At 61.0% G+C, this 111,250-nt stretch carries 115 protein-coding genes and 2 pseudogenes (2 of these 117 cut by a window edge); 88 read left to right on the forward strand and 29 right to left on the reverse strand.

All coding sequences use genetic code 11. The features are described from left to right. A protein-coding gene (locus HNQ39_RS23670; RefSeq protein WP_184202782.1) for a HEAT repeat domain-containing protein crosses the window boundary here: on the forward strand, positions 1-423 show its end. Its footprint begins 912 nt before the window's first position; only the last 423 of its 1,335 coding nucleotides appear in the window; its start codon lies off the left edge, out of view; it ends in the stop codon at positions 421-423. A gap of 175 nt (positions 424-598) precedes the next feature. Here the strand turns inward: HNQ39_RS23670 and HNQ39_RS23675 are convergent, their stop codons facing one another. From HNQ39_RS23675 to HNQ39_RS23695, 5 genes are all read right to left on the reverse strand, one after another. Then, entirely contained in the window at positions 599-1,468 is an 870-nt protein-coding gene (locus tag HNQ39_RS23675) for an alpha/beta hydrolase (RefSeq protein WP_184202784.1), read from the reverse strand. A gap of 186 nt (positions 1,469-1,654) precedes the next feature. Beyond that, positions 1,655-3,535, reverse strand: coding sequence for an ATP-binding protein (locus HNQ39_RS23680; protein ID WP_184202786.1), 1,881 nt, complete (start codon positions 3,533-3,535; stop codon positions 1,655-1,657). A gap of 16 nt (positions 3,536-3,551) precedes the next feature. Further along, entirely contained in the window at positions 3,552-3,872 is a 321-nt protein-coding gene (locus HNQ39_RS23685; RefSeq protein ID WP_184202788.1) for a hypothetical protein, read from the reverse strand. 7 nt (positions 3,873-3,879) lie between these two features. Further along, the gene (locus HNQ39_RS23690) at positions 3,880-5,286 is read right to left on the reverse strand and encodes a tRNA nucleotidyltransferase/poly(A) polymerase-related protein (protein WP_184202790.1); all 1,407 of its coding nucleotides are present in this window, start codon (positions 5,284-5,286) and stop codon (positions 3,880-3,882) included. A gap of 31 nt (positions 5,287-5,317) precedes the next feature. Continuing rightward, a complete protein-coding gene (locus HNQ39_RS23695; RefSeq protein WP_184202792.1) occupies positions 5,318-5,728 on the reverse strand; it encodes a DUF1801 domain-containing protein in 411 nt (136 codons plus the stop codon). Positions 5,729-5,779: 51 nt separating this feature from the next. Here HNQ39_RS23695 and HNQ39_RS23700 point away from each other — a divergent pair, with 51 nt between their 5' ends. Together HNQ39_RS23700 and HNQ39_RS23705 are read left to right on the forward strand one after the other, a co-directional pair. Continuing rightward, a complete protein-coding gene (locus HNQ39_RS23700; protein ID WP_184202794.1) occupies positions 5,780-6,373 on the forward strand; it encodes a 2OG-Fe(II) oxygenase in 594 nt (197 codons plus the stop codon). Between the two features lie 18 nt (positions 6,374-6,391). Next, on the forward strand, positions 6,392-6,784 hold the full coding sequence (locus HNQ39_RS23705) for a hypothetical protein (RefSeq protein ID WP_184202796.1): 393 nt from the start codon (positions 6,392-6,394) through the stop codon (positions 6,782-6,784). Positions 6,785-6,915: 131 nt separating this feature from the next. Here the strand turns inward: HNQ39_RS23705 and HNQ39_RS23710 are convergent, their stop codons facing one another. Genes HNQ39_RS23710 through rfbA form a run of 3 tightly spaced genes read right to left on the reverse strand, consistent with a single transcriptional unit; the run spans position 6,916 to position 9,353 of the window. Beyond that, positions 6,916-7,917 (reverse strand): acyltransferase, encoded by a 1,002-nt coding sequence (locus HNQ39_RS23710; RefSeq protein ID WP_184202798.1) that lies wholly within the window; start codon positions 7,915-7,917, stop codon positions 6,916-6,918. Position 7,918: 1 nt separating this feature from the next. Further along, entirely contained in the window at positions 7,919-8,473 is a 555-nt protein-coding gene (locus HNQ39_RS23715; protein WP_184202800.1) for a dTDP-4-dehydrorhamnose 3,5-epimerase family protein, read from the reverse strand. 7 nt (positions 8,474-8,480) lie between these two features. Next, entirely contained in the window at positions 8,481-9,353 is an 873-nt protein-coding gene (gene rfbA, locus HNQ39_RS23720) for a glucose-1-phosphate thymidylyltransferase RfbA (protein WP_184202802.1), read from the reverse strand. 180 nt (positions 9,354-9,533) lie between these two features. Here rfbA and HNQ39_RS23725 point away from each other — a divergent pair, with 180 nt between their 5' ends. The 5 genes from HNQ39_RS23725 to HNQ39_RS23745 all read left to right on the forward strand — a co-directional run bounded on the left by HNQ39_RS23725 (position 9,534) and on the right by HNQ39_RS23745 (position 13,255). Further along, entirely contained in the window at positions 9,534-10,607 is a 1,074-nt protein-coding gene (locus tag HNQ39_RS23725) for an alcohol dehydrogenase catalytic domain-containing protein (RefSeq protein ID WP_184202804.1), read from the forward strand. 175 nt (positions 10,608-10,782) lie between these two features. Beyond that, positions 10,783-11,661, forward strand: a complete 879-nt coding sequence (locus HNQ39_RS23730; protein ID WP_184202806.1) for a glycosyltransferase — start codon at positions 10,783-10,785, stop codon at positions 11,659-11,661. A 145-nt stretch (positions 11,662-11,806) separates the two neighbouring features. After that, complete coding sequence (locus HNQ39_RS23735) at positions 11,807-12,391, forward strand: transposase (RefSeq protein WP_184202808.1); 585 nt, start codon at positions 11,807-11,809, stop codon at positions 12,389-12,391. Then, positions 12,388-12,579: a hypothetical protein gene (locus HNQ39_RS23740; RefSeq protein ID WP_184202810.1), complete on the forward strand. Its 192-nt coding sequence runs from the start codon at positions 12,388-12,390 to the stop codon at positions 12,577-12,579. Before HNQ39_RS23735 ends, HNQ39_RS23740 begins: the two co-directional genes overlap by 4 nt. Positions 12,580-12,889: 310 nt before the next feature. Next, positions 12,890-13,255, forward strand: a complete 366-nt coding sequence (locus HNQ39_RS23745) for an SUMF1/EgtB/PvdO family nonheme iron enzyme (RefSeq protein ID WP_184202812.1) — start codon at positions 12,890-12,892, stop codon at positions 13,253-13,255. On the opposite strand, the gene HNQ39_RS23750 is transcribed toward HNQ39_RS23745, so the two are convergent. Further along, on the reverse strand, positions 13,221-13,595 hold the full coding sequence (locus tag HNQ39_RS23750; RefSeq protein ID WP_184202814.1) for an MmcQ/YjbR family DNA-binding protein: 375 nt from the start codon (positions 13,593-13,595) through the stop codon (positions 13,221-13,223). The two genes, HNQ39_RS23745 and HNQ39_RS23750, sit on opposite strands and share 35 nt — an antisense overlap. A gap of 51 nt (positions 13,596-13,646) precedes the next feature. On the opposite strand from HNQ39_RS23750, the gene HNQ39_RS23755 reads away from it, so the two are divergent. Continuing rightward, positions 13,647-14,192, forward strand: coding sequence for a hypothetical protein (locus tag HNQ39_RS23755; protein WP_184202816.1), 546 nt, complete (start codon positions 13,647-13,649; stop codon positions 14,190-14,192). Positions 14,193-14,200: 8 nt separating this feature from the next. Here the strand turns inward: HNQ39_RS23755 and HNQ39_RS23760 are convergent, their stop codons facing one another. Further along, on the reverse strand, positions 14,201-15,646 hold the full coding sequence (locus tag HNQ39_RS23760) for an RNB domain-containing ribonuclease (RefSeq protein WP_184202818.1): 1,446 nt from the start codon (positions 15,644-15,646) through the stop codon (positions 14,201-14,203). Between the two features lie 119 nt (positions 15,647-15,765). Between HNQ39_RS23760 and HNQ39_RS23765 the strand changes: the two genes are divergently transcribed. The 7 genes from HNQ39_RS23765 to HNQ39_RS23795 all read left to right on the forward strand — a co-directional run bounded on the left by HNQ39_RS23765 (position 15,766) and on the right by HNQ39_RS23795 (position 23,828). Next, positions 15,766-16,500 carry a phosphatidylinositol-specific phospholipase C/glycerophosphodiester phosphodiesterase family protein gene (locus tag HNQ39_RS23765; RefSeq protein WP_184202820.1) on the forward strand — a complete coding sequence of 245 codons (735 nt, stop codon included), beginning with the start codon at positions 15,766-15,768 and terminating at the stop codon, positions 16,498-16,500. Between the two features lie 105 nt (positions 16,501-16,605). After that, positions 16,606-17,319 carry an SDR family oxidoreductase gene (locus tag HNQ39_RS23770; RefSeq protein WP_184202822.1) on the forward strand — a complete coding sequence of 238 codons (714 nt, stop codon included), beginning with the start codon at positions 16,606-16,608 and terminating at the stop codon, positions 17,317-17,319. A 7-nt stretch (positions 17,320-17,326) separates the two neighbouring features. Further along, on the forward strand, positions 17,327-18,628 hold the full coding sequence (locus tag HNQ39_RS23775; RefSeq protein ID WP_184202824.1) for an NAD-dependent epimerase/dehydratase family protein: 1,302 nt from the start codon (positions 17,327-17,329) through the stop codon (positions 18,626-18,628). Beyond that, positions 18,625-21,831 carry a glycosyl hydrolase family 2 protein gene (locus HNQ39_RS23780; protein WP_184202826.1) on the forward strand — a complete coding sequence of 1,069 codons (3,207 nt, stop codon included), beginning with the start codon at positions 18,625-18,627 and terminating at the stop codon, positions 21,829-21,831. Before HNQ39_RS23775 ends, HNQ39_RS23780 begins: the two co-directional genes overlap by 4 nt. 8 nt (positions 21,832-21,839) lie before the next feature. After that, on the forward strand, positions 21,840-22,499 hold the full coding sequence (locus tag HNQ39_RS23785) for a hypothetical protein (RefSeq protein ID WP_184202828.1): 660 nt from the start codon (positions 21,840-21,842) through the stop codon (positions 22,497-22,499). A 4-nt stretch (positions 22,500-22,503) separates the two neighbouring features. Continuing rightward, entirely contained in the window at positions 22,504-23,121 is a 618-nt protein-coding gene (locus HNQ39_RS23790) for a hypothetical protein (RefSeq protein ID WP_184202830.1), read from the forward strand. Beyond that, complete coding sequence (locus tag HNQ39_RS23795; protein WP_184202833.1) at positions 23,118-23,828, forward strand: hypothetical protein; 711 nt, start codon at positions 23,118-23,120, stop codon at positions 23,826-23,828. The genes HNQ39_RS23790 and HNQ39_RS23795 overlap by 4 nt, the downstream gene beginning before the upstream one ends. Here the strand turns inward: HNQ39_RS23795 and rsmA are convergent. Together rsmA and HNQ39_RS23805 are read right to left on the reverse strand one after the other, a co-directional pair. Then, positions 23,809-24,651, reverse strand: a complete 843-nt coding sequence (gene rsmA, locus HNQ39_RS23800; RefSeq protein ID WP_184202835.1) for a 16S rRNA (adenine(1518)-N(6)/adenine(1519)-N(6))-dimethyltransferase RsmA — start codon at positions 24,649-24,651, stop codon at positions 23,809-23,811. The genes HNQ39_RS23795 and rsmA overlap by 20 nt on opposite strands. Before the next feature lie 35 nt (positions 24,652-24,686). Next, on the reverse strand, positions 24,687-25,571 hold the full coding sequence (locus tag HNQ39_RS23805) for a hypothetical protein (RefSeq protein WP_184202837.1): 885 nt from the start codon (positions 25,569-25,571) through the stop codon (positions 24,687-24,689). A gap of 315 nt (positions 25,572-25,886) precedes the next feature. Here HNQ39_RS23805 and HNQ39_RS23810 point away from each other — a divergent pair, with 315 nt between their 5' ends. From HNQ39_RS23810 to carB, 12 genes and pseudogenes are all read left to right on the forward strand, one after another. Then, positions 25,887-26,576: a 3D domain-containing protein gene (locus HNQ39_RS23810; RefSeq protein WP_184202839.1), complete on the forward strand. Its 690-nt coding sequence runs from the start codon at positions 25,887-25,889 to the stop codon at positions 26,574-26,576. Positions 26,577-26,598: 22 nt separating this feature from the next. Further along, positions 26,599-26,892, forward strand: a complete 294-nt coding sequence (locus HNQ39_RS23815; protein ID WP_184202841.1) for an MGMT family protein — start codon at positions 26,599-26,601, stop codon at positions 26,890-26,892. An 82-nt stretch (positions 26,893-26,974) separates the two neighbouring features. After that, positions 26,975-27,784, forward strand: a complete 810-nt coding sequence (locus HNQ39_RS23820) for a tetratricopeptide repeat protein (protein WP_184202843.1) — start codon at positions 26,975-26,977, stop codon at positions 27,782-27,784. A 125-nt stretch (positions 27,785-27,909) separates the two neighbouring features. After that, positions 27,910-28,605 (forward strand): hypothetical protein, encoded by a 696-nt coding sequence (locus HNQ39_RS23825; protein ID WP_184202845.1) that lies wholly within the window; start codon positions 27,910-27,912, stop codon positions 28,603-28,605. A gap of 210 nt (positions 28,606-28,815) precedes the next feature. Next, positions 28,816-29,352, forward strand: a complete 537-nt coding sequence (gene pyrR, locus HNQ39_RS23830; protein WP_184202847.1) for a bifunctional pyr operon transcriptional regulator/uracil phosphoribosyltransferase PyrR — start codon at positions 28,816-28,818, stop codon at positions 29,350-29,352. Next, a complete protein-coding gene (locus HNQ39_RS23835; RefSeq protein ID WP_184202849.1) occupies positions 29,352-30,275 on the forward strand; it encodes an aspartate carbamoyltransferase catalytic subunit in 924 nt (307 codons plus the stop codon). Before pyrR ends, HNQ39_RS23835 begins: the two co-directional genes overlap by 1 nt. 684 nt (positions 30,276-30,959) lie before the next feature. After that, the gene (locus HNQ39_RS23840) at positions 30,960-32,231 is read left to right on the forward strand and encodes a dihydroorotase (protein WP_184202851.1); all 1,272 of its coding nucleotides are present in this window, start codon (positions 30,960-30,962) and stop codon (positions 32,229-32,231) included. Continuing rightward, a complete protein-coding gene (carA, locus tag HNQ39_RS23845) occupies positions 32,228-33,319 on the forward strand; it encodes a glutamine-hydrolyzing carbamoyl-phosphate synthase small subunit (RefSeq protein ID WP_184202853.1) in 1,092 nt (363 codons plus the stop codon). Before HNQ39_RS23840 ends, carA begins: the two co-directional genes overlap by 4 nt. Next, positions 33,316-34,050 (forward strand): phytanoyl-CoA dioxygenase family protein, encoded by a 735-nt coding sequence (locus HNQ39_RS23850; RefSeq protein WP_184202855.1) that lies wholly within the window; start codon positions 33,316-33,318, stop codon positions 34,048-34,050. Before carA ends, HNQ39_RS23850 begins: the two co-directional genes overlap by 4 nt. Continuing rightward, entirely contained in the window at positions 34,047-35,666 is a 1,620-nt protein-coding gene (locus tag HNQ39_RS23855) for a glycosyltransferase family protein (protein WP_184202857.1), read from the forward strand. The genes HNQ39_RS23850 and HNQ39_RS23855 overlap by 4 nt, the downstream gene beginning before the upstream one ends. Then, complete coding sequence (locus HNQ39_RS23860; RefSeq protein ID WP_184202859.1) at positions 35,663-36,640, forward strand: DMT family transporter; 978 nt, start codon at positions 35,663-35,665, stop codon at positions 36,638-36,640. The genes HNQ39_RS23855 and HNQ39_RS23860 overlap by 4 nt, the downstream gene beginning before the upstream one ends. Positions 36,641-36,650: 10 nt before the next feature. Further along, a pseudogene (gene carB / locus HNQ39_RS23865) lies at positions 36,651-38,285 on the forward strand (carbamoyl-phosphate synthase large subunit); the annotation flags it as partial. Positions 38,286-38,326: 41 nt separating this feature from the next. On the opposite strand, the gene HNQ39_RS23870 reads toward carB, so the two are convergent. Further along, positions 38,327-39,691 (reverse strand): GGDEF domain-containing protein, encoded by a 1,365-nt coding sequence (locus tag HNQ39_RS23870; RefSeq protein WP_184202864.1) that lies wholly within the window; start codon positions 39,689-39,691, stop codon positions 38,327-38,329. A gap of 70 nt (positions 39,692-39,761) precedes the next feature. On the opposite strand from HNQ39_RS23870, the gene HNQ39_RS23875 reads away from it, so the two are divergent. Further along, entirely contained in the window at positions 39,762-40,673 is a 912-nt protein-coding gene (locus HNQ39_RS23875; RefSeq protein ID WP_184202865.1) for a GNAT family N-acetyltransferase, read from the forward strand. Here the strand turns inward: HNQ39_RS23875 and HNQ39_RS23880 are convergent. After that, positions 40,670-41,368 carry an RsmE family RNA methyltransferase gene (locus tag HNQ39_RS23880; RefSeq protein ID WP_184202867.1) on the reverse strand — a complete coding sequence of 233 codons (699 nt, stop codon included), beginning with the start codon at positions 41,366-41,368 and terminating at the stop codon, positions 40,670-40,672. The genes HNQ39_RS23875 and HNQ39_RS23880 overlap by 4 nt on opposite strands. Before the next feature lie 94 nt (positions 41,369-41,462). On the opposite strand from HNQ39_RS23880, the gene HNQ39_RS23885 reads away from it, so the two are divergent. Further along, on the forward strand, positions 41,463-43,850 hold the full coding sequence (locus HNQ39_RS23885; RefSeq protein WP_184202869.1) for a hypothetical protein: 2,388 nt from the start codon (positions 41,463-41,465) through the stop codon (positions 43,848-43,850). Here HNQ39_RS23885 and HNQ39_RS23890 read toward each other — a convergent pair. Continuing rightward, positions 43,847-44,866 (reverse strand): DNA polymerase III subunit, encoded by a 1,020-nt coding sequence (locus HNQ39_RS23890; protein WP_184202871.1) that lies wholly within the window; start codon positions 44,864-44,866, stop codon positions 43,847-43,849. The two genes, HNQ39_RS23885 and HNQ39_RS23890, sit on opposite strands and share 4 nt — an antisense overlap. Positions 44,867-45,188: 322 nt before the next feature. Between HNQ39_RS23890 and HNQ39_RS23895 the strand changes: the two genes are divergently transcribed. From HNQ39_RS23895 to HNQ39_RS23930, 8 genes are all read left to right on the forward strand, one after another. Then, the gene (locus HNQ39_RS23895; RefSeq protein WP_221290281.1) at positions 45,189-46,175 is read left to right on the forward strand and encodes an SDR family oxidoreductase; all 987 of its coding nucleotides are present in this window, start codon (positions 45,189-45,191) and stop codon (positions 46,173-46,175) included. Positions 46,176-46,178: 3 nt separating this feature from the next. Further along, on the forward strand, positions 46,179-47,123 hold the full coding sequence (locus tag HNQ39_RS23900) for an exosortase/archaeosortase family protein (RefSeq protein WP_246386099.1): 945 nt from the start codon (positions 46,179-46,181) through the stop codon (positions 47,121-47,123). Next, positions 47,120-47,758 (forward strand): exosortase C-terminal domain/associated protein EpsI, encoded by a 639-nt coding sequence (locus HNQ39_RS30875; RefSeq protein ID WP_184202875.1) that lies wholly within the window; start codon positions 47,120-47,122, stop codon positions 47,756-47,758. The genes HNQ39_RS23900 and HNQ39_RS30875 overlap by 4 nt, the downstream gene beginning before the upstream one ends. Positions 47,759-48,054: 296 nt before the next feature. Continuing rightward, the gene (locus HNQ39_RS23910; protein WP_184202877.1) at positions 48,055-49,641 is read left to right on the forward strand and encodes an ArnT family glycosyltransferase; all 1,587 of its coding nucleotides are present in this window, start codon (positions 48,055-48,057) and stop codon (positions 49,639-49,641) included. A gap of 92 nt (positions 49,642-49,733) precedes the next feature. Continuing rightward, positions 49,734-50,414 carry a hypothetical protein gene (locus HNQ39_RS23915; RefSeq protein ID WP_184202879.1) on the forward strand — a complete coding sequence of 227 codons (681 nt, stop codon included), beginning with the start codon at positions 49,734-49,736 and terminating at the stop codon, positions 50,412-50,414. 572 nt (positions 50,415-50,986) lie between these two features. Next, positions 50,987-51,709, forward strand: coding sequence for an endonuclease/exonuclease/phosphatase family protein (locus HNQ39_RS23920; protein ID WP_184202882.1), 723 nt, complete (start codon positions 50,987-50,989; stop codon positions 51,707-51,709). Between the two features lie 99 nt (positions 51,710-51,808). Further along, the gene (locus HNQ39_RS23925; RefSeq protein WP_246386102.1) at positions 51,809-53,248 is read left to right on the forward strand and encodes an SLBB domain-containing protein; all 1,440 of its coding nucleotides are present in this window, start codon (positions 51,809-51,811) and stop codon (positions 53,246-53,248) included. Between the two features lie 50 nt (positions 53,249-53,298). Then, the gene (locus tag HNQ39_RS23930) at positions 53,299-54,876 is read left to right on the forward strand and encodes a hypothetical protein (RefSeq protein ID WP_184202886.1); all 1,578 of its coding nucleotides are present in this window, start codon (positions 53,299-53,301) and stop codon (positions 54,874-54,876) included. Positions 54,877-54,916: 40 nt separating this feature from the next. Here HNQ39_RS23930 and gndA read toward each other — a convergent pair whose 3' ends face one another. Beyond that, entirely contained in the window at positions 54,917-56,332 is a 1,416-nt protein-coding gene (gndA, locus tag HNQ39_RS23935; RefSeq protein ID WP_221290283.1) for an NADP-dependent phosphogluconate dehydrogenase, read from the reverse strand. 812 nt (positions 56,333-57,144) lie between these two features. Here gndA and rpsN point away from each other — a divergent pair. The 20 genes from rpsN to HNQ39_RS24035 all read left to right on the forward strand — a co-directional run bounded on the left by rpsN (position 57,145) and on the right by HNQ39_RS24035 (position 67,995). After that, positions 57,145-57,414 (forward strand): 30S ribosomal protein S14, encoded by a 270-nt coding sequence (rpsN, locus tag HNQ39_RS23940; RefSeq protein WP_184202888.1) that lies wholly within the window; start codon positions 57,145-57,147, stop codon positions 57,412-57,414. A gap of 20 nt (positions 57,415-57,434) precedes the next feature. After that, positions 57,435-57,845, forward strand: a complete 411-nt coding sequence (gene rpsH, locus HNQ39_RS23945) for a 30S ribosomal protein S8 (protein ID WP_184202890.1) — start codon at positions 57,435-57,437, stop codon at positions 57,843-57,845. Between the two features lie 49 nt (positions 57,846-57,894). Further along, positions 57,895-58,473 (forward strand): 50S ribosomal protein L6, encoded by a 579-nt coding sequence (rplF, locus tag HNQ39_RS23950; RefSeq protein WP_184202892.1) that lies wholly within the window; start codon positions 57,895-57,897, stop codon positions 58,471-58,473. A gap of 51 nt (positions 58,474-58,524) precedes the next feature. Next, positions 58,525-58,884: a 50S ribosomal protein L18 gene (rplR, locus tag HNQ39_RS23955; RefSeq protein WP_184202894.1), complete on the forward strand. Its 360-nt coding sequence runs from the start codon at positions 58,525-58,527 to the stop codon at positions 58,882-58,884. Between the two features lie 3 nt (positions 58,885-58,887). Further along, entirely contained in the window at positions 58,888-59,433 is a 546-nt protein-coding gene (rpsE, locus tag HNQ39_RS23960; protein WP_184202896.1) for a 30S ribosomal protein S5, read from the forward strand. After that, positions 59,423-59,614, forward strand: a complete 192-nt coding sequence (gene rpmD / locus HNQ39_RS23965; RefSeq protein ID WP_184202898.1) for a 50S ribosomal protein L30 — start codon at positions 59,423-59,425, stop codon at positions 59,612-59,614. Before rpsE ends, rpmD begins: the two co-directional genes overlap by 11 nt. Then, positions 59,611-60,081, forward strand: a complete 471-nt coding sequence (rplO, locus tag HNQ39_RS23970) for a 50S ribosomal protein L15 (RefSeq protein ID WP_184202900.1) — start codon at positions 59,611-59,613, stop codon at positions 60,079-60,081. The genes rpmD and rplO overlap by 4 nt, the downstream gene beginning before the upstream one ends. Positions 60,082-60,153: 72 nt before the next feature. Beyond that, positions 60,154-61,482, forward strand: a complete 1,329-nt coding sequence (gene secY, locus HNQ39_RS23975; RefSeq protein WP_184202902.1) for a preprotein translocase subunit SecY — start codon at positions 60,154-60,156, stop codon at positions 61,480-61,482. 17 nt (positions 61,483-61,499) lie between these two features. After that, on the forward strand, positions 61,500-62,135 hold the full coding sequence (locus HNQ39_RS23980; protein ID WP_281380349.1) for an adenylate kinase family protein: 636 nt from the start codon (positions 61,500-61,502) through the stop codon (positions 62,133-62,135). Positions 62,136-62,375: 240 nt separating this feature from the next. Then, positions 62,376-62,576 (forward strand): translation initiation factor IF-1, encoded by a 201-nt coding sequence (infA, locus tag HNQ39_RS30100; protein WP_309695437.1) that lies wholly within the window; start codon positions 62,376-62,378, stop codon positions 62,574-62,576. A gap of 15 nt (positions 62,577-62,591) precedes the next feature. Beyond that, positions 62,592-62,708 carry a 50S ribosomal protein L36 gene (gene rpmJ, locus HNQ39_RS23990; RefSeq protein WP_184202908.1) on the forward strand — a complete coding sequence of 39 codons (117 nt, stop codon included), beginning with the start codon at positions 62,592-62,594 and terminating at the stop codon, positions 62,706-62,708. A gap of 27 nt (positions 62,709-62,735) precedes the next feature. Next, the gene (gene rpsM, locus HNQ39_RS23995; RefSeq protein WP_184202910.1) at positions 62,736-63,110 is read left to right on the forward strand and encodes a 30S ribosomal protein S13; all 375 of its coding nucleotides are present in this window, start codon (positions 62,736-62,738) and stop codon (positions 63,108-63,110) included. Between the two features lie 5 nt (positions 63,111-63,115). Continuing rightward, positions 63,116-63,520 carry a 30S ribosomal protein S11 gene (gene rpsK / locus HNQ39_RS24000; RefSeq protein ID WP_184202913.1) on the forward strand — a complete coding sequence of 135 codons (405 nt, stop codon included), beginning with the start codon at positions 63,116-63,118 and terminating at the stop codon, positions 63,518-63,520. 67 nt (positions 63,521-63,587) lie between these two features. Continuing rightward, complete coding sequence (gene rpsD, locus HNQ39_RS24005) at positions 63,588-64,235, forward strand: 30S ribosomal protein S4 (protein WP_184202915.1); 648 nt, start codon at positions 63,588-63,590, stop codon at positions 64,233-64,235. An 18-nt stretch (positions 64,236-64,253) separates the two neighbouring features. Beyond that, positions 64,254-65,267, forward strand: coding sequence for a DNA-directed RNA polymerase subunit alpha (locus HNQ39_RS24010; protein ID WP_221290285.1), 1,014 nt, complete (start codon positions 64,254-64,256; stop codon positions 65,265-65,267). 12 nt (positions 65,268-65,279) lie between these two features. Further along, positions 65,280-65,651 (forward strand): 50S ribosomal protein L17, encoded by a 372-nt coding sequence (gene rplQ / locus HNQ39_RS24015; RefSeq protein WP_184202917.1) that lies wholly within the window; start codon positions 65,280-65,282, stop codon positions 65,649-65,651. Positions 65,652-65,669: 18 nt separating this feature from the next. After that, a complete protein-coding gene (truA, locus tag HNQ39_RS24020; protein WP_184202919.1) occupies positions 65,670-66,431 on the forward strand; it encodes a tRNA pseudouridine(38-40) synthase TruA in 762 nt (253 codons plus the stop codon). Between the two features lies 1 nt (position 66,432). Then, positions 66,433-66,873 carry a 50S ribosomal protein L13 gene (gene rplM / locus HNQ39_RS24025; RefSeq protein ID WP_184202921.1) on the forward strand — a complete coding sequence of 147 codons (441 nt, stop codon included), beginning with the start codon at positions 66,433-66,435 and terminating at the stop codon, positions 66,871-66,873. A gap of 3 nt (positions 66,874-66,876) precedes the next feature. Continuing rightward, positions 66,877-67,269 carry a 30S ribosomal protein S9 gene (gene rpsI, locus HNQ39_RS24030; RefSeq protein ID WP_184202923.1) on the forward strand — a complete coding sequence of 131 codons (393 nt, stop codon included), beginning with the start codon at positions 66,877-66,879 and terminating at the stop codon, positions 67,267-67,269. Positions 67,270-67,389: 120 nt separating this feature from the next. Continuing rightward, positions 67,390-67,995, forward strand: coding sequence for a hypothetical protein (locus HNQ39_RS24035; RefSeq protein WP_184202925.1), 606 nt, complete (start codon positions 67,390-67,392; stop codon positions 67,993-67,995). A gap of 62 nt (positions 67,996-68,057) precedes the next feature. Here the strand turns inward: HNQ39_RS24035 and HNQ39_RS24040 are convergent, their stop codons facing one another. Continuing rightward, positions 68,058-68,624: a Uma2 family endonuclease gene (locus tag HNQ39_RS24040; RefSeq protein WP_184202927.1), complete on the reverse strand. Its 567-nt coding sequence runs from the start codon at positions 68,622-68,624 to the stop codon at positions 68,058-68,060. A 40-nt stretch (positions 68,625-68,664) separates the two neighbouring features. Here HNQ39_RS24040 and HNQ39_RS24045 point away from each other — a divergent pair, with 40 nt between their 5' ends. Beyond that, positions 68,665-69,171, forward strand: coding sequence for a hypothetical protein (locus tag HNQ39_RS24045; protein ID WP_184202929.1), 507 nt, complete (start codon positions 68,665-68,667; stop codon positions 69,169-69,171). 78 nt (positions 69,172-69,249) lie between these two features. Here the strand turns inward: HNQ39_RS24045 and HNQ39_RS24050 are convergent, their stop codons facing one another. From HNQ39_RS24050 to recG, 4 genes are all read right to left on the reverse strand, one after another. After that, positions 69,250-69,915, reverse strand: coding sequence for a CAAX prenyl protease-related protein (locus HNQ39_RS24050; protein ID WP_184202931.1), 666 nt, complete (start codon positions 69,913-69,915; stop codon positions 69,250-69,252). 4 nt (positions 69,916-69,919) lie between these two features. Next, positions 69,920-70,453: an SUKH-4 family immunity protein gene (locus HNQ39_RS24055; protein WP_184202933.1), complete on the reverse strand. Its 534-nt coding sequence runs from the start codon at positions 70,451-70,453 to the stop codon at positions 69,920-69,922. A gap of 2 nt (positions 70,454-70,455) precedes the next feature. Continuing rightward, the gene (locus HNQ39_RS24060; RefSeq protein ID WP_184202935.1) at positions 70,456-71,064 is read right to left on the reverse strand and encodes a hypothetical protein; all 609 of its coding nucleotides are present in this window, start codon (positions 71,062-71,064) and stop codon (positions 70,456-70,458) included. A 72-nt stretch (positions 71,065-71,136) separates the two neighbouring features. Continuing rightward, positions 71,137-73,209, reverse strand: a complete 2,073-nt coding sequence (gene recG, locus HNQ39_RS24065) for an ATP-dependent DNA helicase RecG (protein WP_184202937.1) — start codon at positions 73,207-73,209, stop codon at positions 71,137-71,139. Between the two features lie 75 nt (positions 73,210-73,284). On the opposite strand from recG, the gene HNQ39_RS24070 reads away from it, so the two are divergent. The 23 genes from HNQ39_RS24070 (at position 73,285) to HNQ39_RS24180 (ending at position 95,945) form a co-directional block, all read left to right on the forward strand. Further along, entirely contained in the window at positions 73,285-74,022 is a 738-nt protein-coding gene (locus HNQ39_RS24070; RefSeq protein ID WP_184202939.1) for a DUF1559 family PulG-like putative transporter, read from the forward strand. A gap of 297 nt (positions 74,023-74,319) precedes the next feature. Then, positions 74,320-75,831, forward strand: a complete 1,512-nt coding sequence (locus tag HNQ39_RS24075) for an ATPase, T2SS/T4P/T4SS family (protein WP_184202941.1) — start codon at positions 74,320-74,322, stop codon at positions 75,829-75,831. Positions 75,832-75,834: 3 nt separating this feature from the next. Continuing rightward, the gene (locus HNQ39_RS24080; protein WP_184202943.1) at positions 75,835-77,061 is read left to right on the forward strand and encodes a type II secretion system F family protein; all 1,227 of its coding nucleotides are present in this window, start codon (positions 75,835-75,837) and stop codon (positions 77,059-77,061) included. After that, a complete protein-coding gene (gene gspG, locus HNQ39_RS24085) occupies positions 77,058-77,471 on the forward strand; it encodes a type II secretion system major pseudopilin GspG (protein ID WP_184202945.1) in 414 nt (137 codons plus the stop codon). Before HNQ39_RS24080 ends, gspG begins: the two co-directional genes overlap by 4 nt. A gap of 3 nt (positions 77,472-77,474) precedes the next feature. Further along, a complete protein-coding gene (locus HNQ39_RS24090) occupies positions 77,475-78,080 on the forward strand; it encodes a hypothetical protein (RefSeq protein WP_184202947.1) in 606 nt (201 codons plus the stop codon). Next, entirely contained in the window at positions 78,067-78,468 is a 402-nt protein-coding gene (locus HNQ39_RS24095) for a prepilin-type N-terminal cleavage/methylation domain-containing protein (RefSeq protein ID WP_184202949.1), read from the forward strand. The genes HNQ39_RS24090 and HNQ39_RS24095 overlap by 14 nt, the downstream gene beginning before the upstream one ends. Further along, on the forward strand, positions 78,465-79,205 hold the full coding sequence (locus tag HNQ39_RS24100; RefSeq protein ID WP_184202951.1) for a prepilin-type N-terminal cleavage/methylation domain-containing protein: 741 nt from the start codon (positions 78,465-78,467) through the stop codon (positions 79,203-79,205). The genes HNQ39_RS24095 and HNQ39_RS24100 overlap by 4 nt, the downstream gene beginning before the upstream one ends. Beyond that, entirely contained in the window at positions 79,202-80,491 is a 1,290-nt protein-coding gene (locus HNQ39_RS24105) for a type II secretion system protein GspK (protein ID WP_184202952.1), read from the forward strand. Before HNQ39_RS24100 ends, HNQ39_RS24105 begins: the two co-directional genes overlap by 4 nt. Further along, positions 80,488-81,756, forward strand: coding sequence for a PilN domain-containing protein (locus HNQ39_RS24110; RefSeq protein ID WP_184202954.1), 1,269 nt, complete (start codon positions 80,488-80,490; stop codon positions 81,754-81,756). Before HNQ39_RS24105 ends, HNQ39_RS24110 begins: the two co-directional genes overlap by 4 nt. Then, positions 81,753-82,373 (forward strand): hypothetical protein, encoded by a 621-nt coding sequence (locus HNQ39_RS24115; RefSeq protein ID WP_184202956.1) that lies wholly within the window; start codon positions 81,753-81,755, stop codon positions 82,371-82,373. Before HNQ39_RS24110 ends, HNQ39_RS24115 begins: the two co-directional genes overlap by 4 nt. Continuing rightward, positions 82,357-82,995, forward strand: a complete 639-nt coding sequence (locus HNQ39_RS24120; RefSeq protein ID WP_184202958.1) for a hypothetical protein — start codon at positions 82,357-82,359, stop codon at positions 82,993-82,995. The genes HNQ39_RS24115 and HNQ39_RS24120 overlap by 17 nt, the downstream gene beginning before the upstream one ends. Beyond that, positions 82,992-85,709: a secretin N-terminal domain-containing protein gene (locus HNQ39_RS24125; RefSeq protein ID WP_184202960.1), complete on the forward strand. Its 2,718-nt coding sequence runs from the start codon at positions 82,992-82,994 to the stop codon at positions 85,707-85,709. Before HNQ39_RS24120 ends, HNQ39_RS24125 begins: the two co-directional genes overlap by 4 nt. A gap of 303 nt (positions 85,710-86,012) precedes the next feature. After that, the gene (locus tag HNQ39_RS24130; RefSeq protein WP_184202962.1) at positions 86,013-86,909 is read left to right on the forward strand and encodes a hypothetical protein; all 897 of its coding nucleotides are present in this window, start codon (positions 86,013-86,015) and stop codon (positions 86,907-86,909) included. 29 nt (positions 86,910-86,938) lie between these two features. Then, positions 86,939-87,481, forward strand: coding sequence for a hypothetical protein (locus HNQ39_RS24135; protein WP_184202964.1), 543 nt, complete (start codon positions 86,939-86,941; stop codon positions 87,479-87,481). A gap of 29 nt (positions 87,482-87,510) precedes the next feature. Further along, positions 87,511-88,059, forward strand: coding sequence for a PAS domain-containing protein (locus HNQ39_RS24140; RefSeq protein ID WP_184202966.1), 549 nt, complete (start codon positions 87,511-87,513; stop codon positions 88,057-88,059). A gap of 1 nt (position 88,060) precedes the next feature. Then, positions 88,061-90,886, forward strand: coding sequence for an aromatic amino acid lyase (locus HNQ39_RS24145; protein WP_184202968.1), 2,826 nt, complete (start codon positions 88,061-88,063; stop codon positions 90,884-90,886). 67 nt (positions 90,887-90,953) lie between these two features. Further along, the gene (locus HNQ39_RS24150) at positions 90,954-91,235 is read left to right on the forward strand and encodes a DUF503 domain-containing protein (protein ID WP_184202970.1); all 282 of its coding nucleotides are present in this window, start codon (positions 90,954-90,956) and stop codon (positions 91,233-91,235) included. A gap of 9 nt (positions 91,236-91,244) precedes the next feature. Beyond that, positions 91,245-91,664 (forward strand): 30S ribosome-binding factor RbfA, encoded by a 420-nt coding sequence (rbfA, locus tag HNQ39_RS24155; RefSeq protein WP_184202973.1) that lies wholly within the window; start codon positions 91,245-91,247, stop codon positions 91,662-91,664. A gap of 1 nt (position 91,665) precedes the next feature. Further along, a complete protein-coding gene (locus tag HNQ39_RS24160) occupies positions 91,666-92,649 on the forward strand; it encodes a DHH family phosphoesterase (protein ID WP_184202975.1) in 984 nt (327 codons plus the stop codon). After that, positions 92,646-93,398: a GNAT family N-acetyltransferase gene (locus HNQ39_RS24165; protein ID WP_184202977.1), complete on the forward strand. Its 753-nt coding sequence runs from the start codon at positions 92,646-92,648 to the stop codon at positions 93,396-93,398. The genes HNQ39_RS24160 and HNQ39_RS24165 overlap by 4 nt, the downstream gene beginning before the upstream one ends. Positions 93,399-93,434: 36 nt before the next feature. Next, positions 93,435-94,328 (forward strand): tRNA pseudouridine(55) synthase TruB, encoded by an 894-nt coding sequence (gene truB / locus HNQ39_RS24170; protein WP_184202979.1) that lies wholly within the window; start codon positions 93,435-93,437, stop codon positions 94,326-94,328. Next, entirely contained in the window at positions 94,325-95,218 is an 894-nt protein-coding gene (locus HNQ39_RS24175) for a bifunctional riboflavin kinase/FAD synthetase (protein ID WP_221290291.1), read from the forward strand. The genes truB and HNQ39_RS24175 overlap by 4 nt, the downstream gene beginning before the upstream one ends. After that, positions 95,208-95,945 carry a class I SAM-dependent methyltransferase gene (locus tag HNQ39_RS24180; protein WP_184202983.1) on the forward strand — a complete coding sequence of 246 codons (738 nt, stop codon included), beginning with the start codon at positions 95,208-95,210 and terminating at the stop codon, positions 95,943-95,945. The genes HNQ39_RS24175 and HNQ39_RS24180 overlap by 11 nt, the downstream gene beginning before the upstream one ends. Here the strand turns inward: HNQ39_RS24180 and HNQ39_RS24185 are convergent. Further along, entirely contained in the window at positions 95,942-96,937 is a 996-nt protein-coding gene (locus HNQ39_RS24185) for an ABC transporter ATP-binding protein (protein ID WP_184202985.1), read from the reverse strand. The two genes, HNQ39_RS24180 and HNQ39_RS24185, sit on opposite strands and share 4 nt — an antisense overlap. Positions 96,938-97,114: 177 nt before the next feature. Here HNQ39_RS24185 and HNQ39_RS24190 point away from each other — a divergent pair, with 177 nt between their 5' ends. Continuing rightward, entirely contained in the window at positions 97,115-99,112 is a 1,998-nt protein-coding gene (locus HNQ39_RS24190) for an NAD(+) synthase (protein WP_184202987.1), read from the forward strand. Here HNQ39_RS24190 and HNQ39_RS24195 read toward each other — a convergent pair. Further along, on the reverse strand, positions 99,109-99,609 hold the full coding sequence (locus HNQ39_RS24195) for a YegJ family protein (RefSeq protein WP_221290293.1): 501 nt from the start codon (positions 99,607-99,609) through the stop codon (positions 99,109-99,111). The genes HNQ39_RS24190 and HNQ39_RS24195 overlap by 4 nt on opposite strands. A 25-nt stretch (positions 99,610-99,634) precedes the next feature. Between HNQ39_RS24195 and HNQ39_RS29700 the strand changes: the two genes are divergently transcribed. Further along, positions 99,635-101,317: an exo-alpha-sialidase gene (locus HNQ39_RS29700; RefSeq protein ID WP_221290296.1), complete on the forward strand. Its 1,683-nt coding sequence runs from the start codon at positions 99,635-99,637 to the stop codon at positions 101,315-101,317. Here HNQ39_RS29700 and HNQ39_RS24210 read toward each other — a convergent pair. Further along, positions 101,298-102,434, reverse strand: coding sequence for a cysteine desulfurase family protein (locus HNQ39_RS24210; RefSeq protein ID WP_184202991.1), 1,137 nt, complete (start codon positions 102,432-102,434; stop codon positions 101,298-101,300). The two genes, HNQ39_RS29700 and HNQ39_RS24210, sit on opposite strands and share 20 nt — an antisense overlap. 78 nt (positions 102,435-102,512) lie before the next feature. Here HNQ39_RS24210 and HNQ39_RS24215 point away from each other — a divergent pair, with 78 nt between their 5' ends. Continuing rightward, positions 102,513-104,930, forward strand: a complete 2,418-nt coding sequence (locus HNQ39_RS24215; RefSeq protein WP_184202993.1) for a hypothetical protein — start codon at positions 102,513-102,515, stop codon at positions 104,928-104,930. On the opposite strand, the gene HNQ39_RS24220 is transcribed toward HNQ39_RS24215, so the two are convergent. From HNQ39_RS24220 to HNQ39_RS24235, 4 genes are read right to left on the reverse strand one after another with little or no spacing between them, the layout of a single operon-like run. After that, positions 104,927-105,622, reverse strand: a complete 696-nt coding sequence (locus tag HNQ39_RS24220) for a hypothetical protein (protein ID WP_184202995.1) — start codon at positions 105,620-105,622, stop codon at positions 104,927-104,929. The two genes, HNQ39_RS24215 and HNQ39_RS24220, sit on opposite strands and share 4 nt — an antisense overlap. 10 nt (positions 105,623-105,632) lie before the next feature. Further along, the gene (locus tag HNQ39_RS24225; RefSeq protein ID WP_184202997.1) at positions 105,633-105,938 is read right to left on the reverse strand and encodes a hypothetical protein; all 306 of its coding nucleotides are present in this window, start codon (positions 105,936-105,938) and stop codon (positions 105,633-105,635) included. A gap of 8 nt (positions 105,939-105,946) precedes the next feature. After that, positions 105,947-106,186, reverse strand: coding sequence for a hypothetical protein (locus tag HNQ39_RS24230; RefSeq protein WP_184202999.1), 240 nt, complete (start codon positions 106,184-106,186; stop codon positions 105,947-105,949). Then, positions 106,187-107,038, reverse strand: coding sequence for a prepilin-type N-terminal cleavage/methylation domain-containing protein (locus HNQ39_RS24235; RefSeq protein WP_184203001.1), 852 nt, complete (start codon positions 107,036-107,038; stop codon positions 106,187-106,189). Between the two features lie 173 nt (positions 107,039-107,211). Here HNQ39_RS24235 and uvrA point away from each other — a divergent pair, with 173 nt between their 5' ends. From uvrA to HNQ39_RS24250, 3 genes and pseudogenes are all read left to right on the forward strand, one after another. Beyond that, positions 107,212-110,037 carry an excinuclease ABC subunit UvrA gene (gene uvrA, locus HNQ39_RS24240; RefSeq protein WP_184203300.1) on the forward strand — a complete coding sequence of 942 codons (2,826 nt, stop codon included), beginning with the start codon at positions 107,212-107,214 and terminating at the stop codon, positions 110,035-110,037. Positions 110,038-110,046: 9 nt separating this feature from the next. Then, positions 110,047-110,838, forward strand: coding sequence for a DUF4058 family protein (locus HNQ39_RS24245; RefSeq protein ID WP_184203003.1), 792 nt, complete (start codon positions 110,047-110,049; stop codon positions 110,836-110,838). A 10-nt stretch (positions 110,839-110,848) separates the two neighbouring features. After that, positions 110,849-111,052 (forward strand): annotated as a pseudogene (locus HNQ39_RS24250) (hypothetical protein); the annotation flags it as partial. 39 nt (positions 111,053-111,091) lie between these two features. On the opposite strand, the gene HNQ39_RS24255 reads toward HNQ39_RS24250, so the two are convergent. Further along, positions 111,092-111,250, reverse strand: partial view of a hypothetical protein gene (locus HNQ39_RS24255; protein WP_184203007.1) — the final stretch only. The gene runs 1,113 nt beyond the window's last position; 159 of the gene's 1,272 nt are visible here — the last part of the coding sequence; the start codon falls outside the window, past its right edge; it ends in the stop codon at positions 111,092-111,094.

The following is a 111,250-nucleotide window of genomic DNA, read 5'->3' on the forward strand; positions in this document are numbered from 1 at the left end:
GCCTACCGCGCTTTGGGAGAGCAGCGCGACCCACGTGCCTTTGGATTTCTGGTAGAGCGCCTGAGAGACTCAAGTTTCAAGGACGCTATGGTTCTTTCCGATACTCTACTCCAGCTTGGTGATGCGCGTGCAATTCCCTATCTTATGAAACGAATCCAACTACCAGGAAGCAATATCACGTATGGAATTTTTCCCGCGGTCGCGGGGCTCAGTAGCGCAGGGGTAAAAATTGTCGCCGAGTTTCTACACTCAACAAACGACGAGTCCCGCTGGAGTGCACTCTTTGTACTGGGAGAGTGCCAGAAGAAAGAGGCGCTCCCGTATCTCCGGCCTTTGCTACAGCACCCCGAAGCAGATGTCCGCCGAGAAGCGATTTCTGCCATGGCCAGTATTTTCTATGCCCACAGAATGACCGGCCCCTAAGAGCCGCCGATTTCCAATCGGCGGCTGCAATGGCGGGCGCGAAGCGCCATTTGAATGCCCCTGCGGGGCCGCCACAAAGCCCGTGCCGGGCTACCGATTTTCCCAGCCTGGGACAGGCTTTGCGGCGGAGGAACGACGCCACTGTCGACGCCTAATTCTATGGGGCGCTTACGGGCTATTTGAGGTACTTCTCGAACCACTCCGCCATCACGATCAGCTCTTGCTCCACCCCGATCCAGCCGTGGTTCTTGCCGGGCTTCACATCGAGGCGACAGGGGACCTTTTTCTCCTTCAGAAGCGCGAGCAGGTGCTCGGACTGCTGGATCGGCACGAGGCCGTCTTTGTCGCCGTGGATGAGCAGGGTCGGGGGCATCTTCTCGGTGACCCCGTAGTAGGGGGAGATGGTCTTCAGGAATGCCTTTTGCTGGTCCACGGTCCCATTGAGCGCCGGCCCGAACGCGGGGCGGAACGGGGACATCTGCGGGGAGTCGGTGGGGATCGTATTGTCCTTGCCCCAGGCGAGAAAATCCGTGGGGGGAAAGAGAGTGGCGACCGCCTGCACGGCGCTGGACGCGCGATCGACGGGGTCCTTGGCCTTGGGATCGCCGGGGCCGCCGTACGCCCCGATCATGAGCGAGAGATGCCCACCCGCGCTGGCACCGCAGATGCCGAGCTTGTTGGGATCGACCCCGTAGTCGCTGGCGTGGGTGCGGATAAAGCGGACGGAGCGGTTGATGTCCTCGACAATCTCGGGGATCACAAAGCGCGGCTGGCTCCCGTGCACCACCTGAAAGACCGTGAGGCCGCGGTCGGTCATGAGCTTGGCCCAGGCGGGGTTAATCGAGTTGTGGTTCGAGACCCAGCCGCCCGAGACCATCCAGATCACCCCGATCCCATTGGGCTTGGCGGGGGTAAAGACATCCATGGTCAGCGCACAGCCGAGCTTGTGGCCGTAGACCACATCGACTTTGTGCTCCTGCGCCCGTGCCGCAAGCGGGGCTAGCGCGAGGGCCGCAAGCCCAAAAAGCAATCCACGACGATTCATAAAATTCTCCTTTTGGTTCCGTTGAGATCGCCCCCGTTTTTTATCGCCCCCGTTGGAGGGGGGCGTCAACGAGCGCTTCGCGCTGGGAAGGGCTTCGCCCATAAAATTCCGTATGGCCGAAGGCCTTTGCGGCGGAGCTTGCGACGCCCGTTGACGCCTCGCTCCAACCGAGGCGATCCGCACCGATCAATCAAAGTCTAAGTTCCGCGCCTTGGTGAAGGATTCCTCGTCCTTAAAGCCGCGTGTCGGGAGCGGCGCGCTGCGAACCTTGGGCGTGCCGGAGTAGTCCGCCCACGGGTTGGCGGCGACAAAGTCGTCGTAGCTCGTGAACATCTCGACAAAGATCGGGCTGCCGGTGAAGCTCAGCGGCGATGCCGGCCCGGTGAACATAAACGGGTACTGCTTGCGGCTCTGGGGATCGACAAACGAGCGGTAGAGCGAGAGCGCCTCCGGGTCGCCGACCAGCTCGTTGAGGTTCGCCAGCTCACTGCCCATCGTGAGGCCATAGCCAAAGGCACACAGGCGGAGCTGCCCGATAATCTCGCGGTGGAGTGAGGCCAGGGTCTGGGTGATGAAGAGATAGCCCAGGCCGTACTTACGGGTCGTGCGGACCGCGTCCACAAACTCCGTCGTCAGCTTGGACATCTCCGATGTGTCCGACGAGCGGGTGAAGTTGCGCACAAACCGGTGGGCTTCGTCGAGCGCCACTAAACAGTTGAGCTGCTTGCCGTCCTGAAACGCCTCGCCGCCCTCCCGGTTGAGCGTGCTAGCGATCTCCTTGAGAAGCAAGGCCTTGATCTCGTCGTCGTCCTTGAACTCCGTGCCCTCGCCGGAGATATCCAGAAAGACAAAGGGCTGGGTGTCGGTCTCGGCCGTGCGGATCACCGAGCCCACGACTTGCGAGAGAAGCGTGCGCTCGTTGCCCTTGGAGTCGATCTTCTGGAACAAATCCAGTGCCGTGGTCCAGCGCTTCTGGCAGTCGGTGAACTCCTCGGAGTCGGAGAGGATCTGGCGCAGGCGCTCGGCGAGCTGCTCCCGGCGCTCCTTGCCGGTGTAGATGCGCTCCAGGGATTTTTCATCGCCCAGCCAGAGAGTCAGCGTGTCCTTGAGCAGGGTGCTGGGGGCCGCATCGAGCTTCGCACCCGCCGCCGTGAGTGCCTTGCGGACATGGTTGTAGAGCACCTCCACCGCGATCTCGGCGTTGTCGGCGTTCTTGATCCCCAGAAACTGATAGAACTTCGCCTTGGCCAGCAGCTCGCAGAACTGGAGGGCGTTGTCCCCGAGGCGCAGGCCGGTCGCCATCTTGTAGACCTTGACATCGCGGCCCTGGGCAAACAGCGCGCGGTGCAGCTCGAAGGGCAGGCCCCAGCCGCTGGAGAACTGGCCCTGTGGGTCGATAAAGAGGACACCCATCTCCTTGTGGCGGGCGTAGCAGAGGAGCAGATAGGCCGCGAGTCCCGATTTGCCCGAGCCGGTCTTGCCAAACACCCCAATGTGATAGGCCTCCCCGACACCGCCCGTGCCCTTGCCAAAGTGCCGCAGGTGCTGGGGCATCTTTACCTGGGTGCCAAAGACCCGCCCCATGTAGACAATCTCTTTTTTGTGCTTCTCCAGTAAGATTGAGAGGACCTCGTCGCGCACCGCATAGACCGCTTTCCCGGTGCTCGGTGACGTGCCGAGCATGTCCTCGGTGGAGAACTCCTCGCCCTTGTCGTTCTCGTCGATGAGAAACGCCGCCTGGACACTGATGGTCGCGGTGCGCACATCGGCCCGGCCCGAGAGGTTTTGCAGCTCACCCTGGCGCTTGATGATCCCGCGGAAGGCCATGTCCTCGTGCCAGCGGTTCTTGGTCTCCACCCGGCTGATCTGCCCCAGCACCGCCATCTGCCGCCCCTCATGGGGGAGCACCAGATAGACCATCTGGCCCCGGATGCGCGAGTTCTCCGCGCTCTCTAGAATATCAATCGTGATCTGGCTCGTGTCCGACGGCGACCCGACCACGCCAATCGGCACCGCCTGGTTCTCTTCCTGAAGAACCTCAAGTACTCGCCCACGCTGAATCCGCATGACGATAGTGTACCGCTCAGAGACCGGGTTTTAGCTCCCGCCAGCGCAGTATCAGGAGAAGCACTCCCGCGATGGTGTGGGCCAAGTGAAGATACGCTCGGAGGTCGCAACCCTGGACTCCCATCGCACAAAACAGTGTAAAGACAATAATTGCCCAGCGGCGTTGCGCGGCGATACGCTGTGCAATGCCCAGCAGAGCCAGACATACCCAGAGATAGAAGTAGTTCCAGGGAGTGGCTCCGGGGGAGAAGAGGTCCGTCAGCATCAGGTAGGCACCGTAGCCCGCGATCCCCCCCAGAAGAAAGGCGAAGTACCGGGTGATTGCTTGTGTACTCATGGCGGCATTATACGGTCTTGGCCCGGGCTCTTGTGGTTTCTATCTCTGAGAGCAGCGTGCGGGCGAGTGCCTCTGCCGTCTCCTTGTCGCCCTCGGTCAGCTCACCGGCGATCACGGCATCGGTGAGGGCATTTTTTAGCCTCCCGACCAGCGGCCCGGCGGGGATGCCGAGGCGCTCCATCAGCTCGATCCCCGAGAGCGGCGAGTCCGCGGTGCGGATGTCGATCTGGGCGTCGATAGCGGCCATGCGCTCTGAGAGGGCGCGCAGGTCGGCCTGGGGGGGGAGATCGGGACGGCAGGCGGCGAGGTCGGCGTGGGCGAGGGTGAAGAGGGCCTCCCGGTGGCTATCGACCGTGCGGATCAGGCGACGAACCGCAGCATCGGTCCAGTCAGACTTGTAGGCACCGTAGCGCATGTGCAGCCCCACCAAGGTCGAGACCTGCTTGATCTCGTCGTTGGCGTACTTCAGCCGCGTCAAGACATCGCGTGTCAGCTGCGCCCCGACATGCTCGTGCTCGTAAAAATGCACCCCGCTGCCATCCTCCGTGCGCGTCGCGGGCTTGCCAATGTCATGAAAAAGAGTCGCGAGACGCAGGAGCAAGTCGGCGTCTCTGGGAAGGTTTTCGAGTGCCTTGAGCGTGTGTGTCCAGACATCGTAGGCGTGCCAGGTGTTCTGCGAGACCCCGTGCATCGCAGCGAGCTCCGGGGCGAATCTTGCTAAGAGCCCGGTCTCACGGAGCTGCTCCAGCCCTGCCGAGGCACCGGGAGCGAGCAGGGTCTTGTTGAGCTCCTCACGCACCCGCTCGTAGCTGATCCCATGCTCGGGCGAGAGACGAAACGCATTGTCTTTGAGCGCTTGGTAGGTGGTGGGAGCGATCGTAAAGCCGAGGCGTGCGGCGAAGCGGCAGGCGCGCAGCATGCGGAGGGGATCGTCGGTGAAGGTGATCACGGGATCGAGCGGCGTGCGCAGAACCCCCGCCTGGAGATCGTCGTGGCCCACCCCCAGGGGATCGACAATCTCGCCGGTATCGAGGCTCTCCAGAAAGGTGTTGATCGTAAAGTCCCGGCGCTGGGCATCGGTAAAGAGGGTCCCCGGGGTCACGATTGGCTTGCGCGAGCCCTGGCGGTAGGTCTCCGCGCGTGCGGTCACCAGCTCCACTTGCGCATCGCCGACATGCACCATCGCGGTGCCAAAGCTCGGGTAGAGCACGGGCGCGTGGCTGGAGACCCGCTTTTTCCAGAGCCACTCGGCCAGCTCCAGCGCATCGCCCTCCAGCACGAGGTCGATATCGGAGATATCCACCACCTTCCCGAGGAGCTTGTCGCGCACCCAGCCTCCGACAAGGAAGATCTTGCCTTCGTACTCGGTGCCGCGCACCGCGCGACGTAGCTGCTCTAGGGGGGCTTGGCTCACGAGACATATTTTACCCCGCCCATCGGAGGAGCTAGATTGAGCGCTCCACTGCCAGCGCAACAGACCGCTCGATCAGCTCTTTGAGCACGTCGATATCGACATCCGAGAGCTTCTTGATATGCAGGCACCCCCCGCCGCGTGTGTGTTTACCCAGCCTTGACAGAAGCTCCGCGTTTTCGTCCATGCCCATCAGATACAGGGTCACTTTATCCTTGCGGGGGGCAAAAGCGATCTGCATCCAGTCCGTCGGCTTCCCCTTGGAGCACTTGTAGCGGTAGTGCCCAAACCCGATAATATTTGTCCCCCAGAGCTTGGCTTCTGCGCCCGTAGCCGCTTGCATCAGCTCCGAGACAACCTCCGAGTCGGCGCGGCGGAGCTCACTGTCGAGAGTGGCGAGGAAGGCATCCACCGAGGCATCACTGACTTTTGTTTTGAGTTCCATATCCTCGGTACTCTGGGGGGCCTGCCAGACCCGGAAAGGGTAAAATGTGCTATGCCGTACTTTGTTCAGGGGCTCGCGCCCGATATCTTTACCATTCCTGAGCTACTCACCCCCGACGAATGCCAGGCGCTGATTCAAAAAGGCGAGTCTCTCGGCTTTGAGTTGGCGACGATTAACACATCGGCTGGGCATATAAAAGCAACGGAAATACGCAACAATGACCGGGCCATCTGGGATGATCCTCACTATGCCGCCACAATTTGGGAGCGCGTTAACAGCCTGATTCCCGAAGGTCCGGAAGGCCAAACGCCGATTGGCCTCAACGAGCGCTGGCGTTTTTATCGTTATGAGCCGGGTCAGCAGTTCAAGCGGCATCATGATGGTTCTTTAGCACTTCCACCGCGTGTGGTCGAGGGGATTTCACTTCCTCTTGGACGCTCCTTCACTACCCTGATGATCTATCTTAGTGATGGTTGTGAAGGCGGTGAGACAGCATTTTATGATGACTGGCTGCGGCCTTTGCTCAAGGTCCGTCCCGAAACAGGAATGGCGCTCTGCTTCGCCCACCAGATTCTCCACGAAGGCTGCACGGTGGTCTCTGGGCAGAAGTACGTGCTGCGTACGGACATTATGTACAAGCCATAGACAGGGTAGAATCCCACCATGCCGTTTTTTCAGAGCCCTAAACCGACCGAGGTTGGCCCGAAGCATCCCCTCCGCAAGCCGCTTCTGGACGCCCTCCGCCCCCGAATCGAAGGCGATCTCAAGCAGCCCGTGCTCTTTCGGGTGACAAAGCTGCACGTCTTGGGGGACTTTGCCTTCGTGGTCTGTGAGCCGCGGACACCGGCGGACAAGCCCATTGATTTCAAGAAGACGCACTACAAATCCGAGATCGACCAGCAGGTCTTTGATGGCGCAACGACCTACGCGCTCCTCAAGAAAATAGGCGGCAAGTGGAAGGCGGTGGAGCACGTGATCGGCCCGACCGATGTTGCATGGTCAAACTGGGCGGGGCCGCCCCACAACGCGCCCAAAGCGCTCTTGGGTTTGCCCTAGCCGTTGCCGGGCAATAAATTACCCGGCACAGAAGGGGAGCGTCCCGAGGACGCGCAGAGAGCTGGTGTTTGTGCGCCCACGGGGCGCTCCCTGCCTTCTGCCGGGGATTTCAACCCCCGGCATCCCCCTGGCTACCCCCCAATCAGAACCTTGGCGAAGGGAGCGCGCTGGATCAGGTAAACCGAGAGGGTGCTCAGGCCAAGCAGGAGCGTAACCGTGACGGGGACCCCAATGGCGGGGCCGTGCCAGCGGTTGCTGATCCCGGAGCGGGCGAGCTCTTCGAGCAAGAAGGGGTGGAGCAGGTAGATCCCCATCGAGAGCTGGGCAAGCAGGGTGATGTTCTTGGGCTCGCGGCGTACCCACTCGCGCAGGCAGACAAAGACCCCGAGGCTCTCTAGGATCACGGCGGGGGAGAAGTGACCGTTGATCACATAGTTGAACTGGTCCTTGGGCTGGACATTGGCCGCGCCCGCCCACTCGCCAAAGGTGACATAGGCCGCCCCAAGAATCCAGCCGAGCAGGCCCAGCAGCGGGGTGAGCGGGTCGCCCGTGCGCCGCTTGAGCGAGAATCCCAGCAGGTAGTAGCCGATATACGGGACAAAGAGCGTCCACGCCGTGCGATCCTCGGCCTTGGAGCGCCAGAAGACTGTCGCGGCGGCCACCGTGAGAGCCAGCGCCCCGAGCCACCACCGCTCCCGGTCCCCGAGGAAGCGGATCAGGGCACGCAGGGGGGGAGTGAGCAGATACAGCCCGGCGACAATGAAGAGAAAGTAGAGGTGGTAGTAGGGGCGGCCCTGTCGCAGAAAGCTCCAGCTGGTGGGCGTCATGCCGTTGGGGTTGCTCCAGGAGAGGTAGAAGTAGCACCAGAAGAGCAGCGGAACCCCAACTCGGAAGAAGCGCTTGCGGGCGAAGGCGAGCGGTGTCTCGACCCGGTCGGGGTTGAGCAGGAGCGCCCCGGAGAGCATGACAAAGACCGGCACGGCCCACTGCGACAGCGACGAGAGGACATTGCAGACCCACCAGCCCACCGTGTCTTCGTCCAGGGGCGGGCGCCGGCCAAAGCCGCAGACATGGATCAGCAGAACCGCCAGCAGGCCACAGACCCGGACCGTGTCACCGTAGGCCAGCCGCATACTAGCCGGGGATCATCTCCCAGAAGTCGGCCCCGAGGATATCCCAGGGAAGCCGGCGCTCATCCGGGTCATCGAGGCTGAAGTGCTGGTTGACAAAGTACAGGATGGTTGCGTTCTGGGTGCCGATATTGGCTCCGCCGTGGGCGACGCCGCGGGGAATGTAGACCAGCTGTGCACGTCCCCCGCCCAGCACCAGCCGCATCGAGACCCCACAGGTCGGGGAGTCCTTGCGGCAGTCGAGGAGCCCGACAAGGAGGCGGTCGGTGGGGGGGACAAACCAGACATCTTCCTGGTTGTAGTGCAGGTGAAATGCCTTGATCGAGCCGGGAAGCACGAGCGAGTACGACGACTGCCGCACCTGGAACTCGGGGATGGCGAGCAGGTGGCCGGTCTCGTCGAAGCGCACCAGCTCCGCAAAGCTCCCGCCATCGTCGATCATCAGGTTCAGGGGGATCACCTTGACTCCCTCAATCGGGGTCTTGCGGGTGTACTCTTGGGTGGTCAGCGCGGCGGCGTACTCCGGCGCGAGCGAGTCGGGTTTCAGGGATTCAGGCATAGGTGTGCTATTTTACCAGTCGGCGCAGGTAGGTGGCGTACTCGGTCTTGCCCAGCTTGGCCGCACGGGCGAGGACATCGTCGGGGCTGATCCAGCCCGAGAGATAGGCGATCTCCTCCAGGCACGCGATCTTGAGGTCCTGGCGGTGCTCGATGGCGGCGACAAAGTTGCTGGCCTCTAGAAGGGAGTCGTGCGTCCCCGTGTCCAGCCAGGCCGTCCCGCGCCCGAAGAGCTCGGCATGGAGCTGGCCTTGCTCCAGATAGACCCGGTTGACATCGGTGATCTCCAGCTCGCCGCGGGGGGAGGGCTTGATATTCTTGGCGATCTCGGTGATCTGGCTATCGTAGAAGTACAACCCCACCACGGCGTAGCTGGACTTGGGCGCGGCGGGCTTCTCCTCGATCGAGATCACCTTTCCCGTGCCGTCGAACTCCATCACGCCGTAGCGCTCCGGGTCCTTGACATGGTAGCCAAAGACAGTCGCGCCGTCGGTGCGCTGCGCCGCGCCGCGTAGCTGCTCGGGGAGGCCGTGGCCGTAGAAGATATTGTCTCCCAGCACCAGCGCCGTCGGGCCGCCGCCGACGAACTCTTCCGCGATATGAAACGCCTGCGCCAGTCCCTCGGGGCGGGGCTGCACCGCGTACTGCATCGAGATACCGTAGGCGCTCCCATCGCCGAGCAAGCGCTCAAAGAGGGGCAGGTCCTCGGGCGTGGAGATCAGACAGACATCCCGAATCCCGGCGAGCATCAGCGTGCTCAGTGGGTAGTAGACCATCGGCTTGTCGTAGATGGGCATGAGCTGCTTGGAGACAGCCAGGGTCATGGGATAGAGACGGGTGCCACTGCCGCCTGCGAGAACAATACCTTTCATCGGGGGCATTATACCGTCAATGGGCAGGGGGCGGGAAATGGGGACGGAGCACGAAAGCCCCTCTCGTCTCTTGTGCAATCTGCATCATAGTCATATAGACCAACGAGCGGGGCTTCAGTGGTCTAGTTATTGGCAGGGTGCGCTTAAATCCCTACCCCCTCCGCATTAATTTCCCGTTATACTACTAGCATGCGCACTATCTCCGCTGCCCTGTTCCGTGAGGTCGGGCGGCCTTTTGCTGTGGAGTCCGTTCAGCTCGCCGAGCCCAAGGCGGGTGAGGTCTTGGTGAAGATGCAGGCCGCTGGGGTCTGTCACTCAGACTGGCACCTGGTGACTGGAGCGACCAAGGTCCCCGCACTGACGGTTCCTGGCCACGAGGGCGCGGGGATTGTCGAGGCGGTAGGGCCGGGCGTGAGCCAGGTGCGCGTGGGGGACCTGGTCGCGCTGAACTGGGCACCGTACTGCGGCCTGTGCGAGTGCTGCCTCGATAGTCTCCCGGCGCTCTGCCAGGAGTACTTGAAGCAGAAGTGGGCGGGGACCCTGCTGGATGGCACGACTCGCCTCTCCCAAGACGGCGTCCCGGTCCACCACTTCACCGCCACGGCCTGCTTTGCCGAGTACACGGTCGTCCCCGAGTGCTGCGCTGTCCCGCTTCCCTCAGACATCCCGCCCGCCATCGCCGCCGTGCTCGGGTGTGCCGTGACAACCGGCGTCGGTGCCGTGCTCAACAAAGCCCGTGTCGCGCCCGGCGACTCCGTGGCGGTCTTTGGCTGCGGCGGCGTGGGCCTCTGCGCGATTCTGGGCGCGGCTGCGGCGGGCGCGGGCCGTATCGTCGCTGTCGATGTCTCTGAGGAAAAGCTCGCCTTCGCGCGCCTGCTCGGCGCGACCGAGACCAGCCTCTCCCCGACTCTCGAAAAGCGCGTGGATTATGCCTTTGAGTGTGTCGGGCTGCCCGAGCTCCAGCGCCACGCCTTCGACGCCACCAAGCCCGGTGGGATGACAGTCCTCGCGGGAATCACCCCCACAGACTCGCTCACCGCGCTCCCCGGCGCGGCCTGGACACGGCAAGAGAAGACCGTCGCCGGCACCTACTACGGCACCGCCCACCCCCGCCGGGACTTCCCCCGGTTCGCCGAGCTCTGGCGCCAGGGCCGCTTGCCGCTAGAGAAGCTCCTCACCCGCACCTATGAGCTTGGCCAGATCGAAACCGCCTACGCAGACTTGGTCGGTGGCGCGGTCGGTCGCGGTATGATTGTGTTCTAGTGATCTACCTAGACCCTGTTGCCGAATTCCCGGAGAGGCTCAAAACGCCACAAAATTGCTACTGCGTCGAACACTTCGTAGATGGAGCTAGGGGCGGTTTTTGAATTCGGCAACAGAGTCTACCTATGTATAGGGATTGTATTTTATAACTGAAGACTGGAGGCAATATTTGATAATGGACGATGGACTAAGACGTGCTGCTGTGACGGGCTGTGACAAGAAATATATTGAGGGAGCTAAGACATTACTTGCGAGTATTGAAAAACATCAGCCTGATGTGAAACGTTATTGCTTGACAATAAGTGAAGATTATGAAGAAGTAAAGCAGGGTATAGGAAGCCTTGCTGAAGTGCATGCTGTTCCTAGATCGATAAAAGTTGTTAGTTCTGATTTGCAACCTGCCGTGCTTAGACTGTTTATGCCTTGCTTGCCGGTTGATATTGCTGTATGGTTTGATTGTGATGTTATTATGTGCTCTACTTCTCCAGAGTTGTGGTCTGTAAACCCTGGTGAAGTTTTGGCAGTGCTAGATACTGCGTATTCAAGAGATTGCTGGATTGAGGATTCATTAAAAAAATTTTACCGGGCTCAATATCCTGATTTAATTGATAAGCGAGGGTTTAATTCGGGGGTTTTTGCAATCCGATGCTCCGAATGGTTAGATCTCCCTGAACGTTATGAACAGGAATTTGAAATGGGAAAGTATCCTACCCATCCTCGTATATTTGATCAGCCAATGCTTAATGGATTAATGGCATCAAAAGTTCGTTATCTGCCGTTTAAGTTTAATGCACATAACTTATTTGATCACAAGATTCCTAAAGATGTAAGGGTAATTCATTATACTGGTCGTAAAAAGCCTTGGGGTGTGAATTTCTCGAAATGTGAACCTTCATATTATTATTGGTTAAAGTTTGGGCTTTGTGAAAGGAATGAGATGGTTTTGCTCTTGGTTTATATTAAAATATTGTTGCGCGCTCCGATACGCCTTCTGTTTATGTTTTTGAAAAACAGGCAGAGTTTTTTTAATTATATTGGTGACGAGAATAAGTAAGTCGTTGGAGAGTATTGGGACTATGTACGGTGAAGCTAGCTCTTAACCATTGGTGCGCATCTCGCTGTTGAGATTTGCTGATATTTCTTGAGTCAAGTGACTTGCGATAGGATGGGTTGTCTACACTCTTCCTGGAGCAAATCACTTGACCCTCACTGATTTTATCGCCACTTTGTTCTTTCATGTTGACGAAGCCATGACCGACGTACCCAAAGATCCAAGGTCACAACTTTGGCCAAGTGAACTCGTTACCATCGGTGTCCTCTACGTACTCAAGGCACAGAGCCAGCGACGCTTTTGGCAGTGGCTCGAGGCAAACTACCTTCACCTATTTCCAGCTCTGCCAGAGCGCTCCCGCCTGTTCCGACTGATGCGAAACCATCAAGATTGGGCAGATCGTTTCTTGTCTGACCCCGGTATGCTCCTGGTAAGCGACAGTTTGGGCGTTGAACTGATTCATCCTCGCCGACAGGGGCGAAGTGAGAAGCAAGTTGGTGAAAAAGGCAAGTCCAATGGTCAATGGTACGTGGGAGTGAAGTTCTGCCCTCTGCTCAACTTTGATGGTCGCATCTGCGATTGGGATGCGGAAGGAGCCAGCCTTTACGATGGTGATTTTCAATGGATGCTCTCGGATCATCCCAACGAGCCTAAACTTGTAGATAATGGCTTCCATAAAGCTGCCAAACGTGGCGGCGATTGTGAGAATCTGATCGTGGCAACTACCGAATGATCGCCGAGACGCTCTTTTCGGGTTGGGTTCGCGTTTTGGGGATGAAGTCGATCACGGAGCGTGGCTGGTCAGGTATCGAGAGCCATTTTGCTTTTGCTTGTGCTGCCTGGAATTTGGTGACGGATATGGCCACTACCTTATTTGGCGGTGACAAAAAGAGCATGAGTACGGCTTGGGTGCCGATTTGAAATAGCACCAATGGTTCTTACAGCTCATCCTGACTTGCTAGGACCCCTTGGGCTCTAGAGATGGGAAGTAAAGTCGTCGCGATCCGTCCTGCATTGGTCCTGGTCAAAAACACGACGAGGTGATATGTGAAAATCGGGGATATCGTCGCATCCCATTAACCTCTATCAGTTTGCGGGTCGGGGAATTACCAAGCAAGCACAGCGGGCGACGTGGCGGGAAGCAATCCTATACGGTAATCGGCTGAGTAAGCGCAGAAAACTCCCTCTCGCCTAGGACGAAGGCACAGGTCTCCTGAGGGACAGACGCGGCGTGCGGCTTCCGACTGCCGAGGAGTGGGAGTACGTGGCAAAGGGCTGGAGTGAGGGAAAGACAGGTAGCTATATCAAAACTCTGGAGGCGACCTACGCATTCTGTGACGTGGACCGCGAGCAGTACTTCCACGGAGTCTCTGAGCTAGCGAGGCTTGAGGTCAATCCTATCGGGCTGTACGGGATGCTGGGAAATGCCCACGAGTGGTGCAGTGAGCGCAACACCCTCTGCCACTGGGACGACTACTTTGCCAACTACGACAATGCGATCTACTATCAAGTCAAGACAAGCACGGCTCCGGAGACGGATCGGTATGGGTTTCGGGTTGTTCTCAGCTCAGGGTGCGAGCTAGGTCGAACGCCTTGACAAGTGTTTTGGGGGCCTGGATGCGCCAGGCATCCTCGATCAGCTCCGCAAGCTCAACGGTGTCGAGGGCGGGCAGGCGCACGAGAATCGCAGGAAAGCCGCGGTAGTGGTCGTCGGTGAAGAACTTGGTGGGATCGGCGGCGATGAGGGCCTGCTTTTCATCCTCGTTGGCAACCCGGATCGCTAGGACATCGTCGTGGAGCGTGCGGCCTTTCTGCCCCGGCACCTTCTCGGCGTAGTACCAGCAGAAGCCTTTTTGGCGCACCCGAAAGCCCGTGTCCTCGTGGACGGTCTCTGGGAACGAGAGCGCAATGCGCTCGACATCGTCTGTGTTGGTCATTCTTAATTTCCTGGGACGCAGGGTACCATAGGGGTCGTTAAGGAGTTCCAAATGAAGATCGTTGCCTCTCTCCTGCTGGCGTGTCTGACCGCCACTCCGACCCTTGCTCAGAAACCCGAGCGTCCCTTCCGTGTTTTTGTTGGCGTCCTTGATGTCCTTAAAGTGGGGACGGGCCCTGTTCTGGGCCGCGATACCTACTCCCAGTATGGTTTGAGCTATGACCTAAAGACAGCCAGCATGGGAAGTAAGACCGTGAGCTACGGCCTCTTCTACGACTACGCCACGGGCAAGGATACCGGAACGTGGAAGTCCTACGGCTACGATGTTTTTATTCGGGGCGGGGGTGTCCAGGCGCGGGTAACTCTTTCGGATGCTAGCGGAGCCGGGCAGCCGTCGCTGGGGCTGGGAATCGGAAGCTACGGCGTGGGCTCTGTCACCGGCGATGGTCGTGGCCCCTTCGGAGTGAGTACGGCTACAGACGTGGGAGCCAAGCTGACGCTGGGCTACGAGCTAAAATCGGGAGTCCTGGCAGAGGTCGGGTATCTGCGTTTGGGAACTCGTGACCTCCTCCAGTACCGCGTTGGCTACCGCTTCTAGCGCCGCACTCAGTCCCTACGGAGAAAGTCGATAAAGCCCGTCTCCGGGTCGGCCTTGATGAGCTTGACAGAGACCCGGTCACCGACATCGACACCGTGCTCGTTGCGCGTGACACGGCCCTCGATGGGGGGATCGAGCAGGCGGGCGTAGACTTTCCCGTTCTTCACTCCCGTAATCGTGGCGTCGAAGATCTCGCCCAGGCGTGGCTGCAAGAAAAGTGCGGCGGCGGTCTTGCGCAGGCGGCGCTCCACTTTATCGGCCATGCTCGCGCGCTCGGTGCAGTGGGCGGCGAGCGCTTCGAGCTGGTCGGGTGTGTAGGGCGCGGGGGTGCTGTGGAGCACCGACTTGATCAGCCGCTGCACGACAATATCGACGTAGCGCCGGTTGGGAGCGGTTGAGTGCGTGTACCCGCCCACCGCAAGGCCGAAGTGCCCCTCGCTCTGGAGGCCGGCCTTGACCAGTGCGTACTCACCCGGCCCAAGTAGCTTCACGATAGTCAGGGAGAGCTCGGGAAACTTCTCCGGGTCGGCGGCGCGGCGGCGCTCTAGAAACGCGGAGAGGGCACGCGGGTCGGGGAGCTCCGGGAGGGCTTCATTGACTGTTTTTGCCACCTCGACGATCCGGTCCCAGCGCCGGGGGGCACGGACGATGCGCTGGATCGATGCCCGCCCGCTCTCGTGCAAAATCTCCGCCACGGCGGTGTTCACCGCGACCATGAAGCTCTCGATGAGGAGCCGTGCGCGGTTTTTGTGGACGGTCTTCATCCCCACGACTTTCCCATTCTCGGTGATGGGCTGGGTCTCGACACTCTCAAAGTTCAGCGCACCTTGCTTCTCCCGCAGGGCCAAAAAACGGTCCAGGGTCTCGTCCTGAAGGCGTAGCTGCTCCTCCAAGCCGGGCACCGCCGCGACCTCGTCGGGGACCTCCGCATTGCCCTCCAGCCAGGGACCGATCCGCTCATAGGCCAGCTTGGCGTAGTTGCGCACCAGCGCTGGAGCCGCGCTGCGCTCCTGAAGTGTCCCATCCGGGTTGACCCGCAGGCTCACGACCATCGCCACCCGGTCTTGGTCGGCAAGAAGCGAGGTTGTCGCGGTGGAGAGCGCCTCGGGGAGCATGGGGAAGACATGGCCGGGGGTGTACAAGCTACTCGTGTTCTGCGCGGCGTGCTGGTCGATCACACCGCCCTGGGGAACCCGCCAGTCCACCTCCGCGATCCCAACACGCAATAAAATATCGCCGTCGGGCAGGCGCTCGGCCACCTCGATCTGGTCCAGATCGCGCGACTCCGCGTTGTCCACCGACGACCAGAGCAGGTGGCGCAGGTCAGGCAGGTCCGTAGGCAGAGGGACGCGCTCCTGTGCCGCTTCCTCGACTGCAAGGGGGAAGGTGGGGACGAATCCGGCGTCACGGAGGGCTCTCTCAGCAACGGCGACCAGATCAGGCGACTTGAACATGGCGTATTTTACATCCCCCACGGCGACAGCGCCGTGACCCCTTCGCTTTTTTGCTCCTTCGTCGCCACAAAGGGGTTTGGGAGGAAGATCAAGCCCCTGAGCCGAAACCTGAGCGTGCCATGCCAAAACCACTGCTCCGCGCCCACGCGCACAACGACTACGCCCACCCGCGTCCGCTGCTCGATGCGCTCGACCAAGGGTTTTGCAGTGTCGAGGCCGATATCTACCTAGAAGGGGGCAAGCTCCTGGTCGGCCACGACAAGAAAGACCTCCGTCCCGAGCGAACCCTCACCGCGCTCTACTTGGAGCCACTCTGGCAGCGCGTGCGGGCAAACCACGGCCAGCTCTACCCCGAGCCCGCCCCCGCCACACTTCTTGTGGACATCAAGACCGATGGCGCACGGGTCTACGCCGCCCTCAAAGACGTGCTGCGGCCCTACGCCCCGATGCTCACGCGCTTCGAGAGTGGGCAGATCAAGCGTCGCGCCCTCACCGTGATCCTCTCCGGGGACCGCCCTCGTGACGTTCTCGCCGCCGAGCCCAATCGCCTCGCCGCCCTCGATGGCCGCCCCGAGGACCTCGGCAAGAACCTGCCGGTCTCCCTCATTCCCCTCATCAGCGAGAGCTGGTTTACCCTCTTCAAGTGGTACGGCTCCGGCCTCATGACCCGCGCGGATCGCGAGAAACTCTCTGGCTTGGTCGAGCAAACCCACGCCGAGGGCCGCACCATCCGCTTCTGGGCCGCCCCAGACACCCCCGCCGGCTGGCAGGTCTGCTGGAACGCGGGCGTCGACTACCTCAACACCGACAAGCTCCCCGAGCTTGCCGCGTTTATCAAAGCGAAAAATAACTAGGTCGCGGAGCGACATCGTGGCGCTTGCGCCTAGAGCGAAGCGAGCCGCCCTCGTTCATGAGGGCGGATAGAGGAAGCCACTAAAGTTTTGCCGAATCTGCCTGCGATGACAGACGATCTTCTCTTGACCGGGCGCGTGGCGCTCATTGCGGGTGGGGCGGGCAGTATTGGGCAGGCGGTGGCGGCGCGGCTCTCGGTGTTTGGGGCGACCGTGGTGACCGCCGACCGACCCGGCTCCATTGCGGACCTCCAGACCGACCTGCGCGATGCCAGCGCGGCGGATGCGCTGGTGGCGCAGGTGCTCCAGCTCCATGGGCGGCTGGATATCCTCGTGAACTGCCAGGGAATCACCGGGGCGAGTGTCCCGCTCTGGGAGCAGACCGACGAGAACTGGGACGCGGTGCTGGATATCTGCCTGACCAGTGTCTTTCGGCTCTGTAGGGCGGCGATCCGGCCCATGCGGGAGGCGCAGCGCGGCGCGATTGTCTCGATTGCGTCGGTGGCGGGTAAAGAGGGCAACCCCAACCTCACGGCCTACTCGACCGCCAAGGCGGGTGTGATCGGATTCACAAAGGCGGTCGGCAAGGAAGTTGCAAAAGAGGGGATTCGGGTCAACTGTGTCGCCCCCGCGCAGATCGCCACCCCGATGCTGGAGCAGATGACTCCCGAGGTGGTGGGGACACTGCTCTCCAAGATTCCGATGGGGCGGCCGGGGACGATCGAAGAGGTGGCGAGCGTGGTGCACTTTCTCTGCTCCGATGCCGCAAGCTTTGTGACCGCTCAGTGCTACGATATCTCTGGTGGGCGCTGTACGTATTGATAATGCTATGAGTAAGACAATCTTTTTCGATGGAGATCCCCGAGACGGTGCCGCGGTCGCGTCCGCGATTGTTGGGGCTGAGACCGTGGTCTATGCGCCGCCGCTGGCCTATGTCCCACGCCGAACCGAGGACTTCGACCGCGCGACCCGTGGGATGTATGTCCTAGCGACCGAGGCGGCGAAGGCAGGCGTGAAGCATATCGTCCTGCGCTCGACCCTAGACTTTTTTAGCCGTCTCCCGCAGAACTGGCACCTGGGCACCAACTGGCGCCCGCGTCCCTCACCGGAGCTGGAGCAGCTGGGACCGTACCTGATGGAGCTCTCGCTGCAGGAAGTGGCGCGGGCGACCGGGCTCCACGTGACAGTGCTACGGCTGGGGGAGCAGGTGCAGGAGCGCGACGCCCTGGAGCAGGCGCTGGCCGAGCCGAGTGTTCCCTGGCGCGTGCGGCACCTGGGCGAGTGCACGACGCGGCCGGTGAGCGACAACGGCAAGCACTGGCGCGAGGTGCTCGGGCCGGTCGCGCCGGTGGCATCGCGGCCCATTGAGAAAGTGGTCGTGCTGGGCGCGGGCGGGCCAATCGGGCGCGTGGTTGCCGATAGCCTGATGGAGCGCTACACCCTGCGCCTGGCGGACCTGCACTCTCTGGTGGATGCCAAGGAGCAGTCGCCGGGGGCACCGGTGGCACGTCCCGTCTCACTCCCCCACGAGGATGCCTATGTCGATGTGCGCGACCTCGGCTCGGTGCTGGCAGCGTGCAAGGGCTGCGATGCGATCATCAACCTCACCGTGGTGCGCACTGATCCCACGGAGGCGTTTTTGGTGAACGCGCTAGGTGCCTACAATGTCGGGCGGGCGGCGGCCCAGCTGGGGATTCGCCGCGTGGTGCAGACAGGGCCGCAGCTCATCACGCTCCATGGCGAGAGTGATTTTCTGCACGACTACCACCTGGCCTGCGATGCTCCCACGCGTCCCGGACGCCACCTTTACGGCCACAGCAAGTTCCTGGGCAACGAGGCGCTGCGGGTCCTGGCCGAGTGGCACGATCTGGAGGTCCCCAACGTGATGTTCAATGGCTTCGCCCAGCCCGATGCGGTGAGCGAGCACGGGAGCGCGGCGATGATGACGAGCTGGCAAGATGCGGCGCGGGTGATTAAATGCGCCCTTGAGGTGCCGTCGCTGCCCAGCCCCTACGAAGAGTTCCACTGTGTCGCGGACTTCCCCCACGGCCAGTGTCGCACGGACAAAGCGGAGCGGCTCCTGGGCTGGCGGCCGCAAGACAGCCTGGAAGGGCTCTGGCGCAAGCCGTGACCACCGACGAGCTCTTTGCGCAGTTTCAAAACCCCGGCGCGGCGTGGCGGGGGAAGCCGTTCTGGGCCTGGAACGGGCGGCTCGATAAGGCGGAGCTGATCCGCCAGGTCCACGTGATGAAGGAGATGGGCCTGGGGGGCTTCTTCATGCACTCGCGCGTGGGACTCGCTACCGAATATCTGGGCGACGACTGGTTCGAGTGCATCAACGCCTGCGCCGACGAAGCCGAGAAGCTGGGCATGGAGGCGTGGCTCTACGACGAAGACCGATGGCCGTCGGGGAGCGCGGGTGGGCTGGTGACGCAGAACCCCGAGTTTCGCATGCGCTTCCTGCGCTGCACGGTCGTCCCCGAGAGCGAGTGGGCATGGCACGAGGGCATCTTGGCCGCCTTTGCCTGCGAGCTGGCCGCCGATGGCCTGAGCTACCACAGCCTGCGCCGGGTCGCGCCGGGCAGTGCGGTCCCGCCGGGCTTCTCCGTGCTGGAGTTCACGGTCGAGGAGATGGCGAGCTCGAATTTCTACAACGGCTACACCTACCTCGACACCATGAACCGCGCCGCCACCGAGGCGTTCTTGCAGTCCACGCACGAAAAATATGTCGAGAGGTGCGGTGACCGGCTCGGCAAGTCCATCAAGGGAATCTTCACCGACGAGCCCCACCGCGGCTCGCTCATGACCAGCTTTGGGCAGGGCCTAGGCAGTAGCGAGTGGATCGTCCCGTGGACCCCCAAGATGCCCGAGCACTGGGAAGCAACCTACGGCGACGACCTCCTCGCGCACCTGCCGGAGATTTTCTTATTTCCCGACGGCCAGACCGTCCACCCGACCAAGTGGTGCTATGTCGAGCTTTGCTTGTCTCTCTTTATCGAGAACTTCTGCAAGCCGCTGGACGCCTGGTGCCGCGCGCACAACCTTATCCTCACTGGCCACTTCCTCCACGAGGACAACCTGACAGCGCAAGTGGCGATGAACGGCTCGATGATGCGCTGCTACGAGCACATGGAGTACCCCGGCATGGACCTGCTGACCGAGGGCAACAAGGCCTTCTGGGTCGCCAAGCAGCTCCAGAGTGTCGGGCGGCAGCTGGGCAAGCCCTGGCTGATGAGCGAGCTCTACGGCTGTACCGGCTGGCAGATGGGCCTCGAAGGACACAAAAATGTCGGGGACTGGCAGGCGCTCTTTGGTGTGAACTTGCGCTGTCACCATCTCTCCTGGTACACGATGGAGGGCGAGGCCAAGCGCGACTACCCCGCCAGCATCCTGCACCAGAGCGCCTGGTGGAAGGACTACAGCGCCGTCGAGACCTACTTCGCCCGCCTCGGCCAGCTGCTCTCCCAAGGCGAGCCCGTCTGCGATGTGCTCGTGATCCATCCCGTCGAGAGCGTCTGGGCGCAGCTCCACCCCGGCTGGTGCAACGGCCTCGGCCCCAAAGCCGAGTCGATCAAGAAGCTAGAGACCCAGTTCGCCGAGCTCTTCCACTGGCTCCAAGGCGCTCAAATCGACTTCGACTACGGCGACGAAGGCATCCTCGCCGAGCACGCAAGAGTAGACGGCAACGCTTTCGTCGTCGACCAGATGCGCTACAAAACCATCGTCATCGGCGGCTGCACCACGATCCGCTCCAGCACGCTGAGGCTATTGGAAGCGTTTACCGAAGCGGGGGGAACCCTACTTTGGGTTGGGGACAAACCCCAGTTTGTGGACGCACTCCCTGCATCGCTGCCCGAAATGCCCGGTGAGTCTCAGTGTTTGGCCGGTGTCGAAGCGATCATTGAAGCGCTGTCCGCCGCGGCGTATGACCGTAGAGAGACGAGTCGTGGGTGTGGGGTTGGGCCGGACTTTATCGACAATCCGGTCTACTGCCAGCTACGTAAGCTCTCTGATGGGAGCGTGATTCTGGTGGGCCTGAACACAGATCGAGACTTGCCTAGAGACATAGGTTATATAGCGGTAGATGGTTTTGGAGAGATGGCAAGTGTCGAGCAGTGGGATAGCTTGACAGCAGTCCGAAGCGCCGTCGAGTGGGAACAAGTACCCGATGCCCAAACCAACGAGCCTTGCCAAGTAATCTATGTAAAGACGGTGCCGCCCGGTGGCCAAGTTGTCTTCGTCCTCTCGCCCTCGCAAACAGCCAGACCAGATTCTTTGCCTGCGGAGGCAATCGAGACAAGCACTGAGCTGCCTGGTCCCTTTGCCTACTCTCTCGACGAGCCCAACGCACTGGTTCTTGATACTGCGACCTGGGAGTTGACTCCTGTCGACCCCCTAACCCCCGTCCGACGGGGGGACAATGCGGAAGAAATCCTCAAGATCGACCAGGCCGTGCGGCGGCACTTTGGGCTGGAGGTGCGCGGTGGGGAGATGGTGCAGCCTTGGTACGCTGAGAAGTTCCACGGCGAGCCGCCCGTGCTGGGAAATCTCACGCTCCGGTTCACCTTTGAGGTCGAGGCACTGCCTGAGGGACCTCTCGCACTCGCTATTGAACGCCCCGAATGCGCTGTTATCACAGTCAATGACACCAACATCCCTTCCCAAGTGCCTGAGGGAGCGTCCTTGGTCACTGATTTCTGGGTCGATGCCTGCTTCAAGCTTCTTCCGGTGCCTGAGGGAGCGCTCAAAGTCGGTGAGAATGTCGTCACGCTGACCACCAGCTTCCGCCGAGACTCTGATCTCGAAGCTTGTTTCCTCCTTGGAGCCTTCGGGGTACGCCTCGATGGGCCTAAACGGACGATTATCCCGCTCCCAGAGACACTCTCTGTTGGGGATGTGTGTGAGCAAGGCTTGCCGTTCTACACGGGGGGCGTGACGTATAAGCTACCTCCCCCGGCCTCGCACGACTCGGCCACCTCCTCCGGCTTCGCGAAGGGGGGCGTTTTGGAGCTTCCCGAGGTCGGGGGGGCGTGCGTCCGCGTGAATGGCCAGACGATCCCCTGGCCCCCATACACCACAACCCTCCCCCCCTTCGCAGCGAGGAACGAGCGAGAGCCGGAGGGGGTGGCGAGCCCTAGCGAGCCGGGGGAGGCAAACAATATGGTAGCCGTCACCGTCGTGCTAACCCGCCGCAACGTCTTTGGGCCGCTCCATCTCGTCCCCAAGCAGCAAACCGCCTACGGGCCGGGGCACTGGGTGACAGGCGGCGATCACTGGAGCGACCACTACCAGCTCTACCCCTCCGGCCTGCTCGCTCCGCCCCGCCTTCGCTAGAGAGAGCCATGTCCCAGCGCCAACAGCTTCTCAACCTCTCCCTGCAAGACGAGCTCGCCCCCGTGCAGCAGAAGCTCACGCGCTGTGAGACGATTCTCCTTCGGGTGCTGATCGTAAAGGGGGTGCTCCTCGTGGGGGGGAGCCTCCTTCTCGCTCTCACACCGGGCATGCCTATCCCCCAGAAGTTTTTCTACATTCAAAACATCCTAGGACTTCTCTTTCTGATAGCGATTGTCGCTGGGTTTGGGCACACGATCATGTCCAGCCTAGCCAAGACACTGCTTCTGACGATAACCGAGCGCCGGAGTGAGGTGGGGACAGAGCAGGTGAGCTGGCTATTGGAGATTCTGATTGCGACCCAGTACCTCGGGGGGCTGGACGACCGCAGGATCAGGGCGAAGAAACAGCTGGAGGCGACTCTCTTGGAGCTGCTTCCCAAGCTCAATGAAGCCCAGTGCCGTGCGCTGACCAAGGCCCCGTGCGGCTACCTCCGTGGCTGGGTCAAGAACGGGCACCGAGGGCAGCAAGTAGCGGCGCTCCTGGTGCTGGCGAGCGCCCACGACACCAAGACCATCAAGCACGCGCAGGGGCTCCTCCAAGGCAGCGCCGACGCCGACCCCCATGTCCGCGAGGCCGCACGCGAGTTTCTCTTGGTGGTGGGAGAGTAGCCCTATGCCAGCGCAGCGCCTCCAGCCGGAACCCTTTCAATGGGAGACTGCCCTAGACGAGATCGAGACACAAGCGCGCGGCTACCTGCGCCGGAAGCGGCTTACCCTGATCCTCGGCCCGCTCGCGGGCATCGTCTTCTTTGCTCTGTTCTGGTGGGGAGGCCCCTGGACCCTACGCGTGTTCTTTCTCTCGTTTTCCTTCGGCCTAATGATGCTCTTTCTCTGGGGCCTGCTGATGCCGGTCGCGCTCCGAAACAAGCTGGTGGACGCCGTAGAGCAGGAGCCCAACACCGACGATATCCCCTTTGCGTTGCGGCTCTTGGCCCTCCTGCTGCTCCTGGGAATCCACCAGGGGGCGGAGCAGCTCCAAAAGCAGACCATTGCAAGGCTGGCCCTGCTGAGTCCCACGCAATTGGCGACATTGCAGGAGCCCGAGCGTGCGCTGCTGCGGCGCTGGGTGGAGCGCGGCGGCACCGACGAAAAGATCCGGGCGCTTCTGGTGCTCACCACACTGGGCGACCACGCGACCAAGCCACTCGCACAGCATCTACAGCACCACCCTGATGAGCGCGTTCGTGAGGCGGCGCTGGATTTTCTCCGCCAAGGAAGCAGTCTTTTATGAGCCAGCGCCAGCGGGAGCTCATTAGCACCGACGCCCTGATCCGCACCCTCGCCGAGGAGCCACTGAGCCAGCACCCCACCCTGATCGAGCGAACGCGGCACCTTCCGTTGGAGCTACTCATCCCGCGCATCCTCGAAAAAACCACGGAAAGCTGGCACGCAACAAAGCGCAGGACGATCCCGTTCTTCCTCCTGGGAACCGCAGGACTGCTCGGGTTTGCAAAACTGGCCCCCACGGGCTGGTCCTTTATCGGAACCCTGGGATTCCTGATCTTTTTGTTCTGGCTGGTGGGGCAGTTGCGGACGCTACCCGGTGAGGAGAACGCCCTGCTCGTGCTGGCCGAGCGCCGCGCGGAGCTAGGGCAGGACGAGGTCTCTCTGGTGCTGGCTCGGCTCCAATCCGCCCACTCGGTGACCGGTAAAGAGGCGATTGAAGCGGTCCAAGCACTTCGTCAGTGGCTGATGGCGATCCTCCCGCGGCTGACCGAGGCGCAGTGCCAAGCGCTCACCGAGCCGGAGCGGGAGTTCTTGCGTGGCATGGTTCGGCGCGGTGGCCCGGAGGAGCGAGTGGCAGGGCTCCTCGTGCTGGCGACGGCGCGTGATGCGGGCATTCTTCCGCTCGCCAAGCTCCTCGCTATCGACGCTCCCGATACCGACGAGCGAGTTCGGGAGGCGGCGCAGGAGGTGCTTAGGACGCTGTGGGGCTAGCCAGCGCCCGAGCCAGCGCGGCGATCTCTTCTAGGTGTAGGGTCTCCGCGCGGCGCTGGGGATCGACCCCGGTTGCCTCCAAGGCGGCGAGGATCTGGTCGCGGGGGCGGTCCATCCCATGTGAGAGCGCCCCGAGCAGGACTTTTCGACGCTGGCCAAAGGCGGCACGGCTCACCGCAAAGAACGCCTCGGGGGAGGGGACATCCACGGGCGGCTGTGCGTGGGGGACCAGGTGCAGGATCGCGGAGTCCACTTTCGGCGGGGGGAAAAACGCCCCACGTGGGACGAGTGCCGGGACATGGACCGCCGCATAGAACTGCATAAACACCGAGAGCGAGCCGTAGGCATCGGAGTCAGGGGCGGCCTTTGCCCGGTCCGCGACCTCTTTCTGCACCAGCAGGGTGATTGAGGCAAACGGCGGGCGCTGCTCCAGCATCCGAACGAGGAGGGGCGACGTGATGTTGTAGGGGATATTGGCCACCACCTTGGTCGCGCCCAGCGTGCTCCAGTCGTACTTGAGGGCATCGGCCTCGATCAGGCGCCAGTTGCTGAACTCCGCCATCACCTCGGCGAGCACGGGCGGCAGGTTCCGATCGAGCTCGATGGAGACCACCGCGCCGGCCCGTGCCGCCAGCTCACGGGTGAGCACACCCGCGCCGGGGCCGATCTCCAGCACGGTATCGTCGTGGGTGAGCGCGGCGGCAGCGACAATCTTCTCCAAGTGGTTGCGGTCCACCAGGAAGTGCTGCCCAAAGCGCCGGGAGAGCTGAAGGCCATGCCGCTCCAGCAGCGCCTTCAGCTCCGAGGGACGTGTTAATTCCATTTAGTTCCCCCGCCGGGCGGAGGCTAGGGGGTAGGTCATAGCAAGCTATCTGGCGCGGGCTTGCGCGGCGCGGGGCGTGCAGGCGGACGGGCGGCACCGCGCGGTGGCGGCGGCGGGGCGTCCTCATCGGCGAAGGGATCGTCGAGGTCGTCGAGCTCCTCATCGCCGCCGGGGTCTGCGTTGGGGCGCTCTGGCTCACGTACCCGCTGGATGGGGGCGTTGGCGGGAACCTGACGTGCCTGGGGAGGGGGCGGCATGTCCGCAGGCGCAGGTCGCGGTGTGGGCCGTGGTGGGAGCGACGACGCCGGGCGCAGAGGCAGATCCCCTAGGCCCTCGGGCTGGGGTTGTGGCGGACGCGTTTGCTGGGGAGGGGGAGCGGGGCGCGGCGCGGGCGCTGCCGCACGGGGAGCTGGCGCGAGCTCTTCGTCATCGTCGAAGGGCGGCGGTGGCTCATCGCGCATCGGCATGGGCGCGGGGCGTGGGGGCGCAGCTTGTGGGACGGGCGCAACGCGCTGCGGCGGACCGTAGCTACTCGGACCGGGAGGGGGCGGTGCCATACGCGGCCCCGCGGCGGCTCCTCCGCGGCGGGGGCCACCTTCTTCAAGCTCGGGCGCGAACTGGGCACCGTAGCCACACATCGCCAGCGCTCGTCCGACACTGCCGGTCTCTGCCTTCTCAATGTAGTCGCCAAAGCCCTTGACATCTTCCTTCTTGGTGGCGGTGGCGATCAGGCGCCCCTCTTCATTAAAGATCGTCGCGCGGAAGACCGCATACTGTTTTTCGTGGTTGATCTCGACGGCATCGGTGACGATCCCCCAGTCGGGGTGATCGGCGCGAAACCAGATCAGGCGGGCAGAGACAGGGAGGTACTCACGGCCTCCCTGAACTTTAATGACATAGCGCTTGGGGTCAAAAGACATAGTTCCTGTACTCGATTCTAAGGGTTCCACGCCGGGGGGAGGCGTTCCTTCTTTCCCCGGTATTTTAGGGGTTTTTGTCAGGCTGATGTTATGAATAACTATTAGAGAATGTTTATATTGTTAAGCCTAACTTGACATTAATAACGGTCAGGGTTATACTCTACCGGTTTTGGAAAAACCGGAAACGGTATTTTCAATGCCCACCACGTCGGCAATCGTGCCGATTGGCGGACCCAAATTGGCGTTCGTCTCTGACTGCGGAGGGTGGCCTACTGACTTTTGTGCCAGGCTATCCCCACCGAGAAAGGAGGCATCATGCCCTTCACAACCTATACGCGCACTGCAATCGCTACCCTGGCCGCTCTGACCAGTGTGGTCGCCTTTGCACAGTCGGGCGCAAACAAGCTGCACACCGTCGTTTTGTCGGTACAGGGGGAGAGCCACGTGCTCCGAACCACCGCCAAGACCATTGGTGCGCTGCTCCAGGAACAGAATGTGGCGCTCACCGAGCAGCTACAGCTCTCTGCTCCTCTCACCACTCCCATCACCGAGGGAATGCAGGTCTCTCTGGAGGCAAAAGCCTCTTCTGAGCCGAAAGCAGCCCCGGCAGTGGCCTCTCCTAAACCGCCTGCGCCCACGAAGGCCGCGGCACCCACGAAAGAGGCAGCGCGCGGGACACTCAGCTCCCGTGGTGTTCTGGGAAATCTCTCTCGCTACGAAGGTAAGCGTGTTCTCACCCTGACTGCCACAGGCTACGGCCCCGGCGAGAACGGTCGGTGGGGGAACCGTACCACGATGGGCACTCGTGTTCGCTACGGCGTTGTCGCAGTCGATCCCCGTGTCATCAAGCTCGGCACTCGGCTCTATGTCGAGGGATACGGCGAGTGCGTCGCCGAAGACACCGGCGGTGCCATCAAAGGAATGCGCATCGACCTTGCCTTCAACTCGGATAGCGTGGCCAACCAGTACGGCCGCAAGCGTGTCCGGGTCGTGATCCTGGACTAAGTCCACAGAGCAGCCCACGGGAATGGACGAATTTGAAGCGATCTATGCGCTGGTTCGGACCATCCCCGCGGGCTGTGTTTTAAGCTACGGTGAGGTAGGAGATCGGGTAGGGGCACGACCTCGAACGGTCGGGAGGGCGATGGCGCACTCTGCCGAAGAAGATCAGGTGCCTTGGCACCGTGTGGTCGGAAGCGATGGCACCCTCCGGGTCGCACGCCACTCTCCCGTCCTTGCCGCTGAGCAGCGCCGACGCCTCGAAAAAGAGGGGATTGTCTTCGATTCCCGAGGGCGCGTTCCGATTTCCTTCTTCTGGTGAGAAAACCCGCAATTGTGCGGCAATTTCTATGCCACAAGAGCATTCTGTGAAAAAATGCGTATAATGCGATTCAGGAACGACGTTGGCAGGCAAGGCTACAGCACTAATCTCCGATACAGACTCTCTCCCGCTCCCCTCCGATGAGTGGCGCTGGCTGCATCAAGCCGATGCGCTGGCGGCATCCGGAAGAGTGGAGGAGGCGGTCGCCCAGCTTCGCACTTTAGTGCATGCCCTCCCCGACTCCACACGCGGCTACCTCCGACTCGCAACCCTCTTACGGCAGCGACGACGTGCCGGTGAGGCGCGGGAGATCCTCGAGACCGCCGTCGCCCACGTCCCCGATTGTCCTGTCTCCCGCGAGGCACTGGCGGATATCTGTGTCGAGATTGGGCGCTTCGACGATGTGATCCAGCACGGGAAGATGCTCCTGCAGCTCCAGCCCCGCTCGATCCATGCCCGCGACCTGCTCTCCACTGCCTACCTGCACCGAGGACAGTACGAGCGCGCCCTGCGCCTCACCGATGAGATGGTCCGCCTCGATCCCTTCGATAGTGCCCATCACTTTAAGCGCGGGGTGATCCTCCAGCAGCTAGGGCTTCTTTCACCGTCGTGCGAGGCCTTTGCACGCACTCTCGAGCTCAACCCCGACGACGAGCTACGGGAGGCTTGTCAGATGGCCATTGATCTCCTGGAGCGCTACCAGATCCGTCAGCTCTTGACCTTGGCCTCCGAAGACGTGCTCTTCCACCTGCATCTCTTGCGGGAGCCACAGGCACAGGTACAGGCGCGGGGCTTCCACCTCTCCGAGACCGCCGTTGCTGTGCTGGTTGCGCAGCTGGCGCACCTAACACCAGACTATCAGCCGGGCTGGCGGCACTACCGGTGCCACTAGGACAGCGCCAAAACCAGGGTGTCGGAAAACACACCCCCAATCGCGGCAGAGTTGCCGTATAATGCACCGCAAAATATACTCGCTCTTCTAAGCGACTTTATTGCCTTCGTGAGGATTTATTCGCCATGTCCATGAACGTGAACGTCGATGATGCCTGGTCTCCTGAACCAGAGCTCCTGGAAGCCGCCCCCCGACGGATCGTGTCGTTTGACGATGTCCCAGATCGGAACCGTCCCAATGTCCTGGTGATGGGGGGAATCTCTGGCCTGCTTTTGGTAGGAGGGTTTGCGCTCTTTGGGATCGCGATCACCAAACATAGCTTCAATGCCGTTATGGGGCTTCCCCTGGTGCTGGCTGGGGTTGCGGGGCTGGTCTACTTCCCCTTGCGTCTCCGACAGCACCTCTCCCGCGCCGAGCACCTGCTCACCAATGGCGCTCCGGTGATGGCGCGAATTCTCTCCGCGGATAACCTCAACGGCGATACCTACGCCCGAAGTGTCAAGTACCAGGTCTCGCTCCCCGGGGGCGACCTGGATCACCGCGAGGTCAATGTCGATGACCGGGTCTTGCCCAAGCGGATTCCGTCGAACACCACGGCGCTGATGGACCTGAGCTCGGGCGATGTCGAGCTCTATATCGCACTCCCGTTTCGGGCGGTGCTCAAGTCCGCTCCCCGTGTCACGACCACCGCGACTACCCAGGAGCCCGCTCGCCCCGTGCCCTCGGAGATGGGGACGATCGCGGTCTCCGATGCGCCCGAGATCAAGCGGGAGAAGCCCAAGGACGAGACCCCGCAGCCCAAGCGCGAGACCTTCGAGTAAGAGTTGCATGCCGGGGTTGGGCATGCTACACTGACAATAGACAACTGCAAAGTCCCTTGTGAGCCGTCCCGTGAGGCGGAGCCCGCCCCGAGAGGCGGACAAGGATGCGCGTTAAAATGACAGGTTCGGTTCCTACACTGCCGTGGGAATGTCCTTGCCTTGCGCCTCCCTGCCTCTCCTGGCGGGGAGGCGTTTTGCATGGAGAGAACGATGACAGAGACACAGGTAATGGACGCCGGAGATGTGCGACGAGCCCTCACCCGGATCGCCCATGAGATTGTCGAGCGCAATAAAGGCGCGGCAGGGATCGCGCTGGTGGGCGTGGTGCGCCGCGGAGAGCCACTCGCCGCGCGCTTGGCGGGGCTGATCGAGCGTATCGAGGGCCACTCGGTCGCCTGCGGAGGGCTGGATATCGCGCTCTACCGCGACGACTACGCGGTGCGGCGTCACGAGGCACGTGCCAGTAGCATCTCCTTTGACATCACCGGCAAGACCGTGATCCTCGTGGACGATGTCCTCTTCACGGGGCGCTCCGTGCGCTCCGCAATCGACGCTCTGATGGACTTTGGCCGTCCCGCTGCGGTCCAGCTTGCGGTTCTGATCGACCGGGGCCACCGCGAGCTGCCGATCCGCGCCGACTTTGTGGGCAAGAACCTCCCCACCCAGCGCACCGAGCGCATCAATGTCAAGCTGGCGGAGCTCGATGGCGAAGACGCCGTAGCGATCGCCAAAGGAGACGAGAAGTAATGAACCTAGCCGGACGTGATCTACTGGGCCTGGAAGGGCTCGAAAAAGAAGCCATCGAGACGATCTTAGACAACGCGACAACCTTCTCTGAGGTCCTACGCCGCGATGTGAAGAAGGTCCCAACCCTGCGCGGCAAGTCGGTGATCACGATGTTCTTCGAGAACTCCACGCGCACCCGCTCCAGCTTCGAGGCGGCGGGCAAGTACATGAGCGCCGATGTGATCAATATCAGCGGCAGTGCATCGAGCGCCAGCAAGGGCGAGAGCCTCCGCGACACGTTCCTGACCCTCCAAGCGCTCACGGCAGACCTAGTCATCATGCGCACCCCGTTTAGCGGCGCGTGCCACCAGGCCGCCGAGTGGGTGGACATTCCCGTGGTCAACGCCGGCGATGGCATGCACGAGCACCCCACCCAGGGCCTGCTCGATGCCCTCACCATCCGCGATGCCAAGGGCAGTATCGAGGGCCTTAAAGTCGCCATTGTCGGGGATGTGCTACACTCGCGGGTCGCGCGGAGCAATATCTGGGGGCTCAACACGCTCGGTGCCGATGTCCACCTGGTCGGCCCCAAGACCCTCCTGCCCACCGATGCCGACAAGCTCCCCGTGACCGTCCACACCAACCTAGAAGAGGGCCTGGAGAACGCCGATGTCGTGATGGTGCTACGCCTCCAGCTAGAGCGCATGGCAAAAGCGCTCTTCCCGACCCCGCGTGAGTACTGCAACCTCTTTGGCGTGAGCAAGAAAGCCCTCCGCGCCGCCAAGCCCGATGCGATCGTGATGCACCCAGGCCCCATGAACCGTGGCCTTGAGATCTCCGGCGATGTCCCGGACCTACCGAGCGCGGTGATCGAGAAGCAAGTCACCAATGGAGTCGCCACCAGAATGGCCGTCCTCTATCTCCTCTTGGGAGCGGAAGGGTGAGTAGCTTATCCCGTCAGAATCCCCCCGATCAGAACGGGGGAACTGGAGAGCCTTTGGCTGCGAAGGCCGTGCCGGCCATGGTCTTACCTTTTGAGGGGCGCTTCTGCAAGAGCTGTTTTCCGAGCGGGAAAATGGTGCTATCTCGGTGTGAGGACTGCGGACATCTCTGTGCGGTTATCCATGATGGCTGGGGGAAGCCAGAGAAGCTTGTTTGTGGTCATACGATAGTCTCTGAGATTATTCGATGGCCTTGTCTAAACTGTGGTTCAAAGGATAGGTTGCAATGAGTCATGGGCCGGACACTTCTCGAAGATATGCTCTATATGGCAGGATATCTTTTCCTGTTGGCTATGCTGGCTCTACTTCTCCTGATTCCTTCAGCTTGGTGTGTTGGTACTCTTGCATCCAGGTACTGGCCTGTATCAGTAGCGCCACTGCTCACCTTCACGTTTATCCTTTGTGCCTGGGGAAGTTTTCGAATCTCACTGCGAGTAGAGAAAGCTCTTGTGAAGCGTGGGGGAAATGCGGTCAATATGCTGGGGCAACTTGGCTGTCTACTTTTTCTTTTTCTGACGTTGCTTCCTATTGTCTTGCATTTTCTGGCAAAACGATAACGGCAGTCGCGGAGCGATTTTTTGGCGCTTGCGCCTCTAGACGCCGATTTCAATCGGTGGGATCAAAACTATGATTTTACGAAACGGACGAGTGATTGACCCCTCAAGTGGGATCGATGGAATCGGCGATCTGCGGATCGAAGACGGCAGGATCGCGGAGGTGAGGCTGGGTGGGGGAATCCCCACCGATGGTCACTTCGAGCGCGACTGCACCGGGAAAGTGATCTGCCCCGGGCTGATCGACATCCACGTGCACCTGCGCGAGCCCGGCCAGGAGTACAAAGAGGACCTCGCCTCGGGGCTGGGGAGCGCGGCGGCGGGGGGCTTTACGACGGTCGCTTGCATGCCCAACACCACCCCCGTGATCGACTCCGCTCCCATTGTCCGAGACCTGATCGCACGGGCCAAGCTGGAGAAGGGGGCGCGCATCCAGGTGATTGGGGCGCTCTCCAAGGGGATGAAGAACACCGAGCTAGCCGAGATGGGGGACCTCAAGGCCGCCGGCGCGATCGCGGTCTCCGACGATGCCTACCAAGTACAGGACGCGGGCTTTATGCGCAAGGCGATGGAGTACGCCGCGATGCTCGACCTGCCGGTGCTGGCCCACTGCGAGAACACCAGCCTCTCCGATGGCGGGGTGATGAACGAGGGCTACACGGCCAGTGTCCTGGGTCTAAAAGGGCTGCCGCGCGAGGCCTACGAGATGGACGTCATGCGCAATGGCCTGCTGGCGATGATGACCGGCTGCCACCTGCATGTCCTTCATGTCTCCACGGCGCGGGAGGTCGAGATCATCCGTTTCCTAAAGTCCCTGGGCGCGCCGGTCACCGCCGAGACCGGGCCGCACTACTGGTGCCTGACCGATGAGGCCTGCAAGGGCTACAACACCAACGCCAAGATGAACCCGCCCCTGCGCACCCAGACCGACTGTGAGGCGATGATTGTCGGGCTCAAAGATGGGACGCTGGACTGTATCGCCACGGACCACGCGCCGCACGCCGCCTACGAGAAGGCGCAGGAGTTCCCGCTCGCTCCGTTTGGAATCCATGGCCTGGAGACCAGCCTCGCACTGGGGATTACCTACCTGGTCAAGCCCAATCACCTCTCGCTGGCCGCGCTGATCGGGCAGATGAGCACCGCGCCGGCCCGGATTCTCGGGCTGCCCGGAGGGACTCTGGAGCCCGATAGTGTCGCCGATATCACGGTCTTCGACCCCGATGCGGAGTGGGTGGTGGAGCCCGAGGCATTTGTGAGCAAGGGCAAGAACACGCCCTTTGGCGGCTGGAAGCTGACGGGCAAGCCGGTGATGACAATCGTGGGGGGAGAGGTGGTCTTTTCGTGAAAGCAATTCTAGCACTGTCGGATGGGACGGTTTTTGAGGGCGAGTCGTTTGGGGCGACCGGACGCGCGAGCGGCGAGGTGGTCTTCAACACCGGGATGACCGGCTACCAGGAGGTCCTCACCGACCCCAGCTACGCCGGGCAGCTCGTCACCCTGACCTACCCGCTGATCGGCAACTACGGCATCACCCCCGAGGACTTTGAGAGCCGAAAGGTCCAAGTCGCAGGCTTTGTGGTGCGGGAGCTGGCCGATACCTACTCCAACTGGCGCGCCACCGAGTCGCTAGATAGCTACCTGAAGCGGGCGGGCGTGCTCGGGATTACGGGAATCGACACCCGCACCCTCACCCGGCGCATCCGCCACGAGGGGGTGATGATGGGCGCGCTCAGCACGGAAGAGACCGGTGAGGAGCTTCTGGCACGCCTACAGTCCGCGACAGATAAATACGATGCGATCGACTGGGTCAAGACCGTCACGACCCCCGAGCCCTACGTCTGGGGCCCCGACGAGAGCGAGGCCAAGTTCCGAGTGAGCGTGCTGGACTGTGGCATCAAGTTCAATATCCTGCGCGAGCTGGCCAAGCTGGGGATTCGCACCCAGGTCTTTCCCGCCACCGCCACGGCGGATCAGATGCTCGCCAGCAACCCCGATGGGATCTTCCTCTCGCCTGGCCCCGGCGATCCGGCGCTGCTGGGCTACGCGGTCGAGACGGTCCAGAAACTAGTCGCCACGGAGAAGCCGGTGATGGGAATCTGCCTGGGCAACCAGCTCCTGGGCTGCGCCTTTGGCGGAAGCACCTTCAAGCTCCCCTTCGGCCACCGCGGTGCCAACCACCCGGTCAAGGACCTGCCCACAGGACGGGTCGTGATCACGTCGCAGAACCACGGCTACGCCCTCGATCCCAACACCCTCCCCGCGGACCAGCTCGAAGTCAGCCAGATCAACCTCAACGATGGAACCGTGGAGGGGCTGACCCATAAGAGCCTTCCCGTCTTCTCGATCCAGTACCACCCCGAGGCCTCCCCCGGCCCGATGGACTCCCGCTTCTACTTCGAGCGCTTCCTGAAGCTCATGGAGGCGCGCGCGTGACCGACGCGCAGCGAGTGGCCTTCGACGAGCAGGGCTATCTGTCCCTGCCCGGAGCCCTCGTGGGCGCGGCACTCGCGCAGGTCCAGGAGGCAGCCGCACAGGCGGAAGCACTCTGGAGCGCCGACACAAGCCGCCTTGGCGCACGCTCGGCGGCCTTGGACCAAGTCCAGGCCCCGATTGAGTACGACGACCGCTTGCTGGAGCTGCTCTGGCACCCCACGGTCTTCCCCGTGGTCCGTGCGCTCCTGGGCGACGATGTTGCGATGATCGACAACGATCTGTTTCTCACGCCGCCCCGCACACCCCAGACCCACGCGGGCTGGCACCACGATGTCGGGATGCAGGGCATCTACCACCCCAAGTCACTCTTGATGGTGAAGGTCTTCTACCTCTTGACCGATGTGGACGAGACCAGGGGACCCACCATGGTTGTGCCGGGCTCACAGCGCTGGGAGGAGTCGCCGCAGTCTGTGGAGAGTGCGGTCGCAATGACCGGCAAGGCGGGCGATGCCTATCTCTTTAACTGCCGCATCTACCACTGCGCCGCCAACAACGACTCCGACCACTGGCGCCGTGTTCTGATCTACAACTACGGTCACTTCTGGATGAAGCCTTGGCAGGGCTACGAGCCCAGTGCCCGCCTTCTGGCCGCCGCACACGCCTCGGGCGATCCCGTCCGCAAGCAGCTCCTGGGGATCGGGGATGCCTACGGACAGAGACTGGCGGCATGAGAGTGCGCCTCGGTGTGGCTCTGCTCGTTGTCTTTCTCTTGGTCTCACGCCTGCTCTGGCTGGAGGCCGACCCCTGGCCACGCCTCGACTGGAGCTCCGGGATCTGGACCGACGAGGGCTTCTATACCTACAACGCCCGCAATGCGGTCTTGTTTGGCGCGGCGCGCTTAGACGGCTTTAACAATGCGAACCTCATGCCCTTGCTGGACCTCGCCCAGCGTTTGGTCTTCGGGACGTTTGGGGTGCACTTGGTCGCTGCGCGGAGCCTCTCGGTGGTGGCATCGCTCCTGGCGCTGTTGTTCTTCGGCGATGCGCTCCGGCGGGGCTTCGGCGAGAAAACCGCGCTCACCGGGCTGGCGCTGCTGGGCACCGATGTCTTTTTCTGGGGCTACAGCCGCCTCGCCCTGATGGAGCTTCCCGCCACTCTGGTCCACTGCGCGGCGTTCTGGTGCCTCTCCCTCGGGAGTGCGGGGGGCTTGTTTGCCGCGGGGCTCCTCGCGGCTGCAACCCTTGCCTTCAAGGCGACCTATGCGATCTTCTTGCCCGTGCCGCTCCTCGCCATTGGCTGGGCGCGCCGAAAGCAGGTGCTTCCCTATGCCACGGGAGCGCTGGTGGGGCTCGCGCTCTACGGGGCGCTCTGGGGGATTCCGCACCGTGCGGAGATCGCGCACATGACCAACTTCTACCGGACGCGCCAGTCCCAGCCGCGCTCGGTGGCCGAGGCGGGGCGCTGCGTCAGCTACGCGCTCTTTGGCTCGCAGCGCAACGCCAAGCGCTACATGGTGCACTGCCTGGAGACCCAGGCCCCTGTGGTTACGACGGTCGGGCTTGTCGGGCTCTTTGGCCTGGGCTGGCGGCGACGGCGGCGTGATCTGCTCTGGCGTGTCTTGGTGGTCTGGGCTGCCCTAGGGATCGGCTCGCTGGCACTGACCCGCTACATCCCCACCCGCTATCTCCTGCTCTTTCTCCCCGCTCTGGTGGGACTGGCTGCTGTCACCCTGGGGCGGCTGCCTGCCCTCTGGCGACTCTGGCGCCTACGCCCGCGCCGACGGCTTCTCGGGCTGGGCATCCCGCTCTTCTTCCTCCTCGACCATCTCCTTGCCTCGGTTCTGACGCCTAGCGTTGGGGCAGGTGCCGCGGAGTGGCTGGCGGCCGGTGCCTCTCTGGCACTGGTTGCCTTTGTCACCGTGCGCTGTCTCTGGCAGTCGGAGCTCAGTACGAGGACTGCCCCAGTCTTGGTAGCACTGGCCCTAATGCTCAATGTCGGCTTTGTCCTCCACTGGGCCGCAACCCGCACCTACACGCTCCGTGATACCAGCCGCACCCTCGGGAAGCTGCTCCCCCCCAGCGCCGTGGTTATCGGCGAGGCCGCGCCGCTCTGCCTGGAGAACCGCTTGCGGGGAATTCCTGTGTTCTATCCTGGTCTCGCCAACGACAAGAGCCCCCTCCAGACCTTCCAGCCGCAGTATCTCATGGTCACGCGGGTCGCGGCACGGCTACGCTACTGGAACAAGAACGCTCCTCAGGTGCTCACCCCCGCCAATGAGCTCGTCAGCTTCCCCCTAGGAGTCGAGCGCCTGGTTCTCTACAAAATCCCCCCGGAGGCGCTGCCATGAGCCGACGGCTCGCGTGGGGGATTGTGGTCCTCTGCATTGCGATCTGGGGAGTCAATGCGACGGCGCTTAAGGTGGCGATGCGCCCCGGCAGTGGGGAGGCGTTCGACCCGATCTTCCTCTCGGGGCTCCGCTTTCTCTTTGTTGCGCCGCTACTTGCGCTGGGCCTGTTCTGGCAGGACCGCGCCCTGCTGCGCTTCACCCGGCGTGAGCTCACGATGTACGCCTGCTTTGGGCTCTCGTCGATTGTTGTCGGGGAGATTATCCAGGCGCTCGCCGTGCGGTATACATCGGTGGCGAACCTGACCCTGCTCTCGCACGGGACGATCCCGCTCTCCACGGCGCTCTGGGCACGCGGCCTCTACGGGGAGCCCTTTGGCAAGAAGGCCTTGCTCGGGGCGGGGATCGCGCTGATCGGAGTCGCCCTGGTCGCGACCCACGCGCCGGGCGGCCTGCGCTTTGGTGGCGAGACCTGGCGCGGCGACTCGCTGGCGCTCCTGCGCGCGGCCCTGCACGGTGGCTTCCTGACGCTCCTGGGCAGGCAGCTCCAGACCACCCCCGCGCTCAAGGTGACTCTGGGCAATGTCGGCTTTGGAGCGCTCTGGAGCCTGCCCTATGTCCTCTGGCGCGGAGCTCACTTCGACTTTGGCGCGGTCGCGCCGCTCACCTGGCTGGCTGTCTTCTGGACCGCTGTCCCTACCACGCTCTTTGGCTTTGTCGCCTGGAACGCCGCGGTGGGCACGGTCGGGACGGTCGCCGCGACCAGCGCCATGTACGCCCTGCCCTTTGCCGCCGCACTGGGCGCGTTTGCCCTGATTCATGAGCCCATCACCCTCTGGCACGTCCTAGGGGGCGGATTGATTCTCACCGGGATAGTATTGACAAGGAAACGAGCCAACCCCCTAACCCCCGTGCAACGGGGGGACAATAAGGAATTGTCCTTGTATCCCCCCCGCCGGGCGGGGGATGGGGGGTAGGAGAAAAATTATGCCAAAAGATCCAGCAATTAAGAAAGTAATGGTGATCGGCTCCGGGCCGATCGTGATCGGTCAGGCCGCGGAGTTCGACTACGCCGGGGCGCAGGCGTGCCGGGCGCTACGGGAAGAGGGGTGCTATGTCATCCTCGTGAACTCCAACCCCGCGACCATCATGACCGATGTGGAGATGGCCGACCGGGTCTATATCGAGCCGCTGACCCCGGAGTTTCTGCGCAAGATTATCGAGCGCGAGCGCCCCGATGGCCTTGTCCCCACACTGGGAGGGCAGACCGGCCTGAACTTGGCGGCGAAGCTCTCCAGCCTGGGAATCCTCGACGAGTTCAATGTCAAGCTCCTGGGCACGTCGCTGCGCTCGATTCAGATGGCCGAGGACCGCGAGGAGTTCCGTGCGCTCATGCGGCGGATCGGGGAGCCGGTGCCCGAGAGCTGGATTATCGAGTCCGACGAGGCGCTGGTGGAGCTCTCCAAGCAGGAGGGCTTGCCCTGGCCGCTGATCATCCGCCCCGCCTACACGCTCGGGGGCTCTGGCGGAGGGATCGCCCCGACTGTCGAGGACTTGCTGGAGATCGCGCGTCGGGGGATGCGCCTCTCGCCGGTCAACCAGGTGATGGTGGAGCGCTACCTCAACGGCTGGAAAGAGATCGAGTACGAGGTCATGCGCGATGCCAACGACACGTGTATCACGATCTGTAACATGGAGAACCTGGACCCGATGGGGGTCCATACCGGCGACTCGATCGTGGTCGCGCCCAGCCAGACTCTCTCGGACAAGGAGTACCAGATGCTCCGCACCGCCAGCCTCAAGATCATCCGCGCGCTGGGGATCGAGGGCGGCTGTAATGTCCAGATGTCGCTCGATCCTAAGAGCTTTGACTACTACATCATCGAGGTCAACCCCCGTGTCTCACGCTCGTCGGCGCTGGCGAGCAAGGCGACCGGCTACCCGATCGCCCGCACCGCCGCCAAGATCGCCATTGGGCTCCACTTGGACGAGATCGAGAACAAAGTGACCGGCAAGACCCTGGCCTGCTTCGAGCCCGCGCTGGACTACTGTGTCTGCAAGATTCCCCGCTGGCCCTTCGATAAGTTCGTGAGCGCGGACCGGCGCATCACCACCCAGATGAAGGCGACCGGCGAGGTGATGGCGCTGGACCGAACCTTTGAGAGCGCCCTGATGAAGGCCGTGCGGAGCCTAGAGATCGGGGTGCACAGCCTCCGCTACCGGCACGCCTCGGGCTGGAGCGAGATGCAGCTGGAGAACCTCCTGCGTGTCGCCACCGACGAGCGCCTCTTTGCGATCGCGGAGGCGTTCCGGCGTGGGATGCTGGTGGAGGAGATCGCGAATCTGGCCCACTACGACCCGTGGTTTTTGGTGAAGATCAAGAACCTGGTGGACATGGAGCGCACCCTGGAGCAAGCGGGCACGGGCCTCGACGACACGCTCCTCTCCGAGGCCAAGTCCCTCGGCTTCCCGGACAAGACCATCGCCGAGCTCACGGGGCTCAAGGAGCTGGACATTCGCAACCGCCGCAAGGCCGCTGGGATCGTCCCTACCTTCAAGATTGTCGATACCTGCGCCGCAGAGTTCGAGGCCAAGACCCCGTACTTCTACTCCTGCTACGAGCCGCTCCACACGGGTGTCTCCGGCGGTCAAGACGGGTAGGCTTAAGCGGCGCGGCGCTCGTGTATGGGGAGCGACTGGTAGCTGCAGACGCGGTCACGGGTCTTCTTGGCCTGGTAGAGCGCGACATCGGCGGCAGTGGTGAGCTCTGCCACACGGGTCATGCTGGGGCTCTTCTCCGCAACACCAATACTGACGGTCACGGCGCGGTGCTTCCAGGGCGCGGCCTGGATGCCCGCCCGGAGCCGCTCGGCGATCCGCACGGCCTCGTCTTCGTGGGTGTGGGGCATGAGGATCATAAACTCCTCGCCCCCGTGGCGCGCGGCGATATCGGCGGTTCGGAGGGTGTGCTGGAGGAGGGTGCCGATGGTCTCCAGGACCGCATCGCCCGATGCCGCGCCAAAGCTCTCGTTGTAGGCTCGGAAGTAGTCGATATCTAGGATCAGGATGCTGAGAGGCTGGTTGTAGCGTAGGGCACGTGCCCACTCGCTGGCCATGTGCTCGTCTAGGGAGCGCCGGTTGTGGAGCTTGGTGAGGGAATCTCGGGTGGCAGTGGTGCTGAGCTGTCCCTGGAGGGTCGTGAGCTGCGTGGTGAGATCCTCAAGCTTATCGTTGGCCATCTCAAGCTGCTGGCTGGTTTTGAGGTTCTTTTGAACGATGACCGTGAGCTGGGACTCTTGCTGGCGGAGCAGGTAGAACAGCTGTAGGGTTAGCCCCATCAGCACAAAGGTACCCGCAACTCCTGTCAGCAGAAGGAGAGAGGCCTCGTTGTTGTCGCGCTTGGCATCGTTTTCCAGCGCATGCACCAGCTTGTCCATGGCATCGCGAAGGCTCAGGGTCGTGCTTAGCGTGAGGGAGCGGTTAAGGGCATCGTGGTAGTAGGTGCTCCAGACGCGCTCGGAGGTCTGTACGGCCTGAGGGGAGTAGATCTGAATCGTCTTGCGGAGCTCTGCCATCTGGGCCAGCTGCTGGCGTACGTCGCCGTAGGCCTGCTGGGAGTAGCTGATGTGGGTGCGCAAGACCAGCATCTCCAGGTGTCCGGCCTGTCGCAGGCTCGCTAGGGCCTTGGTACTCACTTGCGCTTGCTGGCGGGCAAAGAGCATGGCGCTACAGGGAATGGAGAATAGCAGGGTCAGGATCGAGAGCAGGAGGGGGAAGCTGCGCGCGGTAGAGGTCGATGGCAGCGAGAGAAAGCGACTGTAGAAGGCGAGGGCGACAGGGAGCAGGTCGAGAAGCCACAGCCACGGTGTGGTTCGCTGCGCCTCCCAGAGGCCATTGGGCAGGGACAGGCCGTTTTGAAGCGCTACCATTAGGCTGGCAAAAACAGGCACAAAGATGCCCCCGAGCAGTAGAATACGCCCGATCAAGGTCGCGGGATGAATTTTTGCTTCAGATACGCCACGTCTCATGGTATTGAAATTATGGTGAATAATGCTAGGTTTTGCAGGGGGAACCCCCCGAGAGAGAGAAATCTGACACATGGCGACAATTTTACTGCGGCGTCTGCAGCCGTCGGAGTGGCAGTGGGAGGCGCAGCTGATTGCCTACTCGACCAATGCTTGGTACCAGGCCAGTGGGAAGCCCGCGATCTTCTCGGGGGATCCGACACACTGCCAGATCTTTTGTCAGGTCTATGAGGCGCTCGATCCGGGGTGCTGCATCGTGGCGGAAGACACGGAGATCGGGGCCTTGGTCGGCTCGTGCTTCTACCACCCGCGTCCGAGCCATATCTCGGTGGGGATTGTCAACACCCATCCCGGCTACTTTGGTCATGGGATCGCCCGGCAGATGCTTGATGAGGTGCTCCAGCTCGCCGAGGAGCAAGGCAAGCCGCTTCGCTTGGTATCCTCGGCGATGAACCTGGACTCCTTCTCGCTCTACACCCGCTCGGGGTTTGTCCCACGCCTGCTCTTTCAGGACATGCTCTTGCCCGATACCAGCCGTCTTCCCGCCCCCGATCCCCGCGTTCGCCCCATCACGCCCGCCGATGTGCCCGCCCTCGTGGCGCTGGAGCAAGAGCTGGTTGGGATCGACCGGAGCAAAGACTTTGCCTACTTTACCGAGAATACCCTAGGAATCTGGAGTGGCTCGCTCTGGGAAGAGGCGGGCAAGGTAGAGGGCTTTCTCTTTGCGGTGGCGCACCCGGCGAGCAACATGCTTGGCCCTGGCGTGGCGCGCAACGACACGGTCGCGGCGGCCTTGCTGGCTCAGGAGCGGCTCAAGCACCCAGGCAACCCTGTGTTTCTCGTGCCCGCAAGCGCGGAGGGGCTGATCCAGACACTCTACCGCTGGGGTGCGCGCAACTGTGAGCTCCACGTGGCTCAGGTCCGCGGTGCGTGGCAAGAGCCCAAGGGGATTGTCTTTCCGAGCTTCCTCCCTGAGTCGGGCTAGAGCAGCTTGGCGAGGGTAGCCAGTGCAGCTGTCTCGGTGCGTAGGGTGCGTGGTCCCAGCGAGACCGCCTGCGCTCCCACCGCCAGAATCTGCTTTTTCTCCGCTGCGGTGAAGCCACTCTCAGGCCCCACAAAGACAGACACCGTGTTACCTAGGTCGGGTGGAAGGTGCTGGCCACTCTCCTCGAGCAAGAGAGCCACGCCGACAGCGTGAGCCAGGGCCTCGTCGAGACTACGGGTGTAGGTGACAGGGGGGAGGACACCCCGCCCCGACTGCTCCGCAGCGTTACGAATGAGCTCCTCCCAGCGTGCCACTTTCCGCTCGATCCGGTCGCGCTCCTCCAGCCGTGCCTGGGCTCTCTCGCTGGCGAAGAGCACAAAGCCAGCCGCCCCCAGCTCGGTGCCGTGCTGCAAGACCTGCTCGACCTTATCGCCTGTCTTGGGGAGCGCCTGAAAGACCGTCACCTGCCGCTCTGGCTCGGTAGTGACGGCTTGCCAAGCGCTGGTCAGGCGCGCCGAGACCCGCTTCTTCCCCAGTAGCTCCAAAGTCGCCATGGCCCAGCGATTCTGGCCATCGTGGAGACGGACTGGTTCGCCGGCTTGCATCTTGAGGACATGGACAAGGTGGTGGGTCTTGTCCTCGGGGAGAAGCTGAAGCTCTCCAAGGGTGGGCTCGATAAAAAAACACTGGGGCATGGTGGCTCTTGCTGAAAACAATATTCTCTGGCACTATACCGCACGCGGACCTGACGAATGTTTTGCAAGCGGTGAGAGGGTATAGGAGGGAGCTATGGAAGAGCAGCGGGAGAGTAAAGTGGCTGTGGTGGTAGTCCACGGAGTGGCATCGCAGATCGCGGGGCACAATCCCCGGGCGGTAACCAAGCTCCTACAAGGGATTACGTTCTACGAGGAGGAGGGGACGGAGAGAAACGACTTCCCCCGTGCGGATCAGGTTATCACCAAGGTTCAGCGCAAGCGCTACAGTGGCTGGCTTGAAGAGACCTTCCAGATCGCAGCCCAGCCCGAGAACCGTGCCCTCCGCGATCCCGAGGGGGCTACGGAGGACCTGAAATTTACCCGCAAGCTCCTCGAGGGCTACATCCCTCCGTCCGTCGATGGCATCTACAATACGATCAAGTTTTGCGGAAAGCGTCTCTCCGGTGATCGCCGTGAGGGAAGTGGGGAGCTCCCTGTCGATGTATTTGAGGTCTACTGGAGCGATCTGTCGGCGGTGGGGACACAGCTTGCACGTATCTTTACGGGGCTCTACAGCCTCCTCTTTCACCTCACGGAGCTGGGGCGTCTTACCCTGGAGAGGTCTGAGGTCGCTCCCAAGGGCCTTGCCTTTCTCCATACAACAACAGGCTGGCTTCTGGGGCGTGTCTTACCCCTCCTCTTTTTGCCCACGCTCTTCTTCTTGATGGGCCAGGTTCCCCTGGCATTTGAGCAGACGGCCCTTCGGATCTGTGTTGCCCTCCTGCCGGCACTCGGGATACTGGGGATGGCGATCGTTCGTGCCCAAAAGAAGAGTGATCTTGGGATTCTGCTCCTGGGAGCGGCGGCACTTGCGAGTGGACTGTTCCTCTTCCGATGGACAGCGAGTCCGCCCACGGCCTGGTACCAGCGTGCCAGCACTCTCCTGGTTGTGGAGTGGGGAGTGCTCTCCCTTGCGGTGATTGGGCTTCTGGTTGCACGGCTCCAGGCCTATGCTCCCTCCCTGACAACAATTATCAACCAAGCGTTCAGAGACGAGGCACGGGCTGTTCCCGCACAGACACGGGATATCCTGGCTCCCTTGGTTGTTGTGGCCCTCTGCGCCGTGACGGCCTCGGTGTTTCTCTTCCCGACACAACCGCGTCCGGTGCTCGCCGATCCCCCGACACTCTGGTTGATGAACCTTGCTTTGTTTTTCTACCGGGGCTGGCTTGTGGGGCTGGCTTTGGTTGGCAGCTTGGCTGTCACGAGCACGCTCTGGGCCATCGTCGGGCACCTGACGGCGTGGGCGACTCCGAGGCGGAGCCAGGTCTGTGGAACCGCCGTTATCACGCTCTTGGTGCCCTTTTCGCTCTCTCTCTGGCTGGGCAATGGCTTCCTCGCTCTGGGAAATAAGGTGATCTACCTCTGCTGCGAGCTCAACCTCCGCTCTGCGACTCTGCAAGCCCTGATGATGGGAAGAGACGACTCTCTTACCAAGCTGCGTATCCTCCAGAGATTTACGCGACAGCTTGATGTGGTCTTTGCTCCTCTGCCAAGCTGGTGCTACTACGCGGTGGGGGGGCTCGTGCTAGCGGTCATGAGTGCGGCGTTGGTGCTGCTGCCTTCGATCCTGCAGGAGGGAAAGAGCCCCCAGTCTGCGGTCACGAACCTAGATGCACGTGGGCACTGGCTCTCGCGTGGGTACAAGATTCTCTGGGGAACGCTCGCGGTGCTGACTGCGTCCGCCATTGTCGATGGGGTGGCGAGTGCCTTTATGTTTGGGAGCAAGGCACAGCTGAATGCGACCACCTCGGTGGTGGCAGTGAGCTCAACGGGAGCCCTGCTTCTCCTGGCACTGGTGTTTCAGGGGCAGCGCGTTGCCCAGGTGCTAGGAGCGACCGTGGGGGTGGGAATCGATGTCGACAACCACCTGCGGGAGCTGCCTGAAAAGGCAACACCACGTGCGCGCATCTTCAACCGCTATGTCTCGCTCCTACGCTACCTCGCCCATGAAGACTACTCTCGCATTGTGATCGTTGCCCATAGCCAAGGGAGCGTGATCACGGCGGATCTGCTGCGCTATCTGGCGGCGGCTGACTTTGAGGGCTCTCACTCGGTGCTCAAGAGACTCCCTCCTATCTCACTATTCACCATGGGCTCACCGCTCCGGCAGCTCTACTACCTTCGGTTTCCGGACCTCTATGCCTGGGTTGTCGCACAGAATAACGGCCCCGATCCGTCGCAGCTTTTCAAGGTACAGACCTGGGTCAACGCCTACCGTAGCGGTGACTATGTGGGACGGCGGCTTCTCCAGGAAAATGGGGTGGGGGCACCCGACTGGACGACTACTCGGTTTGGCGAGGGAAACGAGGGGAACCGGGTCGAGTTTTGCATCGGTGAGGGAGCCCACACCCACTACTGGGACTGGAGCGCTCCTGAGATCGCGCTGGAGCTGGATCGGCTGATCGCGGAGCAGGCCTAGGGAGCCAGTTTCATGAGCAGGGCTTCAGTGGCCAGCTGCGCATTGGCGTTGCGTGCCAGGTGCCGACGGAACTGAAACAGAGTCTCAAGGCACTGGGCGAGCTGCTCGGGGCGGTACTTGGACGCGGCCTCACGCGCTTGGGTGCGGCGGTCTGTGTGAAGAATCGGGGCGTCTGGGCCACGAAGCGAGAGCTGTAAGAGATCCCCGTACCAGACTGCGAGCACATCAAGGGCTCGGCCCATGTCTCCGCGTGACGACTTCTCTTCAGTATCTTCTTCGCCTTTTTTTGCCTTGGGGGGAGCAGAGAGCTTGCGTAGGTCCTCGGCGAGGCGGAAAGCGGCAATGGAGGGGGAGAGGGCGATCCGATACGCGAGGTCAAGGAGCTGGCCACGCTGCTCTTGGAGCTCTCCTGTCTCGGCAAGACGGAGAGCACGGCCTGGGGCCCCCTCGGCATAGGCAGCAAGGGTCGCCGCATCAGGGATCCCCCGGTTGGTGAGGGCACGCTGAATCGTCTCACGGGGAACCGACGAGAAGCGCACGACTTGGCAGCGCGAGAGGATAGTGGGCAGTACGCTGGTCACACTGGGTGCACAGAGGACGAACTGCACATAGGGGGGCGGTTCTTCCAGCGCCTTGAGGAGTGAGTTGGCCGACTCCTCATTAAAAGTCTCTGCACGCTCAAAGAGATAGACTCGGCGTGGGGCGTTGATGGGGGCAAAGCTTAGGTTTTCCAGAGCTCCGGGAGGATGCCCTGGTCGGCTCCAGAGCTGCCAGATGCGAGTAAGCTCTCCATCCGGCGCGACTCGCGTGAGATCAGGGTGCTGGTTCTCGGTGATGCGCTTGTTGTGCACAGGCGTGTTGCCAAAGAGAGCCTTGACAAAAGCGAGCGCTGTGGTTGTTTTGCCGACGCTATCGGGGCCGACAAACAAGTAGGCTTGTGGAACAGCATCGCGCTCAAGAGCCGCTTTGAGGGTCGCAATCGCAGTCTCTTGGCCCAGAATCTCCGAGAATAGCATCCTATCCTACGTTATACCCGATTCGGCTGAGCGAGGGAAGAAGAGAGGATTTTGGGAAGCCAAGTACCTGCGGGAGCGCCCGAAGCCCCGGTTAGGGAAGCGGCCTCTATTCTTTTATCACCTCCACCGATAATCTCATGGAAATCAGCTGGTGCCCGAAAACATAGGTAGCTACAGTAAAAAGAAAGTGTCTTGTGTACGCATTGCACGATGATAGGGTTAGTCGCAAGTATATTGCAGTACCGAATGTTGATTGCTAAAAAAATAGCCTGAGAACCAGGTTGTTGCACCACAGGATGATCATGGTTTGTGGAGGACAAGTATGTTGCGAAAAGCGTTAGTAACAGGAGGAGGCGGGTTTATTGGGAGTCACCTTGTCGATCTTCTCCTGAAAGAAGGTTGGCACGTTCGTGTTCTCGATAACTTTAGCACAGGGACACTTGGGAATCTCTTTTGGTGCGCAGATCAGGTTGAGGTCGTTGAGGGGGATATCCGGAATAAAGAAATCTGCCAGACCGCATGTAGTGGAGTAGATACTGTCTTTCATCTGGCTGGTATGGCGTCCGTGGGAGACTCGATTGCGAATCCACTTTTAGCCCATGAAGTTAACCTGACGGGCACACTGAATATGTTACTTGCCGCACGTGATGCGAAGGCTCGTCGTTTTGTTTTCTCGTCGTCAACGTCTGTATATGGCAATGCTGAGACAGTGCCCACCAATGAGAATCAAAAAATTGCACCTCTCTCTCCCTATGCTTCGCAAAAAGCAACTGGTGAGTATTACTGTAGGAATTTTTATGATGTATTTGGTTTGGAGACTGTAATTCTTCGCTATTTTAATGTTTTTGGTCCGAGACAGAACGCAAATTCGGGTTATGCTGCTGCTATTCCGCGATTTGTTCAAGCTGCGATTGACGATAGACAGCCTATTATTTTTGGAGACGGCTTGCAAACTCGTGACTTTGTCTATGCAGGGAACGTTGCATTTGCAAACCTGCGTGCTTCTCTGGCTGATGGGGTTGCAGGTCATTCTTTCAATATTGGAAGCGGAGATTCTATCTCACTTTTGGATCTACTGTCTGAGCTACGTCAAACAACCGGTGCACCGTTGGAGCCAGAGTTCCAGCCTGCTCGTCTTGGGGAAGTCCGTCACTCACGCGCCGACATCTCTAAGGCTATCGCTCTCCTTGGGTACGCACCCCATGTCCCCTTTGGGGAAGGGATACGACGTACGGTTGAAGAGGCGAAGGCTGATCGGACTGTCCCTGAAGCCAAGGTCGGCACCTACTCTCAAAGGGCTTCTGCATAAGTGATGGAGAGCAAAAACACCACGTTGTCCGTTTCCTCACAGCGCATCTCCTTGCTGAGTGGGGGGATCATCTTCGTACTGGTGTTGTTGCTTGCCTTTAGTGCACTGGGTTTTCTTGTGACTGTCTGGCGAGAGGACCCTGGCCTCTCCCACGGGCCCATACTTTTTCTGATTACTGGTGGGCTTTTATGGATGAAGCGCAGTCAGTTACGTACTTGGGAGAGTGCTAATCCTCAAGGGTTAGTTTTGTTAGTCTTGGCATCCTTGCTTTTGGTTGGCTCTGTAGTTGCAGATATCGCCTTTCTACAGCCACTTTCTTTTTTTACTATATTGCTAAGTGGTATTTTGTTCCTGGGGGGACGTGAAGCGTTTCTACTCTGCCTAGGGCCTATTGGACTGCTTGGTTTTTCAATACCATGGCCAACAACTCTCGTATCTGCAATATCTTTCCCGTTACAACTGTTTAGCAGTGCGTATGCTGCATTATTCGCAGGCATGCTAGGTATGCCAATTCACAGAAATGGTGTTGAAATCTTTGTGACTTCCGAGTCGGGTGATAAGGTTATTTATTCGATAATTGTCGCGCAGAAATGTAGTGGCTTGACATCGCTGATGGTGTTACTTGCCTTCACCTATCTCATTGCCTACTTTACTCCTGTGCGATGGTGGGGGCGGTTGCTCATGATGAGTGCGGTGGCCCCGCTCGCCCTCTTTGGGAACGCTGTTCGTCTAACAATTATCTTACTCGTGGGAGGCCATTATGGAGCGAAGCCTGCCCAGTGGGTTCATGATAATGAGCAACCTATCTTAATTTTTCTCTGTAGTTTTGGTCTGTTGGGACTTAGGGCACTTTTGATGCGTTGGATTCCGCTTGGGGACTCGACTGCAGGTATTGTGACCCCCGAACTTGATGAGACACCTGATAAGACAAGTGAGGCAGAGGTATGATTGCTCGTTACCGACTATTATATTTGATCTGCATCTTAGTCGTTACGGTAGTTGGTAGTTTTTATAGTCGTCGAGTTGAATCCATTGCATCGACAAAAGTCGACTACTTTCAAGATCTACCCCTCCAGTATCGAGATTGGTCGATAACTCCCAGTGTTATCTCGGAGTCCGATCGAACTGTGCTACGGCCTGATGCGGTTACCTTAAGGCGATATAGTTCCCCAAATGGAGAGATAGTAGATCTAGCTGTCATTGCTGGTCATCGAAAACAAACGGTTCATACACCCAGTTTTTGTATGGTGGGAGGAGGGTGGAACACTCTTACGGAAGACAGTATTACATTAACTATAGCCGGAAACAAAGTGCCAATGCGGCGCGCGTTGATGGAGAATGAAGGTCATAGAGCCATGATGACTTATTTCTTTACGGATGGTGCCCTGTGCCTAGAAAGTCTGCCAAAGTTCCAGTTTGAGTTATTCAAGCGCCGCTTGCGTGGTGTGATTTCACAGGGGGCTCTTGTTCGAGTTATCGTGCCTGTCTTGGGGGATACTGAGACAGCGACCCATCTCTCTGACGATTTCGCAGTAAGTATAATGCCCGAACTGTTGGAGCAGCTTCGTCGACAAAATCGTTAGATGGCTAATTGGAATGATATCCCTAAGGAGCATCAAAGGATCTCAGTAGTCGTACTGCACAATTTTTGCCGATAGGCCATCTTACATTTTAGAGGAGTAGGGACCACTTGGCTTTCAATTTTAAATATAAGAAAAAAAAACGTTTATCTGATGATACGAATACGGTGCCAGTAGAGAGAATGGCTAGTGAGGCGTCTACTACACTAGCACCCAGTGAGACCCTATTTCAGAGATTCTTGTTGATCGTTTTTCTATTAGGCCTCCCGATAGTTATATATGTTATATACTATAAGGCGATGTTTCCTGGTCTCGTAAATAGTGATGCACTCGATTATGCTCAGATTGCACGTAATCTAAGTAAAGGGAGAGGTTTTACTACTTATTTTTTGAGGCCGTTGGCATTAACTCATGGTGATAACGTTTTTCGGCAGCCGGATCTTACACATGGTCCCCTTTTTCCTGTTGTCCTTGCTGTTGCATTTGTAGCTCGTGGTGCTACAGATGCTATTGTTGCTTATATTTCAGGGGTTTTTTACTTGCTTACTGTGCCTGTTGTGTATTGGCTCGGTAGACGGATTTTTAGCTCTGTTGTGGGATTTATTGGTGCCTTGATTTTTATGGCGAATCCATTGATACTACAATACTCAGTATCTGGGTTGCCAATTACCTTGCAGATATTTGTAGTTACCTGCTTATTGTTAGTTGTTTATAGTTTAGCCAGTAAGTCTCAAGGTGAGAATAGTTCGCCATTACCGCGGGGAGAGCTGGTATTGTGTGCGGGATTGGTTGGTGGGCTCTATCTCATCGATCCTGTTTTCTTATATGTTGTACCTGTAATCACGATTGCGGTCATGTCATTGACACGGGGGCGGTGGGGTAAGTCATTACCCTTGTATGGGGTAACCCTTTTAATCGTTATCGTTCCTTGGATGATTCGTAATGGGCAACTAACGGGAAATCCCTTCTTTGGTCTGCGTAGTATGGAAGTATGGATGGGGACAAAGGACTACTATCCTGGAGCACTTGCCTATCGGACAATGCCGCAAGATCTGATACCTGGGGTTGGTTTGTATAAGGCGGTTGTGAGAAAAATCTTCTTAGGAGCGGGGGAAGTTGTGCAGGGGTTCCCCCAGGTGAGTGCTAGCTGGATGCTTGCATTCCTTTTGCCTAGTTTGCTTTTTCGTTTTCGGGATGGCGCGACCAATGTGGTTCGTCGTGTGATGATGTATTGCTTCTTGGGAATTCTGGTGGGAATGCTGCCTTTTGGGGTTGAATTACCGCTTTTTGCACCACTCATTCCAACGATGCTACTATTTGCCATTGCCTATCTTCTTCAGTTGATAGAGCAATCGCGCGTGCCACGTTCCACGATTACCCTCGTTACGGTGCTTTTAACAGGAGCTGTTATCCTACCTCTTCTGCGAGATGTGTTCCTTCTTGATAAGCCGAAACTCGCAGGGGCCGTAAATTTTTCACGTTTTCTACAACAAAATGCCGATAAAGAAGATGTGGTATTGACAGACCAACCTTGGCTTGTTTCTTGGTATGCGGATCGCCCCGCAATCTGGGCTCCGGCTGTCGATGGAAATATTAAGCTGTTCCGGAAACGATTTTCTGGGCTGCGCTGGCTTCTAGTAACAGATGAGGTGCGTAGCTTTTCCCCTGAATGGAGTCAGGTTTACACAGTCTTCTTTCAGTGGAATACAATCTATGGGCAGGCAAAAAATGCAGGGCGCCCTCTGCCAGCACCTCTGGTGGTACAAGGGGCTCCGTTCATTCTTGTTGATGCTCTGAATGGTTTTACCGTGTTAGCACCTGTGGCAGGAAGCCCGCCTGAGGTTATACTGGCTGTCTTGCCGAAAGGTGCTACGGGATCGAATTAGGGGAACTTCCAGCACGCAAGAATATGCTGTATAATTTGGATAGTTCTCAACGAGTTCACTGTAGTTACTTACCCAAAAGGGACGAGCTACAGATGATAATCCTCAAAAAGAAAGGAGGTGAAAAAATGAAGAAAAACATATTGACAGCCTTGTGTGGTATCGGTTTGCTGATGGTGGTAGCACCAGCACATGCCTATACCTACAACTTCAATGCGACACTTTCAAACGCTGGTTTGATTCCTGGTAATCCTGGACCTCAAGGATGGAACGTCATCATGACGTCTGCTGATAATCAGAACTGGAATGTAACGATCCAGGCACTCGGAGGTGCAAACACACCTCTTGACCCGGCGAATAACATCCAGTTCTTTTTCCTAAGAACTGGGGGGACGACCCTGGTTACGGGGTTTGACCCAACTGCGGGTTCTACCACTGCAGGCGGTGCTGGGAACGTCGCAGCTGTTTGGAGTCGTAATGGAGCAAACTTTAACCCTACCAACGCGACTACTGGCCTGTTGGTTGCTACGGGCCAGAATCCAGCGGATTTTGGGTTAGGGCCATCTGGTTCCTACACGAGTAACGTATTTACTGGTAGTTTCGCTACAAATAACCCCTTTGCTCAACGCTTTGGTGTTACGGTCAGTGGAATTGGTGGTTATACCTACACGTCTTCCCTGCAGTCAGTCGCACCTGAGATGCCTGGTGCAGCTTTGCTTCTGGTGGCTCTCCTGCCACTGGGGTTCGCTGTTCGCAAGCACATGGGTGTGGCTTAAGGACGCATGCATGGAAGGTCTACTTCCGGTGTGTGTGGTCGCTACAAAGTTTATGTGTTGTCTCCTTAGGGGGACAACGCCGACAACTTGAGGCAAAATTTAGAGGCATAGGCGAGTGCAGTTATGCAGTCAAATGTGCCTCTTTTTATTTAGGGATAGTCTCAAGGCAATTCTTGCTAAGATCGTGAAGACTTAGGCTCAACAGGGAAACTATGGAAAAGACGAATCGCCCTACTCCGGCGAGAGGGCGGTGGACTTGGTTTCAGGTGATTATCCTAATAGCGACGGTGAGCTATACCATCCTTCTATTGTGTCTCATAAAGCTCATTAGGCAAGGTCCAGACTATAATCCTTTCACTTTTATTAACCTCTATTTACCTCAAATATTTTGGGGGATACCCACTCTTCTTCTATTTCTCCTCCTTGTGCTTTCTTTCTCAGGGAAACGGCGCTGGTTGGCATTACTACCCCTTTTTCCTCTCTTCCTCGTCCTTGGTCCTCTGATGGGCCTCTGTGGGTATCCGTGGACTAGGCCCGCCCATGCGGGTGAGCTAGGGAAGTCGGTCCGAATCATGACCTATAACATTGGTCAAGGGAGAGATGTCGATGGTGTGATTGGTGAGGTAGAGAGACAACACCCAGATGTTTTTATTGCTCAGGAAATCACTGCTCCCTTTGAGCAAGTTTTTCGTGCTAAATATCCCAACTGGAGTATTCAAACTCGTGGGGAATTTCTTATCGCAACAGCTCTGCCGCTCTCGTCAGTGAACCGGACTGAGCTTCCTCCTTTGATTGATGATCCCTGGAAACACCCTGGCTATCTGCGTGGGATTGTCCGGTTTGGGCAACGAGACATTGCTATCTATAATACACACCTAAGCACACCACGTCCCGCACTAGAGGCCATTCGCTCTCGAGATCGCACTGGCATACATCAGATAGAATCAAATGCCAAGAGTCGGATTGCGCAAGCGAAAGCACTTGCTCAGGCGTTGTCCAGAGAGTCACTCCCTGCGATTTTAGGAGGGGATTTTAATGCCCCCGAGTCTTCTGTTGCCTGTCAGCTCATCCGTGATGCAGCGTTCCGCGATGCCTTCTCTGAGGCAGGGCGTGGCTATGGCTACACTAGCGGCCACCGGCTCCGTTTTGGGATGTCCTTTGCTCGAATTGATCATGTCTATGTCTCGCACGAGTGGGCTGTTAAACAGTGTCATCCGGGGGGGAAACTTGCCTCGGATCACCGTCCTGTCGTGGCGGATCTCGTCCTGCCCGATAGAACTGCTGGGAACCATTGACCCAGGGTTGCACTATCCTCAACTCGCCTGCACCTTCCCTACGTGGAGTGTCGTTTAAAAATGTTTCAAACAAGCCGTGTCCTGCCCCGTTTTTCGTTGATGACTGTCTCTTTGCTCGCCGTCGGTTGTCTGACAGTCTTGTTAGGGGGAGGGGCTGGTGGCGCTCTTGCTCAGACGACTCCTCCGGCACAGGGAGGGGGCGGTGTTGAGCCCTACAATGGTGCGATCCGAAAGAACGATGTGGTGAATGTCCAGATTGCAGGGGAGCCAACTCTCTCTGGGCTATTTCGGGTTGGGATGGATGATGCCATCACTCTGCCGCTTGTTGGCTCTCTGAAGGTTGCTGGCCTGCTTCCTACGGCAGCTGCAGATCTTATTGCAGGTCTCTACAAGAAAAAACAGCTCCTGGTTGATCCCCAGGTGGTTGTCAGTATTGTCGGGCGGCCGGAGAAGACGGTTTTTGTCTCTGGGGCTCTGGATCGTCAAGGTCGTGTGGTGATTAATGAAAAGACCCGTCTTGACGAGGTACTCGAGCCAGCGGGCGTGACCGCGAATGCCGATCTTAGTAAGGTGGTTATCACACGGGGCGAGACAAAGATCTCGGTTGATTATTTGGTCTACCGCTCGGGTAAAGACACACCCGACGGTAAAAACAACCCGATTCTTGAGGATGGAGACAAGATCTATATCCGTGCGCGGATTCAGCTCTCGGGCACCATCAAAATTGGTGGTGAGGTTCGAACACCGCAAACCACGGCACTAACCAATGGACTGACCCTCTCCCAAGCGATTCAGCAGTCCGGGGGCGTGACGGAGTTTGCAGATCGCGATAAAGTGACTCTCTCGCGTGACGGAAAAGATATCATTGTTGCCTATAAAGCGATTCAAGAAGGCCAGACCAGCAAAGATATCCCACTCCAAGATAAAGATGAGATCTTTGTTCCGCGGCTAATGTTGGGGAGTGTTAAGGTCAATGGGGAAGTACGATCACCGCAAACGGCAGTTCTGACTAAGGGCATGACCCTGGCGCAGGCGATCCAGATGGCAGGAGGGGTGACCGAGTTCGCAGATCGTGATCGAGTTACGATCTCACGGGATGGTAAGGAGATTCTTGTCCCCTACAAAGCGATCCAGGAGGGCCAGACAAGCAAGGATCTCCCGTTACAGGATAAAGACGAGATCTTTGTTCGTCGCCTAGAGAAGCCAAAGGTGTTTCACGTGACGGGTGGGGTCGTGCGAGCAAACACCTTCCCGATCAGTGACAATGTCACCCTTAGTGACGCGATCGCGATGTCTGGTGGGGTCCAGGATGGTGTTGATCTCAAGAAGATTAAGGTATTGCGCAAGACGGAAAAAGGCGAGATCGTTACCAGGGTCTATAACTTGACACTTCCCGAAGACCTGGCAGCTCCCGTCCAAGCCGAAGACTCGATCTCTGTGCCTTACCCACCCATGAAAAAGCCGAAGCCAGATCTCTTCACGATCCTTGGAGCCTTGACAAGCATCGGTTTTCTCTACACGCAATTTAATCGACGTTAGTCTATTTAGTGCTAGTGGCTGAATAGGAGCGTTTAGCCGATAATGGGGAAGTGCAGCGCTCACTTCCCCTTCTGACCCTTCTGGCGACTCTTGGTCTCTATCTCGCCTTCCTCTTGCCTCGCTTGCTGTGGATCGATGAGACAGGGGTTTGGGTGGGCCAAGAGCACCTCTGGAGCGATTGGCCGTGGCACCTGGCGATGGCCCGCCAGCTCGCCGCAGGCATCTGGACCCATCCGCTGATTGCAGGGGAGTCTCTACACTACCCTTTTGCCATGGCGCTCATCACCGCAGGGCTGCTCAAGCTAGGAGTGGGACTCACCGCGGCATTTCTCTTTCCCATCTTGCCTCTGTGGTTGTTGCTTTTAGTCGGTATGTACCGCTTTTGGACCCCCCTACTCAGCAAGCCCTGGTTGGCACTTCTACCAATCTTCTTGTTCTTTCTCGCGGCGGGCCCCGGTGGCCTCCGCTGGCTGCTGGATATCAAGACCCAAGGGCTTGGGGCACTACTAGCCCCACCACACGAGTATGGGCGTGCTTTGGAGGAGTGGGGCTATGAGTGGTATGCCGGAAACTTCCTCGTCGGGATGCTTCTGCCCCAGCGTGCTTTTCTCCCTGGGATGACCCTGACGATCTGGCTACTCTGCGGTCTCCAAAGGGCAAGCTGTCGGCGTCAGTGGGGGCTGATCGGGCTTGGCGCAGGGCTCTTGCCGATTGTCCATGTCCATAGCCTGATTGCATTGATTGCGTTTGGTGCAGCATTGCTCTGGCCGCACCGTGCACGCTGGCGCGAGTGGGGGCTTGCGTTCCTGCCCGGCGCTGCACTTGCCATTGTGCTTTACTTGATCTACTTGCGCCCCGAGAACCCCTACCCCCATTTTGTCAAGCTCCAGCTAGGCTTTGAGGCCAAGACCCCGCTCGATTGGTTTATGATGTGGTGGCGCTTCTGGGGGATGGCCCTCCCGGTGACCTTCTGTGGGCTTTTCTTTTTGCCACGTGGCAGTTTGCGTGGGATTGTAGGGGCGGCAGCTGGGCTTTTCGTGCTCGCTAATGTCATTCTCTTCCAGCCCATAGCCTGGGATAACTCCAAGGTCTTTCTGTGGGCCTACTTTGGCTTCTCAGGGGCGATGGCCTGTCTCTTGGGGCACTTTGGGCAGCGTGGAGTAGGAGGGAAGGTGATTGCGAGTGTCCTGTGCTTCTCACTGACAATCACCGGGCTTGCAGAGCTGATTCGCCTCCAGCGCACGGATGTGAAGCCGTGTCAGGTGGTCTCACGGGACGATATGCTCCTTGCGGAGTCGCTTCGGGAGCAGACACCGGAGGGAGCGATCTTTCTCACGGGAATGGATATCGCCAACGCGCCACTCTGGGCGGGGAGGCCGATCTTTCTCGGCTTTGGTGGTTGGATGCCTAACTTCGGCTACGACCATCGCCAGCGGGAGACGGACCTCAAGAAGATGTTCTCAGGAGCCTCTGACGCACCCGAGCTGCTCAAGAAATGGCACATTGACTTTGTCTTTATCGGCCCGGGCGAGCGCTCCAGCTGGGGAGCTAACGAAGCCTGGTACGCAGCCCACTATCCGCTTCTCTGCAAGGTGGGGGATAAGAGCGTCTATCAGATCAAACGGTAACAGCCAGCGGGCAGACCATCTGCCCGCTGGCTGTTGGAGGTTACGCGCCCCAGCTAGAGTGGAACGTGCCCTCGCGGTCGGTGCGCTCGTAGGTGTGGGCGCCGAAGAGGTCGCGCTGGGCTTGGATCAGGTTCGCTGGCAGGCTCGCGCGGCGGTAGCCGTCGTAGTAGGCCAGCGACGACGCAAACGCGGGGACGGGGACGCCTAGCTTGACGGCCTCACCGACCACGCGGCGCCACGCGGCCTGGCGTGCGGCCAGCCCATCGCGGAAGTACGGGTCGAGCATGAGGTTGGCTAGCTCCGGGTTGTTGTCGTAGGCGTCCTTGATGCGGTTGAGGAACCGGGCGCGGATGATGCAGCCACCGCGCCAGATGGTTGCGATCTCGCCACGGTTGAGGCTCCAGCCAAACTCCGCCGCGGCAGCGTCCATGAGCTGGATACCCTGGGCGTAGGCGACGATCTTGGAGCAGTAGAGCGCATCACGAATGTCGTTGACAAAGGCCACTTTATCGCCCTCAAAGGCCACATCGACCGGCCCAGGGAGCTGAGTACTGGCGGCGACGCGCTCGTCTTTTAGGGCGGAGAGGCAGCGGGCAAAGACGGCCTCGGTGATTCCGGTGACCGGGATGCCTAGGTCCAGCGCGTTCTGGCTGGTCCACTTGCCGGTACCCTTTTGGGCGGCCTTGTCCAGCACGAAGTCCACCAGGTGGCCCTCGGTGAGCGTGTCCTTGGTCTGGAAGATCTGGGTCGTGATCTCGATCAGGAAGCTGTCCAGATCGCCCTCGTTCCACTCCCCAAAGGTCTTGGCGAGCTCATTGTTGCTGAGGCCGCAGACATTCTTGAGAAGATCGTACGCCTCGGCGATGAGCTGCATGTCGGCGTACTCGATCCCGTTGTGCACCATCTTGACATAGTGGCCAGCACCATCGGCACCGATATACGCGACACAGGGCGTGCCATCGACCTTGGCGGAGATCGCCTCAAAGATCGGTGCAACCCGGTCATAGGCCTCACGCTGGCCACCGGGCATGATCGAGGGGCCGTTGAGCGCGCCCTCTTCGCCACCAGAGACCCCAACCCCAAGGAAGTTCAGGCCCTTGGCGGTGAGGTCTTTGTTTCGGCGCTGGGTGTCGGTGTAGAGCGAGTTGCCGCCGTCGATCAGCGTATCGCCGGGGGAGAGCAAGGGGACCAGCTCGTCGATCACCGCGTCCACCGGGCCGCCTGCCTTGACCATGATCAGGATGGTGCGGGGCGCCTCCAGGGCATCGACAAGCTCCTTGAGGCTGTGTGCCCCAACAAAGGTCCCCTCGGTGCCAAAGTCGGCGATAAACTCATCGACCTTGCTAGCGGTGCGGTTGTGCACGGCGATCGGGAAGCCATTGTGGGCGACATTGCGGGCGAGGTTCTGGCCCATGACGGCGAGGCCGGTGAGGCCAAAGTGCGGTTTCTGACTCAAAAGATTTTGCTCCGTGTAGAGAGATTCGCAGTCATTCTATCGCACAGGGCGACGATGATAAACTGTCGCATGAGAGCGCGCAAAAATAGGGAGTGGATGCAGTCTTGGCACAATCCTGAGGAGATGCGTCGCACTTTTCCGCTCTGGCCATTTTTAGGAGCTTGTTGGCTCCTCGCGTCTTTGGTGGATTTCTTTTTTCCGTTAGCGGACAGCGATAGTGGCTGGTTTCTCGGGATAGGGATCTTACTATTTCTTGTCTGGTGGTTTCGTTTTTTCCGTGTGCTCAAGGGAGGCCGACGCTGTGGTTGGCTGGAGAGTCGCCGAGCATCTCGAGGATTGGGTAGAGAGGCTGCTCTTGTGATCCTGTGGTTTGGCATCTCTGCTCTCGATGCGACATTGGCCCTACGCTTTCGTCTTGCGCGCCCAGCGTTTGAAAGTGTGGTTGTCGGAAAAACTGTTCGCTGGGTACCTTGTTTTCGAGTGCAACAGACCTATCTAAAGGGGGGCTGCACGTTTGTGGTGACAGAGCAGAACACAAGGCGGGAGCAAGGGTTTGTTTTTTGTCCCACGGGTCAGCAGCCTGAGCGGCGGAAAGAGAGTGGCTCTACAAACTACCAACCCCTGGAGCACTCTTGGTTTCGGTACGAGCATGTCTTAGGTGGGGATTGACATTCTCTTGATCCATGGTATACTGCCCTCTTTGGTGGCTAGAGTATTTTAGCTACTACTATTTCCAAATGGCGGGGCCGCTTGAAAATGACCCCGCGCCAAAGCCTGGCGGTGCTCAACACCGTCGGGACCTGGAGAAAAAAATGGCCCGAGAATCCTGGAAGACGCGTGAAGCGCGGCGCATCGCCACTGTGGCGAAGTATGCCGAGAAGCGCGCAGAACTAAAGAAGAAGGGCGACTACGAAGCGCTGGCACTCCTGCCCCGTGACGCGTCGCCGTGCCGTGTTAAGAATCGCTGCTCCATCACGGGGCGTGCTAGCGGTTACATGCGAAAGTTTGGTGTCAGCCGCCAGACCTTCCGTGAGCTGGCCCACCGTGGTCTCATCCCCGGCGTCCGCAAGGCGAGCTGGTAGAAAGTTAAGGAGCAACGACTATGGTAATCTCCGATCCTATCGGCGACCTGCTGACCCGTATCCGCAACGCCCAGATGGCGAATCATGACTCCCTTGAGATGCCCTCCAGCAAGATCAAGCTCGAGATCCTTCGCATCCTGCAGGCAGAGGGCTTCATCACCAAGTATGAAGTGATCGAGGACACCCCTCAAAACCGCATCAAGGTTACTCTGAAGTACGCCACCGGTGTTGGTCAGAAGCGCTACCCGGTTATCCAGGGACTCAAGCGTGTGTCCAAGCCTGGTCTGCGTGTCTATGCCCCTGCCGATGAGATCCCCTCTGTCAAGCGTGGTCTTGGCGTGGCGATCTTGACCACCTCCCGTGGCATCGTGACCGGCAAGCAAGCCAAGAAACTGGGTGTCGGCGGCGAAGTCCTGGCCTTCATCTACTAAGATCTGGTGATCGTGACTCTGGCTTCGTGCCGGAGGGAGTTAACCTGTAATGTCCCGAATTGGAAAACAACCTATCGCGCTGCCTGCGGGCGTCACGGTAACAGCGGAGACCGATGGTCTCGTCACTGTTACTGGCCCCAAGGGAACGCTCTCGCGCCGCGTCTCGCCGCGCATGGAAATTAAAGTCGAAGGCACCACGCTCTCTGTCGTGCGCCCCACCGACTCCGACGACGACCGCGCTCAGCACGGGCTTGTCCGCACCCTAGTCAACAACATGGTGGTGGGCGTCTCTGCGGGCTACCAGAAGGTCCTCAACGTGACCGGTGTTGGTTACCGCGCCACGATCGAGGGCGGCAACCTGGTTCTCAATGTCGGCTACTCGCACTCTGTGACCATCAACCCGCGCCCTGGGATTACCTTCAGCGCCGTGGTCGACCCGGCCACTCGTATGCCCGTGATCACCGTCGCGGGGATCGACAAGGAGATCGTCGGACAGCAGTCCGCCGAGGTCCGTAAGGTCCGCAAGCCGGAGCCGTACAAGGGCAAGGGTATCCGCTACAGCGATGAGATCGTCCGCCGCAAGGCTGGTAAGTCCGGTAAGGCCGGCAAGGGCGGTAAGAAGAAGTAATTACCCGGTAGGGGGGCGGGCGCTCCCGTCTCCTGCGGAAAGGCACTATAGATGAGTTTGAATCGGAATGCGACGCGTCTCAAGCGTCACACGCGCATCCGCAAGCGGATGCACGGTGACTCTGAGCGCCCTCGGCTGAGCGTCTATCGCTCGCTGACAAATATCTATGCACAGATCATCAACGATGAAGAGGGCCGCACGCTCGTGGCCGCTTCGTCGCTGGACAAGGACCTGCGCGCTGCCAAAAACGGCGGCAATCTGGAAGGTGCGGAGGCGGTTGGGAAGCTGATCGCGGAGCGTGCTAAGGCGGCGGGTGTTACCAAGGTCGTGTTCGATCGTGGTGGCTATCTTTATCATGGGCGCATCAAGGCACTGGCCGATGCAGCACGTGAAGGCGGACTGGAGTTCTAAGGTATGGCGCGAATCAATCCCGACACGCTCAACCTGGAGGAGCGCGTCGTTCGGACGAACAAAGTCCAGAAGACCAACAAGGGTGGTCGTACCATGTCCTGGTCCATTCTGGTGGTCGTAGGCGATGGCAGTGGTCATGTCGGTGCTGGCATTGGCAAGGCTCGGGCGATCCCCGATGCCGTGCGCAAGGGCACCGAGGATGCAAAGAAGAACCTGATCAAGGTTCCGATTGTCGATGGAACTATTCCCCACGAAGTGCTAGCCGTGCACGGTGCGTCTCAGGTTCTCCTGAAGCCGGCCGCAGCGGGTACGGGAGTGGTGGCCGGTGGCGCGGTGCGTGTGCTGCTTGAGGCAGCGGGCGTCCACGATGTCCTGGCCAAGTCCATCGGTTCCAACAACCCGGTTAACAATGCTTGGGCGACCATGAAGGCGTTCGCTGAGCTCAAGACCGTGGATGACTATGCCGCACTGCGTGGCAAGACGGCGGCGGAAGTGCGCCGTGGTAGCGCGCAGACTGAGGTGAAGGAGGAGAGCGGAGATGGCGCTTAAGGTCACTCTCGTCAAGAGTCCTATCGGATTTGAGAAGTCACAGGGAGCAACGGCTCGGGCCATGGGCCTGACCCGCCTCGGCAAGACCGTCGAGCTTCCTGACAATGAGTCGGTCCAGGGCATGGTCTTTAAGATCCAGCACCTGGTCAAGGTCGAGCAGGCCGAGGAGGCAGCAAAGTGAATCTTTCCGACCTGTCCCCCGCAGGGGGCGCAACGCATCGTCGTAAACGAATCGGCCGTGGTGTCGGTTCGGGGCATGGTAAGACCAGTACCCACGGCCACAAGGGTGACAAGGCCCGTGGCACCGTGCGTCCCGGTTTTGAAGGAGGCCAGACGCCTCTGCACCGCCGCTTGCCCAAGCAGCGCGGTCTTGGCGTGGGCTTAACGGCACGTGGGTTCAACACGGGCCGCTACAAGACCCACTACAATATCGTCAACCTGGGTGATCTCGCCGCTCGTTTCGAGGACGGCGCGACGGTCGATCCGGATACGGTTCTGGCGGCGGGTCTGACCCGTAGCAACGGCCTACCCCTGAAGGTGCTCAACGATGGGACGCTCGACAAGAAGCTCAACATCCGTGCACACAAGTTCAGCGGCAACGCCCAAGCGGCCATCGAGGCTGCCGGCGGCACTGCTGAAGTTATCTAAATCTTCCCAATCACGGGAGCAATTTACGAGGCCGGGAACTTTTCCTGGCCTCGTTTTGATACAATAGACATCATGCTTGAAAAACTCGCGGCTGCATGGGCGGTACCGGATATTCAGAAACGTCTGATCTTCGTCCTCAAAGCCTTTCTGGTCTACGTCATCGCGTCGCATATCCCAATGGCGGGCATCAACCACGACGCCGTCAATAAGCTCGTCTCTCAGGGGCTCCTGAATGCCTACGATGTCTTCTCGGGAGGGGCACTGCGCCGCGTCTCGATCATCGGCCTCTCGCTCATGCCCTACATCAATGCGTCGATTGTGATGCAGCTCCTGACGGTTGCGATCCCGCAGCTCCAGGCGATGTCCAAAGAGGGCGAGTCGGGTCGTCGGCAGATCAACAAGATTACTCGCTACGCCAGTATCGGGCTGGGTTTTGTGCAGGCTGCGGGCCTCTACAACATGTTCTCCAGCGGGGGGGCCATACAGAAGGGCTTCTTCCCGATGCTCATGATGATGGTGGTCATGACCTCTGGCACCATGTTCCTGCTCTGGCTGGGCGAGCAGCTCACCGAGAAAGGGATCGGCAACGGCACGAGCCTGATTATCTTTGTGGGCATCATGATCTCCATCCCCAACCAGATCCTCATGACCTTCAAGATGGTCCAAGAGGGCGCGGTCTCGATCTTTGGCGTGGTGGGGATGGCTATCCTCTTCCTAGCCTCGATTGTGGGCGTGATCTACATGACCCAGGGGACACGCCGCATTCCCGTTCTGAACATGCGCAAGGTGACCGCCGGTGGACGGATGACCTCCGCGGGCCAGTCGTACCTGCCGCTGAAAATCAACACGGCGGGGGTAATTCCGATTATCTTTGCGATGTCGATCCAGCTCTTCCCCCAGACCTTCCAGCAGTTCTTCCCGCGTGGTAAGAGTGCCTTCGGCGACTTCCTCTTCAACGCGACCCAGTGGCTCAACCCGGGGGCGAGTGTCTGGGCATCGCTGATCTTTGCGGTCCTGGTGATGTTCTTCACCTACTTCTACACCGCGGTCCAGTACGATACCAACGATATTGCGGACAACCTCAAGAAGTACGGCTCCCTGATTCCCGGAGTGAAGCCCGGAAAGCCCACGGCGGAGTATCTCGATACGGTTCTGACCCGCATCACGCTGGCAGGGGCGATCTTCCTGGCAGCGATCTCGCTCATCCAGTACTGGGCACCCACATGGACCGGTGTCAAGGCCGTCTCGATTGTTGGTGGCACCTCGCTACTGATCGTCGTTGGGGTGGCGCTGGAGACCATGACCGCCATTGAGGCCCAGATGGCCATGCGCAACTACGAGGGCTTCATCAAGACCCGCCCAAGTGACAGCGACAACATGATGCGGGGGCGGATGCGATAGAGCCTCTCCGGCTGATACTGCTTGGCCCACCGGGGGTGGGCAAGGGAACCCAGGGGGCACGTCTGAGCCAAGCGCTCGGCGTGCCCTCGGTCTCGACGGGGGCACTGCTCCGGTCGCTGATCGCGTCTGGGGAGGACACGCCGCTAGTGCGGGAGGCGCGCCAGATCCTGAGCGGTGCCTTTGTCTCGGATGACTTTGCCAATGCGCTCGCCTTCTCCGCGATCGAGGGGGAGGCGGGCTTTGTGCTGGATGGCTACCCGCGGAGCGTGGCGCAGGCAGAGGCACTGGAGCGCTTTCTGGCGGAGCGCGGTCAGGTGCTGGACTGCGTGCTCTTCTTCCAGCTGAGTGAGGCTGCCCTAGAGGCCCGAGTGCTCGGGCGGCGTGTCTGTGGTACGTGTGGGGCGACCTACCATATCGTGGTGGCTCCGCCATGTCAGGAGGGCCTCTGTGACCGCTGTGGGGGCGTGCTGGGGCTCCGTGTGGAAGACGATGCCCCACAGAAGCGTGCGCTGCGTCGTCAGCTCTACCAGGCCCAGACCGCGCCGCTGTGCGCGTTCTACCAGGAGCGTGGTGTGTTACGTGAGATCGAGGCGGAGGGAGATCCCGATGCCATCTTTAAGAAAGTTTGCGAAAGTCTACCGCGTTTGATATAATCGGCGATTGTGTGCCACAGGTCTAAATGCCCTGTTGCGCATAAACAAGCGCGGTTTGACGAGAAAAGAAAGAACGCTATGGCAGGAAGAAGTGGTGGCTATCGGCCTGGCGGACGGCCAGGTGGGGGAAGACCCGGTGGCGGTCGGCCCGGTGGTGGTGGACGCTCCGGTGGGGGTGGACGCTCCGGTGGTGGAGGCAACTCTACACCGCCGTCGGACGAGCCAGAGAAGGAGCAGGGCATCGAGGTTCAGGGGACGATCGTTGAGAATCTTCCGAACACGATGTTCAAGGTCAAGCTAGAGAGTGGGCACGAGGTGCTCGCGCATATCTCCGGCAAGATCCGCATGCACTACATTAAGATTCTGCCTGGTGATCGGGTTCTCGTTGAGCTCTCGCCGTATGATCTCACACGAGGTCGGATTCTCTATCGCTACCGATAGGGAGGCAAGAAAAATATGAAAGTTCGAGCATCTGTTAAGCCCATCTGCAACAACTGCAAGGTCATCAAGCGAGAAGGCGTCCTGCGCGTCATCTGCAAGAAGAACCCGAAGCATAAGCAGCGTCAGGGCTAATTGTAAGTTTTTGAGGAGTAGAAGTCCGTGGCACGTATTGCTGGTGTAGACCTGCCCCGCGACAAGAGCGTGGAATACGCTTTGCCTGATATCTTTGGAGTTGGACTGGCCGGTGGCCGTGTGATTCTGGAGCAGGCGAAGATCGATCCTCGCAAAAAAGTTGCGGAATTGACGGAGACGGAAGTCTCCACCCTGCGCGACATTATTGAAAAAGAATGGCGCGTTGAGGGAGACCTGCGACGACAGATCGCGATGAATATTCGTCGTCTGCAGGAGATTCAGTGCTATCGCGGCCTGCGGCATCGCCGAGGGCTTCCCGTTCGCGGGCAGCGCACCTCGACCAATGCTCGTACCCGCAAGGGACCGAAGCGCACAGTGGGCGCTAAGAAGAAGAAGAAGTAGGTTCTATGGCACGAAAAGTAACTGCTGCTCAGGCGGCGCGCAACAAGCCCAAGGTTCGCAAGAACATTGCGGTGGGTGTGGCGCACATCCAGAGCACCTTCAACAACACGATTATCACGCTCACCGATACCAAGGGAGAGGCGATCTCCTGGGCCTCTGCGGGCCAGGTTGGTTTCAAGGGCACCAAGAAGGGCACCCCCTTTGCCGCACAGCTGGCTGCTGAGAGCGCCGCTCGCAAGGCAATGGAGCATGGCCTCAAGCGGGTCGATGTGCATGTCAAGGGGCCGGGTTCCGGTCGTGAGACCGCCATCCGTGCGCTGGGACAGGTTGGCCTTGAGGTTAGCATGATCAAGGACGTCACCCCGTTGCCGCACAACGGCTGCCGCGCCCCCAAACGTCGCCGAGTCTGAGTCGGGCTCTGGTCTGCAGAGCCTACTTGTAAACCTATGCGGAAGCGCATAGGGACGAAGAGGAAAAATGTCAAAATCGTCACCGAACTCCGTCAGTGGGGATACCCGCTGTCGAAAGTGTCGTCGCGCTGGAGAGAAGCTTTATCTCAAGGGTGCACGATGCTACTCCAAGAAATGTGCGATCGAGCGCCGCAACTACGCGCCCGGTCAGCATGGCCCCAATGCCCGTCCTGCCAAGCCTACGGACTATGGTAAGCAGCTTCGTGAGAAGCAGAAGATGCGCCAGATGTACCGCGTCTTGGAAGGGCCTTTCCGTGCCTATGTCGCAGAGGCATCCCGTCGCCGCGGCGTTACGGGCGAGAATCTCCTTCAGCTCTTGGAGATGCGCCTTGACAATGTGGTCTTCCGCCTTGGGTTCTCCACTAGCCGTGCTCAGGCCCGTCAGCTGGTCAGCCACGGACACCTGCTGGTCAATGGCAAGCCGGTGGATATCCCCTCGTACCAGGTTCGCCCTGGCGACACAATCACCATCGCCGAAGGCTCCCGCCGCATGAGCGTCATCCAAGATGCTCTCTCGGGCGTCGGCTCTCGAATCCCTACCTGGCTCTCTCTCGATGCCCACCAGTTCACCGGGAAAATCGTCGCGGCTCCCCGTCGTGATGAAGTGGATTCGCAGGTTCAAGAGCAGGTTATCATCGAGTTCTACTCCCGCTAGTTCTCAGGAGGAGACACTATGGCAATTCAGGAGACAGTTGTACCCCGTATCGAAACACTGGAGCAGTCTGGGCTGTTTGGCAAGTTTGTTGTCGAGCCGCTGGAGCCTGGCTACGGTGTGACTCTGGGCAACTCGCTTCGCCGCGTCTTGCTGTCCTCCATCATCGGTGCCGCCATTACGTCGGTGCGGATCGAAGGAGTCCAGCATGAGTTCCAGACCATCCCCGGGCTGAAAGAAGATGCTACCGAGCTCTTCCTCAACCTGAAGGAGCTGGCCGTCAAGATCCTAGACGATAGCGAGGAAGACGATGAGCTTTCCAGCGCAGCGCGGGTGATTCGAGTCGATGCTCGAGGTTCTGGCCGTATCACGGGAGCAGATGTCGTCTGCCCGCCCGATGTTGAGGTCGTCAATCCTGAGTGTTACTTGGCGACGATCTCAGATGAGACTGCGAGCCTGTATATCGAGATGAAGGTAGAGCGAGGGCGTGGCTATGTCATGCCCGATAAGGGAACCAAGACCACCGATATTATCGGTGAGATCCCCGTCCCTGCCGCCTATGGCCCGGTTCGTAAGGTCAACTACACCGTGGATCCCACCCGTGTGGGCAACCGCAATGACTACGAGCGTCTGACCCTGGAGATCACGACCAACGGCACTACCGAGCCTGGTCAAGCCCTCTCGCAGGCAGCCCAGATGCTCTCGGAGTACTTCCAGCGGTTTGTCGATCACAAGGGCGGTCCGATGCGCTCCTCGTTCATTATCCCGGTGGGGGGCAGTCTGGGTGCCAATGGCACGCCCGATACCCGCATCGAGGAGCTGGACTTCTCTGTCCGTACGTACAACTGTCTGAAGAAGGCGACTGTGCTGACGGTGGGAGAGCTGGCGCAGATGAGCGAAGTGGACCTGATGAACATCCGCAACTTTGGAAAGAAGTCTCTGACCGAAGTGAAGGAAAAACTCAATACCATGGGCTTGACGCTCAAGGACTCGGACGGCTATTTCCCGGGCGAGGACGACGACGACGAGGATTAAGGAAGTTAGAGAATGCGACACCGTATAGGTGGGCGACAGTTTGGCCTCGCTTCGGACGCGCGTATCGCGCTTTTGAAGGGCCTTCTGCGCTCCATGATTATCTACAAGAAGATTGAGACCACCGAGGCACGCGCCAAGGAGATCCAGCCCATGGTTGAGAAGCTGGTGACCCGTGCCAAGGACGATAGCGTGCACTCGCGCCGTATCGCCCGCGCCGCTATCGGGGGTAAGAGCGCCAGCGACGAGGATATCGTCAAGGAGCTCTTCACGGTCATTGCCCCGAACTTCAAGGATCGGCCCGGCGGCTACACCCGCATGGCTCACAAGAGCGTTCGGCGCGGCGATGGGGCACCCGTCGTGGTGCTGGAGTTCGTCAACGACTAAGGTGGTTTGACGTAGCTAATGGGCCGTGTTCGCCTGACTCTTGAGTACGATGGAACCGACTTTGCCGGTTTTCAGCTCCAGCGAGGCGAGCGCACGGTTCAGGGAGAGCTGGAGGCGGCTCTGACCCAGATGACCGGTGTGGAGACTATCCGGGTGTTTGGGGCAGGCCGCACCGATGCAGGGGTCCACGCGTTGGGGCAGGTTGCCCACTTCGATGTGGACTGGAAAATTTCAGAAGAGAAGCTGGTTCCGGCACTGACTGCCTATCTTCCGCCCGATATTAGCGTGCGGAGGGCGGAGTATGTGGAGCAAGAGTTTCATGCTCGCTTCAGTGCCACAAGTCGGACCTACCGGTACGCGATCCTCAATCGCCCGCAGCCTTCGGCGCTACTGACACGCTATGTCTGGCATGTCACCCGGCCGCTGAAGGTGGAGCGAATGCAGGAGGCAGGGAAGGTTCTGTGCGGGACGCATGACTTTGCGACGTTTGGGCAACCAGACACGCGAGGCAAGAGTACGATTCGCTTTGTCGAGAGGATCGTCGTGCGACCGTGGGGACCGTGCCTGCTGGTCACCGTGCGAGGGAATGCCTTTCTGCGCCAGATGGTGCGCAGCTTGGTAGGAACTCTGGTGAGAGCGGGGCAGGAGAGGCTGAGTGTGGACGAGGTCTCGGAGCTTCTGAGAGTCTGTGATCGGCGGGCTTGTCCTCCGATCGCCCCCGCAAGAGGGCTCTGTCTGGTACGCGTTAGCTACGACGGCCAGCGAATAGGAATAAATTAAAATGAAGACTTATTCAGTAAAAGCGGACGATATCCAGCGCGACTGGATCGTCCTAGATGCCACCGGCGTGCCGATTGGGCGTCTGGCTGCAGAGGCGGCGAAGATTCTACGCGGTAAGACCAAGGCGATCTTCTCCCCGCACCTCGACTGCGGCGATCATGTGATCATCATCAATGCCGCGCGAGCGATCCTCACCGGCAACAACAAGGCCGATGAGCCGATCTACCGGCACACGCTCTACCCGGGTGGCCTCAAGCAGGTTCCCCGTGGCGAGCTCCTGGAGAAGCGCCCCGACTACGCCGTGCTGCGGACGGTCAAGGGTATGCTTCCCCACAACCGCCTGGGAGCCCAGATGCTCACCAAGCTGCGCGTCTATGCCGGTGACACCCACCCGCATGAGGCTCAGATCAAGGGCGCGGCCAAAGCAAAGGCAGAAGGTTAAACCATGGCAGAGACTCGAGTGTATGCAACCGGTAAGCGCAAGTGCGCTATCGCCCGCGTCTGGCTTGCGCCCGGCGATGGGACGATCACGATCAATGGCAAGACGGTGATGGAGTACTTCTGCCGCCGCACGCTGGAGGCGCTGATCCAGCAGCCGTTCGCTGCCACCCGCAGCGAGGGCCGCTACAGCATCTTCGCCAAGACCAAGGGCGGGGGAATCTCCGGCCAGGCCGGCGCTCTGCGCCACGGCATCAGCAAGGCGCTTGTCGAGGCCGATCCCGACCTGCGCACCGTGTTGCGCCGCAATGGCTTCCTGACCCGCGACCCGCGTGTCAAGGAATCCAAGAAGTACGGCCGCAAGCGCGCCCGTCGCGGATTCCAGTTCAGCAAGCGTTAAGCTGGCACGCCAGGGATTGAAATCCCCGGCACCCGAAAAGAGCGTCCCGAGGACGCGCCCGACCTCTGTGTTGGGTGCACCCTCGGGGCGTTTTTGTGTTTGGGGTAAACTTCGGTTACTATGTCTGATCGAATTGTCGCGCTGGCGACGGAGCTACGAACACGGCTGATCTCTGCACACCCTCCGTTGGAGAAGCGCCTCCGACCGGGGCTTGCGCCCGAGCAATCCCGCGAGCTCGCCGCGAGCTATGACGTGACCCTCACCGACGAAGCGGTTGCCTATTTCTCCGTGCTCAATGGCTTTGATAACCCTCACGCACAACCACAGTCGGAGCTGCACATCGTCGGGATGCGCTGGCTGGACTCGCTGGAAGAGGCGCTGAAGCACTACCAGAGATTCTGGGAGTTTGACGAAACCGATGCCGATATGTATCCCGAGTTTTGGGAGACGGACCCCACGCCGACTCCCCCCTTACGCTTCATCGGGGAGGACTCCGTGTACTTCTACGCGCTGGACCTGCGAGGAGAGGGGCGACCGGTCTGGAGCATGGATCGGGAGCTGGGGATGTCGGTTTCGTTCTTGAGCCTGGAGGCAATGTTGGCAACACTCAATGCTTGGCTCGCCGCAGGAGTCCTGATCTTTCGTGACGGCGAGTGGAGCGAGACAAGCCGTGAGCAGGCTCGAAAAATTGCAACCGACCTCAGCCCCGGCGTTGACCACTGGTAACCATAGCTCCCTGCGTCCTCGGGACGCTCCCAAAATCGGAGGCGGGGCTTTCAATCCCCGCCTTAGGGAAGCAAGTCGGCGACAGCGACGGGGCTATTGGGAGCGCTGAGGGGAGCAATGTTGCCAGTGGCGGCGATCACCTGGGTCTGTGTCCAGATGCCGTTTTGCGGGTGGCGGTGAACCTCTAGCTGGCGGTCGCGCAGGTTGACAATCCAGTACTCAGTGATCCCTGCTGTCGCGTAAAGAGCGCTTTTGGCGTTGCGGTCGTCGCTGAGGGTGGAGTCGCTGACCTCGACGAGGAGCAAGACATCATCGGGGCCGGGATGACGGCTTGCATAGAGCCGAGGAGAACCCTGCGCCACGACAATATCTGGCTGTGGCTGGCTATTGCTGCTGGTCAGAACAATGGGGTTCTCGGTGCGAAGGTGGCAGTCTATCCCTGTAAAGGCGCGGTTGAGGGCAACATGGCTCAGAGGAATCGTAGACGAGTGGGGGGGATCGGGTGGCTTTTGTTCAAATATATCTCCGTCGAGGAGCTCCAGGCGCTCGTCTTCGCGGAACAGACCCAGGCGGATGGCGCACTGGAACTCCTCCACGCTCCAGCGGCGGCGGGCGAAAGCGGCACTCATGGGGGTATTTTATCAGGCATCAGAAAGTCGAGAGTGGCGTGTGGCAGCATTTACAAACTTGGATTGGCGACGATTGGACACCCGCGCGGTTGTTGAGGCGGGGGGCCTTGCAACGATCACGAAGGCGCAGTGGGAGCGCTGTGTGTTTGAGCTGTTGGAGGAAGATTATGAGGTAGTTACGCTGGACTGCGGGGGGGATATCGATACGATGGCTCGCAATTTTGGGGTTTTGTGGCAGTGGGAAACGCTGTTTGGCTATACCGTGCAGAGAATGAACCTTGATGCAATACGCGATGGCTTGCTTGAGTCATGGCCCACGAAGGCTGGGCGGCTTGTGTTGGTGCTGGTAAACGCAGAGCGCATCTGGAAAGAGAGCCGTCGAGAGTTTCTCTATTTCCTAGATTTTGCTCGAGAAAAGAGTCGATGGGAGCTTGCTCTGGGAACCCGCTTCTTTACCCTTCTCGTGGTCGAAGCGGAAAAAGGGGTTATACCAGCACAAGGCTATTGTGGGTTTTCCTCGACACATTTCTTTCCCAATCAGAAGTAAAGTAACAATAGTGGGAGGGTACCCGGTGGGCCGCTTTAGCCACCCGAATTTATGCGCCCGAAACCGAAACGCCGCCCATCACCACAGCCGCCAGTTGCCCGTCATCAGGACATAGGCCCCCAGCGCCGCGTTGGTCACCCCGTGCGCAACGACACAGGCAAGGAGCGACTTTGTGATCCGCAGGAGCCCTGCCATCAGTGCGGCGTAGCCCAGGGCTGCCAGCCACTCGGGGTGCGCGACTCCAAACATCCCCGCAACCATCGCCGCCGCGGGGAGCGAGAAGGCCGTGAGCGGGAGCTCGCTCCACTTCTCCTGGTTGGTGCAGTAGCGCAGCAAGAACGAGCGCCAGAAAACCTCTTCCAGCACCGGAACCAGCAGCGCCAGCCCGATAAAGCGCATGGTGAGAAAGACGGTGCGTAGCGTGGGGTCGGGGATGGCCTCAAACGGGTTATAGGCAGTGCGCTTCCCGAGGGCGAGGCCCGCCGGTTGGATGCGCTCCAGCACCAGCCAGAGCCCCAGCCCAAGGAGCCCGGTGACTGTGCCAATCGCCACCGCTTTCCCGTCGCCGCGTAGCTCACCCTTCCAGGCGCGGCTACAGACAATCAGCGCGATCAGGACAAGCACCGCCTTGATGCAGTACACCACGGGGTAGCTGGAGCGCGGCAGGTAGCCCTCCAGGGTCGTTAAGACGAGAAAGAGCACCATCGGTGCGGCGTAGGGAAGCCAGTTGGGTTTGTTCGTCATAGAATTAGCGGGGACGGAAATCGTCGAGGATGTAGGGCCAGAAGCCTTGTGTCAGCGTCTTTTCATCGATACGGGCAAAGGCTGCGGTTAGTTGTTCGTAGCGCTCTGGCTCAAAGCCTTCGTCCCAGAGAGCATCGGTGTCGCCGACTGCTGCTTCAAAGCCATCGAAGGCATCTTGAAGTGCGGCAAGGCAGGCAGCAAACTCCGTGATGTGATCGTTGACCCAGACAGAGCGAAAACTCTCTTCATGATCCAGCCAGACAATCTTGCAGTTGTCGTTGGCATCGAAGCAGATCGGATTTCCGCCACCATCATGGCCAAACTCGTAGTAGCGCATGAGGCTAGGTTTAAGTGACTCTGATATTCCCCATCTCTCTGGAACACGGCGAAGAGGAAGTCCAGGAGCGTTCTGAAAGGTAAGGCAGGGAATGGCATCCTCAGGCAAACCGATCGTGAGGAGAAACTGTCTGTCCTCATCAGGTAGAGGGAGATGGTTAAGCTGATGTATTTGGAAAGGAGGGGAGAAAGTGAGTGGCATGCCTAAGTCGCTCCTTGGGCTATCGTGGTGAGGATTCCCAAGAGCCGCTCCAGAGGGTTGAGATTTTCGTTGTCACGGTCTACCGTCAGCTCTGTCCCCTCTAGCTTGACGAAGCGCCAGAGCTCGCCTGTGGTGACAGCACCGTAGATCGGGGAGAGGGGCTTGTTGGCGCGCTGGTTAAAGAGCTGGGCGGCGATCATCTCCGCAACACACTGACCGAGTCCGGTGACCAGCTTTTCGTTCTTGGCCTCGACCAGTGCAAAGACCGGAGCTTGGATGGTGAACGGGTCGCGTGAGCGTGAGAGGAGGTAGTCACAGTAGCCATTGAGCCCCTGCTTGGGATCGACATTGAAGTCCACGCCGGAGAAGAGACTGATCTGTGCGTGAAGCTGCCGGCGTACCTCGGCCAAGACAGGCATGATAAGCAGCTCCGAGCGCGCTTTTTCCGTCCCAATCGCCAGCGCTAGGGGTAAGTACTCATCTAGGGTTGCTACGAGAAGCTCACCTGGCGGTGCAGGCGTCACGCTGGGGAATAGCTCTTGGTCATAGACCACACTCAGCCCGAACTTATCCAGAACCTCGGTGAGAGTCGTAAACTTCGAGTAGGACATGGTGCTATTTTATCCCGTCTCCCGCGTCCTCGGGACGCTCTTGGCTGCTGCCGGGGTGTTTCTAACCCCCGGCTATCCAATCTGCAAGGCCTCGGCGGCGCGGCGGCGGCGAGCGACGGCTTCTTTGAGCAGTCCGTGGTCAGGGCGGGCGAGCTGCGGGTCGCGACTAAGGAGGTCGAAGGCGTCGGTGCGGGCCTCGATCAGGATGTCTTGGTCACGGAGCACGTCGGCGACTTTGAGGCTGGGAATGCCGGACTGGCGCGTGCCGAAGAACTCACCGGGGCCACGGAGCTTGAGGTCTTCCTCGGCGATCACGAAGCCGTCGCTGGTGGCACACATCACCTCCATGCGGGCCGTGCCATCGGGCGTGCTGGGGTCGGCGAGGAGGACACAAAACGACGCGTGCTCGCCGCGCCCGACTCGGCCCCGGAGCTGGTGGAGCTGGGCCAGCCCAAAGTTGTCGGCGTCCTCAATCACGATCACGGCGGCATTGGGAACATCTACGCCGACCTCGATGACGGTGGTCGCGACCAAAATCTGGTGCTCGTTCTTACGAAACGCCTCCATGACGGCGTCTTTCTCATCGCTCTTGAGCTGCCCATGGAGCAGGCCGATGGAGAGCTCGGGGAAGACATGGGCCTTGAGGTGCTCCGCCAGGTGCGTGGCGGCCTTGGCCTCGCGCTTCTCGGACTCCTCGACCAGCGGGCAGACAATGTAGGCTTGGCGGCCCTGGGTTACCATCTGTTTAATGCCGGCGTAGACCTTGTCCTGCTCGGCGCGTTTCTTCCAGTGCGTGCGGATCGGCTTGCGGCCCGGTGGGAGCTGGTCGAGGATCGAGACATCAAGGTCGCCGTAGACCGTGAGAGTGAGCGTCCGTGGGATGGGGGTGGCCGTCATCACCAGTACATCGGGGCGGACGCCTTTATCCGAGAGGGCGGCGCGCTGGAGCACCCCGAAGCGGTGCTGCTCGTCGATCACCACGAGGCCGAGCTTGTGGAAACCGACACTCTCCTGAATCAGCGCGTGGGTGCCGACCACGATACTTGTCTCACCGGAGAGCAGGCGCTCCTTGACAGCGGCCTTTTCCTTGGCGGGCCGGGAGCCCGTGAGCAGATCGACCCGCAGACCGAGCTCCTCCAGCCGGGCACGGATGCCCTTGAGGTGCTGCTCGGCGAGGATCTCCGTGGGGGCCATGAGCGCCGCCTGGTAGCCACCGCGTGCGGCGATTGTCATGGCGGCCATCGCCACCGCGGTCTTACCCGCGCCCACATCGCCCTGGACAAGGCGGTTCATGGGGAGCGTGGAGGCCATGTCGCGGCCCAGCTCGCCGATCACGCGCTCCTGGGCCTCGGTGAGGGAGAAGGGGAGGACACCGCGCAGCTCCTCGACCGGACCAAGCACATCCGGGAAGGCGATTCCGGGCTGGATCGCGACTTCGCGCTTCTTCTCTGCCACCAGAATCTGCAACGCGAGCAGCTCTTCGTAGGCGAGGCGGTGGCGCGCCGCTTGCAGGGCGTCGTCGCTCTCAGGGTAGTGGATATTGCGCAGCGCCTCGGCGATTCCGGGCAGGCTACGGCGCTTGCGCAGAGCATCGGGGAGCGCATCCTCGAACTCATCGGCGCAGAGCTTGACCGCCTCGTAGGCAAAGCGGCGCAGGCGGGTCTGGGAGAGCCCCTCAGTGAGCGGGTAGACCGGGACAATCCGCCCGATCGCCAGCGAGTCTACGGCACCGTCTTCGTCGATCGCCTCCCACTCGGGGGTGTTGAGCTCAGGAGCATAGCGGCGCTTCACCTGCCCGTAGGCTACCACTTGCTTGCCGATCAGCTTCTCAAAGGTCGCCTTCATGCGCCACTGGTTGAACCAGGTCAGCGATGCCACCACCCGCGAGCCATCGTCGAGCGTCACTTTGGTGATGACGAGCTTATTGCGCAGCGGCTTGTTCTCGACCGCCGTCACTTTCCCGAGAATGGTCGCAAACTCACCGTCGCGGACATCGCCGATCTTGACAAAGCGTGTCCGGTCTTCGTAGCGGCGGGGGAAGTGCCCGACCAGGTCCGCGAGCGTGCGAATCTGGAGCTTCCAGAGCGTCTCCGCCAGCTTCTCCCCGATTCCTTTGAGCTTGGTGACGGGCAGTTCGGGGTTCATGGCGTCCTATTGTACCCGACCAAACTCCGCCATTTTGCAGAGTAAATTGACGGGAGGCTGTCCTAAGATAGGCACATGAAACGTGCTTTTACCCTGATCGAGCTTCTTGTCGTTATTGCCATTATCGCGATCCTCGCCGCGATTCTCTTTCCGGTCTTTGGCCGTGCGCGTGAGCAGGCCCGAAAGTCCGTGTGCTTGTCAAATCTGAAGCAGCTTGCCACCGCTGCGCTGATGTATAGCCAGGACTACGACGAGGTCTTCCCCAATGCCAGCTGGATTGGGCCGGATGCGTTTCCGCCGAACTGGTACTTCGGGGAGTCGTCGCGCACCTTGCTCGAGCCCTATGTCAAAAATAGCGCGGTCTTTGTGTGCCCCTCCGATACGGAGCTCGCCAAGCTTGTGGTGCGGGGGGCAAGCCAGCCCTTTGGTCTCTCGTATCAGTTTCATGGAAACCCCTTGGGAAATGGGACCAATATCATCAAGAAAATCTATTTTGGAGGCGGGGGAAAGCTCATGGCAGAGCGGAATAATGCCGTTCCTCTCTCTCACCAGGTCCTTCCAGGGCAGCGTACCTCTTTGATTGAAGGAACTTCGCAGGCAGAAGTGAGCAACCCTGCGGAAAACTGGTTATTTGCCGATGCTTGGCCCAGCGTTCATGGAGGAGAAATGACAAGCTATTTTTTGGGAACAAGAACCTATATGCTTTCGCTTGAAAATACACCCTTTCAGCGCTCATGTAATCTGGTTTACGTGGATGGTCACGCGAAATTTAGTAATGTCAAAGCGGCTGCCTGGGATACGGATCCTTATTAAGATTGATTAATTATAATATTGCAAAGCCAGAGAGCCACTCTGGCTTTTGCTTTTATAACCGTACTTCAGGGCTTATCATTTATTTGTGAGGATATCTTGCTTAAGAACCTAAAGACATAAATGATTAAAAAATAATGAACACGGAGTTCGCTTCCTGTTTCATAGTTTTTTCACGAAGATAAATATAATATGAGTAAGGGATGCGAACCTTTAGAGACTTCCAGCGTCCCTGACTGTGAAACTATGACTGCTTCGGAACCGATCACTCTGCCCCCTCTGGAAGACGCTTTCGAGAGCGTGAACCTTGAGCTGACTCGTCCTCAGGACGAGGCCGTCGCGATGGTTCCGGGTGACTTTGCGCTCAAGCACCAGATCCTCCCGCTGATGGTGGACAACGGCACCCTTGTGGCCGCGGTGGGCTCACCGCTCTCGCTCGGGGCGGTCGATGAGCTGAGTGTCTTGCTCCAGCGCCCGACCCGTGCGGTGCTGGCTCCTGCTGCGGTCATCAAAGAGAAGATCGAGGAGATCTTCCTGGAGAAGATCCTCGCGGGGCTTCCGGGGCAGAGCGACGATAACAACAATATCGATGCGGATGAGAACACCGACCTCGCGGACCTGCAGAAGATGGCGGGGGAGACCGCAGTTGTCCAGATGGTCAACCTGGTCTTTGCCCAGGCGGTGCGCGATGGGGCATCGGATATCCATATCGAGCCCTACGAGAAAGAAGTCAAGGTGCGGTGCCGTATCGACGGCATGCTGCGCGATATGATGGCCCCGCCCAAGCGCATGCACGCCGCAATTATCTCCCGCCTGAAGATCCTGGGCGAGATGAATATCGCGGAGCGCCGCTTGCCGCAGGACGGCCGCATCAAGATCACGATCGCCGGGCGCGCCATCGATGTCCGTGTCTCGATTGTCCCGACTGTCTTTGGGGAGCGTGCTGTGATGCGTATCCTCGACAAGGGGACGGCGATGCTGGGGCTGGCGGAGCTGGGAATCCAGCCCGATACCCTGGAGCGCTACCGGCAGATCATTAAAGTGCCCTACGGCGTCATCCTGGCGACCGGTCCAACCGGTGCAGGAAAGTCAACCACGCTCTACGCCTCGCTCCAGGAGATCTGGTCTCCGACCACCAATATCCTGACGATCGAGGACCCGGTTGAGTACCAGGTGGCGGGCATCAGCCAGATTCCGGTGCGCGCCGCGATCGGCCTGACTTTCGCCAACGGCCTGCGCAGTATTGTCCGCCAGGACCCCGATGTGATCATGGTCGGAGAGATCCGTGACCACGAGACCGCCGAGATCGCGATCCACGCGGCGCTGACCGGTCACTTGGTCTTCTCCACCCTGCACACCAACGACTCCCCCGGCTCCGTGACCCGTCTGCTGGACATGGGAGTCGAGCCCTACCTGGTGGCATCGTCGCTGATCGGCGCGGTTGCCCAGCGGCTTGTGCGGCGTGTCTGTAGCAACTGTTCCCAGCCCTACACCCCCGAGGGGGAGATGCTAGAGGGCGTGGGGATCGTCGCGAGTGAGTGGGCGGGAACCACGCCGTTTCGCAAGGGAGTCGGCTGCGAGAAGTGCCAGGGGACGGGCTACAAGGGCCGTGTCGGTCTCTACGAGCTCTTTGTGGTCGATGAGCCGATCCGCCGCATGACCGTGGATCGGGCAAGCTCCAACCAGATGAAAGACTATGCGATCAAGACCCACGGGATGCGGACGCTCCTGGGGGATGGCAAGCTCGCGGTTCTTGCCGGGAAGACTACACCCGAAGAGGTCCTGCGTGTCTGTCAGCGGGAGGCGTTCTAGGTCATGGCAGCGCTGAGCTTTTCCTATGTCGCGATGGACTCTGCCGGGGCACGCCGCACCGGTGTGATCGAGGCGGAGACCAAAGAGGCCGCGCTGGTACGGCTGGAGTCCGAGGGACGCTTTGTTCTGGAGATCAACGAGGCCAAGGCATCTGCGGCGGCAGCGGCGGGCGCGGCGACCTTTGGGAGCCGGAAGGCCCCCTCGCGCCAGGAGCTCGCGCTCTTCACGCGCCGCCTCGCCGACCTCTCCCAGGCGGGCCTGCCGCTGGACCGGGTGCTTCAGGTCGTGGCGGAGCAGTCGGAGAGCATTGTGCTGAAAGAGGTCTCGGAGCAGACCCTGGAGGACGTCCGCGCGGGAATGCAGGTGAGCCAGGCGCTGGCCAAGCACCCCAAGTACTTCAATGAGGTCTTCACCCAGACCCTCCGTGCTGGTGAGGCCAGCGGCCAGTTCCCCGAGGTCGCGGGGCGGCTTGCGGACTTTCAGGAAAAAGAAGTGGCGCGTCGGAGCCAGATCACCAGTGCGCTGGTCTACCCCGCGATCCTGGCCTCGACCGCGGTCTTTGTGGTTCTCTTCTTGCTGCTCTTCGTGGTGCCCAAGCTCTCGGGAGTCTTCAAGGACCTGGGAAACAACCTTCCCGTGACCACCAAGATGCTGCTCTCCAGCACGGACTTTATCACCCAGAACTGGGTGCTGATGCTCGTGCTGATCGTGGGAACGACCGTGGGCATCAAGGGCTGGCTCGCCACTCCCGGCGGGGCGTTTCTGCGGGATAAGTTCTTGCTGAAGGCACCGCTGATTGGGCCCGTGGTGCTCAAGGCAACCATCTCGCGCTTCGCCCGTGTGCTGGGCACCCTGGTCTACGGCGGCGTGCCGATCCTGGAGGCGCTGGATATCGCAGGGCTCTCGGCGGGAAACCGGGTGTTTCATACCAGTGCGCAAAAAGTCTCCGAAGAGGTGCGCGAGGGCCGTCCTATCGCCGAGTCGATGCGCGACACGGGGGTCTTTCCGCCCGTTCTGACCCACATGGTCGCGATTGGGGAGGAGACCGGCGATCTGCCCCGGATGCTAGGACGGGTCTCGGATAGCCTGGACTTCGAGGTAGACACCGGGATGCGTCGTCTTGTCTCTCTGGTGGAGCCGGTGATCGTTCTGACCATGGGGACATTCGTGGGGTTTGTGGTTCTATCGGTGCTCTTGCCGATCTTTCAAGCGCAGGAAACAGTCAAATGAAAAAACAAAAACGTGCGTTTACGCTCATTGAGATGCTGGTCGTGGTGCTGATCCTTGCGATCTTGGCCGCGCTGATTGTCCCCCGTGTGGTCAACCGCACCGGAGATGCCAAGCGCGCCAAGGCCGCCAGCGATATCGCGACCCTGACCGGGCTTTTGCAGCAGTACAAAGTCGATACCGATCAGTTCCCCACGACCGAGCAGGGCCTCAACGCGCTCCGTGTCGCTCCGGGCGATGTGAGCAACTGGCGCGGCCCGTACTCCCAGAAGGATATCCCCGGCGATCCGTGGCAGAACGAGTATGTCTATGAGTCGCCTGGCCCCAATGGGGAGGACTTTGTGATCGCTTCCTACGGGGCGGATGGCGCTCCGGGCGGCGAGGGCGACAACGCGGACATCACGAGCCTCTAAGCCATGCAAACGGTCTCCCCCCTAACCCCCGCCCGGCGGGGGGACAAAAAGGAAATTCCTTTAGTTCTCCCCCGCTTGCGGGGGCTAGGGGGCGCATTCACTCTTATCGAGGCGACCGTGGTGATTACGATCCTAGCCCTGCTGGCCGCGCTCGTGCTCCCCAATGTCGTGGCGATGAAGCGCTCACGGGATGTGCAGAGCCTGAAGGCCCGTGTTCTGCGCCTGCCCGCCGAGGCGCTAAATGAAGCGCGCAAGAGCAAGCTCGCCGTGACCCTTCGGGCCGAGGGAAGCGATACCCTTATCATGGAGCGTGCCGGGGCCGAGGGGGAGGACTCCACGGAGGTGAAGCGCCTCCCCCTCAGCCAAGACCTTCAGCTGGATGCCGCAACGAGCGAGGGAAAGAGTGTCGATCTGGGCACCTGGGAGTGGACGGTCTATCCGGATGGCTCCGCGAAGGCGGGGCACTTGGAGCTGCTGGAGGGCAACCGGATCCTCGATCTGCGTCTCCCGGGCGAGGGCGAGCTGCCCCGCTGGAACACGGCAACCACGACACAGACCGACGACGAGCGCTGGAGCGCGGGAGAGCTGGAGCAACGTGGGCAGAGCTAGGGGGCGCGGCTTTACGCTGATCGAGGTGCTCGTGACGAGCGCCTTGGTTGGGGTGGCTATCGCAGGGTCACTCACCGCGCTAGGGCGGCTCTCCCGTGCCGATGCCTACGCCCGAAATGCGGAGCTACTCCAGCGGCTTGGGGCACAAAAGCTGGTCACCCTGCAGGTCGAGGGAGACCTACGCACCGCAGATACGTCGGGGGATTTCTCTGCGGAGGGCTACCCCGAGGCACAGTGGCGGCTGGAGCTCCAGACCACCACCGATGAGAATGTGGAAGAGGCGACCATCACGGTCACGAAGGGCGAGTCGGAGCAAGCGCTCTCGGAGCTGATCTTCTTCCGACCGACGACCACAACAACTGCAGCGACAGGAACAGGCGGACAGTGAGCCAGAAACGACGAAAGGTCAGGGCAGGGGTCTCTCTGCTGGAGCTAATGGTAGTCCTCGTGATGATGGGCTTCCTGACCTATGCGCTCATCTATGCTTTTGTGGGGGGGATCGACCTGGAGCGACGGCAGGCACAGCGCCAGAACGAGGAGAACCCGGCGGCTCGGGTGGAGCGGCGCGTGAGCCGCCTACTGACCGAGGCCCTGCTCTCCGAGGACACGACCGACCTGAAGACCTACTTTGTTGCCGCAACCGAGAACGATGGGGCGCTCGGGGCGGATCGGCTGACCTTCACCACGACCGCGCCCGGTCTCTCACTTGCGACCCAGGAGAGCACCGACGATTTCGAGACCCAGCACGAGCAACACGGTCCGCAGGGGGGCGTGACCGAGGTCTCGCTGGGACTCACACCCACCGGCGAGGCAGGAAGCCACACGGGGCTCTTTGAGCGGCTACAGACACCCGCGGATGGCGACGCGACCCAGGGCGGCACTGAGGGAGTCCTGGAGACGAGTGTCTCCCAGCTTGGCTTTCAGTTCTTCGATGGCACCCAGTGGACCAGTGAGTGGGATACGCTCACCAGCGGGACACGGCGGCTCCCGGCGGCGGTGCGGGTGAGCTACACCCTGACCAGCGATAGCAATAATCAGGTGCACACGTTCGATGTGCGGCTGCCTGCCAGCGATGTCGATGCGAATAACCCCATCACGGGCACCACGGCGGGAGGCGCGTCATGAGCCGAAGAGCACGACGGCACGAGCGTGGTGGCGTGATGGTGCTGGCACTGGTGATCCTGGCGGGGCTGCTGGCACTGCTCGCCACCTTTGCCGCAAACCAGCGTGTCTACCAAGAGGCAACCCTCAACACCCTGCGTGAGCGCCGCGCCGAAGCCGCCGCCCGCAGTGGTATCGCCGTCGGGCTCTCGGCCCTCGTGGAGGTAAATACCAACCTGGTCAAGCTCGACGATACCTGGGCGACTCTGGGGCAGGGGAGCGGCACGGTGGGGGGGGCGGAGGCGACCACGCTGACCAATGGAGCGACCTACCGGGTGCAGGTGGTCGATGCGGGGAGCTTCCTCAATATCAACACCCTCACCGAGGCCCAGCTCCAGACCCTCCCCCTGACGACCGAGCAGATCGCGAGCCTGCTGGACTGGCGTGAAGCCGGGACAACGCCTCGAAACGAGGGGGGGAAAGACGAGTACTACAACGCGCTCACCACCCCCTACAACACGAAGCTAGGCAGGCTCACAACGCTTAAGGAGCTGGCGCTGGTCAAGGGCTGGACCGCACGGACACTCTACACGCCCGATGCGGAGGGGACGACCAGCACGGTCAGCTCTAGCCCGACAGCCGCCGCGAACACACCGCTGGAGGATGCAAGTGGGAACCCACTGGCGCTGGCGGGAGTTCTGACGGTATCCAGCGGTGCGCCCAATACGACCGCTACCGGGACGGCACGTACGAACCTGAACCAGCAGAACCTGAACCTGGTGCAGCTGGTCCAGCTAGGGCTACCCGCACAGCTGGCGACCCAGGGGCCGTTTACATCGTTTGCGAACCTGCTTGGACGGGGGGGGATCTCGACCCAGGCGGCGCAGCAGGTCCTCGACTCCGTGGGCTTCACAACCGATACCCGGCTGACGGGCAAGGTCAATATCAACACCGCGACGGAGGCTGTCTTAGGCAAGCTTCCCGGCGCGACCTCCGATATTGTCAGCGCGATTGTGAGCCGCCAGAGCAGTGGCTTTGCCAGCCTGGGAGAGCTCTCCACGATCCCCGGACTCACGGGGACAGCGCTGGGAACCCTCGCCGATGCGGTCTGTGTGGGCAGTGATACGTTTATTGTCCGTGCTTGGGGCGAGAGTGGCGGGGTCGGAGTGGCCCTGGAGGCGCTGGTGGGAATTCGCAATAGTCGTCCACAGATTCTAATGGTGGAGCGCATCAACTCAACAACGATACCGGCGTGGTGGCGCTGGGAAGAGCAACCAACAACGACGGTTTCTCTGGGAGCAACGCAATGAACGGGAGACAGCTGCCAACCCTACATCTCGAGTGGGCACCAGGCAACGTGCTCGCACTGGATCGCAGCGACAATCGTACCGCACGTGGGGCGGATATCTCGGAGCTGGGACGCTTTGTCCGTGGGCACAAAGAGGCACTGGTTGGCGTGAGCCGCGGGAGTGTTTTTCTGAAGACCATCCGGCTTCCGAAGGCAACCCCCGATGAGCTACGACGCCTGGTCAACCTCCGGCTGGGGCAGCTCTTCCCGCTCCCCGCGAGCGAGCTCGCCTTCGATGCCTACCAGACCAACGACCAGAACATGGAGGGCTGGCTGACCGTGGTCGCGGCGATGCGCTCTCAGGACCTTGTCCAGCTCCGCTCCGAGCTCGCGCAAGCCGGCCTGAAGGCGACTCGGATCTTCCCGGTAGCTCTGGCCGCGCCCGCGGTCGCCAAGCAGAGCGATGCCCTCGTGGTGGATAAGCTCCCCAATGGGCTGGCTCTGGATGTGGTCAAGGACGGTGTCCTGCGCTTTAGCCGCCTGGCCCCCGAGGACTCCCCGACCGGGCTGGAGGTGCAGCGGACGCTCATGGCCGCCGGGGTGGAGGACCTCGATGCCGTTCGAGGCCGTACCCTCGATGAGCTACACCGAGCGCCGGAGTTCTCTTTTTCGCTGAACGAAGACCGCGCGAAGGAAGAGAAGCACCTAATTGCGGGAAAGACCCGGCTCTCGATCCTGCTCTTGGTCTCGTCGCTGCTACTGGCAGGCTTTATCTGGGTGGAGCACGCCGAGGCGCAGGCTCGAAAAGACAAGGCCAGTGCGGTCTGGGAGACCAAGCTCAAGACCCTGCGTGTGATCCGGGATGCGGAGCTCGCCAAGGCGGGCCGGGCCGTGAGTGTTCGGGGGAGCCTAGATCGGGCGTTTGTGACTGCCCAGCCCCTCAGCGATATTGTCCAGGCGGCGGCCACCGCCCTGCCCGAGGGAAGCTGGCTGATCGGGGTGAACGCCGAGCGCGGCAAGCCGCTCCAGCTCCGTGGCACCGCGATGAACGGCCAGCAGGTCGCCAAGCTTGTGGATGGGCTAAGCCGGACGCCCCGCTTCCGGGATGTCCGCCTGGTCTTTGCCAATGGGGCCAAGATTGAGGAGACCCCTGTGGTGCAGTTTAATATCGCGGCGACCGCGGTGGGGAACCTCCCCATGCCCCAGCCCGAGAAGACCAAGAAGGGGGCAGTCAAGCGCGCTGCCACCGCGACTCCCCGTGTGGCAAGCGCAGGAGGAACCCCGTGAAGAACTCCCTGATCAACTTTAAAAACCCGCAGGAGGTCGGGCCGAGCGCGGTCACTCTGGCCGCCCTGCTGATCCTGGCGGGCTCCCTGGCGTACATGCTCTTCGTGCCCAAGGCCACGACCGACGGCCTCGCGCGGGGCAAGGAGCGGAGCCGCAAGCAGATCTTGGAGCAGATCGAGTCGGCCCAGGCGAGTGGTCAGGCGGCGCAGGCCGCGACCGCAGGGAAGCTCTGGCAGGGCGATACCGACACGATCTCGGCGGCGATCCTGGCACAGCTCACCCAAGAGGCGAACCTGCTCAAGGTCAAGGTCTCGGCGTTTCGACCGCAGCGCACTCTCACGCTCCCGGAGCTGACCGAGCTGCCCTTTACCGTCCAGCTCGCCGGCCCCTATCCCGCGATCCAGGCCTTTGCGGCGAGCTTTGATCGGCCCTCCAGTAAGCTGGCGCTCCGCTCGATCCAGCTCGCCAGTAGCGATGCCAGCTCCGATGCCGTGACCGCGACTCTGGGAATCTCGGCCTATGTCTCCGGCCAGGTGACCGTGGCTCCGAAGAAACCGACGGTGTCCGCGACACCCGCACCGTCGAAGGGAGGGACCAGCAATGGCCAAGCTCAGTAAACCCATGCAGTGGATCGTGATCATCGCTATCACCGGTGGGGTCGCGGCCTACGTCCTCACCGAGCAGGAAGGCGGAGGCAAGCGCATGAAGCCGAAGACGGTCGCAAGCAAGTCCACCGCACCCGAGGGGTTTAAGGAAGAGGACATGACCGCTCGCTTCCCCCGCCTGAACGCACCGGTTCGGAATGTCTTTGTCCCGAAGGTCGCCACGAAGAAGGCACAGCCTGCCGCCGCCGCGCCGCACCCGGCGATTGGGGCACGGGTGAAGCCGACCTGGACCCTGACAGGGATCTATGTCCAGAACGGCACCCGGCTTGCGCTGCTGGAGAACAGCTCCACCGGCGAGTCCCAGACCCTCGCGGTTGGGCAGAGCTGGCAAGGGCAGCCCATTATCGCCATCAAGACCGATGGGATTCTCTTTGCCAATGGGACCCGGATGGTCTTTGAGGAGCCTGAGGAGGCTGAGCCCGCAGCGGTCGCTCCCGTGGTTCTTCCCGGTGGCACCACACCTGGCGCGGGCGTACGGCCCGGGGTTGCTGCCGATACCTCGCCGAATCGTCCGATCACTATCAACCTGCCACCTGGCGTGGCACCAACGCAACCTACGGGGAGCCGACCATGAAAACATCTAGAATCTTTCGCCATTTCCCGCTACTGCTACTTGCGGTGGCCGTCACCCCCCGCGCGGCTCTCGCCCAGTTTGGCCAGGGAGGGTTTGGGGACTTTGGAGGGGGGATGGACATCCCCAAGCCCGCGTGGGAGAACTTCAAGCTCAACCCCAAGACCCGCCTGAAGCTGGACTTTCGCAATGCGAGTGTCGATGCGGTACTGAGTGTCTTTAGCAAGGCCAGTGGGATTCCCATTATCAAGGACCCCGCGCTCAAGGACCCGATCACGATCCAGAGCCCGGTCGATCTTAACCTCAAGGATGCCTTTGCGCTCCTCAATGCCGCACTGGGTGTCCGCAACTTTGACCTGACCAAGAGCGGCAATATCCTGATGATCAAGAGCCGCGCGCAGGCAAGCTCCGGGCGCGGAAATCGCTTTGGGGGCATGAGCGGTGGTTTTGACCCGAGCATGTTTGGAGGCGGGAGCAGCCGCAGTAGCGCGGCACCCAAGGTCTATGCGCTCAAGTACGCCAATGCGACCCAGGTTGCTCGTGTCATCAACGATGTCTTTGCCAACTCGGGGCAGCAGGCGATCAATCCGGCCGCACTGGGGGCGATGTTTGGCGGGGCTGCGACAGGAGCTCCCGCAACCCCACCCGCGGCACCTCCCGGCGGAGGAAATGGCCCCAGTGCCGGCCCTGATCCCGACCCACAGCGCGGCGGCGGTGGTGGTGGCCGCGGTGGATTTGGCGGCTTCGGGGGCGGTGGATTTGGCGGCCAGGGGGGCTTCGGTGGCTTTGGCCAAGGTGGCTTCGGTGGGATGGGCGGCTTCGGCGGCTTTGGACGCGGCGGTGCGAATACATCGGTGGTCCGCGCCTCGGCTGATGACTACTCCAACTCCGTGATCGTCAATGCCCCCACCCGTGAGCAGGATCAGGTTGCAGACCTGATCGAAGAGATCGACAAGCAGACCGATCAGCCTCAGAAATCGCAGGTTGTTCCGCTTCAGTTTGCGCTCGCCACCGATCTTGTGACCGTGGTACAGAATGTCTTGGTCGCCAATATGCCCCGTGGGCGGGGGGGCTCCACCACGGGACAGACACCGATCGACCAGCGCTTCGGAGGGGGCGGCGGCTTCGGCGGGTTTGGCGGCTTCGGACGTAACGGGGCATCGTCGCTGGCGGCAGGGAACGTGGTGGCAGAGTCACGCACCAACTCTCTGATCATCACGGCGACCCAGGAGAACCTTGATCTGATTACCAAGGTTGTCAAGGAGCTCGACAAGCCCATTACCTTTGAGAATAGTACGTTTGTCATCACCCTGGAGAATGCCCGCGCCGACCAGATGGCCGATGTGCTCAACCAGAGCTTTGGGAGCCGCAATGGCACCCGCTCGACCACGGGACGCACCACGACCGGCCAGACCGGGGCTTCGTCGCGTGCCAACACCAATAACCGAACCAATACCCCCGCCACCTTGGGACGAAGCGTGCCCCAGAACGACGATCCTGTCCAGGTGGGGCTGGCCGATCCGATGGCGGGTGCAGGAGAGCTCGCGACCAACGTGACCGTCCAGCAGGGCTTCCCTGGCTTTGGCGGAGGGGGCTTCGGAGGCGGTGGCTTCGGTGGCTTTGGCGGCGGCGGCACGACAAACCGGACACAGCAGAGCACGGGCACCCGTGGCCTCGATAGCCAGGGGCGCGTGGTGAACCTGCGCGATCTCACGGGACAGGTAACCGTGATCCCGGATATCAATACCAATAGCGTTGTGATTGTTACGTCGCCACAGAACCGTGACCTTCTCCAGCAGATTGTGGAGCAGCTCGATAAGATTCCCGAGCAGGTGATGATCGAGACCGTGATTGTCGAGGCGAGCCTGGATGCGACCGACAAGCTGGGGATCGAGTGGAACCTGACTCAGGGAACCGGTAGCGTGCTGGGAGCGCTTGGGGCCACGGATACCAAGGGCGCCGCGTCGTCGTCGTTTGGCAACCAGGCCACGACCACCCAGCCGCAGGGCTTCCGCTACACGCTCACGGGCGGCCAGTACGGGGCGTTTATGAACGCGCTCAAGACCGATGCACGCTTTGAGATTCTCTCGACCCCGCGCATCTTCACGAGCAACAACTCCACTGCGGAGATCAATATCAGCCAGAGCCTGCCCTACGTCACCAGCACCCAGACCAACGCCAACGGCGTCTCGACCTTTAACTACTCCTTCCTCGACGTGGGCATCATCCTGACGGTTACGCCCCGGATTACATCCAATGGCTTTGTCACGATGGATGTCACCCAGACCGCCAACGACTTTGTCCGCTACACCGACTTCAACGCCCCCGTGGTCAACCAGCGCGAGGCGCAGACCACGGTCAGCGTGAAGGATGGGGAGACCATTGTCCTCGGCGGAATCATCAAGAACTCCGTCTCCGCGACTACCAACAAGCTCCCGGTGCTGGGCGATATCCCGGTTCTGGGCAAGCTCTTCCAGTCCAACTCGACCACCAAGAGCAAGACCGAGCTGCTTGTCTTCCTCACCCCACGTATCGTCCGCGATGCCGACGAGGCCCGCAAGCTCCGTGAGGACACGCAGAAGCAGATGCAGTCTAAGCTCAAGGACAAGCTCCCGGAGTTCAGCATGCCCGACAAGGATAAAGTCAAAGAAAAGACGATTGTCAAGCCAAAAGAGGGTGTGACTACATCAAAGGATCCTAAGAAAACCGGCGGGTAGGATTTTTTAAGGATTTATTCAGGAAGCCACGCAGGTGCGTGGCTTCTTTTTTTTGAAATTCCGGGAACTGTTTTTGAATATTTTTGTTTTATTACAATTTGGATTTTATTTAAATAAATTGGTTTCTATTGGTTTTGTTTTGGTAAAAATACTTATTTTGGTGCTTTGGTCTACAGGGAATAGGTTCATTGCCAATAATAAATTTGTTGTTGAATTATTGTCAAGGATGGGGAATTGGTTGATACGAATTTTATAGAGGCTGAGCTGAATGGCGCTGCGCTCAATGGGATATGGAAAGATTGCTTGGATAGCTATGATTACATCAGTAGCTCCGATAAGATTGAGTGCTTGGGGCAGGTAATCGAGCTAAGGGATCATATCATTGAGGTCTTGCGGGATATCTCGGATGGCATAGAGCGGCAGTCTTGTTTGGGACTCTTTTACCTGGAGCTAAAGACCGAGTGGATGCTGCTCAACACGCAGTACACCTACCAGCTTGAGGCTCAAAAACTAGATCATCAGACCGTTTGCCGGGCAGGACTCTTCTCTGCACTCTTAGGTGCGCTTGAGCCACACTGTCGCCCGGCGGATATCACCCGCATTGAAGCGCTCCTGGCGCAGCTTCCCAATAACGATGAGACGAGCCTGCTAGACGATACCCAGCTGGTGCTTCGGGGACAAATTCAAGAGCTTAGTGAGACCCTCGCCTGTAAAGATTCCGCACTACAGCGTCTGCAAGACGAGTGGCAGCTCCTGGAGGTCGGGCTGGGAAAGCGCTCGGCGCGGGAGATTGTAGAGTGTGTGCGCGAGCTCAAGGACGATCTCCTTCAGCTCCAGCGCACCGGCGGCAGTGTCCTCCCCGAGAAGTACCTGGAGTTTGACCGAGAGTTCGGCGGCCTCAGCGCCCACCAAGTTGCCAGCCAGCTGGAGCGCTTGGAGACAAAGGTGCGGGTCTTGGAGAAAGAGTCCCTGGCTGCCACGGAGGGGCAGGAGCTCCTCCTGCGCGAGCTCGGCGATGCCGATCCACGCCGGCTGATCGCGCGCTTTGGAGAGCTACAGGACTCCGTTACCCACCTCACCATGGAGCTTGCCCGCCTCAAGGCTAGCTCTCCCCAAAACGCGCCTCTGGCCGCCCCCGACGAGGACCTGACGTCCTTGCTTGGGAGCCTCGAAAGCGCCCTACACGCCTTCAATCACTAAATCTATCCCCCTTGTATTAGGAGAGAAATATGTCCGTCCCCTTCACCGCTGAGCAGTACCAGCAGTGTCTGAAAGAAAACCAAGAGCTACGCTTGCAAAACGAGACCCTTGCCCAGGCCAACTCGACCCTCACCCAGACCGTTGAGCAGCTTGCAAAAGGTAGTGTCAACGAGAGCACGATCACCAAGACCCCCGACGAGATCCTGCGCAAAGTGCGCTCCTTTGCCCAACAGGTTGAGGCGCTGAACACCACGGTCGTCAGCATGGAGTCGCAGCTCACGAGCCTCTACGGAGACAAAGAGCGCCTTGAGGCGGAGATTGGTGCCTCGGAAGTGGATGATGTGGTCGGTGCCTTTCGCCGACTCGAGAATGTCATCTCCAGCATGGAGTTTCAGCTCATGTCGCTCTATGCGGGCAAAGAGCTCCTGGAAGTGGAGCTTGGAAAATCCGATCCGAAGGCGATTGTTGCGATGTTCCGAAACATGACCCAGATGGTGGATGGGCTTCGTAATGAGCTAGCAGTGGTGGGTAGCACCGAGGATGAGTTTTCGTCCGAGGCACTTGCAGCCTAAGCGGTTAAAAGAATTAGATAAGGAATCAAATGAATCTCTTCAGTAAACTTGCCGAGCTTGCCCGTTTTCTCTTTCAGGTCGAGGGAATCTCCGATGCGACCGAGAGCACAAAAAAAGAAGCTCGTCGCGACGACCTCATCCGCAAGCCAACCTCTGTCGCGGAGGCGGTCGGGGGCACCAGCACGCCGCCGCCACAGCACGCCTTTGTCCCTCAGGAGCTACTGAGCAATCTTCCCAATATGAAGCAGAGCCAGCTCGATATGCTAGATTTTGGAGCGATCCGTGTCAGCGATGAGGGCGTGATCCTCTCCTACAACCGCTGGCAGTCCGAGTTTGCCCAGGTCGATCAGGACGAGGCACTCGGGAAGAACTTCTTCCGCGAGCTGGCACCCTGCACCAACAACCGCCTCGTCTTTGGCCGCTTCAAGCAAGGTGTCGCGGATGGGAGCCTGGATGTCGTGGTCTCGTATGCCTTCACCTATCGCATGCGTCCCACCCTCGTGAAGGTCCATCTCTACCGCGAGCCAAAGACCAAGGCCAACTGGATTCTGGTCGCACGGGTGGGGGGGAACAAGTAGCGTGCCTCTCTCCTCTCTCCGTGAGCGACTCTACCAGCGGCTGCGTGGGCGGCCCTATCCCCTGTTTGTCTTTGCCCACGAGGCGACCTTCCCTGCGGCTGCCCTCTGGACCGGTGCACGCGCTTGGACACGTGCCTTCCGCGAGGCAGGTGTGCAGCCTGGCGACCGGCTGGTGCTGGGACTGCCACCATCGGCGGCCTTTGTCCAGGTCGTGATCGCGGCGCTCTGGGAGGGGATCACGCTGGTTCCCATCGGAGAAGGAGGAGAGCTCAGCGCCCTGATGGAGTGCACCGATGCCCGCTGGGGTGTCGCGCTCTCGGGGGAGGCGAGCCAAGGAATCTTTATCCCGGAGGGGTGCTCCGGTCCCGATCCCAAGGTGGCTGTGGTGCCGCGTACGCCCCGTTTCAGCCCCACCCCCGATGCCGCTCTCTTGATGCGGACATCGGGCACGGGCGGGGAAGGGCGCTGGATCGCGCTCTCGCTCGCTGGGGTACTGGCAGCGCTAGACTCCCATCTCGACGTGCTGGGCCTACCGGAGGAAGAGAGCCGCATGCTCTCGGTGCTTCCCTGGCACCATGTCTTTGGCTTTGTCTTTGATCTACTCGTGGGCATGTTTTCTGGGGCAGAGATCGTCCGCGACCCCGCTGCGGGGCGCGATACCGCCGCTCTATTGGCACTGGCTGCCGAGGTCGAGCCTACCTGGCTCAATGCCGTCCCACTGACCATCCAGCGCCTCGCCCAAGAGAGTGAGGGCCGGGCTCTTCTCCAGGCACTCAAAGGCGGCGTGATTGGCGGCGCACCGATCCCGGAGGCGCTGGTTCCCTTACTCCAGACCACTAAGCTGCGCGTTGGCTACGGCCAGACCGAGGCATCGCCGGGAATCGCACTCGGGGAGCCGGGGAGCTTTCTGGGCCGTGGCTACCTAGGGCAAGCCCGGGGCTGTGAGACGCGCCAAGAGCCCGATGGCACGCTGGCCTTCCGCGGTGCCAATGTCTGCCTGGGCTACTGGGACTCCACTCAGGGGCTCGTGCGCTGGGAAGCCGACCGCTGGCACAACACAGGGGATCTCGTTGCACCTTCGGGGGATGGCGGCTGGCTCTACCAAGGCCGGATCGACGATGGATTTAAGCTGAGCAACGGGGTACGTGTCGAGGCCGGGCCTCTAGAGCAGGCGGTACTCGTCAAGCTAGGAGACTTTCTCGATCAGGCGCTCCTGCACTCGCCCGATGGCGCGACCCTAGAGCTCTTGGTGGCCTGCAAGCCGGGGCGCCAGCTTCCTTGCCGCGAGCACTTCTTCGAGCCACTGGGCAAGCTGGCGGGGCGACTGCAGAGTGTTCGCGTGCTTCCCCCTAGTGCCTGGGTGACGACACCCAAAGGTACGTTACGACGTCTACCTACCCTGAAGAGCGCCCAGTACACGCCGCTTGCCCTAGGACCCGACAGCCGCCTTACTTGTGAGGAAATCGAGCGGATCGCCTCCAACCCGGCACTGACCGCCACTCTCACGCCCGCGGCACGCGTGGCCATGGAGCAGAGTGTTGGTTGGCTGGAGGAGCTGCGCCGCGCGGATACCCCGATCTACGGAACCACGACGGGATTTGGGCCTTTTGTGCGCTACGGCGCGGGGAGTGGAGTCGCGCAGGGAGCGGGGCTGATCGCACACTTAGGGGCGGGTTTTGGTGACGATGCCCCAGCCTGCGTTGTCCGGGCGACCCTTGTCTGCCGGGCGCAAAACCTTGCCCAGGGCCACTCCGCCATCCGCCCCGCGCTGCTAGAAGCCTATCTCAAGCTCCTGGGTGAGGAGCATATCGCGGTTCCCCTGATTGGCTCGGTGGGGGCGAGCGGCGATCTCGTTCCGCTGGGGCATATCGCCCGCGTCCTAGCCGAGCGCATCCCGCTGGAAGGCCGCGAGGCGCTCTCGCTTACCAACGGAACATCGTTTCTCACCGCCTACGCCGCCCTGGCTACCGCGCGCGCCGCTCGCCTGCTTGCCCATGCCGAGGCGCTGACCGGCTGGCTCTACCGGACACTGGGCTGCCGCGCCAGTGCGCTCGACCCACGCCTCCACCGAGCGCGGGGGCACCAGGGGCAGATCGAGAGCGCGGCGCAGATCGCGCGGGAGGCAGGGCGCTTTGGGGAGTTCGAGGATAAAAATCGTCCTCTGCAAGAGGTCTACTCCCTGCGCTGCGCCCCACAGGTGCTGGGCGCGTGCCGGGAGAACCTGAGCCACGCCCGCCGGATTGTAGAGACCGAGCTCAATGGGGTGAGCGACAACCCGCTGTTCTTCGACGGCCCTGCCGTGGCCCACGGCGGCAACTTCCATGGACAGCAGGTGGCGTTTGCCGCTGATGCCCTCAATGCGGCGCTGGTGCAAGCGGCGGTCCTGGCGGAGCGCCAGCTCGATGCCTTGATTACGCCCAGTGTCACCAATGGCCACGCGCCGCTCTTGCTTGCCTGGGAGCCGGGGCGGCACTCCGGGCTCGCTGGTGCCCAGCTCACGGCCACCGCGCTCGTGGCGGAGATGCGTGCCCACGGCGGCCCCGCGGCGACCCTCTCGATCCCCACCAACGGGGGCAACCAGGATGTGGTCTCGATGGGAACCCTCGCGGCGCGCCTCGCCTATGCCCAGACCGAGCGCCTCGCCGGGGTGCTGGGGATTCTGGCGCTGGCGCTGACCCAGTACGCCCACCTGCAAGCCCATGACAAAGCCCCTGGTCCTCCCACTCCCCCGGTTGCGGGCCTGCCGGAGATTGTCGGGCTAAACGAAGACCGGCCCCTGCGCGAAGACATCGCGCGGCTGGTCGGGCACTTTCTCACTCCGGGCTAGGCTCGTCTGATACAATGGGGTATCTCACTTCGGGTTGTCCGCCCCAAGCGCTGCGCGGACTGCTTGTATGCATATCGGTGTTCTCACCCTCTCGCTCTCCATCGGCTATGCCGACTCCCTCAAAGACAAGCGCCAGGCGATAAAGTCCTTGGTCGCACGGGTTCGTAATAAATTCAATGTCTCTGTCGCCGAGGTCGATGACCTGGATGCCTGGCGGCGTGCCACCGTGGGAGTGACCGTTGTCAGCAATAGCGCGGTCTTTGCGACCCAGGTGCTCCAAAAGGTGATAGATTACGTCGATAACGATGCCAATGTGGTTCTAGACGACTACGGCATCGAGCTCCTTTAGAAAGAAACTATGCCAACACTACGACAGGCACGGGTTGCCGAGATGATCAAGCGCGACCTGTCCGAGATTTTAAGTAAAGATGTCGGGGATCCCCGGGTTGCTCTGGTGAGTGTCACCGATGTCGAGGTCGCGCAGGACTTCTCGATCGCGAAGGTCTTTATCTCCGTGATGGGGGACGAGAGTGAGAAGCAGGCGGCGATGAAGGCGCTCCGTAACGGCGCGGGCTTTATCCGTGGCCGTCTGGGCGCGATGCTGGAGCTGCGCACCGTGCCCATGCTGGTCTTCCGCTTCGATGAGGGAATCGACCGGGGAGTGCGGATGTTCGAGCTCCTGCGCGAGGAGAAGCAGTTCGCCGAGAGCCTGCCGCCTGCCACCGAAGAGGAGCTCGCCGCCGTGCGCGAGGAGATGGCCGAGGAGTCGGAAAAGTAGCATGGCGCTCAATCCCAATGCCCCGCTCGACCGAGAGGGGCTCGATGAGGCCGTGCAGGCGATCTGGAGCGCGACCGAGATCGTGCTGGCCTGCCATGTCAACCCCGATGGCGACGCGATCGGCTCGATGCTGGGGCTTGGCTTGGGGCTGGAGGCGCTGGAGAAGAAGGTCACCTACCTCTCCGCCGATGGCTTCCCCGAGACCTTGGCTTTCCTACCGGGGATTGAGCGGGTCCAGACCCACACCGAGCGCCGAGACTTTCAGCTGGGAGTGGGGCTGGATGCGGGTGAGGTCAAGCGCCTCGGAAGCAATGCGGAGACCATCCTCTCCGCGCCGCTGGTAATGGATATCGACCACCATGTGACGGGCGGGCAGTTCGGCCAGGTCCAGCTACTGGATGCCACCTCGGCGTCCACCGCTGAGCTGGTCTACGATCTGCTCTTGGCGCTCGGCGTGGAGCTGACTCCCGAGATCGCCCAGTGCCTCCTCTGTGGCATCCTGACCGACACGGGGAGCTTCCGCTTCTCCAACACCAAGCCGCGCACGATGGCGGTCGGTGGGGCTCTGATCGCCGCGGGGGCGTCTCCGACCACGATCTACGAGAGTGTCTACGAGAACGCCAGCTTTGGGGCGCAGAAGCTTTTAGGGCGCGCCATGGACCGTATGACCCGCAGCGCCGATGGCAAGCTGGTCTGGTCGTGGGTGACCCAGGCGGACTTTTCCGAGCTCGATGCCACCGACAAAGACACCGACGGAATCGCCACCGCGCTTCGTGCCGTCCGCGGCTCCGAGGTCGCGGTCTTCCTGCGCGAGATGCCCACCGGGAAGCTGCGTGTCAGCCTACGCGCCAAAGACCCCTGGGATGTCGCCGCGGTCGCCGCACAGTTTGGCGGGGGCGGTCACCGCCTCGCCTCCGGGTGCTCCCTCGACGGTCCCCCCGAGGCCGCCATCGCCGCGCTTCTAGGGGCCTTGACTGCCGCATGAGCCTGCTCGCACTGATCGACGACTACCTCGATGCCGCTCCCGCGCAGGCCTGTGACGTGGAGCGGATCGGGCCGTTTCGCTTGTTCTTCCGGCGCGACTCGGAGATGCCCGAGATCTCCTATGCCCGCCCGGTGCGTGGGGAGCGCGCGGGGACGCTGGAGGAGATCGCGGCGGTGCGGGCGGCGTTTCTGGCACGGGGGCGCCGTCCCCGCTGGGAGTACTTGGAGGAGCTCAACCCGGAGCTCGGGGCACTTCTGGTGCAAGCAGGGATTCCCGCCCCGACCCGACGTCCGCTGCAAGTTGTCACGGCGGAGCGCTTTCACCCCGAGAGTAGCACGCTTGCCCAGGTGCGGTACATCACCCCCGATGAAGCCCCGGCGACCGATGCCGTGCTCGCGACCGCGTTTGGTGGCGACCCTGCCGAGGCGGATGGCTCGTTTCTGCGCGGCTTGATTGAGCGCGGCGCGTGCGCGGTTGCGGCGTTTGTGGGCGGCAAGCCGGTTGCGGCGGGGCTCCACTCGCCCGTGGGCTCGGCCACCGAGGTCGCGGGAGTCGGCACCCACCCCGAGTGGCGGCGCAAGGGGCTGGCGGGAGCGGTCACCAGCGCCCTGGTCGCAGATGCTCTTGCCCGAGGCTGTGGCTGTATCTTCCTCAGTGCCGGGGACGAGAGTGTCGCGCGTGTGTATGGACGCCTGGGGTTTGAGCGCGTTGGCACGGCGCTAGACACCATGCTCCCGCCCGAGCTGTGAGCGTCGCGGTACAATAGCCGGGTTGCGACGAGAGTAATGGACGGATTTCTAAATATACACAAACCGGCAGGGATGACGAGCCACGATGTGGTGGGGCGGGTCCGGCGGGCACTGAAGACCAAGCGGGTGGGGCACGCGGGAACACTCGACCCAGATGCCACGGGCGTCTTGGTTGTCGCGGTGGGGCAGGCGACTCGCCTCTTGCCGTACCTGCCGCTGGAGCCCAAGGTCTATCTCGCAACAGTCGGCTTTGGCACCGCCACCGACACGGAAGATGCCAGTGGGCAGGTCACGGCGACGGCGGATGCATCGGGGCTGACCGAGGAGGCACTTCGGAGTGTGCTTCCCCGCTTTGTCGGAGAGATCGCGCAGGTTCCCCCGATGGTCTCCGCGCTCCATCACAATGGCCAGCGCCTCTACGACTTGGCGCGGCAGGGGATCACGGTCGAGCGCGAGGCCCGGACGATCACGATCCACGCGCTTGAATTAGTCGCGCCCCCAAGCTTGGGGGCGGGGGGGGCGATCCGCGTCACCTGCGGCGGGGGGACCTACATCCGCACGCTCTGCAAGGATATCGGGGAGGCGCTCGGGCTCCCGGCGCACATGGCGACCCTCGTGCGCGAGGCGGTCGGCCCCTACGCCCTCGCCGATGCGATCCCGCTCGAGGAGATAGACGAGAGCAAGCTCCTCCCCATGCACGAGGCACTCGGCTGGCCGCTGCTGGATGTCTCGGATGCCGATGCCGCAGAGCTTAAGCTAGGGCGCACCATACAGCTTACGCCCCCCTTCGCGAAGCCGGAGGGGGTGCCTGAGCCGTGCGAAGGCGGGGGAGGCGAAAACACATGTGCCGCGCTCCACAACGGGCAGCTCCTGGCGCTCCTGCGCTACGAAACCGGGCGCTGGCAGCCCTTCAAGGTATTTGCCGGATGAGAGCGATCACCATTGGGGTCTTCGATGGGGTGCACCGGGGGCACCAGGCACTCTTAGCCACCGCCCGCGCGAGCGGCTTGCCCGTCACCGCGCTGACCTTCGACCCGCATCCCGCGGCGCTCCTCTCACCCGCCCGCACCCCCAAGCTCCTAGGAACCCTCGCGGAGCGCACCGCACTCCTCAAGGCGGCGGGGGCGGAGCGGGTGGAAGTGATTCCCTTCGACCCCGCTTTTGCCGCACTCACCCCCGCGGCCTTTATCGAGCAGGTACTTCGCCCCGTTCAGCCCGAGTGGATTGTCGTGGGCGATGACTTCCGCTTTGGCTGCGAGCGGCGTGGGGATGTGGAGACGCTTAGGGCGGCGGGCTTGCGGGTCGAGGCCGTGCCGGGGGTCTTTGTAGACGGCGTTCCTGCCCGCTCGACCGTGATCCGGCAGATGCTCTCTGGGGGGCAGGTCGCAGAGGCGGCGCGGCTGCTGGGGCGGCCCTACACGCTCTCAGGCGAGGTGGTGCACGGGCGAAAGCTGGGGCGGACGATCGGCTACCCGACCGCAAATCTGGCCTCCGATCCGCGCGTGCTGATTCCCGCACCGGGGGTCTACGCCGGCCAAGCGACTCTTGCAGACGGCCGTGTCTTTCGCGCCGCGATCTCGATTGGCACGAATCCGACTGTCACGGAGAACGGCCCGCTGACGGTCGAGGCGTTCCTGCTGGAGGGCTTTGATGAGGATCTCTACGGACAAGTACTGACGCTCTCGTTCGTGCATTTTCTCCGGGGTACGGTAAAATTCGACGGTTTGGATGCACTTCTTCAACAAATGGCCGCGGATGTCGCCTGGATCGAGAGCTGCCCCCTAGCCCCCGTGGAACGGGGGAACGAATATGAATCGTGACTACTACCTGCAGATGCGGCGCTTGGAGGACAAGCACTGGTGGTTTGTGGCGCGCCGGAACCTGATCTGCGCGGCACTCCAGCGCTTTGGTAAGACCGCAAACCCGCTCGTGCTGGACATGGGCTGTGGGACGGGGGGGACGCTGGATCGCTTGCGGGAGTTCGCCCGGCCCGTTGGCCTAGACCTAGAGCCGCTGGCGCTGGAGCTCTGCCGCGAGCGGGGGCACCAGAACCTCGTGCTGGCGTCGGCGACCCAGCTTCCGTTTGACACGGCAACCTTCGATGCGGCGGTGGCTTTAGATGTCCTAGAGCACATCCCCGACGATGCCACGGCGGCGGCGGAGCTGGCGCGGGTGCTCAAGCCGGGGGGGATTGCGGTGGTGACCGTCCCGGCCTACCAGTCGCTGTGGAGTGGGCACGATGTGGCACTGATGCACCAGCGTCGCTACCGTGCCGAGGAGGTGCGAAAGCGCCTGCAAGAGAGCGGGCTCATTGTCGAGCGGCTCTCCTACACGGTCTCGGCGCTCTTTCCCGCGGTCTGGGTGGTGCGTAAGCTTCAGAATGCGCTGGCGAAGAAAGATGCGCTGCCACGCGCCGATGCCCTGCCGACCCCGGAGCCGCTCAATGGAGTCCTGCGCTGGCTCCTTGACCGGGAGACAGGGATCGTCTTAGGGCGCTCCCTGCCGTTTGGGCTGACGGTGTTTGCGGTGGCGCGAAAGCCGGACTAAGCAGCGGCTGCTGTCGCCGCCGCTTCGTTTATCTCCGCATCCGCACTCTGGACCGAGAAGACGGTCACGTAGATATCGTGCAGGCTGGCGGGCTCGGCGAGGATCTCGGTGAGGCGCATGCGCTGCTTGGCGAAGTTGAGGACATCGTTGCGAGGAACCGCAGCACTCACCAGCATCCGAATATCGCCGCTGGCGGTGCGCTCGATCGAGCGAATCGCGGGGTGCTCACGGAAGGGCTTGAGGTCCACCGCCATCGGGTCCACGACACGCAGGCGCACGCTCAGCCCCACTTGGGAGCGCTGGCGCAGTGTCGGGAGGGTGCCATCGGCGACCAGCTTGCCCTGGTGCATGATGAGAATCCGGTCTGCGATCCGCTCCAGCAGGTGCATGTGGTGGTCGCTGATCAGGATGGTCATCCCGGTCTCTTGCAGCTCACGGATCAGCCCAATAAACCACTCCTGGTTCACGGGGTCGAGGCCGTTGAAAGGCTCGTCGAGGTAGACAATGCTCGGCCCATGGAGCACCGACTCGGCGAACTGAATTTTTTGTTGGTTGCCCTTGGAGAAGCTAGAGAGCGCTTGGTTGGGGCGGTTGGTCATGCCCAGCCGGTCTAGCCAGTACTGGGTCGCCTCCGCTGCCTCGCTCCCCGAGAGGCCCTTGCGAGTTGCGGCGTGGTAGAGCAGGCGCTCGACCGCCAGGCTCATGTAGAAGCTACTGTCGCCTGGGAAGAAGCCAATCTGAGAGAGATCGGGGTCCTCCGTCTCTCCTTCATCCAGATAGTACACCACTTTCCCAAGGTCGGGCTTCTCCCGCTGGGCAATGATGGCACCGATCGTCGTCTTGCCCGCACCATTGGGCCCGACCAGTGCAATTACCTCGCCTCGTCGCGCCTTGAAGCTCACACCCTTGAGTGCGTGCGTGGGGTCGTAGTGACGATGGACGTTCTGAATATCAAGTATGATGTCGTCAACCGGGGCCGCTGTATCCGGCATCTCCTAGCCTCCTGCACAAGGGGAACTCGCTTTACACAAGTCGCCCCGTAGAAGTATCGGCGAAAAGGCGTGCTGACTGAAGCCCTTACACGGAATCTTCCGGGAGAAAAATTGTAACCAAGGCAAGAAATTTAGTGTCTTAATTACATTAATTAAGAATTGAGGTAAGATTGAACCATGTTGCCCTTCCTGACTCCCTACCGCCACGGCTTTGTCCGCGCGGCGGTCTGTGTGCCCCTGGTGCGCGTCGCTGACCCCGCCTACAACGCCGAGCGGACCATCGCGCTGGCCGAGCGTGCCGCCGCGCAGCACGCCGCCGTGGCGCTCTTTCCCGAGCTGGGGCTCTCGGGGTACACCTGCGACGATCTCTTCCACCAGAGTGCGCTGCTGGATGCCACGGAGAAAGCCCTCGGAAAGGTGCTCGCGGCCAGTGAGGACTGGGAGACCGTGCTCCTGCTGGGCCTGCCGCTGCGGGTGGAGCACCGCCTGCTCAATGTCTGCGCGGTGGTGCAGAAGGGGACGCTCCTTGGGCTGGTTCCCAAGACCTATCTGCCCAACTACCGCGAGTTCTACGAGAAGCGCCAGTTTGCGTCGGGGCGGGACGTGGCGACCCGCGAGGTCGTGCTCTTAGGTCAGACCGTCCCCCTCGGCTCCGATCTGGTCTTTACCTGCACCAACCTGCCCGACTTTGCGCTCCATGTCGAGATCTGTGAGGATGTCTGGACCCCGCTGCCACCGTCGACCTTCGGCGCACTCGCCGGGGCGACTATTCTGGCCAACCTCTCCGCGAGCAATATCACCGTGGGCAAGGCCGACTACCGCAAGGCGCTCGCGGCCGGGCAGTCGTCGCGGTGTCTGTCGGCCTACCTCTACTCCGCGGCGGGGCCGGGGGAGAGCACCAACGACCTGGCCTGGGACGGCCACGCGCTGATCTACGAGAACGGGGAGCGCCTCGCCGAGTCTGCGCGCTTCTCGGAGGACGAGGACCTGATCCTGGCCGATATCGACCTGGAGCGCCTGACCCAAGAGCGCATGCGCCAGACCAGCTTTGCCGACTCCGTGCACGACCAGCGGGAGCGGCTTTCCGCGATGCGCCGGGTGCCGTTTCTGTTCGAGCTGCCCAACGCCGAGCTTCCGTTGTTGCGCCACATCGAGCGCTTCCCGTTTGTCCCCGACGATCCCACGCTGCGCGATGCCCACTGCTACGAGGCCTACAACATCCAGGTCCACGGCCTGCACAAGCGCCTCCAGAGCGCCAAGATCGAGAAGCTCGTGATCGGGGTGAGCGGCGGCCTAGACTCGACCCACGCGCTGATTGTCGCCTGTAACACGATGGACAAGCTGGGGCTGCCCCGCACGAATATCCTGGCCTACACCATGCCCGGCTTCGCCACCAGCGACCACACCAAGTCCAACGCCCACGCCCTGATGCAGGCGCTGGGCGTGACCGCCACGGAGCTGGACATTCGGCCGTCGTGCCTGCAGATGCTCAAGGACCTAGGCCACCCGTTCCACGACGGCGAGCCGGTCTACGACATTACCTTTGAGAATGTCCAAGCGGGGGACCGCACCAGCCATCTGTTCCGCCTCGCCAACTTTCACAACGGCATTGTCCTCGGAACCGGCGACCTCTCGGAGCTGGCGCTGGGCTGGTGTACGTACGGCGTGGGGGACCACATGAGCCACTACAATGTCAACGCGTCGGTGCCAAAAACGCTCATCCAGTACCTCATCCGCTGGGTCGCCGCGAAAAATCTCTTTGGCGAGGAGGCTAGCCGGATTCTCATCAGCATCGCCGACACCGAGATCTCCCCCGAGCTCATCCCTGGCGGCGAGGGCAGCGACAAGCCCGCGCAAAAGACCGAGGAGAAGATCGGGCCGTACGCCCTGCAAGACTTCAACCTCTACTACCTCACGCGCTTTGGCTTCGCCCCGAGTAAAGTCGCCTATCTCTCGCTCTCGGTCGGGGACTCCTACGACCTGCCGACCATCAAAAAGTGGCTCGAAGTCTTCCTCTGGCGCTTCTTCAAGACCAGCCAGTTCAAGCGCACGTGTGTCCCCAACGGCCCCAAGGTCGGCAGCGGCGGGAGCCTCTCCCCAAGAGGCGACTGGCGTGCGCCGTCGGACTCGGAAGCGACCCTCTGGCTGGACGAGCTACGAGCCAATGTGCCCTAGAGCTTGAAACCACCGGATTTTTCAACCTCCGCTCGCTCAGCAGGGGACATTCGGGCAAAGAGCACGCGCTCCGTGTGGCCCCCGACGAGCTTGCCATTTTCGACATACATCCAGTCCGAGATTTGGTTGCCTGGGATTTTCACGGGATCTCCGAGCTTGACACTCTTGACCCAGTTGGGCTCATTGGCAAGAACTCCCACGATGTTTTGTCCATCCCACTCGGGGCGGGCAATCCACATGTGCTCACTCCCATTGGCATCTTTAAACTCCGCCTTCACCGAAAAGCCCTGCATCGCCGTGGTAGGGCTCTGGAGCGCTTTGACAAACGCGGGGAGTGTCTGACGGGCTTTCGCAATCGCCGCGTTCATCTCGCGGTCATCGTCCTTGACCATGTCGATATCCGGCTGGCCGTCGCGCTGCACTTTTTCCAAGGCGCTTTTTGAGCAGCCGACGACGAGAAGAGGGAGCAAGAGGAGGGAGAGGGCAGCCGTTTTCATGGCGTCCATTGTACAATACAAGGCGATGAAAACCGAAGTCTTATGGAAAAGTGGCCAGGGTGGCTACAAGTCCTACCGGATTCCGGCGCTTGCGGTGACAAAGAAGGGCACCGTGCTGGCGTTTTGTGAGGGGCGGCGTGCCGGAGCGGGTGACAGCGGGGCGATTGAGATCCTCCTGCGCCGCTCGACCGACAATGGCGCACACTGGAGCGAGCAGCAGGTGGTCTGGGCCGATGGGGGCAACACCTGCGGCAACCCCGCGCCGGTCGTGGACCTGCAAACGGGGACGATCTGGCTGCTACTGACCTGGAACCGCGGCGACGACAAAGAACCCCAGATTATCGCCCAGACGAGTAAAGACACGCGTCGGGTCTTTGTCACATCGTCGGTGGACGATGGCGTGACGTGGGCGACTCCCAAAGAGATCACTGAGAGTGTCAAGCTGCCCGAGTGGACCTGGTACGCAACGGGGCCAGGGGCGGGGATTCAGCTCGGAAAAACGGGGCGCTTGGTGGTTGCGTGCGACCATATCGAGGCCAAGACCAAGCGCTATTTCTCACACGTGATCTACAGCGACGACCACGGGGCGAGCTGGAAACTGGGGGGAACCACGCCACGTGACCAGGTGAACGAGTGCGAGGTGGTCGAGCGGAGCGATGGGAGCCTGCTGCTCAACATGCGGAGCTACGACCCGAGCTCGCGGGCGCGGCAAGTGGCGGTCAGCAAAGACGGCGGCCTCACTTGGGGCGAGCAGCGGCCCGATTTCTCCCTGATCGAGCCCATCTGCCAGGCCAGTGTCCGCCGCGCCGACTCCAAGACACTGCTCTTCTCCAACCCCGCCAGCCGCGAGGCCCGTAAGAACCTGACCGTGCGTGTCAGCAGCGACGACGGCAAGACCTGGGAGCGGCGGCTGACCCTGCACAGCGGGCCAAGCGCGTACTCGGACCTGGCGGTGCTGAAGCGCAACACCCTCGCGTGCCTCTACGAGTGCGGCGACAAGGGCGCCTACGAGACCATCACGCTGGCCCGCTTTGCCCTCAAGGAGCTCACCCGAACCCCGACAATCTTTCTGGCGGGCGACTCGACCATGGCGGAGAAGCTCCCGGAGAAGCGCCCCGAGACCGGCTGGGGCGAGGGGCTGCGGCTCCTCGTGGACGAGAGCAAGCTACGTATCGAGAACCACGCGATGAACGGGCGTAGCACCAAGAGCTTTCTGGCGGAGAAGCGCTGGGAGGCACTGATCGGGCGGGTGCGGAAGGGCGACTGGGTCCTGATCCAGTTCGGCCACAACGACCAAGCCAAGGACAAGGGCGAGCGCTACACGCCCCCCGACGACTACAAGGCCAACCTGACCCGTTTTGTGGCCGAGGTGCGCCAGAAAGGGGGGACTCCCGTGCTCCTCACCCCCGTGATGCGCCGCCGCTTCGATCCCAAGGGCGAGTTCTTCGACACCCACGGCGTCTACCCCGACCTCGTGCGGGAGGTGGCGGCGGCGACCAAGGTGCTGCTGATCGACCACCACCGGCTCAGTGAGAAGGTGCTCCGTGAGCTCGGCGCGGAGCCCTCGCGCAAGCTCTTCTTACAGCTCAAGCCGGGCGAAAATCCCAACTATCCCAAAGGGGTGGAGGACAACACGCACTTCAACGCCGAGGGCGCAAAGGTCATGGCGCAGCTGGTCTGGGAAGTGCTCAGCTTAGCTGTGACATAACCAGGCGCTCGACCACACCGGCGGCCTTATCCAGCTCCGCGTCGGTGGTGTGGCGGCCCAGGGAGAAGCGCACCGCCCCCAGCGCACGCTCCCGCGGCACGCCCATGGCGGTGAGAACATGCGACGGATCGATACTCCCCGACGAGCACGCGCTCCCCGACGACGCGCAGATGCCCCAGAGGTCGAGCGCGAGCAGCATCGTCTCACCGTCGGGCTTGACAAACGAGAGGTTGATGTTGCTGGCCAGCCGCTCGGTGGGGTGGCCGTTGAGGAAGGCTTGGGGAAAGCGCGCGATAAACTTGTCCCGCAGCGGAGCCAGGCGTAGCGCGGTCTCGTCGCGCCAGGTCGGTAGGAGCGCGACCGCCTTGCCGAAGCCGACGATGCCGGGGACGTTCTCGGTGCCGGGGCGCTTCTGCCGCTCCTGGCTGCCACCGTGGAAGAGAGGCGTGCACTTCACCCCGCTCTTGATGTAGAGCGCGCCCACGCCCTTGGGGCCGTAGATCTTGTGCGACGAGACACTCAGCAGGTCCACGCCGAGCGCGGTGACATCGATCGGGAGCGCGCCCAGGGTCTGGACCGCATCGGTGTGGAAGAGCGCCCCGTGGGCGTGGGCCAGCGCCGCCAGCTCCGTGATCGGGTTGATCGTCCCCACCTCGTTGTTGGCGTGCATCACCGAGACCAGCGCGGTCTTGTCTGTCAGCGCCTCCGCGAGTGCCTCCGGGTGAACCTTACCAAACTCGTCCACGGGGAGGACCGTCACGGCAAAGCCCAGCTCACGGGCAAAGAGGGCGGTGTCGATCACCGCGTGGTGCTCCGCGGAGGCGGTGATGAGGTGGTTGCGGCCCTGCTCCTTGGCGGCCATCAGCACCCCGAGGAGCGCGAGATTGTTGGCCTCGGTGCCCCCCGATGTAAAGAAAATCTCCCCAGACTCAGCCCCCAAGGCCTTTGCCAGCGTGTCTCGGGCCGCATCGAGAGCGCGGCGAACCTCTTGGCCCACACGGTGGACCGACGACGGGTTCCCAAAGCTCTCCCCGAGAAACGGGAGCATCGCCTCGCGCACCTCGGGATCGGTCGGGGTCGTGGCGGCGTAGTCAAGATACAGCGCTGTTTGGCTCATGGAAGAAATTATACCGTGTGTGAACGAATGTAGACTGTCCTAGCTGAAAAATAATGACACTATGTTACACTAGCAGGGATGCCTCAGCCTACCCGTTCCCGTCAGGGGGTCTCCTCGCTGGCACCGCTTCTCCCCAACCTCCGCTGGAGCCCCGAGCGCCAGGGAGTCTTCTTAGTCGTGGCTCCTGAGTCCTATCCCGTCCAGGTTGGCAATTCCCCCCCGCCCCCCGACGGCTGGCGACCCGAGGAGCTGGCGCGGCTGGGGCGCGGGCTCCTGCGCCGCTTTGGTGCCGTCACGGTTCTCGCTCCCGCGGCCATGCGCGTGCTGAAGCGCTCCTTCCCCCAGGGGGCGCTGGGCACCGAGGCAGAGGAAGAGACCGCTCTGCTAGCCTTGCTTGCCAGCTGTAGCCCTACCCAGTGGCGCAAGCTTGCCAGTTCTCAGGGGTTGCGCCTGCGGGAGCTGAGCGGCACGCAGCGCACCCTGGCCGAGAAGCTCGTCCCCCCCGTGGTCCGCTTTACCCTGCGCGGAAGTGGGGGGGCTCAGCCCACACCTGAGCGCACGCTCACCGACGCGCAGCGGCAGGGGATCGGGATTCGGGTGAAGCTGATCGGGGGGATCGAGGGCAAGAAGCTTAATGAGAAGAATGGCGTCTTCCCTCTTGTGTTCCACCGCGAGATCGGCAATGACCCAGACGCGAAGACACGAATCGACCTAGAGGCCTCCACTCTGTCCGAAGAGCAGGAGCGTGCTGCGGGGATTACGCAGGAGGTGCCCAATCGCCTCAAGTCCCTACCGGGGGAGCTGGCACGCTTGCGGACACCGGTCGTACTGGGAACCGAGCCGCTCACCGTGGGACACTTGGTCGAGCGTATCGCCCAGGCAACCGGGGTGCCTCTGCTCGTGGATGCACGGCTGGGAAAGCACACGGTCTGGACTCGGGGGAGCCAGGCACCCGCAGGGGAGCTGCTCCAGGCACTGTGTCTGAGCACGACCGCCGCCATCCGTACGCTGGACGCGCTCTGGCTCCTCGCCCCGGATAACCTCCCCCTGGATGTAGGGCGCATACCGCTTGAGGAAGCGCTCTTGGAGACCCGCCAGCAGAGTAGCCAGGGCGAGGCAGTGCTCAACCGGCGGATCGCGGCGCTCAAGCCTCTGGACTACCTGACCTTCGACACCGACGATCCCGCGGCACTCTCTCCCGCGCTCCTGAAGAAGGCACTTGCCGTGCACAAGAGCACCCGTAGCGAGCTCGGCGCTGAGGTCCGCCTGAGCGAGCTTCCCAGTGCTCTCCAAGGGCGGCTACTACAGACGATCGAGGAGTTTGCCCGCCTAAGCGATACCCCGGAGTACCAGAAAAGTGGGCTGGACCTCAAGCTGGATAGCCAGAGTGTCATGGTTGGCTGTCACCCGTGGTGGAGCCTGGTGATCCCCGGAGTGGGGGAGGCCAATGAGGCTCCTCTTGTCCCCCTACACCACTGGCTTCCCAACCCGCCCGCCCCCCCGCTCACTCTCTCCGGGCGAGCCTGGCTGGCACGCGCTCGTACCCCCAACGACGCACGTGCGCTTGTCGAGGCGGCGCGGGCCGCAGGGGCAAGCGCCCTCTGGCTCGAAGCCCCCCCCGAGGTGCTGGCAGCCGCCCTAGAGCCCCCCTCGCTCCCGGTCTGGGGAGTCTTGCCCGTGCTCCGTGGTACTGCGGGAAGGCCGGACCTCAATGTCCTGGGAGATACCTCGGCCCAGTACGCAAGGCGTCGTGGGAAAGCCAGCGAGCTGCCCTGGCTCGATCTGCAAGACCGCAGCACGGTCGAGAGCGCCCGCCGTGCTCTGCGTGCGCTGGGGCGGGTCTCGGGGCTGGCGGGGATTGTCCTGCGCCATGTCCTGCCGCCCGGCTATGGCATGCTCACGGACCCTTCCTATGGGCGCTATGCCTACGGCGCGGCGGGCGATCTGGGGTACGCGAAAGAAAACCGGCTGGCGTTTCTCCGAGAGAAAGGGGTGGACCCCGCCGATGTACTCTCCGAGAGGCTCTATCTGGAAGGGGAGGAGCTCAATCTCTTGGTGAAGCACGACGATGCATGGGGCGCGAGCTGGAAGCAGTGGCGTGTCGAGCGCGCGGAGGCGCTGGCGCGCTCGCTTCGGCAGGAGCTGGCCCGAGCGGCACCTAAGCTCCCCGTGCTCTTGGAGCGTGCGGCGCTCTGGCAGGACGATGGCTGGCTCTACCAGACGTGTCCCTGGTTCTTGCGCTGGCCCGCGGACAAGCCGCTCCCGAAGGTCGAGCGGCGTGCCCTCGGTGGTGGGGCCGCGAAGCGACCGGGCTGGCGCTTGCTGGGAAGCGATCCCGAGGCCAACGCGGTGCTCCGGGCATCGACTGGACAGTCGGAGAGCGAGGTGGTGGACCTCTCCGAGCTACGTGTCGCCGAGGTCGTGAAGCTGCTGGAAAAGACAGCGCCCCGCGGAGAGGCTCCGCAGGGCGCTGCACAAGAGAGAGGCCAGCCCTAGCCGAGGCTGGCGGCTTGGAGGGAGATATTGCCCTCGCCACGGCTCTTCTTCCAGACCACGCGGACGGACTGTCCGGGGGTCTGGGCACGGAACTGGACCTTGTAGGCCCGGCTATAGTAGCCCTCCCCGAGGGAGATGTCGCTACTGGTGACGGTCGCCTTGGAGCCATCGGTGACCGTGACACTAAAGTCGCCGCCGGCCTTGTAGCCCCCCACGTAGACCGTGAGCGTGTGCGGTGCCGTGTCGATCTTGGTCGAGAAGGCAAAGCCACTGTCGGTATGGAAGCCGGGGTAGGCGACCGGGCTAGGGGCCGCGCTGTCTCCGTCGGACCAGATGAAAGCGCGAGAAGGACCCGTCTTTGTCTTCTCCATACTCGGGGCCTGGCCGCTGACCAGCTTGAGCTCCGAGAAGAGGCCCGTGCCCGCCTTACGACGGACGGTAGGGTGGGAGTCATCGCTGCGCCAGCAGACCCAGTCGATCTTCCCCTCGCTTGTCAGGTTGACCGGATGCATCTCTGTCTTGGAGTTAAAGACCCCTGCGCGATTTTTACGGGTCGTCAGTCCCTCGATTGGCTTAAGCTCCGGCAACGTCTCCACACTGGACTTGATCGGGCGGACCACTGCAAGGGCTGCCAGGGTGGCGATACTGCCCACAAGGAGCAGGAGACCGGCAGGTTTTAGAATAACGTGCATTGCATAACTTTCAGTGTTTCGGAACCTGAACCCCGTGTGCCGCCAGGGCCCCAAGCGCCATGCGCTTGGCCTGGGGGGGCATGTGGGGATCGTTCTGGATGCGGGCCACCTCTTTTTGCATCATCGCAGGGATCTGCGCGGCATCGTAGGTGTGCCCGGCATCCGTCGGGTTTAACTGCTGTGACATCAGAACCGCCGCTCCCAGGGTGAAGGCGCAGGCGACGGAAGTGATGAGCGGGTTGACCGCGGCTTCCAGCTTGTTTTCCTTCTTCGGTGGAGGAGGGGAGAAGCGATTATCTCTGATTTCAATAAACATGGCAGTCGTTATCGTCCTGTATTCTGGTTCATGGCTTGGCCCATCTTGCGCCCCATCTCCTGCCCATGCATCGCGGCCGCTTTGGCCTGAGGCGGGATATGGGCGTTCTGGATGTTCTGGGGGATCGCCGCCTCGATTTGTTTCTGATCGTTGGCCGCAATCACCTTGCCTTCGTCGTTCTTATTGCTACAGCCCAGCGCCGTGAGGGCGAGGCCTAGGAGTAGTATCAGTACAAGAGGATTTTTCATTTAGTACGGGTACCAGCCTTCCCGAGTCCAGCCCAGCGCCGAGCCCGCGGGGACATAGATATTCTTGTACCACTTGATCCCGCCGCGGGGCATCGCCTTGGCGTGGCCGTCGAGGAAGACCACGCTGACGGTCTTGTTGTGGCGGAAGCGGGGCATCATCCCACAGGTCGCCCAGTTGTTAAAGCCTGAGTTGACGCTCTCGCTGGCGACAAAGTCGCAGTCGGCTTTGCCGGGGGTATCCAGGGCGAGCTGCATCCCATCGAGCTTGTCATCGACCTCGCCGTTGTTCTTGACATAGGCGACCCAGTCCCACTCCCAGGTAGCGAAGTTCAGCCAGCCGTTGTTGCCGTCGTTGATCCCTTTTTCCATGATCCCGATCTTCTCGGTGGGGGCCTCGATCTGGGACATGGTCACCACGGGAAACGGGGACGGGTTCCAGGGGGTCTCGCCATCGCCAAAGACATCGAGGTGGAAGCCGTAGATATTGGGCTGAAACTGAGCGGGCGACGACGGGCAGCTATACGTGCCGGTGCGTGCCGCGACCCAGTCGCCGGTCTTGACACCTTGCTTGGTGTAGGGGTAGAGCATCTCCGCGATCCCGATCTGGCGACCGGAGCCGGCAACATCGTAGTACTGGACACGGGGGTAGGTCTCGTCGTAGTCCTGGAGGTACTGGACCAGCCCGAGAGCAAGCTGCTTCTGGTTGGAGAGGCAGGAGACACCGCGCGCTTTCTCACGGGCTTGGGCAAAGACAGGGAAGAGGATCGAGGCAAGGATCGCAATAATTGCAATCACAACGAGGAGCTCAATCAGCGTGAACGCCTGTTGTGGGCGTGTGTGACTTGATTTCATAAACGAGAGATCTTTCTAGGTAGAGTGTTGGTGCAGTGCCGCTGCGAGATTTAGTAAAGGTAGTTAAATACTCGGTTTTCCTATGTCTCTTTCTGCAGGGGGAAGGGAAATTATTTTGGGAGTTGTGGTAAAATCTCCCAGTGAACACTCGTTCGTCTCATGCCTCCTCGTCTCTGCACTCTCATATCGTCGTCCGTGGTGCCCGCCAGAACAACCTCAAGAACATCGACATCGATATTCCGCGCGACCAGCTGGTGGTGATCACGGGGCTCTCCGGGTCGGGGAAGTCGTCGCTGGCCTTCGACACGCTCTTTGCCGAGGGGCAGCGGCGCTATGTCGAGTCGCTCTCCGCCTACGCCCGGCAGTTCCTGGGGCAGATGGACAAGCCCGATGTGGACCAGATCGAGGGCCTCTCACCGGCGGTCTCCATCGACCAGAAGAGCACGTCGAAGAACCCCCGCTCGACCGTCGGCACAGTCACCGAGATCTACGATTATCTACGCCTGCTCTTTGCGCGTGTCGGGACGCCCCACTGCCCCAAGTGCGGCAAGCCGGTCACCCAGCAGCAGCCTAGCCAGATTGTCGATGTGGTGATGACGATGGAGGAGGGGGCGCGCATCCAGGTGCTCGCTCCGATCATCCGGGGCCGCAAGGGCGAGTACAAGAAAGAGCTGGAGGAGCTCAAGAAAGAGGGCTTTGCCCGTGTCCGAGTGGATGGCACGGTCTATGACCTAGAGAGTGTCCCCACTCTGGATCGCTACAAACAGCACGACATTGACATCGTTGTCGATAGAATTGTTGTCAAGCCCGGTGTCGAGAAGCGTGTCGCGGACTCCGTCGAGACGGCGCTAAAACGTAGTAAGGGCCTGGTCGGGGTGGAGATTGTCGGCGGCGAGGTGCTGCTCTTCTCCGAGAACTTTGCGTGTACCAGCTGTGGCATCTCCCTCCCCGAGATCGAGCCGCGGACGTTCTCGTTCAACTCCCCGTTTGGTGCTTGTGAGACCTGCCACGGCCTCGGCACCCAGTCCGAGTTCGACCCGGAGCTGATCGCCCCGGACCGCGAGATGAGTATCGGGCAGGGCGGCATCAAGTACTTTGTCTACAAGTCCGGCAAGGAGATCATGAGCGAGGGGCGCACAGCGCTCTTTGCCGCGGTCGCCAAGAAGCTGGGCTTCACGATGGAGACCCCGCTCAAGAAGCTCACCGAGACCCAGCTCCACTCGCTCTTCTATGGCATCAAGGGCAACGTGACCATGGAGTCCAAGAACCGCTTTGGGCGCACACGGCACTTCGACACCGAGTTTCCGGGGGTGATCGCCATCATGGAGCGCCACTGGAACGAGACCAGCTCGGACTACATCAAGCAGGACCTGGAGCAGTACCGCCGCAACAACCCGTGCCCTGCGTGCAAGGGCCAGCGCCTCAAGCCCGAGGCACTGGGCGTCCTCTTTGGCGGCAAGAACATCTCCCAGATCACCGCCTTCTCCATCGCCGCCGCCGTGGACTTTGTCGAGAAGCTCACCCTCACCGAGCGCGAAATGCTCATCGCCCGGCAGATATTAAAAGAGATCGGGGCGCGCCTGGGCTTCCTCAAGAATGTTGGGCTGGGCTACCTGACCCTAGATCGGGCCGCAGGCTCGCTCTCGGGTGGGGAGGCGCAGCGCATCCGCCTCGCCACCCAGATCGGCTCGGGCCTGATGGGGGTCTTGTATATCCTCGACGAGCCGAGTATCGGTCTGCACCAGCGCGACAACACCCGACTGATCGAGACCCTCGTGCGTCTGCGCGACCTAGGCAACACCATCTTAGTGGTCGAGCACGACGAAGAGACCATGGAAGCGGCGGACTGGCTGATCGATATCGGGCCGGGCGCAGGGATTCATGGTGGCTACGTGGTCGCACAAGGCCCGCCCAGTGTCGTGAAAGAGTCGCCGGACTCGGTCACGGGGGCCTACCTCTCTGGCCGCAAGAAGATCGCGCCGCCCGCCGAGCGGCGTAAAGGGGATGGTCGCAACCTGACCATTGTGGGCGCACGCGGCAACAACCTCAAGAACGTCACCGCGCAGATTCCGCTGGGCACCATGACCGTGGTCACGGGGGTCTCTGGCTCGGGCAAGTCCACCCTCATCCAGGACACGCTCTACCCCCGCCTGATGAATGAGGTCTACCGCTCGCACATGGTGGCCTCGCCGCATACCGGGATTTCGGGGATCGAGCATATCGAGAAGGTGATCGATATCGACCAGTCCCCGATTGGCCGGACGCCGCGCTCCAACCCCGCCACCTATACCGGCACCTTCGACCTAATCCGCGACCTCTTCGCCGCCACCCCCGAGGCAAAAGTGCGCGGCTACGGCCCCGGTCGCTTCAGCTTCAACGTGAAAGGCGGTCGCTGCGAAGCCTGCCAGGGCGATGGCATCCTGAAGATCGAGATGCACTTCCTCCCGGATGTCTATGTCCCCTGCGAGGTCTGCAAGGGCGCGCGCTACAGCCGGGAGACCCTGCAAGTGACCTACAAGGGCAAGAGCATCAGCGATGTCCTGAACATGTCGGTAGGGGAGGCAGTTGAGTTCTTCGAGGCCGTCCCACGCATCGCCCGCAAGGTGAAAACCATCGCCGATGTGGGTTTGGACTACATCAAGCTCGGCCAGCCCGCCACCACTCTCTCGGGCGGCGAAGCGCAGCGTGTCAAGCTCGCCACCGAGCTCTCCAAGCGCAGCCACGCTGGGACTATCTACATCCTCGATGAGCCCACCACCGGCCTGCACTTCGCCGATATCGAAAAGCTCCTCACCCTCCTTCAGCGCTTAGTGGATGCTGGAGCCACCGTCCTCGTCATCGAGCACAACCTCGATGTCATCAAGTGCGCCGACTGGGTGCTAGACCTCGGCCCCGAAGGCGGCGACGGCGGCGGGATGATCGTCGCCACCGGCACCCCCGAACAAATCGCCCAGTGCGACACAAGCCACACTGGGCGATACTTGAAGAAGATGCTGTAGAGTATTCCTATGCCGCCATTTCCTGGAATGAATCCGTACCTGGAGAGTGTGGAGCTGTGGCACAACCTGCACCACGCCCTGATTACCTGCATTGCGGGTGAGCTAAACCAGACCCTCCCTCAAGGCTTCGCTGCCGAAATGGAGGAGCAGGTCTATCTCTTGCCCCCTCAGGACTCGCTCTACCCCGATGTCGCTATCGTTCGGCGCCCCAGCTCCACACCCAACTTTGCCAGCGCACCCAATCCCACCGCAGGAGCCGTTGCGCTTGCTCCCTCTCCCTCGCTGGAGATTCGCGCCGAGCCACAAGAGATTCATACGTCGCGTGTGCGCGTCGTGACCACCAGAGGACGGCGAGAAGTCGTGGCGTTTATCGAGGTCCTCAGCCCAACCAATAAAGAGGGCGAGGGCCGCGAGGAGTACTGGGCAAAGCAAGCGGAGCTACTCGATAGCGACACGCATCTCCTAGAAATAGACTTTCTACGCGGTGGTAAGCATACCATCGCCGCTCCTGCGTCCACGCTCGCCGAGCAAACGGGCTTCTGGGACTACGTTGTCTGTCTCCACCGCGCCGGAAGTGGCCCCGTCTACCAGTGCTGGCCCTTCACCCTCCGCGATCCGCTGCCCATTGTGGTCGTCCCGCTGACGCAAGGCCACCCGGATATTGCCCTCAACCTCCCCGCGATCTTTGCGCAAGCCTGCACCCTCGGCCCCTTCGCCCGCGTCGTAGACTACTCTGCTCCCCCGAGGCCACGCCTGTCACCAAACGATGCTGCGTGGGCTGAGGAATTGCTTCGGCGCTAAAGAGCGTCGAGAAGACATCGAAAAGCTCCTCACCCTTCGCCAGCGCTTGGTCTATGCCGGAGCCACCGTCCTCGTGATCGAGCACAACCTAGATGTCATCAAGTGCGCCGACTGGGTGCTAGACCTCGGCCCCGAAGGCGGCGACGGGATGATCGTCGCCTCCAGCACCCCCGAACAAATCGCCCAGTACGACACAAGTCACACTGGGCAATAGTTGAAAAGAGCTTAGAGTTTTGAAATGATTAGCAATATTTTACTTGATCCCAAATTGTCTTACATTTCCATTACTTGGACCTGATATACCCACGTTTTCCTGTCTTAGATTTAATTCGATAATATATTTCTTGATGCTTTCGTCAGATAAATCGCTTGATTTGACTTTATTTCCAATTGATATAGTTTTTTCATTGTA

The organism is Armatimonas rosea (assembly GCF_014202505.1).
In the GTDB taxonomy this organism is placed as follows: Bacteria; Armatimonadota; Armatimonadia; order Armatimonadales; family Armatimonadaceae; genus Armatimonas; species Armatimonas rosea.

Excerpts from the sequence above, each read along its gene's own strand:
- HNQ39_RS23740 (WP_184202810.1), top strand. The coding sequence starts at position 12,388 with ATGATCGCCGAGACGCTCTTTTCGGGTTGGGTTCGCGTTTTGGGGATG.
- HNQ39_RS23710 (WP_184202798.1), bottom strand. The coding sequence starts at position 7,917 with ATGCGGCTGGCCTACGGTGACACGGTCCGGGTCTGTGGCCTGCTGGCG.
- HNQ39_RS24165 (WP_184202977.1), top strand. The coding sequence starts at position 92,646 with ATGAGCCTGCTCGCACTGATCGACGACTACCTCGATGCCGCTCCCGCG.
- HNQ39_RS23910 (WP_184202877.1), top strand. The coding sequence starts at position 48,055 with ATGTTTCCTGGTCTCGTAAATAGTGATGCACTCGATTATGCTCAGATT.
- HNQ39_RS23920 (WP_184202882.1), top strand. The coding sequence starts at position 50,987 with ATGACCTATAACATTGGTCAAGGGAGAGATGTCGATGGTGTGATTGGT.
- rpmD (WP_184202898.1), top strand. The coding sequence starts at position 59,423 with ATGGCGCTTAAGGTCACTCTCGTCAAGAGTCCTATCGGATTTGAGAAG.
- HNQ39_RS23775 (WP_184202824.1), top strand. The coding sequence starts at position 17,327 with ATGAGTAAGACAATCTTTTTCGATGGAGATCCCCGAGACGGTGCCGCG.
- HNQ39_RS23760 (WP_184202818.1), bottom strand. The coding sequence starts at position 15,646 with ATGTTCAAGTCGCCTGATCTGGTCGCCGTTGCTGAGAGAGCCCTCCGT.
- HNQ39_RS30875 (WP_184202875.1), top strand. The coding sequence starts at position 47,120 with ATGATTGCTCGTTACCGACTATTATATTTGATCTGCATCTTAGTCGTT.
- HNQ39_RS24175 (WP_221290291.1), top strand. The coding sequence starts at position 94,325 with ATGAGAGCGATCACCATTGGGGTCTTCGATGGGGTGCACCGGGGGCAC.
- rplR (WP_184202894.1), top strand. The coding sequence starts at position 58,525 with ATGAGTTTGAATCGGAATGCGACGCGTCTCAAGCGTCACACGCGCATC.
- HNQ39_RS24245 (WP_184203003.1), top strand. The coding sequence starts at position 110,047 with ATGCCGCCATTTCCTGGAATGAATCCGTACCTGGAGAGTGTGGAGCTG.
- HNQ39_RS24160 (WP_184202975.1), top strand. The coding sequence starts at position 91,666 with ATGGCGCTCAATCCCAATGCCCCGCTCGACCGAGAGGGGCTCGATGAG.
- HNQ39_RS23860 (WP_184202859.1), top strand. The coding sequence starts at position 35,663 with ATGAGCCGACGGCTCGCGTGGGGGATTGTGGTCCTCTGCATTGCGATC.
- HNQ39_RS24010 (WP_221290285.1), top strand. The coding sequence starts at position 64,254 with ATGGCAATTCAGGAGACAGTTGTACCCCGTATCGAAACACTGGAGCAG.
- HNQ39_RS23805 (WP_184202837.1), bottom strand. The coding sequence starts at position 25,571 with ATGTCTTTTGACCCCAAGCGCTATGTCATTAAAGTTCAGGGAGGCCGT.
- HNQ39_RS23785 (WP_184202828.1), top strand. The coding sequence starts at position 21,840 with ATGTCCCAGCGCCAACAGCTTCTCAACCTCTCCCTGCAAGACGAGCTC.
- rpsH (WP_184202890.1), top strand. The coding sequence starts at position 57,435 with ATGGTAATCTCCGATCCTATCGGCGACCTGCTGACCCGTATCCGCAAC.
- HNQ39_RS23900 (WP_246386099.1), top strand. The coding sequence starts at position 46,179 with ATGGAGAGCAAAAACACCACGTTGTCCGTTTCCTCACAGCGCATCTCC.
- HNQ39_RS24185 (WP_184202985.1), bottom strand. The coding sequence starts at position 96,937 with ATGCCGGATACAGCGGCCCCGGTTGACGACATCATACTTGATATTCAG.
- HNQ39_RS23840 (WP_184202851.1), top strand. The coding sequence starts at position 30,960 with ATGATTTTACGAAACGGACGAGTGATTGACCCCTCAAGTGGGATCGAT.
- rbfA (WP_184202973.1), top strand. The coding sequence starts at position 91,245 with ATGCCAACACTACGACAGGCACGGGTTGCCGAGATGATCAAGCGCGAC.
- HNQ39_RS24125 (WP_184202960.1), top strand. The coding sequence starts at position 82,992 with ATGAAAACATCTAGAATCTTTCGCCATTTCCCGCTACTGCTACTTGCG.
- HNQ39_RS23825 (WP_184202845.1), top strand. The coding sequence starts at position 27,910 with ATGTCCATGAACGTGAACGTCGATGATGCCTGGTCTCCTGAACCAGAG.
- HNQ39_RS23675 (WP_184202784.1), bottom strand. The coding sequence starts at position 1,468 with ATGAATCGTCGTGGATTGCTTTTTGGGCTTGCGGCCCTCGCGCTAGCC.
- HNQ39_RS24135 (WP_184202964.1), top strand. The coding sequence starts at position 86,939 with ATGTCCGTCCCCTTCACCGCTGAGCAGTACCAGCAGTGTCTGAAAGAA.
- HNQ39_RS23895 (WP_221290281.1), top strand. The coding sequence starts at position 45,189 with ATGTTGCGAAAAGCGTTAGTAACAGGAGGAGGCGGGTTTATTGGGAGT.
- HNQ39_RS24220 (WP_184202995.1), bottom strand. The coding sequence starts at position 105,622 with ATGCACGTTATTCTAAAACCTGCCGGTCTCCTGCTCCTTGTGGGCAGT.
- rplF (WP_184202892.1), top strand. The coding sequence starts at position 57,895 with ATGTCCCGAATTGGAAAACAACCTATCGCGCTGCCTGCGGGCGTCACG.
- HNQ39_RS23715 (WP_184202800.1), bottom strand. The coding sequence starts at position 8,473 with ATGCCTGAATCCCTGAAACCCGACTCGCTCGCGCCGGAGTACGCCGCC.
- HNQ39_RS23835 (WP_184202849.1), top strand. The coding sequence starts at position 29,352 with ATGAACCTAGCCGGACGTGATCTACTGGGCCTGGAAGGGCTCGAAAAA.
- rpsI (WP_184202923.1), top strand. The coding sequence starts at position 66,877 with ATGGCAGAGACTCGAGTGTATGCAACCGGTAAGCGCAAGTGCGCTATC.
- HNQ39_RS23695 (WP_184202792.1), bottom strand. The coding sequence starts at position 5,728 with ATGGAACTCAAAACAAAAGTCAGTGATGCCTCGGTGGATGCCTTCCTC.
- rpmJ (WP_184202908.1), top strand. The coding sequence starts at position 62,592 with ATGAAAGTTCGAGCATCTGTTAAGCCCATCTGCAACAACTGCAAGGTC.
- HNQ39_RS23725 (WP_184202804.1), top strand. The coding sequence starts at position 9,534 with ATGCGCACTATCTCCGCTGCCCTGTTCCGTGAGGTCGGGCGGCCTTTT.
- HNQ39_RS23810 (WP_184202839.1), top strand. The coding sequence starts at position 25,887 with ATGCCCTTCACAACCTATACGCGCACTGCAATCGCTACCCTGGCCGCT.
- HNQ39_RS24235 (WP_184203001.1), bottom strand. The coding sequence starts at position 107,038 with ATGAAATCAAGTCACACACGCCCACAACAGGCGTTCACGCTGATTGAG.
- rfbA (WP_184202802.1), bottom strand. The coding sequence starts at position 9,353 with ATGCCCCCGATGAAAGGTATTGTTCTCGCAGGCGGCAGTGGCACCCGT.
- HNQ39_RS23890 (WP_184202871.1), bottom strand. The coding sequence starts at position 44,866 with ATGCTATTCTCGGAGATTCTGGGCCAAGAGACTGCGATTGCGACCCTC.
- recG (WP_184202937.1), bottom strand. The coding sequence starts at position 73,209 with ATGAACCCCGAACTGCCCGTCACCAAGCTCAAAGGAATCGGGGAGAAG.
- HNQ39_RS23790 (WP_184202830.1), top strand. The coding sequence starts at position 22,504 with ATGCCAGCGCAGCGCCTCCAGCCGGAACCCTTTCAATGGGAGACTGCC.
- rpsN (WP_184202888.1), top strand. The coding sequence starts at position 57,145 with ATGGCCCGAGAATCCTGGAAGACGCGTGAAGCGCGGCGCATCGCCACT.
- HNQ39_RS23880 (WP_184202867.1), bottom strand. The coding sequence starts at position 41,368 with ATGCCCCAGTGTTTTTTTATCGAGCCCACCCTTGGAGAGCTTCAGCTT.
- truB (WP_184202979.1), top strand. The coding sequence starts at position 93,435 with ATGGACGGATTTCTAAATATACACAAACCGGCAGGGATGACGAGCCAC.
- HNQ39_RS24035 (WP_184202925.1), top strand. The coding sequence starts at position 67,390 with ATGTCTGATCGAATTGTCGCGCTGGCGACGGAGCTACGAACACGGCTG.
- HNQ39_RS24050 (WP_184202931.1), bottom strand. The coding sequence starts at position 69,915 with ATGACGAACAAACCCAACTGGCTTCCCTACGCCGCACCGATGGTGCTC.
- HNQ39_RS23795 (WP_184202833.1), top strand. The coding sequence starts at position 23,118 with ATGAGCCAGCGCCAGCGGGAGCTCATTAGCACCGACGCCCTGATCCGC.
- HNQ39_RS23750 (WP_184202814.1), bottom strand. The coding sequence starts at position 13,595 with ATGACCAACACAGACGATGTCGAGCGCATTGCGCTCTCGTTCCCAGAG.
- HNQ39_RS24195 (WP_221290293.1), bottom strand. The coding sequence starts at position 99,609 with ATGAAAACGGCTGCCCTCTCCCTCCTCTTGCTCCCTCTTCTCGTCGTC.
- HNQ39_RS24140 (WP_184202966.1), top strand. The coding sequence starts at position 87,511 with ATGAATCTCTTCAGTAAACTTGCCGAGCTTGCCCGTTTTCTCTTTCAG.
- HNQ39_RS23705 (WP_184202796.1), top strand. The coding sequence starts at position 6,392 with ATGCCGTTTTTTCAGAGCCCTAAACCGACCGAGGTTGGCCCGAAGCAT.
- rplM (WP_184202921.1), top strand. The coding sequence starts at position 66,433 with ATGAAGACTTATTCAGTAAAAGCGGACGATATCCAGCGCGACTGGATC.
- HNQ39_RS24180 (WP_184202983.1), top strand. The coding sequence starts at position 95,208 with ATGAATCGTGACTACTACCTGCAGATGCGGCGCTTGGAGGACAAGCAC.
- HNQ39_RS23855 (WP_184202857.1), top strand. The coding sequence starts at position 34,047 with ATGAGAGTGCGCCTCGGTGTGGCTCTGCTCGTTGTCTTTCTCTTGGTC.
- HNQ39_RS24090 (WP_184202947.1), top strand. The coding sequence starts at position 77,475 with ATGCAAACGGTCTCCCCCCTAACCCCCGCCCGGCGGGGGGACAAAAAG.
- pyrR (WP_184202847.1), top strand. The coding sequence starts at position 28,816 with ATGACAGAGACACAGGTAATGGACGCCGGAGATGTGCGACGAGCCCTC.
- HNQ39_RS23915 (WP_184202879.1), top strand. The coding sequence starts at position 49,734 with ATGATAATCCTCAAAAAGAAAGGAGGTGAAAAAATGAAGAAAAACATA.
- HNQ39_RS23755 (WP_184202816.1), top strand. The coding sequence starts at position 13,647 with ATGAAGATCGTTGCCTCTCTCCTGCTGGCGTGTCTGACCGCCACTCCG.
- rpsK (WP_184202913.1), top strand. The coding sequence starts at position 63,116 with ATGGCACGAAAAGTAACTGCTGCTCAGGCGGCGCGCAACAAGCCCAAG.
- rpsE (WP_184202896.1), top strand. The coding sequence starts at position 58,888 with ATGGCGCGAATCAATCCCGACACGCTCAACCTGGAGGAGCGCGTCGTT.
- HNQ39_RS23700 (WP_184202794.1), top strand. The coding sequence starts at position 5,780 with ATGCCGTACTTTGTTCAGGGGCTCGCGCCCGATATCTTTACCATTCCT.
- HNQ39_RS24080 (WP_184202943.1), top strand. The coding sequence starts at position 75,835 with ATGGCAGCGCTGAGCTTTTCCTATGTCGCGATGGACTCTGCCGGGGCA.
- HNQ39_RS24230 (WP_184202999.1), bottom strand. The coding sequence starts at position 106,186 with ATGAAAAATCCTCTTGTACTGATACTACTCCTAGGCCTCGCCCTCACG.
- HNQ39_RS24120 (WP_184202958.1), top strand. The coding sequence starts at position 82,357 with ATGGCCAAGCTCAGTAAACCCATGCAGTGGATCGTGATCATCGCTATC.
- HNQ39_RS23870 (WP_184202864.1), bottom strand. The coding sequence starts at position 39,691 with ATGAGACGTGGCGTATCTGAAGCAAAAATTCATCCCGCGACCTTGATC.
- HNQ39_RS24105 (WP_184202952.1), top strand. The coding sequence starts at position 79,202 with ATGAGCCGAAGAGCACGACGGCACGAGCGTGGTGGCGTGATGGTGCTG.
- HNQ39_RS24040 (WP_184202927.1), bottom strand. The coding sequence starts at position 68,624 with ATGAGTGCCGCTTTCGCCCGCCGCCGCTGGAGCGTGGAGGAGTTCCAG.
- gspG (WP_184202945.1), top strand. The coding sequence starts at position 77,058 with ATGAAAAAACAAAAACGTGCGTTTACGCTCATTGAGATGCTGGTCGTG.
- rsmA (WP_184202835.1), bottom strand. The coding sequence starts at position 24,651 with ATGGAATTAACACGTCCCTCGGAGCTGAAGGCGCTGCTGGAGCGGCAT.
- rplQ (WP_184202917.1), top strand. The coding sequence starts at position 65,280 with ATGCGACACCGTATAGGTGGGCGACAGTTTGGCCTCGCTTCGGACGCG.
- HNQ39_RS23770 (WP_184202822.1), top strand. The coding sequence starts at position 16,606 with ATGACAGACGATCTTCTCTTGACCGGGCGCGTGGCGCTCATTGCGGGT.
- HNQ39_RS23925 (WP_246386102.1), top strand. The coding sequence starts at position 51,809 with ATGACTGTCTCTTTGCTCGCCGTCGGTTGTCTGACAGTCTTGTTAGGG.
- HNQ39_RS23885 (WP_184202869.1), top strand. The coding sequence starts at position 41,463 with ATGGAAGAGCAGCGGGAGAGTAAAGTGGCTGTGGTGGTAGTCCACGGA.
- HNQ39_RS24150 (WP_184202970.1), top strand. The coding sequence starts at position 90,954 with ATGCATATCGGTGTTCTCACCCTCTCGCTCTCCATCGGCTATGCCGAC.
- HNQ39_RS24215 (WP_184202993.1), top strand. The coding sequence starts at position 102,513 with ATGCCTCAGCCTACCCGTTCCCGTCAGGGGGTCTCCTCGCTGGCACCG.
- HNQ39_RS23680 (WP_184202786.1), bottom strand. The coding sequence starts at position 3,535 with ATGCGGATTCAGCGTGGGCGAGTACTTGAGGTTCTTCAGGAAGAGAAC.
- truA (WP_184202919.1), top strand. The coding sequence starts at position 65,670 with ATGGGCCGTGTTCGCCTGACTCTTGAGTACGATGGAACCGACTTTGCC.
- secY (WP_184202902.1), top strand. The coding sequence starts at position 60,154 with ATGCTTGAAAAACTCGCGGCTGCATGGGCGGTACCGGATATTCAGAAA.
- HNQ39_RS23815 (WP_184202841.1), top strand. The coding sequence starts at position 26,599 with ATGGACGAATTTGAAGCGATCTATGCGCTGGTTCGGACCATCCCCGCG.
- HNQ39_RS23685 (WP_184202788.1), bottom strand. The coding sequence starts at position 3,872 with ATGAGTACACAAGCAATCACCCGGTACTTCGCCTTTCTTCTGGGGGGG.
- HNQ39_RS23875 (WP_184202865.1), top strand. The coding sequence starts at position 39,762 with ATGGCGACAATTTTACTGCGGCGTCTGCAGCCGTCGGAGTGGCAGTGG.
- HNQ39_RS24225 (WP_184202997.1), bottom strand. The coding sequence starts at position 105,938 with ATGTTTATTGAAATCAGAGATAATCGCTTCTCCCCTCCTCCACCGAAG.
- HNQ39_RS24210 (WP_184202991.1), bottom strand. The coding sequence starts at position 102,434 with ATGAGCCAAACAGCGCTGTATCTTGACTACGCCGCCACGACCCCGACC.
- HNQ39_RS24060 (WP_184202935.1), bottom strand. The coding sequence starts at position 71,064 with ATGTCCTACTCGAAGTTTACGACTCTCACCGAGGTTCTGGATAAGTTC.
- HNQ39_RS24055 (WP_184202933.1), bottom strand. The coding sequence starts at position 70,453 with ATGCCACTCACTTTCTCCCCTCCTTTCCAAATACATCAGCTTAACCAT.
- HNQ39_RS24190 (WP_184202987.1), top strand. The coding sequence starts at position 97,115 with ATGTTGCCCTTCCTGACTCCCTACCGCCACGGCTTTGTCCGCGCGGCG.
- HNQ39_RS23765 (WP_184202820.1), top strand. The coding sequence starts at position 15,766 with ATGCCAAAACCACTGCTCCGCGCCCACGCGCACAACGACTACGCCCAC.
- HNQ39_RS29700 (WP_221290296.1), top strand. The coding sequence starts at position 99,635 with ATGAAAACCGAAGTCTTATGGAAAAGTGGCCAGGGTGGCTACAAGTCC.
- rpsD (WP_184202915.1), top strand. The coding sequence starts at position 63,588 with ATGTCAAAATCGTCACCGAACTCCGTCAGTGGGGATACCCGCTGTCGA.
- HNQ39_RS24110 (WP_184202954.1), top strand. The coding sequence starts at position 80,488 with ATGAACGGGAGACAGCTGCCAACCCTACATCTCGAGTGGGCACCAGGC.
- HNQ39_RS24070 (WP_184202939.1), top strand. The coding sequence starts at position 73,285 with ATGAAACGTGCTTTTACCCTGATCGAGCTTCTTGTCGTTATTGCCATT.
- HNQ39_RS23730 (WP_184202806.1), top strand. The coding sequence starts at position 10,783 with ATGGACGATGGACTAAGACGTGCTGCTGTGACGGGCTGTGACAAGAAA.